At 59.4% G+C, this 115,343-nt stretch carries 97 protein-coding genes, 3 tRNA genes and 2 pseudogenes (1 of these 102 cut by a window edge); 38 read left to right on the top strand and 64 right to left on the bottom strand.

All coding sequences use genetic code 11. From position 1 onward, the window contains the following. Both KW837_RS07495 and KW837_RS07490 read right to left on the bottom strand, forming a co-directional pair. On the bottom strand, positions 1-1,512 hold the start of the coding sequence (locus KW837_RS07495; protein ID WP_256348548.1) for a DUF5801 repeats-in-toxin domain-containing protein. Its footprint begins 4,437 nt before the window's first position; only the first 1,512 of its 5,949 coding nucleotides appear in the window; its start codon is at positions 1,510-1,512; its stop codon lies beyond the left edge, outside the window. 245 nt (positions 1,513-1,757) lie between these two features. Further along, positions 1,758-4,442 carry a DUF5801 repeats-in-toxin domain-containing protein gene (locus KW837_RS07490; RefSeq protein ID WP_218395076.1) on the bottom strand — a complete coding sequence of 895 codons (2,685 nt, stop codon included), beginning with the start codon at positions 4,440-4,442 and terminating at the stop codon, positions 1,758-1,760. Between the two features lie 588 nt (positions 4,443-5,030). On the opposite strand from KW837_RS07490, the gene KW837_RS07485 reads away from it, so the two are divergent. Beyond that, positions 5,031-5,393: a DUF6124 family protein gene (locus KW837_RS07485; RefSeq protein WP_218395075.1), complete on the top strand. Its 363-nt coding sequence runs from the start codon at positions 5,031-5,033 to the stop codon at positions 5,391-5,393. Positions 5,394-5,445: 52 nt separating this feature from the next. Here the strand turns inward: KW837_RS07485 and KW837_RS07480 are convergent, their stop codons facing one another. The 6 genes from KW837_RS07480 to KW837_RS07455 form a co-directional block, all read right to left on the bottom strand. Continuing rightward, the gene (locus KW837_RS07480) at positions 5,446-6,438 is read right to left on the bottom strand and encodes a LacI family DNA-binding transcriptional regulator (protein ID WP_218395074.1); all 993 of its coding nucleotides are present in this window, start codon (positions 6,436-6,438) and stop codon (positions 5,446-5,448) included. Between the two features lie 75 nt (positions 6,439-6,513). Further along, positions 6,514-8,016, bottom strand: a complete 1,503-nt coding sequence (locus tag KW837_RS07475; protein WP_218395073.1) for a glycoside hydrolase family 32 protein — start codon at positions 8,014-8,016, stop codon at positions 6,514-6,516. Next, a complete protein-coding gene (locus KW837_RS07470; protein ID WP_218395072.1) occupies positions 8,013-9,158 on the bottom strand; it encodes a sn-glycerol-3-phosphate ABC transporter ATP-binding protein UgpC in 1,146 nt (381 codons plus the stop codon). Before KW837_RS07470 ends, KW837_RS07475 begins: the two co-directional genes overlap by 4 nt. A 27-nt stretch (positions 9,159-9,185) precedes the next feature. Continuing rightward, the gene (locus tag KW837_RS07465; RefSeq protein WP_218395071.1) at positions 9,186-10,028 is read right to left on the bottom strand and encodes a carbohydrate ABC transporter permease; all 843 of its coding nucleotides are present in this window, start codon (positions 10,026-10,028) and stop codon (positions 9,186-9,188) included. Beyond that, positions 10,025-10,987, bottom strand: a complete 963-nt coding sequence (locus tag KW837_RS07460; protein WP_218395070.1) for a carbohydrate ABC transporter permease — start codon at positions 10,985-10,987, stop codon at positions 10,025-10,027. Before KW837_RS07460 ends, KW837_RS07465 begins: the two co-directional genes overlap by 4 nt. Before the next feature lie 21 nt (positions 10,988-11,008). After that, positions 11,009-12,283: an ABC transporter substrate-binding protein gene (locus tag KW837_RS07455; protein ID WP_218395069.1), complete on the bottom strand. Its 1,275-nt coding sequence runs from the start codon at positions 12,281-12,283 to the stop codon at positions 11,009-11,011. A 168-nt stretch (positions 12,284-12,451) separates the two neighbouring features. On the opposite strand from KW837_RS07455, the gene KW837_RS07450 reads away from it, so the two are divergent. Next, entirely contained in the window at positions 12,452-14,017 is a 1,566-nt protein-coding gene (locus KW837_RS07450; RefSeq protein ID WP_218395068.1) for a carbohydrate porin, read from the top strand. A gap of 136 nt (positions 14,018-14,153) precedes the next feature. Here KW837_RS07450 and KW837_RS07445 read toward each other — a convergent pair whose 3' ends face one another. From KW837_RS07445 to KW837_RS07435, 3 genes are all read right to left on the bottom strand, one after another. Beyond that, positions 14,154-16,118, bottom strand: coding sequence for a metallophosphoesterase (locus tag KW837_RS07445; protein ID WP_218395172.1), 1,965 nt, complete (start codon positions 16,116-16,118; stop codon positions 14,154-14,156). Between the two features lie 183 nt (positions 16,119-16,301). Next, the gene (locus KW837_RS07440; RefSeq protein ID WP_218395067.1) at positions 16,302-18,041 is read right to left on the bottom strand and encodes a dipeptidase; all 1,740 of its coding nucleotides are present in this window, start codon (positions 18,039-18,041) and stop codon (positions 16,302-16,304) included. A gap of 295 nt (positions 18,042-18,336) precedes the next feature. Next, positions 18,337-19,449, bottom strand: a complete 1,113-nt coding sequence (locus KW837_RS07435; protein WP_218395066.1) for a CapA family protein — start codon at positions 19,447-19,449, stop codon at positions 18,337-18,339. 152 nt (positions 19,450-19,601) lie between these two features. On the opposite strand from KW837_RS07435, the gene KW837_RS07430 reads away from it, so the two are divergent. Further along, positions 19,602-19,676 (top strand) — tRNA-Gln (locus KW837_RS07430). A gap of 199 nt (positions 19,677-19,875) precedes the next feature. Here KW837_RS07430 and KW837_RS07425 read toward each other — a convergent pair. Beyond that, positions 19,876-21,876 carry a U32 family peptidase gene (locus KW837_RS07425; protein ID WP_218395065.1) on the bottom strand — a complete coding sequence of 667 codons (2,001 nt, stop codon included), beginning with the start codon at positions 21,874-21,876 and terminating at the stop codon, positions 19,876-19,878. A 112-nt stretch (positions 21,877-21,988) separates the two neighbouring features. Next, positions 21,989-23,875 (bottom strand): sigma-54-dependent Fis family transcriptional regulator, encoded by a 1,887-nt coding sequence (locus tag KW837_RS07420; RefSeq protein ID WP_218395064.1) that lies wholly within the window; start codon positions 23,873-23,875, stop codon positions 21,989-21,991. A 373-nt stretch (positions 23,876-24,248) separates the two neighbouring features. On the opposite strand from KW837_RS07420, the gene KW837_RS07415 reads away from it, so the two are divergent. The 5 genes from KW837_RS07415 (at position 24,249) to KW837_RS07395 (ending at position 29,634) form a co-directional block, all read left to right on the top strand. Next, positions 24,249-25,307 (top strand): ATP-NAD kinase family protein, encoded by a 1,059-nt coding sequence (locus KW837_RS07415; RefSeq protein ID WP_218395063.1) that lies wholly within the window; start codon positions 24,249-24,251, stop codon positions 25,305-25,307. 32 nt (positions 25,308-25,339) lie between these two features. Then, positions 25,340-26,317, top strand: a complete 978-nt coding sequence (locus tag KW837_RS07410) for a thiamine pyrophosphate-dependent dehydrogenase E1 component subunit alpha (protein WP_218395062.1) — start codon at positions 25,340-25,342, stop codon at positions 26,315-26,317. Between the two features lie 33 nt (positions 26,318-26,350). Next, a complete protein-coding gene (locus KW837_RS07405) occupies positions 26,351-27,370 on the top strand; it encodes an alpha-ketoacid dehydrogenase subunit beta (RefSeq protein WP_192344526.1) in 1,020 nt (339 codons plus the stop codon). After that, entirely contained in the window at positions 27,367-28,479 is a 1,113-nt protein-coding gene (locus KW837_RS07400; RefSeq protein WP_218395061.1) for an acetoin dehydrogenase dihydrolipoyllysine-residue acetyltransferase subunit, read from the top strand. Before KW837_RS07405 ends, KW837_RS07400 begins: the two co-directional genes overlap by 4 nt. Positions 28,480-28,569: 90 nt before the next feature. Next, positions 28,570-29,634, top strand: coding sequence for a 2,3-butanediol dehydrogenase (locus tag KW837_RS07395; RefSeq protein WP_256348618.1), 1,065 nt, complete (start codon positions 28,570-28,572; stop codon positions 29,632-29,634). A 189-nt stretch (positions 29,635-29,823) separates the two neighbouring features. Here the strand turns inward: KW837_RS07395 and KW837_RS07390 are convergent, their stop codons facing one another. Genes KW837_RS07390 through KW837_RS07365 form a run of 6 tightly spaced genes read right to left on the bottom strand, consistent with a single transcriptional unit; the run spans position 29,824 to position 36,012 of the window. Next, positions 29,824-31,338, bottom strand: a complete 1,515-nt coding sequence (locus KW837_RS07390; RefSeq protein WP_218395059.1) for an ABC transporter substrate-binding protein — start codon at positions 31,336-31,338, stop codon at positions 29,824-29,826. Between the two features lie 33 nt (positions 31,339-31,371). After that, positions 31,372-32,343 (bottom strand): ABC transporter ATP-binding protein, encoded by a 972-nt coding sequence (locus KW837_RS07385; protein ID WP_218395058.1) that lies wholly within the window; start codon positions 32,341-32,343, stop codon positions 31,372-31,374. Next, on the bottom strand, positions 32,340-33,326 hold the full coding sequence (locus KW837_RS07380) for an ABC transporter ATP-binding protein (RefSeq protein WP_218395057.1): 987 nt from the start codon (positions 33,324-33,326) through the stop codon (positions 32,340-32,342). Before KW837_RS07380 ends, KW837_RS07385 begins: the two co-directional genes overlap by 4 nt. Then, positions 33,323-34,177, bottom strand: coding sequence for an ABC transporter permease (locus tag KW837_RS07375; RefSeq protein ID WP_218395056.1), 855 nt, complete (start codon positions 34,175-34,177; stop codon positions 33,323-33,325). Before KW837_RS07375 ends, KW837_RS07380 begins: the two co-directional genes overlap by 4 nt. Beyond that, positions 34,174-35,121: an ABC transporter permease gene (locus KW837_RS07370; RefSeq protein ID WP_218395055.1), complete on the bottom strand. Its 948-nt coding sequence runs from the start codon at positions 35,119-35,121 to the stop codon at positions 34,174-34,176. The genes KW837_RS07375 and KW837_RS07370 overlap by 4 nt, the downstream gene beginning before the upstream one ends. Before the next feature lie 3 nt (positions 35,122-35,124). Further along, a complete protein-coding gene (locus KW837_RS07365) occupies positions 35,125-36,012 on the bottom strand; it encodes a proline iminopeptidase-family hydrolase (protein ID WP_218395054.1) in 888 nt (295 codons plus the stop codon). A gap of 180 nt (positions 36,013-36,192) precedes the next feature. Here KW837_RS07365 and KW837_RS07360 point away from each other — a divergent pair, with 180 nt between their 5' ends. Beyond that, on the top strand, positions 36,193-36,951 hold the full coding sequence (locus tag KW837_RS07360; protein WP_123494874.1) for a LuxR family transcriptional regulator: 759 nt from the start codon (positions 36,193-36,195) through the stop codon (positions 36,949-36,951). 93 nt (positions 36,952-37,044) lie between these two features. Beyond that, positions 37,045-37,989 (top strand): proline iminopeptidase-family hydrolase, encoded by a 945-nt coding sequence (locus tag KW837_RS07355; RefSeq protein WP_218395053.1) that lies wholly within the window; start codon positions 37,045-37,047, stop codon positions 37,987-37,989. A 120-nt stretch (positions 37,990-38,109) separates the two neighbouring features. Here KW837_RS07355 and KW837_RS07350 read toward each other — a convergent pair whose 3' ends face one another. The 20 genes from KW837_RS07350 to KW837_RS07255 all read right to left on the bottom strand — a co-directional run bounded on the left by KW837_RS07350 (position 38,110) and on the right by KW837_RS07255 (position 60,293). Next, positions 38,110-38,901, bottom strand: a complete 792-nt coding sequence (locus tag KW837_RS07350) for an ABC transporter ATP-binding protein (protein WP_218395052.1) — start codon at positions 38,899-38,901, stop codon at positions 38,110-38,112. A gap of 65 nt (positions 38,902-38,966) precedes the next feature. After that, positions 38,967-39,818, bottom strand: coding sequence for a nitrate ABC transporter permease (gene ntrB / locus KW837_RS07345; protein WP_218395051.1), 852 nt, complete (start codon positions 39,816-39,818; stop codon positions 38,967-38,969). Between the two features lie 15 nt (positions 39,819-39,833). Then, the gene (locus tag KW837_RS07340) at positions 39,834-41,120 is read right to left on the bottom strand and encodes a CmpA/NrtA family ABC transporter substrate-binding protein (RefSeq protein WP_218395050.1); all 1,287 of its coding nucleotides are present in this window, start codon (positions 41,118-41,120) and stop codon (positions 39,834-39,836) included. 357 nt (positions 41,121-41,477) lie between these two features. Then, on the bottom strand, positions 41,478-42,125 hold the full coding sequence (locus KW837_RS07335) for a hypothetical protein (RefSeq protein ID WP_218395049.1): 648 nt from the start codon (positions 42,123-42,125) through the stop codon (positions 41,478-41,480). Beyond that, positions 42,122-42,688, bottom strand: a complete 567-nt coding sequence (locus KW837_RS29025) for a methyl-accepting chemotaxis protein (RefSeq protein ID WP_371317122.1) — start codon at positions 42,686-42,688, stop codon at positions 42,122-42,124. The genes KW837_RS07335 and KW837_RS29025 overlap by 4 nt, the downstream gene beginning before the upstream one ends. A 928-nt stretch (positions 42,689-43,616) precedes the next feature. Next, positions 43,617-43,928, bottom strand: coding sequence for a hypothetical protein (locus KW837_RS07325; protein ID WP_218395047.1), 312 nt, complete (start codon positions 43,926-43,928; stop codon positions 43,617-43,619). Positions 43,929-44,029: 101 nt separating this feature from the next. After that, a complete protein-coding gene (locus KW837_RS07320; RefSeq protein WP_218395046.1) occupies positions 44,030-45,502 on the bottom strand; it encodes a family 16 glycosylhydrolase in 1,473 nt (490 codons plus the stop codon). Continuing rightward, positions 45,499-46,563 carry a UDP-glucose 4-epimerase GalE gene (gene galE / locus KW837_RS07315; protein WP_218395045.1) on the bottom strand — a complete coding sequence of 355 codons (1,065 nt, stop codon included), beginning with the start codon at positions 46,561-46,563 and terminating at the stop codon, positions 45,499-45,501. Before galE ends, KW837_RS07320 begins: the two co-directional genes overlap by 4 nt. Positions 46,564-46,646: 83 nt before the next feature. Then, positions 46,647-48,065 (bottom strand): oligosaccharide flippase family protein, encoded by a 1,419-nt coding sequence (locus KW837_RS07310; RefSeq protein ID WP_218395044.1) that lies wholly within the window; start codon positions 48,063-48,065, stop codon positions 46,647-46,649. A gap of 13 nt (positions 48,066-48,078) precedes the next feature. Further along, entirely contained in the window at positions 48,079-49,032 is a 954-nt protein-coding gene (locus KW837_RS07305; protein WP_218395043.1) for a glycosyltransferase family 2 protein, read from the bottom strand. Positions 49,033-49,049: 17 nt separating this feature from the next. After that, a complete protein-coding gene (locus tag KW837_RS07300; protein ID WP_218395042.1) occupies positions 49,050-50,363 on the bottom strand; it encodes an O-antigen ligase in 1,314 nt (437 codons plus the stop codon). Further along, a complete protein-coding gene (locus KW837_RS07295; protein WP_218395041.1) occupies positions 50,363-51,472 on the bottom strand; it encodes a glycosyltransferase in 1,110 nt (369 codons plus the stop codon). Before KW837_RS07295 ends, KW837_RS07300 begins: the two co-directional genes overlap by 1 nt. Further along, positions 51,469-52,548 (bottom strand): glycosyltransferase, encoded by a 1,080-nt coding sequence (locus KW837_RS07290; RefSeq protein ID WP_218395040.1) that lies wholly within the window; start codon positions 52,546-52,548, stop codon positions 51,469-51,471. Before KW837_RS07290 ends, KW837_RS07295 begins: the two co-directional genes overlap by 4 nt. Before the next feature lie 23 nt (positions 52,549-52,571). Next, positions 52,572-53,279 (bottom strand): WecB/TagA/CpsF family glycosyltransferase, encoded by a 708-nt coding sequence (locus KW837_RS07285; RefSeq protein ID WP_218395039.1) that lies wholly within the window; start codon positions 53,277-53,279, stop codon positions 52,572-52,574. A gap of 29 nt (positions 53,280-53,308) precedes the next feature. Beyond that, entirely contained in the window at positions 53,309-54,700 is a 1,392-nt protein-coding gene (locus KW837_RS07280) for an undecaprenyl-phosphate glucose phosphotransferase (RefSeq protein ID WP_256348547.1), read from the bottom strand. Between the two features lie 142 nt (positions 54,701-54,842). After that, positions 54,843-57,089 carry a polysaccharide biosynthesis tyrosine autokinase gene (locus KW837_RS07275; protein WP_218395038.1) on the bottom strand — a complete coding sequence of 749 codons (2,247 nt, stop codon included), beginning with the start codon at positions 57,087-57,089 and terminating at the stop codon, positions 54,843-54,845. A 2-nt stretch (positions 57,090-57,091) separates the two neighbouring features. Beyond that, on the bottom strand, positions 57,092-57,625 hold the full coding sequence (locus tag KW837_RS07270) for a polysaccharide biosynthesis/export family protein (RefSeq protein WP_008074817.1): 534 nt from the start codon (positions 57,623-57,625) through the stop codon (positions 57,092-57,094). 17 nt (positions 57,626-57,642) lie between these two features. Continuing rightward, positions 57,643-58,797, bottom strand: a complete 1,155-nt coding sequence (locus KW837_RS07265) for an outer membrane beta-barrel protein (protein WP_218395037.1) — start codon at positions 58,795-58,797, stop codon at positions 57,643-57,645. A gap of 226 nt (positions 58,798-59,023) precedes the next feature. After that, positions 59,024-59,545: a transcription/translation regulatory transformer protein RfaH gene (rfaH, locus tag KW837_RS07260; protein ID WP_218395036.1), complete on the bottom strand. Its 522-nt coding sequence runs from the start codon at positions 59,543-59,545 to the stop codon at positions 59,024-59,026. Positions 59,546-60,059: 514 nt separating this feature from the next. After that, positions 60,060-60,293, bottom strand: coding sequence for a hypothetical protein (locus KW837_RS07255; RefSeq protein WP_192344766.1), 234 nt, complete (start codon positions 60,291-60,293; stop codon positions 60,060-60,062). Here KW837_RS07255 and KW837_RS07250 point away from each other — a divergent pair. From KW837_RS07250 to otnI, 8 genes are all read left to right on the top strand, one after another. Beyond that, on the top strand, positions 60,285-62,372 hold the full coding sequence (locus KW837_RS07250; RefSeq protein ID WP_371317121.1) for a TonB-dependent siderophore receptor: 2,088 nt from the start codon (positions 60,285-60,287) through the stop codon (positions 62,370-62,372). The two genes, KW837_RS07255 and KW837_RS07250, sit on opposite strands and share 9 nt — an antisense overlap. Positions 62,373-62,491: 119 nt before the next feature. Next, the gene (locus tag KW837_RS07245) at positions 62,492-64,615 is read left to right on the top strand and encodes a TonB-dependent siderophore receptor (protein WP_218395034.1); all 2,124 of its coding nucleotides are present in this window, start codon (positions 62,492-62,494) and stop codon (positions 64,613-64,615) included. Positions 64,616-65,126: 511 nt separating this feature from the next. Then, the gene (locus KW837_RS07240) at positions 65,127-65,831 is read left to right on the top strand and encodes a FadR/GntR family transcriptional regulator (RefSeq protein WP_063343794.1); all 705 of its coding nucleotides are present in this window, start codon (positions 65,127-65,129) and stop codon (positions 65,829-65,831) included. A gap of 41 nt (positions 65,832-65,872) precedes the next feature. Further along, positions 65,873-66,778 (top strand): L-threonate dehydrogenase, encoded by a 906-nt coding sequence (gene ltnD / locus KW837_RS07235; RefSeq protein ID WP_218395033.1) that lies wholly within the window; start codon positions 65,873-65,875, stop codon positions 66,776-66,778. Positions 66,779-66,788: 10 nt separating this feature from the next. Further along, on the top strand, positions 66,789-68,081 hold the full coding sequence (gene otnK, locus KW837_RS07230) for a 3-oxo-tetronate kinase (protein WP_218395032.1): 1,293 nt from the start codon (positions 66,789-66,791) through the stop codon (positions 68,079-68,081). A 20-nt stretch (positions 68,082-68,101) separates the two neighbouring features. Next, on the top strand, positions 68,102-68,740 hold the full coding sequence (locus KW837_RS07225; RefSeq protein WP_185022088.1) for an aldolase: 639 nt from the start codon (positions 68,102-68,104) through the stop codon (positions 68,738-68,740). Between the two features lie 184 nt (positions 68,741-68,924). Beyond that, positions 68,925-70,385, top strand: coding sequence for an SLC13 family permease (locus KW837_RS07220; RefSeq protein ID WP_192344561.1), 1,461 nt, complete (start codon positions 68,925-68,927; stop codon positions 70,383-70,385). Positions 70,386-70,487: 102 nt separating this feature from the next. After that, positions 70,488-71,270, top strand: a complete 783-nt coding sequence (gene otnI / locus KW837_RS07215; protein WP_218395031.1) for a 2-oxo-tetronate isomerase — start codon at positions 70,488-70,490, stop codon at positions 71,268-71,270. 4 nt (positions 71,271-71,274) lie between these two features. On the opposite strand, the gene KW837_RS07210 is transcribed toward otnI, so the two are convergent. Beyond that, entirely contained in the window at positions 71,275-72,093 is an 819-nt protein-coding gene (locus tag KW837_RS07210; protein WP_218395030.1) for a DeoR/GlpR family DNA-binding transcription regulator, read from the bottom strand. 302 nt (positions 72,094-72,395) lie between these two features. On the opposite strand from KW837_RS07210, the gene KW837_RS07205 reads away from it, so the two are divergent. The 5 genes and pseudogenes from KW837_RS07205 to KW837_RS29015 all read left to right on the top strand — a co-directional run bounded on the left by KW837_RS07205 (position 72,396) and on the right by KW837_RS29015 (position 76,704). After that, complete coding sequence (locus KW837_RS07205) at positions 72,396-73,253, top strand: sugar phosphate isomerase/epimerase (protein ID WP_218395029.1); 858 nt, start codon at positions 72,396-72,398, stop codon at positions 73,251-73,253. Beyond that, a complete protein-coding gene (locus tag KW837_RS07200; RefSeq protein ID WP_218395028.1) occupies positions 73,246-74,295 on the top strand; it encodes an isopenicillin N synthase family oxygenase in 1,050 nt (349 codons plus the stop codon). Before KW837_RS07205 ends, KW837_RS07200 begins: the two co-directional genes overlap by 8 nt. Positions 74,296-74,321: 26 nt before the next feature. Then, a complete protein-coding gene (locus KW837_RS07195; protein ID WP_218395170.1) occupies positions 74,322-75,119 on the top strand; it encodes a transporter substrate-binding domain-containing protein in 798 nt (265 codons plus the stop codon). Positions 75,120-75,168: 49 nt separating this feature from the next. Beyond that, positions 75,169-75,771 (top strand): annotated as a pseudogene (locus tag KW837_RS29020) (amino acid ABC transporter permease); the annotation flags it as partial. A 66-nt stretch (positions 75,772-75,837) separates the two neighbouring features. Then, entirely contained in the window at positions 75,838-76,704 is an 867-nt protein-coding gene (locus KW837_RS29015; protein ID WP_371317120.1) for an amino acid ABC transporter ATP-binding protein, read from the top strand. A 52-nt stretch (positions 76,705-76,756) separates the two neighbouring features. Here the strand turns inward: KW837_RS29015 and KW837_RS07185 are convergent, their stop codons facing one another. From KW837_RS07185 to KW837_RS07155, 7 genes are all read right to left on the bottom strand, one after another. Next, the gene (locus KW837_RS07185; protein WP_218395026.1) at positions 76,757-77,521 is read right to left on the bottom strand and encodes an ABC transporter substrate-binding protein; all 765 of its coding nucleotides are present in this window, start codon (positions 77,519-77,521) and stop codon (positions 76,757-76,759) included. Between the two features lie 130 nt (positions 77,522-77,651). Continuing rightward, positions 77,652-78,329, bottom strand: coding sequence for an alpha/beta hydrolase (locus KW837_RS07180; protein WP_371317119.1), 678 nt, complete (start codon positions 78,327-78,329; stop codon positions 77,652-77,654). Between the two features lie 122 nt (positions 78,330-78,451). After that, positions 78,452-79,675 carry a DUF3422 domain-containing protein gene (locus tag KW837_RS07175; RefSeq protein WP_218395025.1) on the bottom strand — a complete coding sequence of 408 codons (1,224 nt, stop codon included), beginning with the start codon at positions 79,673-79,675 and terminating at the stop codon, positions 78,452-78,454. A gap of 203 nt (positions 79,676-79,878) precedes the next feature. Beyond that, positions 79,879-81,093 carry a pyridoxal phosphate-dependent aminotransferase gene (locus tag KW837_RS07170; RefSeq protein WP_218395024.1) on the bottom strand — a complete coding sequence of 405 codons (1,215 nt, stop codon included), beginning with the start codon at positions 81,091-81,093 and terminating at the stop codon, positions 79,879-79,881. Beyond that, positions 81,090-81,728: an RraA family protein gene (locus KW837_RS07165; protein ID WP_218395023.1), complete on the bottom strand. Its 639-nt coding sequence runs from the start codon at positions 81,726-81,728 to the stop codon at positions 81,090-81,092. Before KW837_RS07165 ends, KW837_RS07170 begins: the two co-directional genes overlap by 4 nt. After that, positions 81,728-82,390 carry an RraA family protein gene (locus tag KW837_RS07160; RefSeq protein WP_192344570.1) on the bottom strand — a complete coding sequence of 221 codons (663 nt, stop codon included), beginning with the start codon at positions 82,388-82,390 and terminating at the stop codon, positions 81,728-81,730. Before KW837_RS07160 ends, KW837_RS07165 begins: the two co-directional genes overlap by 1 nt. Next, a complete protein-coding gene (locus tag KW837_RS07155; RefSeq protein WP_218395022.1) occupies positions 82,387-83,055 on the bottom strand; it encodes an RraA family protein in 669 nt (222 codons plus the stop codon). The genes KW837_RS07160 and KW837_RS07155 overlap by 4 nt, the downstream gene beginning before the upstream one ends. Positions 83,056-83,160: 105 nt before the next feature. Between KW837_RS07155 and KW837_RS07150 the strand changes: the two genes are divergently transcribed. The 4 genes from KW837_RS07150 (at position 83,161) to KW837_RS07135 (ending at position 86,922) form a co-directional block, all read left to right on the top strand. Next, positions 83,161-84,054, top strand: a complete 894-nt coding sequence (locus tag KW837_RS07150; RefSeq protein ID WP_192344572.1) for a LysR family transcriptional regulator — start codon at positions 83,161-83,163, stop codon at positions 84,052-84,054. Between the two features lie 199 nt (positions 84,055-84,253). Then, positions 84,254-85,072 carry an alpha/beta fold hydrolase gene (locus KW837_RS07145; RefSeq protein WP_192344573.1) on the top strand — a complete coding sequence of 273 codons (819 nt, stop codon included), beginning with the start codon at positions 84,254-84,256 and terminating at the stop codon, positions 85,070-85,072. 176 nt (positions 85,073-85,248) lie between these two features. After that, the gene (locus KW837_RS07140; protein ID WP_192344574.1) at positions 85,249-86,136 is read left to right on the top strand and encodes a universal stress protein; all 888 of its coding nucleotides are present in this window, start codon (positions 85,249-85,251) and stop codon (positions 86,134-86,136) included. 81 nt (positions 86,137-86,217) lie between these two features. After that, positions 86,218-86,922 (top strand): phosphoribosyltransferase, encoded by a 705-nt coding sequence (locus tag KW837_RS07135; RefSeq protein WP_192344575.1) that lies wholly within the window; start codon positions 86,218-86,220, stop codon positions 86,920-86,922. Between the two features lie 36 nt (positions 86,923-86,958). Here KW837_RS07135 and KW837_RS07130 read toward each other — a convergent pair whose 3' ends face one another. Then, positions 86,959-88,383 carry a homospermidine synthase gene (locus tag KW837_RS07130; protein ID WP_218395021.1) on the bottom strand — a complete coding sequence of 475 codons (1,425 nt, stop codon included), beginning with the start codon at positions 88,381-88,383 and terminating at the stop codon, positions 86,959-86,961. 241 nt (positions 88,384-88,624) lie between these two features. Between KW837_RS07130 and KW837_RS07125 the strand changes: the two genes are divergently transcribed. Continuing rightward, entirely contained in the window at positions 88,625-88,951 is a 327-nt protein-coding gene (locus KW837_RS07125; RefSeq protein ID WP_123494792.1) for a hypothetical protein, read from the top strand. Here KW837_RS07125 and KW837_RS07120 read toward each other — a convergent pair. Next, positions 88,948-91,143, bottom strand: a complete 2,196-nt coding sequence (locus KW837_RS07120) for a TonB-dependent siderophore receptor (RefSeq protein WP_218395020.1) — start codon at positions 91,141-91,143, stop codon at positions 88,948-88,950. The two genes, KW837_RS07125 and KW837_RS07120, sit on opposite strands and share 4 nt — an antisense overlap. Before the next feature lie 140 nt (positions 91,144-91,283). Continuing rightward, the gene (locus tag KW837_RS07115; RefSeq protein WP_063343779.1) at positions 91,284-92,186 is read right to left on the bottom strand and encodes a LysR substrate-binding domain-containing protein; all 903 of its coding nucleotides are present in this window, start codon (positions 92,184-92,186) and stop codon (positions 91,284-91,286) included. Positions 92,187-92,292: 106 nt separating this feature from the next. On the opposite strand from KW837_RS07115, the gene KW837_RS07110 reads away from it, so the two are divergent. Both KW837_RS07110 and KW837_RS07105 read left to right on the top strand, forming a co-directional pair. Continuing rightward, entirely contained in the window at positions 92,293-93,690 is a 1,398-nt protein-coding gene (locus KW837_RS07110) for an MFS transporter (RefSeq protein WP_218395019.1), read from the top strand. Next, positions 93,687-94,961 carry a glucarate dehydratase family protein gene (locus KW837_RS07105; RefSeq protein ID WP_218395018.1) on the top strand — a complete coding sequence of 425 codons (1,275 nt, stop codon included), beginning with the start codon at positions 93,687-93,689 and terminating at the stop codon, positions 94,959-94,961. The genes KW837_RS07110 and KW837_RS07105 overlap by 4 nt, the downstream gene beginning before the upstream one ends. Before the next feature lie 81 nt (positions 94,962-95,042). Here KW837_RS07105 and KW837_RS07100 read toward each other — a convergent pair whose 3' ends face one another. Beyond that, complete coding sequence (locus KW837_RS07100; RefSeq protein WP_218395017.1) at positions 95,043-95,723, bottom strand: glutathione S-transferase family protein; 681 nt, start codon at positions 95,721-95,723, stop codon at positions 95,043-95,045. Positions 95,724-96,030: 307 nt separating this feature from the next. On the opposite strand from KW837_RS07100, the gene KW837_RS07095 reads away from it, so the two are divergent. After that, positions 96,031-96,948 carry an alpha/beta fold hydrolase gene (locus tag KW837_RS07095; RefSeq protein WP_192344582.1) on the top strand — a complete coding sequence of 306 codons (918 nt, stop codon included), beginning with the start codon at positions 96,031-96,033 and terminating at the stop codon, positions 96,946-96,948. Here KW837_RS07095 and KW837_RS07090 read toward each other — a convergent pair. Genes KW837_RS07090 through KW837_RS07075 form a run of 4 tightly spaced genes read right to left on the bottom strand, consistent with a single transcriptional unit; the run spans position 96,925 to position 101,544 of the window. Further along, positions 96,925-97,389: a response regulator gene (locus KW837_RS07090; protein WP_007901111.1), complete on the bottom strand. Its 465-nt coding sequence runs from the start codon at positions 97,387-97,389 to the stop codon at positions 96,925-96,927. The genes KW837_RS07095 and KW837_RS07090 overlap by 24 nt on opposite strands. Further along, positions 97,386-99,713: an ATP-binding protein gene (locus KW837_RS07085; protein ID WP_218395016.1), complete on the bottom strand. Its 2,328-nt coding sequence runs from the start codon at positions 99,711-99,713 to the stop codon at positions 97,386-97,388. The genes KW837_RS07090 and KW837_RS07085 overlap by 4 nt, the downstream gene beginning before the upstream one ends. After that, the gene (locus KW837_RS07080) at positions 99,710-100,363 is read right to left on the bottom strand and encodes a response regulator transcription factor (protein WP_192344584.1); all 654 of its coding nucleotides are present in this window, start codon (positions 100,361-100,363) and stop codon (positions 99,710-99,712) included. The genes KW837_RS07085 and KW837_RS07080 overlap by 4 nt, the downstream gene beginning before the upstream one ends. After that, positions 100,360-101,544: a sensor histidine kinase gene (locus KW837_RS07075; RefSeq protein ID WP_218395015.1), complete on the bottom strand. Its 1,185-nt coding sequence runs from the start codon at positions 101,542-101,544 to the stop codon at positions 100,360-100,362. Before KW837_RS07075 ends, KW837_RS07080 begins: the two co-directional genes overlap by 4 nt. A gap of 168 nt (positions 101,545-101,712) precedes the next feature. Here KW837_RS07075 and KW837_RS07070 point away from each other — a divergent pair, with 168 nt between their 5' ends. Then, positions 101,713-102,231 carry an SgcJ/EcaC family oxidoreductase gene (locus tag KW837_RS07070; RefSeq protein WP_192344586.1) on the top strand — a complete coding sequence of 173 codons (519 nt, stop codon included), beginning with the start codon at positions 101,713-101,715 and terminating at the stop codon, positions 102,229-102,231. Positions 102,232-102,422: 191 nt separating this feature from the next. Here the strand turns inward: KW837_RS07070 and KW837_RS07065 are convergent, their stop codons facing one another. The 4 genes from KW837_RS07065 to KW837_RS07050 all read right to left on the bottom strand — a co-directional run bounded on the left by KW837_RS07065 (position 102,423) and on the right by KW837_RS07050 (position 105,232). Further along, the gene (locus KW837_RS07065) at positions 102,423-103,391 is read right to left on the bottom strand and encodes a bifunctional 5,10-methylenetetrahydrofolate dehydrogenase/5,10-methenyltetrahydrofolate cyclohydrolase (protein WP_256348544.1); all 969 of its coding nucleotides are present in this window, start codon (positions 103,389-103,391) and stop codon (positions 102,423-102,425) included. A gap of 123 nt (positions 103,392-103,514) precedes the next feature. Continuing rightward, entirely contained in the window at positions 103,515-103,988 is a 474-nt protein-coding gene (locus KW837_RS07060) for a copper chaperone PCu(A)C (RefSeq protein WP_218395014.1), read from the bottom strand. Continuing rightward, positions 103,988-104,593, bottom strand: coding sequence for an SCO family protein (locus KW837_RS07055; RefSeq protein ID WP_008072038.1), 606 nt, complete (start codon positions 104,591-104,593; stop codon positions 103,988-103,990). Before KW837_RS07055 ends, KW837_RS07060 begins: the two co-directional genes overlap by 1 nt. A 279-nt stretch (positions 104,594-104,872) precedes the next feature. After that, positions 104,873-105,232, bottom strand: coding sequence for a DUF6124 family protein (locus KW837_RS07050; RefSeq protein WP_218395013.1), 360 nt, complete (start codon positions 105,230-105,232; stop codon positions 104,873-104,875). A gap of 957 nt (positions 105,233-106,189) precedes the next feature. Between KW837_RS07050 and nirB the strand changes: the two genes are divergently transcribed. Genes nirB through KW837_RS07035 form a run of 3 tightly spaced genes read left to right on the top strand, consistent with a single transcriptional unit; the run spans position 106,190 to position 109,609 of the window. Further along, entirely contained in the window at positions 106,190-108,751 is a 2,562-nt protein-coding gene (gene nirB, locus KW837_RS07045; RefSeq protein ID WP_218395012.1) for a nitrite reductase large subunit NirB, read from the top strand. Then, positions 108,751-109,137 (top strand): nitrite reductase small subunit NirD, encoded by a 387-nt coding sequence (gene nirD / locus KW837_RS07040; protein WP_183681932.1) that lies wholly within the window; start codon positions 108,751-108,753, stop codon positions 109,135-109,137. The genes nirB and nirD overlap by 1 nt, the downstream gene beginning before the upstream one ends. A gap of 31 nt (positions 109,138-109,168) precedes the next feature. After that, positions 109,169-109,609, top strand: coding sequence for a CBS domain-containing protein (locus KW837_RS07035; protein ID WP_008071340.1), 441 nt, complete (start codon positions 109,169-109,171; stop codon positions 109,607-109,609). An 86-nt stretch (positions 109,610-109,695) separates the two neighbouring features. On the opposite strand, the gene KW837_RS07030 is transcribed toward KW837_RS07035, so the two are convergent. Beyond that, positions 109,696-110,469 (bottom strand): L-iditol 2-dehydrogenase, encoded by a 774-nt coding sequence (locus KW837_RS07030; RefSeq protein ID WP_218395011.1) that lies wholly within the window; start codon positions 110,467-110,469, stop codon positions 109,696-109,698. A 215-nt stretch (positions 110,470-110,684) separates the two neighbouring features. Next, positions 110,685-111,995, bottom strand: a complete 1,311-nt coding sequence (locus KW837_RS07025) for a sugar ABC transporter substrate-binding protein (protein ID WP_218395010.1) — start codon at positions 111,993-111,995, stop codon at positions 110,685-110,687. 323 nt (positions 111,996-112,318) lie between these two features. Between KW837_RS07025 and KW837_RS07020 the strand changes: the two are divergent. From KW837_RS07020 to KW837_RS07010, 3 genes and pseudogenes are all read left to right on the top strand, one after another. Further along, positions 112,319-113,225, top strand: a pseudogene (locus tag KW837_RS07020) (helix-turn-helix domain-containing protein). A 286-nt stretch (positions 113,226-113,511) separates the two neighbouring features. Continuing rightward, positions 113,512-113,585 (top strand) — tRNA-Cys (locus KW837_RS07015). A 195-nt stretch (positions 113,586-113,780) separates the two neighbouring features. Continuing rightward, a tRNA-Leu gene (locus KW837_RS07010) sits at positions 113,781-113,867 on the top strand. Between the two features lie 163 nt (positions 113,868-114,030). Here KW837_RS07010 and KW837_RS07005 read toward each other — a convergent pair. The 3 genes from KW837_RS07005 to KW837_RS06995 form a co-directional block, all read right to left on the bottom strand. After that, entirely contained in the window at positions 114,031-114,456 is a 426-nt protein-coding gene (locus tag KW837_RS07005; RefSeq protein ID WP_218395009.1) for a hypothetical protein, read from the bottom strand. A 46-nt stretch (positions 114,457-114,502) separates the two neighbouring features. Continuing rightward, positions 114,503-114,787 carry a hypothetical protein gene (locus KW837_RS07000; RefSeq protein ID WP_008012834.1) on the bottom strand — a complete coding sequence of 95 codons (285 nt, stop codon included), beginning with the start codon at positions 114,785-114,787 and terminating at the stop codon, positions 114,503-114,505. A 310-nt stretch (positions 114,788-115,097) separates the two neighbouring features. Beyond that, positions 115,098-115,328, bottom strand: coding sequence for a hypothetical protein (locus tag KW837_RS06995; protein ID WP_008012835.1), 231 nt, complete (start codon positions 115,326-115,328; stop codon positions 115,098-115,100). Between the last annotated feature and the right edge of the window lie 15 nt (positions 115,329-115,343).

The raw sequence follows: 115,343 nt of genomic DNA, 5'->3' as shown, positions 1-115,343 counted from the left end.
CGTCATGCCCAACGCATAGGTCAGCGTGCCCGCGCCATCAGCACCAAACGCCGAGCTGAAGTTGGCGGTAAAGCTCTGGGTGGCGTCGGTCGCCAGCACCGTTTCGTCGACCGTCAGTATTGGTTCCGTGCCGGTGGCGCTGACGCTTGGTCCGTCGTCTTCGAAGTTCATCTTGGAGCCGATTTCGGCGATCGTAGTAGAGGTATCGCGCAGCGTGAAGCCACCGATATCAAAATCGGCGTGGTCATTGCCCCTGGCGTCGACGGCCGCCCCGTTCTCGATGAGTACGCGGTTGTGATCCGCCGTTGTGGTGTACTCAATCTGGTAGCCGGCCAGAACGCCGGTGATGGTTGCAACCCCACCAGAAAAGCTGATGTTAATGGCCGGATCATTCACCGAACCGTCTGAATTCTCGATCACCTGCCCGGTGCTGATGTTGGTGACGAGCACATTGGTGATGGCAACCGCCGTATCACCTGTATAGCCGTTGACGAAGTTCACGCCAGGTTCAGCAGCGGTGTTGAATGCGCTGATTTTGACCACCGCACTCTTGCCGCCTTGCAACTGCACGACGTCGAAACTGGCCGACGTCGAATTGAAGACGCCGGTAAAGTCGATGTTGGATTCAACATCTGCTTCGGTCTGACTCAGGTTGGGAACGGTCACATCCTGCCTGGCGCCCGTGACGAACGTAAAGCGGATGCCTTCCTGTTCCACAATCATTTGGTTGTTGGTGCCGATGGTGGTCGGGCCACCACCCTGGCTGGTATTGATCGTGTCGCCAGTGTTTATATTGGCGCCGCTCGATTGGTCTGCGGGGTTCTTGCCGGTGGCGATGATGGTGGTATCGGTGATCCGCACGACACCATCGATCGTTTCAGTTGTCGGGTTCGCTTTCGTGAACATCAAAAAGAGGTTCTGACCGGAGGGCGCACCGGCGAGACTGAATCCCTGGTCCTGAGTAGCTCCGATGAACACCTTATCCAGCAGATTGAGCGAATCATCGGGGTTTGTAGCATCTGGATGCTTGAGCGGTTGGTATTCCACGGTCCAGATCTTGCCGCCGGTGACCGGCGATCCGGTTTCTTCGATGTAGGCCGCGAACACGATGGCGCCATTTGCACCCCCGGCTCGGCCCAGAAGAATGTTGTTGTTCGTATCGGTATAGAGAAGGATGCTGGTGCCATCGAGGGTATCCAGTCCGCTGTCCACGCCATTAAGCGGTGCACCAGCGCTGTCGACGAAGCTGATGTCGCTAATGCTTCCTCCACCCGTGATGGTGAACGCATTGCTGCCCGTGTCGCCCACGGCACCGGTATAGCCACTCAAGGCCGCACCCGTTGCAGTACCGGCACCCAGTGCGGTCAAACGGGTAGAGAAGGAAGCGGGCAGGGATGCCACCAGAATGTCGTTGTCGTCAGCGTCTCCTGCAGGGGTTGGCGTGGCGGTGGCGTTCTGTAACCCGGCCGTCTCGTCCAGCACAACGTCCTCGCCTGTGATTGCAATAGCCATGATTTTTCTCCCGAGCAATTGCGGTCATTGAGGTCTGACCATTGACCTCTACAACTATGACTAAGCGCCGGAAATTGCGCATCGGCCGAAACTCCCAGGCGGGATGGGAGTTTCGGCCTAGTCGTCCTCGTTGGTGGTCTGTCGCAGGGTGCCCAGGTTGATGCGAGCGTGCGGATCGCCTATTGGAAGTGCAAAAAAATGCGAGGGTGGTTTGTGCCACCCTCGCATCCTTTCACGCGCGTTTCTCAGACGCTGCCGTAAACAATGTCGCTACTCAGAAGATCGACCCCGACCAAGGTGATGGTCGTGACTTGTCCGCCCGTTTCGGTGACCGACACAATGCTGTCTGCGCCGGTGTTGTCGATCTGGACAACCGCGTTCTGGTCGCCGTTGAGCACCAGCGTATCTCGCAGGTTTGCGCCCGCATCGAAGCCGGTGACCTGGTACAGGTTCTCGGTGAATGACAAATCGACGTTGAAGGCATCCTGCTCACCGCCCGTGCCCACCAGCGTGTAGTCGAAGGAGCCGGTCAAGTCGTTGGCGAACAGGTTGGCGTCAAACGTACTTGATGCCGAGTCCCCATCTCTGTCCGTCACCGTCGCATTGAACGACAGCTGGATATCGCTGGCCAGACTCGCGGTTTCCTGAATGAACTGGATCACCGGGATCTTGATAGTGCCTCGGCCCATCGTGAGCTGAACAGCGTCGATCAGCGTCGTGCCCTCTTGCTCAATGAGGAAGGACACCTGTCCACCGGGCTCTGGAGTCAGGGTATTCACCTCGATGAGGTTCGAAGTCGTGCCATCCTCATAGTAGATCTTGTAGTACAGGTCCTCGGTCGCGGTGTTGTAACCCGCTACAGAGTTGTCGATGAAGACCTTCATGGCCGTCACCAGGCTCTCCGGATTGACGACGAAACTTTCATCGGCGGCGCTGATTGCCGCCAGGTTGTCTCCCTGGAAAACGTTATTGGCGACGCCGATGCCGGACGTGCTGACGTTCATGGCCCTCGGGTCGATGTACGAGGGCAGGGGGTTGGTCTGTATCTGGGCTTCGGTGGGGTCGGGTGCTCCAAGCCCGATACCGGTCAGGATGTCCGAAGTCGACGCAAGCGCCTTCGCGGAAAAGAACACAACCTCCTCGGATGCCGAAGGAATGGTCGGGTCACTCGTCTGCGGAATTAACAAGGTGCGCACTGGATCCGGGCCGCCGGCACTGAGCGAGCCATCGGCAGTGCTGAGCACGACCGTCGAACTGAAGCCTTGCACCAGATCCAGTACATAGCTGCCATCGGCCAAGGCACTCAGCGTGTAGTCGATGGTGGTATCGTCCGTTCCGGCGTTGTTGTCGAAATCGCCGGTCAACGTCCCGGCGAACTGGTACGCGCCATTGCCGTCCGGTGAGGGCGATAGCTCGTCAAGTGTGGCGGTCCCGGTCGTGGTGGTGTTGTCTGGCCTGACGAGGGTGAACGAGCTATCCACCGAAATATCCAGACCGTTCGCATCCAGCCCGTCGGCGCCGGCCGAATGACTCCAGTACCCGGTTTGTGGCAGGACGCTGCCGGTGCCGATCAGGTTGCCAAAGGCGAGTGCAGGGCCGTCATCTTCGAAAAGCATCTTGGAGCCGATTTCGGCAGTCGAAACTGCGGTTTGGAGAAGCGTGAAACCACCGATATCAAAGTCGGCGTGGGTATTGCCCCTGGCGTCGAGGGCCGCGCCGTTCTCGACGAGCACTCGGTTGTGATCCGACGCTGTGGTGTATTCAATCTGGTAGCCGGCTTTAACGCCGGTGATGGTTGCAACCCCGTCAGTAATGCTGATGACAAGGGCCGGATCAGTCACCAATACGCCTGAATTGAAGACGCGCACATTGGTGATGGCAACCGGCGTATCACCGTCATAGCCGTTGATGAAATCCTCGCCAGGTTCAGCAGCGGTGGTGAATGCGCTGATTGTTACCACGGCACTCTTGCCGCTTTGCAACTGCACGACCTCGAAGCTGGCCATCTTCGCGTTGAAGACGTCGGTAAAGTCGATGTTGGATTCAACATCTGCTTCGGTCGGACTCAGGTTGGGAATGGTCACATCCTGCCTGGCACCGGTGACGAACGAAAAGCGGATGCCATCCTGTTCCGTAATCATCTGACTGTTGGTGCCGAAGGTGGTCGGGTTAGCCGCCTGGCTGGTAATGATCGTGTCGCCAGTGTTGATATTGGCGCCGCTTGACTCGTCTGCGGGGTCTTTACCGGTGGCGATGATGGTGGGATCCGTGATCCGCAAGACACCACCGTCATCGACAACGGTCGGGTTCGCCTTCGTGAACATCAGGAACAGGTTCGCACCGGAAGGCACACCGGCCAGGCTGAATTCCAGGTCCTGACTGGTTCCGACGAATACCTTATCCAGCAGATTGAGTGAATCATCGGGGTTCGTATCATCTGGATGCTTGAGCGGTTGGTACTCCACGGTCCAGATCTTGCCGCCCGAGACCGGCGATCCGGTTTCTTCGATATAGGCGGCGAACACGATCGCGCCATCTGCGGCCCCAGCGCGGCCCAGAAGGATGTTGTTGTTCGTATCCGTATAGAGAAGGATGCTGGTGCCATCGAGGGTAAACAGTCCGCTGTCCGCGCCATCAAGCGGTGCGCCATTGCTGTCGACGAAGCTGATATCGGTAATGCTTGCTCCACCGGTGACGGTGAACGCATCGCTGCCCGTGTCGCCCACGTCACCGGTATAGCCACTCAAGGCCGCACCCGTTGCGGTACCGGCATTCAGTTCGGTCAAACGGGTTGAGAAGTCCGAGGGCAGGGATGCCACCAGAATGTCGTTGTCGTCAGCGTCTCCCGCAGGGCTTGGCGTGGCGGTGGCGTTCTGTAACCCGGCCGTTTCGTCCAGCGTAACGTCCACGCCGGTGATTCCAATAGCCATGGTTTTTCTCCCGAGCAATTGCGGTCATCGAGGCCTGACCGTTGACCTATCGCTACAACTATGACTAAGCACCGGGGATTGCGCATCGGCCGATACTCCCAAGCGGGGTGGGAGTTTCGGACTACTTGAGAGGGGGAGACGGGATGAGTGCGCGAGGGAGCGGGGGCGCATATTCCGTGTGTAAATTGTTCAGGTCGGGGATAAATCCCAACGAATAAGCGAGATAAATCCACGTGTTTAACGATGCGTGTTTAAAGACACTCCGTGTTACTTCCCGAAGGGCTACAAGACCTTGCGCCGTTACCTACGGTTAAGCCAGAATCCGCCGGCTTGTGCGCCGATGGCCCGGGCTCTATCGTTTCCCTGTCGCTGAACAACAGCGATCGGGTTTGGTAGACCCTCAGCATCGACGCATAGCGTCACCTTCGGCGGTCCTTTCTTAGGGCTGCGTTTTATGGTGGCCATGCGCAGGGCTCCTTCGGGAGCGCCGGTTCCGATGCCCGGTCTACCAACCTTCGTATGGCCGCCACCCTCCGTTTGGTAGCGAGATGGTGTTGGCTCCTTTTAAGAAGCATCGGAGTTTCTGCTATGTTCAAAGTTACGCCCAACCCACCGGACACCGATCCGGCATCCCCTTACGAATCCCTCGACTCGAAAAAACTCAACGAAGCCGCCGAGCGCGCCCTCGATTTCTACCTCAACCCGGCAGCGATCATGAACAACACCCCACGCAAACCCAGCACCCTGTATATGGTTGCGCCGGATGCCGACCAAGAAGCCTTGCTGGTTCAAACGTGCGAGAACCTGGCGTCGGCCAGTGTCATGGCCAGCGACATTGCTGCATTGGTGGAGGGCCCCCATCGCAATACCCTGCTGGCGCTTCAGCAGGTCATCATGCTGGGGGAACTGGCGGTGAATCGAATGCTGGATAACTTCGTTCCACCCAAGTAACCACTCAGCCCTTTACCGAGAGGCTTGCCCCTCGGTAAAGGGTTTTGACAGCTCACAACGACGTTCTGACTACCAACGGACAATCAACGGGCTGGGCACCCTCTACCTCAAGGGCCTCTATCAGGTGCCGGGCCGCATTGCGACCAATCTCGTAGTACGGCAATTGCACCGTGGTCAGCGGCGGGATGAACAGTTCGGCGATGCCGATCATGTTGTCATAGCCAAGCACGGCGACATCGGCGGGAATTTTCAGGCCTCGGCCCAACAACAGCTGATAGGCGCAAAAGGCAATCCGGTCGTTGCCACAGATCAGGATGTCGAATTGCGGGCGACCCTCGATGATGTGCCGGTCGAGGATGGCTGCGGTTTCACCATAGGCGTCATGATCGGAAAGGTCGTATTGCAGGAGTGCCTCAGGCGCAAGGCCAAATGCCTGACAGGCACGCTGCAGGCCTTTTTGTCGCAAGCCCCAGGCCAGGCTCTGTTTGGGCAGATTGATGCACAGAGGGCGCCGATAGCCTTGGCTCAACGCGTGATGTACGGCCCGATACTGCCCCGTTTCGTCATCTGGCACATAACTGACCAGGCGACTGTCATCTGCCAGGCAATTGGCGAGCACCAAGGGTTTGCTCTTCAAGCGTTCGGGAATGCATACCTGACGAAACCCCATGGCGCTGAAGATCAACCCGTCAGGACGGTGCGACAGCATCAGGTCAATGTTCTGGTCGGTTGGCGGGTTGCTCAACAGGTTGAGGATGAACACATTCCAGCCCGCCTGCTGCGCGGTCTGTTCGATGGACAGCAGCAACTCGACCGCGAACGGTGTGGTCGCGGTGTCCAGTGCGAACACCCCGATGGTGCGCGACTGGAGGTTGTCGCCGCGCATCTTGCGCGCCGACAGGCTCGGTACGAATTGCAGTTCGTCAATGGCGCGACGCACCCGCTGAAGGGTTTCGGGGCTCAGTTTTTCCGGATTATTGAGCGCTCGAGAAACCGTCATCAGGGACACGCCGGCCAGCTGTGCAACGTCTTTCACTGAAGTCATGCGAGGCGAGGCCGGTCAGGTTGACGCAGGATCATGACACAGCGCCCGGGTTTCTCGCGACTCGAATGACGCCGCTCACAGCCATCCCGAGGCCAGAGGCCACGCCTTGGGAATCGAGACACGGCCGCCACTCCCATTGGCAAACAGCTTCACGCCCAGGCTGTCGGGCCGTGGATAGAACCGACTGCTGAGGCTGAATCGCCCGTTTTCGTCGAACACCTCGATGGACGAGCGATCGAGAAATACGCGCAGTTCCAGTCGCTCTTGTGTCGGGTCAATCGCCACACTGCGCTGACCGGTGACTTGCGCACCCGAGCGGCTGCGGTCAAGCACCAGACGCTGTAGCGACGCATCGTAGTAAAGCAGGGTTTCTTCGTGGTCATCGTCGCTGCAACGCAAGGCGATTCCGAGGTGGCCGTTGGTGCAGCCACGCAAATCCAGATGCACATGGATTTCGAGCATCTCGCCATTCACTTCCGGCACGCACCGGGTTCCCGAACCCTCCCACCAAGGCACGCCCGGCAATGGCGCCTGGCGCAGAGCGGTGAGCTCCCGTGCCGGATACACGCAAAGGCGATCGGCGTGCAGTTCAAGTTCGCGCGGCACACCGAGCATGCCGCACCAGTGATGAGCCTGGCTCGGCATCGGGCTTTCCCACATGTCGAGCCACGCCCATACAAGGCGCCGGCCATCGGCGGCCAGAAGCGTTTGCGCGGCATAGAAATCGTGGCCGTTATCCAGCTCGATAAAAGGCCCGCCGCTGAAGTGCCATTCACTGTCGAGTCGGCCCACTCGATAACCGGTCTGGTACTTGTTGAGCCGTTCGTAACCCTCGGGTTGCATACCCTGAGGGGAGTAGAGCAGCACATCGCGCCCGTTCAGTCGGAACAGGTCCGGGCACTCCCACATATAGCCATCACCCTCGCTGCCGCTGGCCACATAGTCGAGGAACTCCCAGGTGTGCAGATCGGTGGAACGGTACAGCGGCAGCAGCGGTTTATCGCCCAGACGTGCGCCGGCAATCAGGTACCAGAAGTCATCCTCCTGCCATACCTTGGGGTCGCGAAAGTGCATGATCGTGTCTTGCGGCGCGGTTTCAATGACGGCGCCATGCTTGACGAACCGAATGCCGTCGGTGCTGGTGGCCAGGCACTGGACTTGACGGATCGAGCGCTCGTCACCCACGTCCCCCAGCCAGGTGTGCCCCGTGTAGATCAGTGCCAGGGTATCGCCACACACCACCGCGCTGCCGGAAAAACAACCGTCTCGGTCGAAGTCATCGCCGGGCGCCAGTGCAATGGGCAGATGCTGCCAATGGACCAGATCGGCGCTCTTGGCATGCCCCCAATACATCGGGCCCCATTTCGCGTCGAAGGGATGGTGTTGATAGAACACGTGGTATTCGCCACGAAAGTACACCACCCCGTTAGGGTCGTTCATCCAGCCCGCTGGGGGGGCAAGATGATAACCGGGACGGTAATCATCGATGACGCGAGACAGGCCATCACTCAGCGCATATTGCGCAAGCTCAATTGCAGCGGACATTGGAACACTCATGGAATTCAAAGACACAGTCATAGGGCGCTTGCTCGTGCCGAGCGCAGAGGGACGCCAGCCGGCAGCGTTTCAATGGCGTGTGGATGACGGCTCAAGGCCGCGCCGTCGGCGTCGAACAGGTGCAGGTTGTCGATGTCCAGTTGCAGCTCAACCCGATCGCCCGCTTGCCATCCGGCGCTGACCTCGCAACGACAGATCAGTGGCTCGTCCTGACCTGTCTCGAGGTGCACATAGGTTTCGCTGCCCAGGTATTCGACCGCGGTCACCACGACGCCGGCAGTTCCATCAGCCGCCTTGAGCGACACGTGTTCCGGACGAATCCCCAGAGTCAGCTGCGTGCCTGCCGCCAGGTTCGAGCTGTCGAAGGGCAGGGAGGTGATACCCCACACAAGGGTATCGACCAGGCTGGTTTCGCCTGGCGTCTGAAGGCGCGCCGACAGAAAATTCATTCTGGGCGAACCGAGAAAACCGGCGACAAAGCGGCTGGCCGGGCGCTCATAGAGTTCGCGCGGTGAGCCGACCTGTTCTACGCGACCGCCATTGAGCACGACAATTTTGTCGGCCAGGGTCATCGCTTCAACCTGATCGTGGGTGACGTAGATCATGGTCGAGCCGAGCCGATCATGCAGTCGGGCGATTTCGTTGCGCATCTGCACCCGCAAGGACGCATCCAGGTTGGAAAGCGGTTCGTCGAACAACAAAATGTCCGGTTCCCGCGCCATGGCTCTGCCCATGGCCACACGCTGACGCTGCCCTCCGGACAGTTCCTTTGGCTTGCGTTGCAGCAGTTTGTCCAACTGCAGGATTTGCGCAGTTTTCAGCACGCGCTCGCGCAGGCTGGTCTTCTCCGTCTTGGCCAGTTTGAGACCAAAACTGATGTTGTCGTAGACGCTCATGTGCGGGTACAGCGCATAAGACTGAAACACCATGCCGACACCACGCTCGCGCGGTTCCAGGTCGTTGACCCGACGCCCGTCGATCAGCAGGTCGCCGCCGCAGATCGAATCCAGGCCGGCGATCAGTCGTAGCAGGGTCGATTTTCCGCAGCCCGAAGGGCCAACAAACACCACGAATTCACCCGCCGCGATTTCCAGGCTGACGTCGCGAAGAATCCGCATGCCGCCCAATTGCTTGTTTACGTTGTCCAGTTTCAATTTGATCACGATGCTGTTCCTTGTCTTTGTTGGGCATCAACCCTTTAACGCGCCGGCAGTGAGACCGGAAACGATTCCGCGCTGGAAGATCAGCACCAGAATCACCAGTGGGACGGTGACCACCACCGAGGCGGCCATCAACAACCCCCAAGGCAACTCATGGGGGCTGCCGCCGGAAATCAAGGCGATGGCGACCGGCACCGTGCGTTGGGTGTCGGTGAGGGTGAAGGTCAGGGCAAACAGGAACTCGTTCCACGCGGCGATGAAAGCCAATAAGCCAGTGGTGACCAGTGCAGGCCAGAGCAGCGGCAACAGCACGCGGGTCAGCGTGACCCAGGGTGAGGCGCCATCCATGATTGCCGCTTCTTCCAGTTCATGGGGCAGTTGCCCCATGAACGTGGTCAGCACCCAGACGGTGAAGGGCAGGGTGAAAATCGTATAGCTCAGGATCAACGCCCAGGAGGTGTTGTACAGGCCCAGGGCGCGGATCACTTCGAACAGCCCCGACAGCACCGCGACCTGAGGAAACATCGACACGCCAAGGACCATCATCAAGACCGTGCCACGCCCCCGAAACTTCACCCGGCCCAAGGCATAGGCGGCGGTCAGGCTGAGGAACAGCGCCAGGGTCACCACGCACAGCGCAACCACCAGCGAGTTGCCGATCGCCCTCAGGAATGAGGCTTGATTGAGCACCGCCGCGTAATTGGAGAAGTCGGGGTTGTCGATCCAGTAGCTCACCTCGAACAAGGCGCTGGACGGCTTCAGCGACGTCACGATGGCGTAGTAGAAAGGGAAGACCGCATACAGCAGCAACACCCCGATCAGACACCAGAATCCGAGACGCAACAGCGATTTTTTCAGTAGGCGCAGGTTCATGACCGGACCTCCAGTTGACGGCGTCCGAGGTAGAGATAAAGCAGGGCGATGACCGCAACCACCAGAAACAGCAGCGTCGAGGCCGCGCTGCCGTAACCGACGTCCTGGAATTCCACGAGATGCTGGCGGGCATACACCGACATGCTCATGGTGCTTGACGAGTTCGAGGTCAGCACATAGATCACGTCGAACACCCGCAGCGAGTCGAGGATGCGGAAGATCGCCGCCACCAGCAGTGCGGGCATCAGCAGGGGCAGCGTGACACGCCAGAACACCTTCAGCGGATGAATGCCATCGACCCTGGCAGCTTCGTAGCAATCGCTCGGTAACATCTGCAACGCGGCCAGCATCAGCAGCGTGACAAAAGGCACGGTCTTCCAGACGTCGACGATGATCACCGCCCACATCGACAGATCCGCATCGGCCGTCCAGGCCAGAGGAGCGTCAATCAGGCCGAGGCTGAGCATCAGGTGATTGATGATGCCGAACTGGTCGTTAAGCATCCATGACCAGATCTTCGCCGAGACAATGGTCGGAATCGCCCAGGGAATCAGAATCAACGCACGCACCAGAGCACGTCCGGTGAACTTGATGTTCAGCAGCAACGCCACCAGCAGCCCCAGTACGACTTCCAGTCCCACCGACACCACGGTGAAATACAAGGTGTTGCGCACCGCGTTCCACCATTGCGGGTCGACCAGAATGCCCGACCAGCTGGAACCGTTGTGGAACAGATAATTGCCAAAGCCTATGAAGGTTCCGCCACCGGTGTCCGCCAGGTTGGCGTCGGTCAGGCTGAACCAGAATGTGCGCAGTAGCGGCCAGGCGGCCACCAGGGCCAGACACAGCAGCATCGGCGTCAGAAACAGCCAGGCGGCGCGCACTCGGCGACGTTGTACGGGCGTTTCCCTGGTGAGCAGCAGCTCATCACAGGGGACATGGGTAGAAGAGACAGACATGGTGATTTCCTTCCTTGTGGCTTACCAGTTCCGGCGTTTGATGCGCGTGAGTTCGCTTTCCAGTTCCGCCAACGCCTGATCGACAGGCAACTCGCCCGCCAGCACGCCATGCACTCGATCGAAGAACGCATTGGAGACCCGTGGATAGCGATCGGCGGTGATGGAGGCGGGGCGCATGACCCCATCGTTGAGAATGCTGTGCAGCTGAGCGTAATAAGGCATGGCCGCGAGCAGTTCGGGGTCTTGATACAGCGACTCGATAACCGGGTTATAGGCGCCTATCAGGGCACGACGTTTTTGCTCTTGGGCACTGGTCAGGTAGCTCACCAGTTCGGCGGCCAGTTTTGGGTGGGCGCTGTAACGCGATACCGCCAGGCCCCAGCCACCGAGGGTGGATGCATGGCTGCCGGCCTCGCCACCGCGGGGCAGGGGAGCGACCCCGACCTTGTCTTTTACGGCACTGTCCTGACCCTGGACCAGGGCCCAGACATACGGCCAGTTACGCATGAACAGCGCATTGCCCGACTGGAATACGCCCCGGCCTTCTTCCTCGGTGTAATTGAGCACGCCACGCGGGGAGATGTCGCCTACCCAGCTTTTCGCCAGGGTCAACGCCGTTCTTGAAGCCTGACTGTTGACCACGATATCGCCTCGTGAATTGACCAGTCCGCCTTCCGGTTGGCTGCTGATCCACTCCAGCGCATTACACGTCAGGCCCTCGTAGGCGCGCCCCTGAAAAATGTAACCCCAGGCATTGGGGTTCCCGGCGGTGCGTTCAGCCTGTTGAATAGTTCTGGCGGTAGCGGTCATTTCCTCCCAGGTCCGGGGAACCTGCTGGTTGTACTTCTCCAGCAAGTCCTTGCGGTAATACAGCAGGCCCGAGTCGGTGAACCACGGCATCGTCACCAGCCGTCCGTTCACCGTGGCGTTATCCACCTGTGCCTGGAAATAGCCTTGGGTCGCGTTGGCAGGAAGCACCTCGCGCAGATCCAGCAAATGTTTGGCCAACATCCCCGGCCACACCATATCGATTTGAATGATGTCGATGTCGCTGGACTGCGCACTGAGGATCTGTTGGTAGAACGACAATCGCTCGGTGGCCGAGTTAGGCGTGGAAACCACCTCGACGTTGTTGCCGGTCTGTTTCGACCACGCCTGGACAGCCTCTTTGCAGAGTTGTAACTCCGCACCTACCGCCCCACACGAGATCGTCAAATCGGCTGCGCTCGAGAGGGATGGAAGCCCGGCGCAGAGGGTAAGCAGTGCTGCTGGAAGAAGAGATTTGAGGTGTTTCATAAAGCCCTCTTTATTTTTGTTTTTAGAAAAGTTAACGTTAACATCGCCAAATGTAGCAGTGTATTTGCGATGAGGCATCCTTTTTTTGGTGGATTTTGACAATTAACAATTCACGAAAAAAAGGCCGGTCGCAGGACAGAAAAATAAAAACAAAACAGGAAATCCCCCATGCAGAAAGCATCAAGCTGGCTACTCGCAGGCGTACTCGGCACCTCGGCGGCGACCACTCAGGCCGCGACTCTGGAACAACGAATGGCCGCGTTTGAAGCGCGTGCCGCCGCTGCGGAAAAACGCGCCGCCGCAGCCGAGCAGCAAACCCAGGCACTCGCCAGGGAATTGCAGCAGATCAAACTGGCGACTCCCGCCTTGCAGCCGGCGGCGTCCACTGCAGCCGCCACTGCGGCGCCTACTTTGGACACTCGACTGGCAAAACTCGAAGCCCGTCAGCAAAGCATGGAAAAGCAAGACAGTAGCGGACACCTGACTGACGGTTTCAGCTTCAAGGGCTACGCCCGCTCCGGATTGCTGATCAACGATGGGCTGGGTGGTGGTCGTGGCGGCCCTTATACAACGCCTGCCGGTTCAGTCGGTGGTGCCGTCGGGCGACTCGGTAACGAAGACGACACCTACATGCGCATAGATCTCTCGAAAGAAATCTATGCGCAAAACGGTACCCGTTCCAAATTCACGGTGTCCATCGCCGACGGTGTGGAAAGCTCCAACGACTGGACCGCCGACGAGAGCAATCTGAACGTGCGTCAGGTGTTTACCGAGCTCGATCATCTCGCCGCCTTCAAGGGCAATTCAGTGTTCGAGAACTCCACCCTGTGGGCTGGCAAACGATTCGACAGAGACAACTTCGATATCCACTGGCTGGACTCGGACGTGGTCTTTCTGGCCGGCACCGGGGGTGGTATCTACGATGTGCAGATGAACAAGGACTGGCGCTCGAATTATTCCTTGATGGGGCGTAACTATGGGGATTTCAGTGAGGGCGGTGTCAATGCCGATGTGGAAAGCTACATCCTGACCTCCAACCAGTTCTTCGATAATGGTCAGTGGCAGTGGATGTTCAATGGCATTGGCTCAAAGAAAAACGACTTTGCCACTCGCACCAATGAAGCGGGCCTGACGCCTGCGGATTCCGGCTTGCACAGCATGCTGGCCAATCATCAGAAAAACTTTTTCGGCCGCGAAGGCTTCTTTAAAACAGCGCTGCTCTACGGGCAAGGTCTGGGGGCAGAGGTCAAGAACATCGGTTCGGATGGCGAACTGATCGACGACGCCCGGGCTCTGCGTCTGGCGCTTTACGGCGAGACACCCATTGCGCCGGGCTGGCGCATCGGCCCCAGTTTGCTGGCCGAACAAAGCAAGGACAGATACGTCAAGGGTGACGACTACCGCTGGATGACGTTGAACGTGCGGTTGGCCAATGAAATCAACAGCAATTTCGAGATGGCCTACGAGATGAGCTGGCAAACCATGGACCTCGACCCCAAGGGCTACCTGCAACGTAATGCGGTCGACGGTAACTTCTGGAAATTCACGATTGCCCCGACATTCAAACCTGACGTTGGAGACCTGCTCACACGCCCCGAATTGCGAGTATTCGCAAGCCTGATGAACTGGTCTTCGGATCTGGACGGATACAGTTCCACAGACAACTTCGGCAAGTCGGACTTCAACGCCGGCGGTGTATGGCAGTACGGCATACAGATGGAAACCTGGTTCTGATATCTGCTTCCTCTGCGACAGGCCGAACCTGTAGGAGCCAGCGGTGCGGCGATCCGACTTGCCGGCGAAAGCGTCCTTGAGTGCGCCTTCGCCGGCAAGTCGGATCGCCGCACCGCTGGCTCCTACGAAAAGCGGTTTACTTACGTTGAATCACGATGGGCGGCTCGATCAGTTCCAGTTCGAGCGCACCCGAGGCTGGCACGAATCGCGGGCCAGTGCTTTCAGGCGTTGCCCGCAACCTCCAGGTGCGCTGCACCTTCGCCAGTTTGGCGACTCCCGATCCCAGGGACCAGCGCCGGCAGACCTTCTCCAACTTGAGTGGGTAAATGGTCAGTTGGTCGCCTTTGAAGTGCATGCGCAGGAAACATTTATGGTCGGCGATGCACTGCGAGGAAAAAACCGCCTCGCTATGTAGCCCCCAGAAGGTGTTGCCCATCACCATCCAGGCACCGAACAACAGGCCTCCCAAACTGCCGCCGAGCACCAGCGTTTCCGCCAGGAACAACACAACCTGGTGCAGGTTTTCAACCTCCAACTGCAGGTAGTGGATGTTGACACGGCCCATCAGCCACAGCAGTCCGATCGCCAGTCCCAGATGAAGGACCCCGTGAACAGCGCCAATGGCATAGGCGAGCTTTCGGGTGCGCTTGACCCCGGCGGCTGAGAACACGGCGCAACCCAGCACAATGATCACGGCGAACATCACCGACGAAGGACTGTGTGACAAGACCAGGAGCAGATGTCGCCAGACTTCACTGATGTTGGGAATAGACGCTTGGAGGTCAGACAACACGTCCATCAGGCTGCGATTGCCTCGTGCCAGGTGGGGCACCGTGCTGGCGCTTTGTACCATCCAGTCGAACAGCAGGTACAAGATGGCCAGCATGGCGCAGAACGAGAAATTGCGGGTAGGTAGCCGCCATGCCCGATTACGCAGTTGCTCGGAGGTCTTTTTGGCCGGGTAGACCGCCGCCAGTTCGTAGTGCTGACGGGTTCCACCAACGTTGATCGGCTTGGGCGGATCGGGAAGGTGATGGGTGGCATTCAAGAAGGCGCCACCGCCTCCGCAGGTGATGCGCTGCGGCGCCTGGGTGCCCGCTTGTGGCTGGTAGCGCGCGTAGTGGTGTGAGTCTCCGGCCAACACTACCGCGAGGTGGTCACCCAAGAGTTCCTCGATCTCGCGCAGGCTGCGAAAGCGCGGCGTCTGGGTTTCGATCGAGGGCAAGGCCTTGCTGTCCTCCCGTGCCAGCCGTTCGGCCTCATCCACCCAACTCGGCTCGGGTGTGCAGAGGATCACGCGATCGCCTGGCTGCAATTTGGCGTGCATCTGCTGGAAGTATTGCTTCTGCTGGCGGTCGATCATGGATTCAAACTGCAGATCCAGACCCCAGATCCACCAGCCGTTGGGCAACTGCAGCACGTAGTAACCGGTGCGCTGGCGGGTTTCCCAGGCGCCGATGGGCTTCTGCTCGCAAAACAGTTGGGAGAAACCGCGCAGACCGTCATACCAATCGTGGTTGCCGGGCGTCGCCAATATCCACGGCGCACCCGGCTGCCGTACGGGCTGAGCCTGGTCACCAGGGCGCTCCTTGGGTACCGGCGCGGGAAATGCAGCGCGGAAGGGATCAAGGAAACGGGTGCGATACCCGTTGCCGGCCGGTGTGGGATAGACCTGATCGCCGCCGAGCAGCAGCACGTCGCCGCGCGGCAGTGAGAGCTGGTGTTCCGGCAACTCGGCAGAATGGCTGACACACAGCGCCATCGAGTAGGTAGAGTCCCAGCCATCGCCGGTATCGGCCAGATAATCGACCCACACGTCACCGTCGGCAACCACCTGGATAGGCGGGTTAGAGTCCCGGGGGTTGAGCATCGCCAGCACTTCGCGCGGGTCTGCGAAGGCTCCCATCGTGGTGGCGACAGCCGTTTGCAAGCCCGTGCGCATCAGCTGCAACGGGCCTAACCAGTTGACCATCGCCTCCTGGGTGTAAAGCTCGATGCGGCTATTGAGCGTGGGAGATTGGGTGGAACGGGTCATGGCGAGGGGCGAAGTGTGCGGCGTGTGCGCCTCTCCAGCGCGAAACTCAATCGAATGCTCCTTCATCATCCAGCCTCCATTGCTGTAACGAGTTCAGGTACCTCAAAAGGGTGATCTTTTGTCGGTCGATTCAGAATAGGTCAGTTAGGCGATGGTTGCCGATGGATCCTGTCGACCAGGCATGGAAGGCCATCCAGCCTCAGTCGCATAAAAATGGACCCGCCAGAGTAGCGGGTCCGAAAGGAGGGATCAGAGTTTTGGCATCTGCCCGATGCGCCCGAACATTTCGGTCACGATCTGCAGGTCCAGCAGGAACTGGTCGACAGTCTTGAACTCGTTGTCGTTGTGGCCGGTGTACTTGACCTCGGGCCTGGCCAGGCCGAACTGCACGCCATTAGGCAACTCATGGACCGAAGTGGCGCCGGCAGAGGTGCCGAATTTGTGTTCCATGCCGAGGTTTTCGCTGGCCACGGCCAGCAGGGCCTTGACCCATTCACCCTCCGGGTTGCGGTGCATCGGCTCCGCGATCGAGTAGTCAAAGGCCGCCGCAATGTGGGTCTTCTTGCTCCAGACGGCAAGCTTGTCGGCGATTTCGGTCTTGAGCACTTCCGGGGATTTGCCCTTGGGCACCCGCAGGTTGACCGCGAGCTTGAAGGCTTTTTCATCCATCCCGACGTAGGTCAGGGATGCGGTCAGCGGCCCCATGAAGTCATCGGAAAATCCGACCCCCAATTTGCCACCCAGGTAGTCCAGTCCCCAGTTGTCGGCGGCGTAGCGGGCGGCGTCGGTGATGTGGTTGTGCTTGAGCGCGACCTTCCCGTCGAGGCTGTTGATGAAGTCCAGCATTCTTGCCACCGGGTTGACGCCTGACTCGGGCTCGGAGGAATGGGCGGAAACGCCAGTGACCGTCAGTTTGACGTCCATGCCGACGACCTTGGCGCTCACCTCGAAGTTGCCGCCATTGCGCTTGGCATAATCGCTACCTGCCTTCTGCAGGCTGGCGGCCAATTCGGCGGGCTTGGCGGTCACCAGGGTGGCGACCGACGTCGATGGAATCTGGTTGGTTGCCAGGCCGCCCGTCATTGCAGTGATTTCGGCGCCTTTGCCTTCTGCCTTACGCCGGGCAAAGCTGGCCATGACGGTGCCGTAGCCTTTCTCGGCAATCACCACCGGATAGCCGCCATCCAGCGCCAGGTTGTAGTTGGGCGTCGGGTTGTGTTCGAAGTAATAGGGGATGGCGTCGCCGGTGGTTTCTTCGGTGGTGTCTACCAGCAGCTTGAAATTCCTCGCCAGCGGCAGCTTCTCTTCCTTGATGATCTTCATGGCGTAGAGCGCCACCACGATACCGTTCTTGTCATCCTCGGTGCCGCGGCCATACAGGCGGTCGCCGACCAGAGTGACCTTGAACGGATCGAGTCGGGTGCCGTCTTTCAGGACCCAGTTCTCCGGCGTTACGGGCACCACATCGGCATGTGCGTGAATGCCTACGACTTCGTCGCCATCGCCTGCGAGGGAGATTTCATAGACGCGGTTGTCGATGTTGCGAAAATTCAGGTTGAACGCTTGGGCGAGGCCCTTGAGCTTGTCGGCGATCTTGATGAATTCGGGATTGTCGTGCTGAGCAACGCCGTCCACCCGGAAGGTTGGGATTGCCACCAGCTCGCGCAGGGTCTCGGTGGCCGCGTTGCCGTATTTCACCCGTGCATAGAGGCCAAGCAGGCGATGAATCTCGTTCTGTTGTTCCGCGGTAAGCGGTTTGTTGCCCTGAAAGGCACTGATTGCCGGGCCGAGATCGCTGGTATGGGCAAGGTCGCTCTTGGCCAGGCGTCCCAGGAATTGCCTGAAATCGGTTACCGATGTGTCACTGAAGGTCTTGAGGATGGTCGCGCTCTGTTGCGGGGTGATGTTGGCGTGCGCTGACGTGGTGAACGACGAAAGGCTGGCCAGCATCAGGGTTGTCGCGGCCAGGTGCTTGAGTGAGAAATCCATTGTTGGGGGCATTCCTTTGCAGGCAGGTTGTAAGAAATATCTGGTCGATGAGTCAGAAACTTTTCCAAACTAACACCACAAGGGAGTGGTACGGGAGTCCACGGAGGGGGATCTGTCGCACAAAAATGCAAAAGCGACGCAGAAACGAAAAAAAACCGGGAAGTGAGCAAAGCGCTTTTTGTAGGAGCCAGGCTTGCCGGCGAAGGCATCCTTAAGAGTGCTTTCGCCGGCAAGCCTGGCTCCTACGAAAAGCATTGCGGGAAGGTTGCCTAGGTTTTCATGTGTTCAGACGGTTCTACCAACGCAACTCGAAGGCATTTGTCGCGCCCGGCTGGATGCTGCTGCCCAAGCGTGCGCACTCGCGAGAAAGGGTGTCGTGCAGCCATTGACGGTCATCCCCTTCGGCGCGACAGATGCGAAAGCCACGCAGGTGAGTGGGGACCAGATCCAGCGACTGCAGGTGACCGTTCGGGTCCAGCGAGGCAAAGTACAGAAGCCCCAGGTCGCCGCGAAAGTCTGTGTGGCCCTCGATGCCTTCGTAGTCGTTCAGCAGGTCACCGCAGCCATAGAGAATCAGGCGTTCGCGGTATACCTCGATGCCCTTGATGTGGTGTGAGGAATGCCCGTGCACCAGGTCAACTCCGGCTTCGTCGATCAAGGCATGGGCGAACCGGACCTGCTCGCGCGGGATATCGAACCCCCAGTTGCCGCCCCAGTGAATGGAGGCGACCACCAGGTCCCGCGGTTTTTTGCCCTGGAGAATCCGTTCGGCCACAGGGCGCAGGCTGTGCATCGAAAGATCTTCCAGGCGCGCGACACCTGCGCGCCTGTCCGTGGCGGCCCAGTCCGAGGGTATGCCACTGTCTGGTGCGCCGAGGCCAAACACCAGCAAGCGCCGCCCGCCAGGCTGCGGCAGCACGGCGGGCGCTTCGGCAAATTGCCGGTCGTGCCCGGCGCCGGCACTGCACACGCCGTTGCTCGACAAGGTATCCAGCGTATCGGCCAGGCCGGCAGCTCCCCAGTCCAGCACATGGTTGTTGGCCAGCACGCAGCAGTCGATGCCGGCTGCGCTGATGGCCGGGAAATTCTCCGGGCTCATGCGGTAATTGATGCCTTTTGGCGCCGGTCGTCCGCGGCGCGACACCGCTGTTTCCAGATTGATGATGCGTGCGTGTGGCTGGCGACGTTCAAACTCATCCAATGCAGCGCCCCAGACATAGGTGAAATCGACGGGGAGGGGAATCGGGCCATTGAGTCTTTCTGCCAGCCGGACGTAAACGCCGGCATTCTTGACGTAGTCTTCGTAAAGCTGCGGATCGCCAGGATGTGGCAGTACTGCGTCGATGCCACGGGCGGTCATGACATCGCCGGCGAGAGACAGCTTCAGAGTATCGGTAACAGCCGCCATGGCACCCTCCAGCATCAAGAGTAAGCATCTGTTTTAAAACAAATATATTTTTGTGTTGGCCTTCCCAGACGAGGAGAAAGTTGATAAATTGCCGCCCGTTCTTGCAGCGGCCCTTACAGGGCTTGTCGCGCAAGGGCACTCGCTACAGATACAGGGGCGTCGCCAAGCGGTAAGGCAGCAGGTTTTGATCCTGCCATGCGTTGGTTCGAATCCAGCCGCCCCTGCCATTTTCCTGATACTCATCCAAGTATGGCCCAGCCGACAGGCAGTGCGGGAGTCCTGGAGAGTCGTCATACAGAAAACGCCAACGCCGATCCGGCCTGGCGTTTTTTTATGCCTGTAAATCCCTCTAGGTGACGTCTTTGACGTTCAGCCGTCTTGCGAGTGCAGCGAGCGCGGCGCCGTAGCGGCGCGCTCGCCAGTCACTCAGTGGGGCGCGCGAGGGATTGTCTTGAGCAGCTCTTCAGGGCTGATGTGGCCGACGACCTGCTGGACCACGCTGCCCGGTTGCGGCAGGTCAAGGATGTGCCCCTTCATCTTGCCGATCACGTGCATCTCGCAAGGCTTGCAGTCGAACTTCAGCGTCAGCACCTCATCGCCATGCACCAGTTGCATCGGCGCGACCTTGGTGCGCACGCCGGTGACGCCCTTGGCCTGCTTGGGGCAGAGGTTGAAGGAGAAACGCAGGCAGTGCTTGGTGATCATCACCGGCACCTCGCCGGTCTCCTCGTGAGCCTCATAGGCCGCGTCGATCAGCTTGACGCCGTGACGGTGATAGAAGTCGCGGGCTTTCTGGTTGTAGACGTTGGCCAGGAACGACAGGTGCGACTCCGGGTACACCGGTGGCGGCTCGGTCTCGGCCTTGCGACCACCACGAGGGTGGGCTTTGATGCGGGCCGCGGTCAGCGCTTCGATGACTTCGCGGCGCAAGGCCTTGAGCTGCGAGTTGGGAATGAAATACGCCTGCGGTGCATCCAGCTCGATCGCCGTGGCGTGGTACTGAGTAGTGCCCAGTTGGCCGAGCAGGTCGTGCAGTTGCTCCAGCGCCTGCTCCGGCTTGTTGGCCAGACCGAATGGACCGTCCAGGGCGACACTGACGCTGACACCTTCCTCGCTGGTGGCCGTCAGTTCCAGGCGATCCTCACGCAGGCGAGCGATCCAGGCAACACCGATCCGGCGCTCGGCGGAGGTCTTGAGCAGGGCCTGGTGCCAGTTGTGGTCGAGGTTGCGGCTCAGCGGGTGATTCGGTCTCAACTGGTGCAACCCTTTTGGCATCTCATTGGGTTCCACACGATAGCGGTAGCGCTTTTCCCCGTCCTCTTCGAACTCGCCCTTCGGCTCGGCGATGTTGGTACGCCAGCCCACGACTTCACGCTTGACCAGCACATTGAGGCCGTCGCCGTTGGACAGCGGTTCGTGGGTGACCACCAGCAGATCGCGCTTGCCGACTTTCTCCACCACGCCCACTGGCAGGCCGGTGAAGGTCGGTGTGTCGAAGGCGCCAATGTCGATCTTGCGGTCGCTGACGAAGTAGTCGGTGCTGCCACGGTGGAAGGTCTTTTCCGGATCGGGCAGGAAAAAGTGCGCGGTGCGGCCGCTGGACGCGCGGGCCAGGTCCGGGCGGTCTTCGAGGACATCGTCCAGGCGCTGGCGATACCAGGCGGTGATGTTCTTCACATAGCCCATGTCTTTGTAGCGACCCTCGATCTTGAACGAGCGCACGCCGGCTTCCACCAGTGCGCGGATGTTGGCGCTCTGGTTGTTGTCCTTCATCGACAGCAGGTGTTTTTCGTAAGCGATGACACCGCCTTTTTCGTCCTTGAGGGTGTAGGGCAGGCGGCAAGCCTGGGAGCAGTCGCCTCGGTTGGCGCTGCGGCCGGTCTGCGCATGGGAAATATTGCACTGGCCGGAGAACGCCACGCACAGCGCGCCGTGGATGAAGAATTCGATCGCCGCATCGGTTTCGTCGGCGATGGCGCGGATCTCCTGGAGGTTCAGCTCGCGGGCCAGTACCAGTTGGGAGAAGCCGGCCTGGTCGAGGAACTTCGCCCGCGCCAGGGTGCGGATGTCGGTCTGGGTGCTGGCATGCAACTCGATCGGCGGGATGTCCAGTTCCATCACGCCCAGGTCCTGGACGATTAGCGCGTCGACGCCGGCGTCATACAACTGGTGGATCAGCTTGCGGGCCGGCTCCAGCTCGTTGTCGTGCAGGATCGTGTTGATGGTGGTGAACACCCGGGCGTGGTAGCGACGGGCGAATTCCACCAATTGGGCGATATCGCTCACCTCGTTACAGGCGTTGTGGCGGGCACCGAAGCTCGGGCCCCCGATGTACACGGCGTCGGCGCCATGCAGGATGGCCTCGCGGGCGATGGCCACATCGCGGGCGGGGCTGAGCAGTTCCAGGTGATGTTTGGGCAGGGACATATTTTTTTAGTCGGGCTTGTCACGGTCGAGGTGCGCATTGTAGCGGCGAAATGTTTGATCGGCACCCATAGGCCCCTCCGGCGACGAGCGGGGCGGCTGGATGAAGCTGTGGTTAGCCTCTGCCCGGCATGTCGATGTGATGTTGATGCACCCGTCGATACAGCGTTGCCCGTGAGATGCCCAAGGCCTTGGCCGCGGCGATGGGTTTCCAGCGATGACGCACCAGGGCATCGATGAGTGCCTGGCGTTCCGGACTGGCGCAGCGTTCCACGGTGTCAGCTGAAGCCGGATCATCGAGTCGATGGCCGAGCAGTTGCTCAGGCAAGTCACTCAACAGAATCAAGTGGGTCTCGCACACCGCACAGGCGTAACGCAGCACGTGCCGCAGTTCGCGCACATTTCCCGGCCAGCGATAGCCGAGCAGGCATTCCAGCGCGGCGCTTCCCAGTTGCACCGCTATCCCACAGGCCGACGATTCTTCTTCGAGTATCCGGTTGATCAAGGCCAGCCGATCGCTGCGCTCGCGCAACGGCGGTAACTGGAATCGCGCACCTCTGAGGCGAAAGTACAGGTCCTCGCGAAACTCCCCAGAGGTCACCAGCGCTTCCAGATCGCGGTGGCTCGCGCAGACGACCTGAATGTCTATCGCTTTGCTGCGCGACGCTCCGAGGGGCGCCACTTCGCCCTCGGCTAAGACCCGTAACAGGCGGGTTTGCAGGGGCAGGGGCATGTCACCGATTTCATCGAGAAACAGCGTGCCGCCGTGGGCCTGTTCCAGCAGACCTTGCATGCCTTTACTCGATGCACCGGTGAAGGCACCGGCCACATAACCAAACAGCTCACTTTCGATCAGGTTTTCGGGAATCGCTGCGCAGTTCAGCGCGATAAAAGGTCGCTCACGGCGCAGGCTGGCCTGGTGCAGCTGTCGGGCGAAGACTTCCTTGCCAGAACCGGTTTCCCCCTGGATCAGCACTGGTAGATTGCGGTCTTTGACCCGCACCGCAAGGCGCAGGCTTTCTTCCAGTCGCGGGTCGAGTTCGGCGGGTGACAGCTCCCGGCGCGCCGGGGTGCGTTTGACCCGCCGTGGCGCGTTGAGTCGTCCATGCAAGGCGTGGCGGCCCCCCTGGCAGTGAAACAGGCAAAGCGATTCGTCCCTGGCCCGATGCAACAACTGTTGATCGAACACTTGGTCGATGTGTTCCGGCAGTTGACCAAAGCTTTGCAACAGCCACTGCCGCGCCGCAGGGTTCAGCGCCTGCAGTCGCCCGTCATCGTCCCAGGCGAGCAGGTAATCGGGTTGGCTGTCGACGTAGCCCGGGCTGTTGTGAGCCCGCAGCACCCAGTAGCCCTGGGCACTGCTCATGAAAAACGCCTGTTCTATTTCCCGCGCGCTCTGCACCACCATCTGCCGGATCAGGTGTTGCGAACGGCGGTCGTCCGCAGATCGTACCGCCGACACATCAAGCACTCCGAGCAGTTCGCCCCGAGGGTCGAAGACGGGAGCAGCAGAGCAGGTGAGCCCGATAAAAGCGGCGCGGAAGTGATCTCGCTTATGCACCGTGACCGGTGTTCGTGCGGTCAGCACCGCGGCCACGCCACAGGTGCCTTCCTCACCTTCTGACCAGCAGGTGCCCAGGTACAGGCCGGCTTTGCGGCAGTCATTTCGGATAGTGCTTTCCACGCGGTAGTCGATGGTCTGGCCCTGGGCATCGGTAAGCAATACGCAGTAATCGGCATCGCGCACGCGACCATGGAGGCGGGCGACTTCTTCGCTGGCGATGCGCAGGAACAGTTCGGAGCGTTCTTGACACTCCTGCAGCACGTTCTGCGAAAGGATCCGTGGCCCTTGTAATGAGCCGGGGTCCAGATGGTGTTGCTCCATGGAGCGGCGCCAGGAATCCAATATCAAGTCCGGCACAGGCAGTTGCGGCAGATGCGCCGCGTTCTTCAAAACACGGCTGACGCAATCCACGTGCGCCTTCGAGTGGGCGGAAAGCATTTAAGGTCTCCGGTTCGATGTTCTTTTAGTTGTGCGGCCATTAAGCGCCGTTCAGGAACGCTCGACAAGCATCGGTTCACTCATGGCGACGGTGAGACGCAACGTCTCAAGGTCTCACCACAAACCCGTGCTGGCTGACATGGGACGTCTCAATCGAGCCTGATCCCAACCCTCATGGGTTCAAATAGGAGCCGCTCTGGAACAGGCATCCTGGCGCTTTTTTGCAAATCTGGCACCGGCCTTGCTCTAGTCCCTGAAACGTAGCCCCTGCAACCTAGTCCCAGCAACCAGTGCGCTGGCAACCCAATAATAAAAAGAGGTGCCCTATGTCCTCCTGCCGAGGCCTTTTCCCTGTTCTACCTGTGGTGCTGGCATGAGTCGCTTGCCATTGACCGTCGGCATCATTGCCAACCCGGCGTCCGGCCGGGATGTACGGCGCCTGACGGCGAATGCCGGGTTGTTTTCCAGCACCGACAAGGTCTCGGTGATCCAGCGGCTGCTGGCAGCTTTTGGTGCCACCGGTGTCGAGCGGGTGCTGATGCCCACCGACATGACCGGTATCGCCGCTGCAGTGTTGAAGAACAGTCATGGCCGCCAGGCGCGTGACAGCCACTGGCCCACCCTGGAGTTCCTCGACCTTACCTTGCGCCAGAGCGTGGCAGACACTCGCCAGGCTGCGCGCTGGATGGCTGAACGCGGCGTGTCGCTGATCGCCGTACTCGGCGGTGACGGTACCCACAAAGCGGTGGCTGCAGAAGTCGGCGACATTCCACTGCTGACGCTGTCGACAGGGACTAACAATGCCTTCCCGGAACTGCGTGAGGCCACCAGTGCCGGGCTGGCCGGCGGGTTATTCGCCAGCGGGCGGATTCCACCCGAAATCGCTTTGCGCCGCAATAAACGTCTGCTGGTGCGGATTGCGAACCGCGACCTGTGCGAAGTGGCCTTGGTGGACGTGGCGGTGTCCTCGCTGCCGTTTATCGGCGCCCGCGCCATCAGCCGTGGGATCGATCTGGCGGAGGTGTTTGTAACCTTCGCCGAACCTCAGTCCATTGGCATTTCGGCGCTCTGTGGCTTGTGGTTTCCGGTATCGCGCCAAGCCCCCAATGGCGCCTGGATGCGCCTTGATCCGCACTCTTGCGAAGCGTTGCTGGTGCCACTGGCGCCCGGCCTGTTGCAAGGCTGCGGCGTACTCGCCGCCGCCAGCCTTGAACCCGGCGTTGCCCATCGTCTGTGCCTGACCAGCGGCACCCTGGCCCTGGATGGCGAGCGGGAAATCGAATTCAACGCCCCTGACTTACCCACCGTTACCCTCGATGCCGGCGGTCCGCTGAGCATCGACGTCAATGCGGCCTTGGCCTATGCAGCGCGAGAGCGGCTGCTGGCCATCGGCCGTGAACATCCGCAACACCCTCTGAACCTTGCACTTTGAACCTGAGCCTCAAGACACCCTGGAGAATAAAAATGTCGACACAGCTGACCGCTGATCAATTGCTGCATGCCTATCGGGTGATGCGCACCATCCGCGTTTTTGAAGAGCGCTTGCACGTGGAGTTCGCCACCGGCGAGATTCCCGGTTTCGTCCATCTTTATGCCGGTGAAGAGGCCTCGGCCGCCGGTGTCATGGCTCACCTGGGGGATGATGATTGCATCGCCTCCAATCACCGTGGCCACGGTCATTGCATCGCCAAGGGCGTTGATGTGTACGGGATGATGGCCGAGATCTACGGCAAGAAAACCGGGGTTTGTCAGGGCAAGGGCGGCTCCATGCACATTGCCGATTTCGAGAAGGGCATGCTCGGCGCCAACGGCATCGTCGGCGCCGGCGCACCGCTGGTTGTGGGCGCGGCTCTGGCCGCCCGACTCAAAGGTACCGACAGCGTCGCGGTGGTGTTCTTCGGCGACGGCGGCTCCAATGAAGGTGCGGTGTTCGAAGCGATGAACATGGCTTCGGTGTGGAACCTGCCGTGCCTGTTCGTTGCCGAGAATAATGGTTATGCCGAGGCCACGGCCTCCAACTGGTCTGTGGCGTGCGATCACATCGCCGACCGCGCGGCCGGCTTCGGCATGCCCGGGGTCACCGTCGACGGCTTCGATTTTTTCGCTGTTCACGAAGCAGCCAGCGCCGCCGTGGAACGGGCACGAGCGGGTGAAGGACCGTCACTGATCGAGGTCAAGCTCACCCGCTATTACGGTCACTTCGAGGGCGACGCCCAGACCTACCGGGCACCGGACGAGGTCAAGTATTTCCGCGAGCACAACGACTGCCTGATGCAGTTTCGCGAACGCACCACCCGGACCGGTTTGATTAATGCCAGCCAGTTGGACCAGATCGATAGCGAAGTGGACCTGCTGATCGAAAATGCCGTGCGCAAGGCCAAGTCCGACCCCAAGCCGAGTGCGGCCGACCTGCTGACCGACGTCTACGTTTCCTATCCCTGAACGCCCCCTATAACAAGAATCGAGACCTTCATCATGGCGAGAAAAATCAGTTATCAGCAGGCAATCAATGAAGCTCTGGCCCAGGAAATGCGCCGCGATCCCACGGTGTTCATCATGGGGGAAGACGTCGCTGGCGGCGCCGGTGCTCCCGGTGAAAACGACGCCTGGGGCGGGGTGCTGGGCGTGACCAAGGGCCTCTATCACCAATTCCCCGGACGTGTGCTGGACACGCCGCTGTCGGAGTTGGGTTATGTCGGTGCTGCGGTAGGCGCAGCGACCTGCGGCGTACGCCCGGTGTGTGAATTGATGTTTGTCGACTTTGCCGGTTGCTGCCTGGACCAGATCCTCAATCAGGCGGCCAAGTTTCGCTACATGTTCGGTGGCAAGGCCTCCACCCCGTTGGTGATTCGCACCATGGTCGGCGCGGGCCTGCGGGCAGCGGCCCAACACTCGCAAATGCTCACATCGCTGTGGACCCACATCCCCGGGCTGAAAGTCGTCTGCCCGTCGTCCCCTTATGACGCCAAGGGCCTGTTGATCCAGGCTATCCGCGATAACGACCCGGTGATCTTCTGTGAGCACAAACTGCTCTACAGCATGCAGGGTGAGGTACCGGAAGAGCTCTATACCATCCCGTTCGGAGAAGCCAACTTCCTGCGCGATGGCAAGGACGTGACGCTGGTCTCCTATGGGCGCACGGTCAATACGGCGATGGACGCAGCCCGCAGCCTGGCCGCGCGAGGCATTGACTGCGAGGTCATCGACCTGCGCACCACCAGCCCGCTGGACGAAGACAGCATTCTCGAAAGCGTGGAAAAGACCGGGCGCCTGGTGGTGATCGACGAAGCCAACCCGCGCTGTTCCATGGCCACTGACATCTCGGCCCTGGTGGCGCAAAAAGCGTTCGCCTCGCTCAAGGCGCCCATCGAGATGGTGACTGCGCCGCACACACCGGTGCCATTCTCCGACGCCCTGGAAGACCTCTATATCCCTGATGCGGCGAAGATCGAAAACGCCGTGCTCAAGTTGATCGAGTGGAGCAAGCGTTCATGAGCCAGATTCATACCCTGACGATGCCCAAGTGGGGCTTGTCGATGACAGAAGGCCGGGTCGATGTCTGGCTCAAGGAGGAGGGCCAGGCGATCGCCAAGGGCGATGAAGTACTCGATGTGGAAACCGACAAGATTTCCAGCAGCGTCGAGGCGCCGTTTTCCGGTGTGTTGCGTCGGCAGATCGCGCGCCAGGATGAAACCCTTGCGGTCGGTGCGTTGCTCGGCATTGTGGTCGACGGCGAAGCCAGCGAGGCCGAAATCGATGCGGTGATCGAGCAGTTTCAGGCCGCGTTCGTACCGGGTGACGGAGCCGAGGAAGACAGTGGGCCGAAGCCGCAGAAGGTCGAACTGGACGGGCGGCTGATCCGTTACTTCGAGCGCGGCGAAGGCGGGGTGCCGTTGCTGCTGGTGCATGGATTTGGCGGAGATCTGAACAATTGGATGTTCAATCATGAAGCACTGGCTGCCGAGCGCCGGGTGATTGCTCTGGATCTGCCGGGCCATGGCGAATCAACCAAACAGCTGGAGCACGGAAACCTGGATGAACTGAGCGGCGTGGTGCTGGCATTGCTCGATCACCTGGACATTCCCGCAGCGCATCTGGTGGGTCATTCCATGGGCGGTGCGGTATCGCTGAACACCGCGCGTCTGGCTCCACAACGGGTACGTTCCCTGACCTTGATCGGCAGCGCCGGTCTGGGCGCGGAAATCAACGGCGATTACCTGCAAGGTTTTGTCGAGTCGGCCAGCCGCAATGCCCTCAAGCCACAGCTGATGCAACTGTTCTCCGACCCCGAACTGGTCAATCGGCAGATGCTCGAAGACATGCTCAAGTACAAGCGCCTGGAAGGGGTGGACGCGGCCCTGCGCCAGCTGGTTTCGGGATTGTTCAAAGAAGGACGACAACAGTTCGATCTGCGCAGCGTGGTGCAAGAAAGCCGGCAGCCGGTGCTGCTGATCTGGGGCGGTGACGACGCGATCATTCCTGCGGCCCACAGTGCCGGCCTGACAGCCCGGATCGAAATCCTGCCGGGCCAGGCGCACATGGTGCAGATGGAAGCGGCCGAGCAGGTCAACCGGCTGATTCTGGACTTTGTGCAACAACACTGATGCTCCCATGGCGACCTTTTTGCGGGGCGCCCTGGCCAACGACTTCAAGGAGATTCCAACATGAGCCTTTCAATTGATCCGACCCGCCGCATGCGTGCCGCTGTCTGGCATGGCCGTCACGATATCCGTGTCGAAGACGTTCCGCTGCCCGTGTCGCCACCTGCGGGTTGGGTCCAGATTCGCGTGCAATGGTGCGGTATTTGCGGCTCCGACCTGCACGAATACGTGGCCGGGCCAGTGTTCATCCCGGTGGATGCGCCACACCCGCTGACCGGTATCAAGGGGCAGTGCATTCTCGGTCATGAGTTCTGTGGCGAGATCGTCGAAATCGGAGCCGGTGTTGAGGGGTTCAGTGTGGGCGAGCCGGTGGCAGCCGATGCCTGTCAGCACTGTGGCACCTGTTATTACTGCACTCATGGGTTGTACAACATTTGCGAGAACCTGGCCTTCACCGGGCTGATGAACAATGGTGCATTCGCCGAGTTGGTCAACGTGCCGGCCAATCTGCTTTACAAGTTGCCGGCCAACTTTCCCGCTGAGGCCGGGGCGCTGATCGAACCGCTGGCAGTGGGCACGCACGCGGTGAAAAAGGCCGGGAGTGTGCTGGGGAAAAATGTGGTGGTGGTTGGCGCGGGAACCATCGGCCTGTGCACCATCATGTGTGCCAAGGCTGCTGGTGCGGCCCAGGTCATCGCCCTGGAAATGTCGGGAGCGCGCAAGGCCAAGGCTCTGGAGGTTGGGGCGAGCCACGTGCTGGACCCCAATGAATGTGACGCTCTGGCGGAGGTACGGCGGTTGACCGGCGGACTTGGGGCGGATGTCAGCTTCGAATGCATCGGCAACAAACACACGGCCAAGCTCGCTATCGACCTCATCCGCAAGGCCGGTATGTGTGTGTTGGTGGGCATCTTCGAGGAACCCAGCGAGTTCAATTTCTTCGAGTTGGTCTCCACCGAAAAACAGGTGCTGGGTGCGCTTGCCTACAACGGTGAGTTCGCTGATGTGATCGCCTTTATTGCCGACGGCCGGCTGGACATCACACCGCTGGTAACCGGGCGCATTCAACTGGAACAGATCGTCGGGCAGGGCTTCGAGGAATTGGTCAACAACAAGGAACACAACGTGAAAATCATCGTTTCACCCGCTCGAGTCTGAGGCACTGGCAAGCGTGCGATTGACGATGGCCCAGCCTGTATAAAAACACCTGCGCGAACCCTTGCGATGATTTTTTGGGGCTGGACAGCGGCGTGCTGGATGTGGGTTTTCAGTACCTGCTACAGGCATAAAAAAAGGACCTCTGAAAAGAGGTCCTTTTGTTTTTCCATGCTTCAGCGCAACGATTGCTCAGTTCTTCACCGTTTCCTCAAGAGAGAAGCGCCCCAGTGGATTCTGCTGGAAGTTTTCGATGTTCTTGCGCGAAATGTTGATGTAAGGGCTGTAGTAAAGGTCGATCCAGTTGACGTCATTTTTGGCGATCTTCTGCAGGTCGACGTACATCTGTTCACGCTTGGCCGGGGCCGCTTCAATACGGGCAGCCGATACCAGATCCTTGACCTTATCGTTCTTGTAGCGGGTCATGTAGTTCATGTTGGTGTCGTGGCCCAGAACGAACGTGGTCTTCTGGTCCGGGTCGAGGATGTCGTTGGTCCAGTACATCACGGACAGGTCGTAGTCACCGTCGACCAGCATCTGCCAGCTCTGGGTGGGGTCAACTTTTTGCAGGGTGGCGGTCACACCGACAGCCGCCAGTTGCTGTTGAACCAGCACGGCAATCTGCTCATCAGCTTCGTTACCGGCGTTGACCACGTAATTCAGCTTCATGCCCGCTGCGCCGGCATCGCTCAGCATTTTCTTGGCTTTGGTCGGGTCGAATGGACGCTTCAAATTGTCGGCGTAGTGGTAAAGCGAGCCTTTGGGAATGTAGGAGTAAGCCTCCTGGCCATGGCCGAAGGTGACGGTATCGACCAGCGATTTTTTGTTGATGGCCATGTCCAACGCCTGACGTACTTCAGGCTTGGCCAGCAGCCCGTGCTCGTGGTTGATCAGCAGGTGATCTTCCCGAGTGGAAGGGTCGGAGTGGATGGTCAGGTTGGGGTCCTTGCGCAGCGCATCGACTCGCGAAAACGGTACGAAGATCGCGGTGTCCAGCTCACCTGCCTGCACCTTGAGCATCCGGGTATTGTCGTCGGGAATGGAAATCCACTCCACGCCATCCAGGCTGACCTTGTCGGCCTGCCAGAAGTGCGGGTTCTTCTCCAGCTTCACGCGATCTCCGCGCAGCCACTCTTTGACAAAAAATGCCCCTGACACCACAGGCTCCTGAGCATAGGCATCTTCGCCCATGCGGGTCATGGCCTTCTGCGAGAGCACCGACACAGTCGGCGAGGCCAATTGCGAGAGGAACGGTACCGACGGGGTGGTCAGGGTGACGACCAGGGTCTGCGGATCGGCCGCTTTCGCCGTGTCGATCAGTTTGTAGGCATCGCTCCACAGCGACGCCTTGTTATCGCGAGTGCGCAACAGACTGAATGCCGCATCATCGGCCGTGATCGGCGAGCCGTCGGAGAATTTCGCCGCGCGCATCTTGAACGTGTAGGTCAGGCCATCGTCGGAGACTTTCCAGCTTTCAGCCAGGCCGGGTTCCATTTTGCTGCCGGCCTTGTCGACCCGGATCAGCGTGTCGTAGACATTGGAAAACACCCAGGTATCGCGGTTTTGCGCGCTTTTGATCGGGTCGAACGTGGTGCTTTCTTCACGGCAACCGATGGTGAGTACACCCGCCGCCTGGGCAATGCCGCTGGCAAGGGTGCAAGCGGTCAATGTGGCTGCGGCGAGCAATTTCAAATGCCTGGATCTCATGGTCAAACTCCTTCTTGATGAGTACGTGGTTTTTTAAAACAGAGGCTCCTCGAGCACGCAGTCGTAACGGCGAGCGTCGAGTTGACGGGTAGGGGGCGCCACCTGGCTACAAGTGGCACGAACGTAGCGACAGCGTGGGTGAAAGGCGCAACCGGATGGCAACTGCAAAGGGCTGGGCGGTTCACCGGGCAAAGGGTCGGTGGGTAGCGCCCGGGCCGGATCGATTTCTGGAATCGACTGGATCAGCGCGGCGGTATAGGGATGTCGCGGGGAGCGAAATACTTCTTCCACCGGTCCTTCTTCGACGATCTTGCCCAGGTACATCACCGCCACCCGATCACAGAGCCGGCGAACGATGGCCAGATCATGGGCAATGAACACAATCGCCAGGTTCATGCGCTGACGCAGCTCCAGCAGCAGGTTGATGATCTGCCCCTGGATGGACACGTCCAGCGCGGCCACGCATTCATCGGCGACGATCAGGCGCGGCTCCACGGCCAGCGCACGGGCGATCCCGACACGCTGGCATTGGCCGCCGCTCAAGGCGTGCGGTTTGCGGTCGGCCAATTCGGGGCGCAGACCGACCAGGGTCAGCAGTTCATCAACACGGGCGGCAATCAGCGATTCCGGCACCTTGCGTTGTACCCGGAGCACTTCTGCCAGGGTCTGGCCGATGCTCAGGCGTGGATTGAGCGCGGCATAAGGGTCTTGGAAAACCATCGCCGTCTCATGACGCAGCCGCTCGATGTCGACTTTCCCGGCATGGGCCATGTCGATGCCATCGAACAGCACCTGCCCGGCGTAAATCTCGTTAAGGTGCAGGATCGCCCGCCCCAGGCTGCTTTTACCGCTGCCCGACTCGCCGACCAGCCCGAGCGTTTCACCCGCCGAGAGGGTCAGCGAGACGCCGTTGACCGCTGTCAGCCATTGCCGGTTCATGCCCAGCAAACCAGTGCCTGGCGCGGCGAAGCGCACATGCAAATCCTTGACCTTGAGCAGGGTCATGAGCGGTCTCCGGCGGCCAAGGGGTAATGGCATGCGATGCGGTGTCCATGGCTGACCGGCTGCAAACCCGGCATCAGTGTTGTGCATCGGTTGCCGATTTGCTGGCAACGCGGATTGAAGCGGCAACCCTGGGGCAGGGCGTCGAGCAGGGGCGGTTGCCCGGGGATGGTTTTGAGCAATGCGTGACCGTGACTGGTGGCCGGCTGACAGTCGATCAACCCCGCGGTGTAAGGGTGGCGTGGATGGGCCAGCACCTCGTGCTTGTTACCGTGCTCGCACAAGCGTCCGGCGTACATCACCGCAATCGAGTCGCAGGTCTGCGCAACGACCCCCAGGTCATGGGTGATCATGATGATCGACAGGCCACGCTGGTCACGCAGATCGAGCAGCAGGCGCAGGATCTGCGCTTGCACCGTGACGTCGAGGGCGGTGGTCGGTTCGTCGGCGATCAGCACGTTCGGGTTGCAACCCAGTGCCACGGCAATCATCGCTCGCTGGCGCATGCCGCCGGAGAATTCGTGAGGGTAACTGTCGACTCGTCGCTGCGGATCGGGAATGCCCACTTGCCGGAGTACGTCGATGGCCTGGGCGCGGGCTTCGCGCTTGCTGGCGCCTTGGTGCAGACGAATACCTTCGCCAATCTGCTCGCCGATGCGCATTAACGGGTCGAGATGGCTGCTGGGGTTCTGGAAAATCATCCCCAATTGACGTCCACGCATGCGGCGCATGCCGGCCTCGTCCAGGTGCAATAGATTTTCCCCGGCCAACTGCACGGTTGTGCCTTCGACTCGCAGGTTTGGCGACGGCAGCAGCCTCATTAAACCGCGACAGGCCATGGTTTTGCCGGAGCCGCTTTCCCCCACCAGTCCAAGCACTTCACCCTCGGCCAGGTCAAAGGACAAGCGATCCACCAGCGTCACCTCGTGCTCACCCTTACGGGCGATAACGCTGAGCTCTTCGACCTTCAGCACAGGCGTACTCATGAGCGTTCACCCAAGTGTTCGGCAACAGCGTCGGCCAACAGGCTGAAGCCCATGGCCAGGGTGACGATCGCCAATCCCGGAAAGGTGCAGATCCACCAGGCGGAGGTAATGAAACTCTGACCTTCGGCGACCATCGTGCCCCACTCGGCGGTCGGTGGTTGAACCCCGAGGCCGAGGTAACTGACCGCCGCGCCGTTGAGCAATACCAGTACCGCATCGGACATGGAAAACACGATCGAACCGAACATCGCGTTCGGCAGCAGGTGCCTGAACAGAATGCGCCCATGACCGAAGCCGAGGCTTTTGGCGGCCAGGGCAAAATCGCTTTCCTTGAGTATCAGGATCTGTGAGCGGATCAATCGTGCGTAGGACACCCAGCCCACCAGTGCCATGGCGATATAGAAACTCATCAGGCCGGGACCGAGGATCGCCATGATCGCCAGCATCAACACCAGGAACGGGAAGGCCAGGATGATATCGATCAGGCGCATACAGAACGTGTCGAAACGTCCGCCGATGTAGCCGGACAAAGCCCCGACACACGTGCCGATCAGAAACGGGAAAATCACCCCGATGACCGCCAATTGCAAGTCGATGCGGGCCGACCAGATCACTCGGGACAAGACGTCGCGGCCAAAATTGTCGGTGCCGAACGGGTGGGCCAGATGGGGCGCCAGCAAGCGAATATCAGTGTTCTGGGCGATTGGATCGAAGGGCGCGATCCAGGGCGCGAAGATCGCCAGCACCAGCCAACCGAGCAGGATTGCCAGGCCCAATCCCATTGCCAATCGAGGGTTGCGCAAACCCAGGCGCAGGTTCAATCGAGGAACCGTCGTTGCCTGGCTGCTCATCGGATTTTCACCCGTGGATCGATGGCGACTGTCACCACATCGGCGAGAAAGTTTACCGCCACAGTGGCGCAGGCCAGCACCATCGCCACGCCCTGGACCACCATATAGTCACGGGTGAAGATGCCTCGGACCAATAACTGGCCGATCCCGGGGATGGCGAACAGACTTTCGATGACCACCGTGCCGCTGATCAGCCAGCCGATGTTCACCGCCAGCAGGTTGACGGCGGGTACGAGCGAGTTGGGTAGCACATGGCGACGAAACACCACGTTTTCAGACAGACCGCGAGCGCGGGCTGCCGTGACATGGTCGGCTTGCAACTCCATCAGCATGCTTGCCCTCAGGTTACGTATCAATACCGCCGATAACGCCAGGGCAATGGTCAGGCAGGGCAGGGCCATGTGGTGCAGTTTGTCCGGCCAGGAACGGCCATAGCCGGAAACCGGAAACCAGCCCAGTTGTACGCTGAATAGCAGGATCAACATGATCCCCAGCCAAAATGCCGGCATGCCGAGGCCGGCGGTGGTGAACAGGCGGATCAGATTGTCGCCCCAACCGCCCTTGTTACGGGCCGCAACGGTGGCCAGCGGCACCGCGATCAACATGGCCAGCAGCACGCTGCCCAGCACCAGAAATAACGTGGGCTCGATGCGCGTGCTGATCAGCTTCAAGGCGTCGACCTTGTACAGCAATGACTGGCCGAGATCGCCGTTGAACAGGTTTTTCAGGAAGTAGAAGTACTGCATCCACAGCGGCTGATCGAGGCCGAACTGAGCGCGCACCCTGAGCAGCCCCTCCGGCGTACTGCGCGAGCCGAGCAGGGCGCGCGCCGGGTCGCCGGGAATCGAGCGCACCAGCACAAACGTGATGAGACTGATGCCGAACAGCACCGGCAGCAGCTGCAGGGGGCGTGACAGGATGAAACGGTAACGCGACAGATTCATCGACTAACCTCGGTGCCGCTGGAGGAAGTCCAGTAACACCGGAAAGTAGGCGTGGGGTTCTTCGTAGAAGGGCATGTGGCTGCTGTTGGGGAACACATGCAGTGCCGCATCCTTGAGCGCCATTTTCATGCGCATGGCACAGGCCGGCGTCAGTTCGTCGTGCTGGCCGGTGGTAATTAATACCGGCATGGTGAAATCGGCCATTTCCTGGAGACGGTTCCAGTTTTTCAGGTTGCCGACGTAGAGAAACTCATTCGGCCCCTGCATGGTTGTGTAGGGCTCCATGTTCCAGTCGCCCAGAGAGCGCGTGACCGGCGCCGGCCACTCGTCCAGGCGGCAGACGTGGCGATAGTTGAGGAGGGTGATTGCCGCTTGGTATTGCGGGTGATCGAGGGTGCCCATGGCTTCATGGCGCTGCATCATGGCCACGGTTTCGCTGCCAAGAGCACCACGCAGACGCTCCAGTTCCTGAGACAGGTGCGGGATATCGCCTACGGTATTTTCCAGAATCAGGGTCTTGAGTGCATGAGGGTGGTAAATGGCATATTCGATCGCCAGCCAGCCGCCCCAGGAGTGCCCCAGCAAATGCACCCGGCCCAGGTCGAGGGCCTGCCGGACGGTTTCCACCTCAGCGACATAACGGGAAATATCCCACAGGGATGGGTCTTGAGGTCTGTCAGATGCGCCGGTGCCGAGTTGGTCGAAGGCGACCACGCGCAACCCCTTGTCCTTGAGCCAGCCATGGGCGTCACGCAGATAATCGCAGGGAAGCCCCGGGCCTCCATTGAGGCACAGCAGGACCTCATCGCCCTCGCCAAAGCTATAAACCACCAGATTGTGGCCATCGACCTCGACGTTATAGTGCTGGTCCGGCTCGATTTCACGCCACATCGCAATTCTCCCTTTATGATGCTGACCGGTTCGGAGGCTAACTAAATGGCCTACCTTACTGAGTAAGTCTTGCGCCCAAAAGCTAGTATTTCTAATAGGTTTTGTCTGGCAGTCCCTCGCCGAGGCGTGGCATTCTACGTGCTGAATTTCAGGATTGAAATTAATTAGGGAGGGCAATGGATGCAGACGAAGCTATCAGACCTCAATCCCCGTCTGTTGTCGGGCAAGAGCCTGGATGAGCAGATGGACAACGCCTTGCTGTTGGCCCAGGAGCTGGGCTTCGATGCGTTGGTGTACGACTACAGCCCGGTGCCGCTGGACCATGAAGGCAAGTTGATCACGCCTTCGGTGCTCAAACTGCGCAACACGCCAGCCGATTGGCATGCGCGTTGGTGTGCAGAGGGTTACTACCAGATCGACCCTGTCCAGCAGGTAGCACTCAATTGTGTTTCACCCTTTGTCTGGTCTTACAAACCCGGGACTGACACCCTGCTGGAGCCGGTCATCAGTCAGTGCCATGCGCCAGTGGTGAATTATCTGGAAGACGCGCAGATGACCTGTGGTGTGTCGGTCCCGATTCATCTGCCCAGAGGTGGCTTTGCCTCCTTGACCGGGCTGCGTACCAGCAGCAGCAGTGTCCTGTGCGATGCCCGGCGGACCCTCGCCGATTTCAGCCTGATTTCCCATGCCTTGCAGGAAGCGGCCTATCCGTTGCTTGGCAAGGAGGCTCACACGCCTCCCGTTCATCTGACCAAACGTGAACGCGAGTGCCTTAAATGGGCGGCTGAGGGGCTGACCGCCGCCGAGATTGCCAACCAACTGAATCGTTCATTGGCCACCATCAGCCTCCATCTGACCTCGGCCATGCATAAACTCGGGGCCAAGAATCGGGTCCAGGCCGTGGTTCGGGCCACCCACTATCGATTGCTCGATAGCTGAAACAGGGCAAAAACCTATCTATTTCTCTAGTTATTTTGAAGGTCTGATCCCGCTATCGTGTGCCGTACGGTTTTTCAGGGGCGGCACGAAGAAATGGAATCTATCGGAATACGCGAAGGCTTCGCACCTTTTGGTCCTTATCAGACCTGGTATCGCGTCACAGGTCACTTTGACGGCAAGAACACGCCGCTGGTGATTTTGCATGGCGGCCCGGGCTGCACGCATGATTACGTCGATGCCTATAAGGACATCGCCGCGAGTGGGCGGGCGGTGGTGCATTACGATCAATTGGGTAACGGTCGCTCGACCCACCTGCCGGAAAAAGACACCTCGTTCTGGAACGTAGCGCTGTTTCTCGAGGAGCTGGACAACCTGCTGGATCATCTCGGTATCAGCGACAATTACGCACTCCTGGGGCAATCCTGGGGCGGCATGCTCGCCAGCGAACACGCGGTACGGCAACCTGCGGGACTACGGGCCTTGATCCTCGCTAATTCCCCGTCGGACATGCGCGTCTGGGTTCAGGAAGCCAACCGTTTACGTCAACTGCTGCCTGCCGGGGTCCATGAAACTTTGCTTGAGTACGAACGGGCAGGGGATTTTCAAGCGGCCGCCTATCAGGACGCTTCGAGGGTTTTTTACGACAACCATGTGTGTCGCGTCATTCCCTGGCCCGAAGAAGTCGCGCGTACGTTTGCCCAGGTCGATGCCGATCCCACCGTTTACCATGCGATGAGCGGGCCGACGGAGTTTCATGTGATAGGTAGCCTGAAAGACTGGACCATCGTCGACCGTTTGCCGCAGGTCAACGTGCCGACGCTGGTGATCTCAGGGCGCTACGATGAAGCAACACCGACGGTGGTCAGACCCTTTCTGCAGCAGATCCCGAATGTTCGTTGGGCGTTGTTCGAGAACTCCAGCCATATGCCCCATGTCGAGGAGCGGGTCGGCTGCATGGGAACGGTGGTGAGGTTCCTGGATGAGTGCTTGAACGGGGCGATGGCTGGCGATCGCAAGCTTGAAGAGCTCTCACTCTGACCCGTGTCTTTCCTGTTCCGTGGCAAGAAGAATCCACCGTCGCTGACGAGCACACCTCGACCGTTGGATTCCGCTGCCAGGGTCATATCGGTCACGGCCACCCCCAAACTTGTTTCGTTTTCAAGCCGCCGGCATTTGCTGGCGGTGGTAGAGGAACTCGAGGACCGTTGTGCGATAGCGGTGGTACTCGGGGTCGTTGGCCAGCACCAGGCGATTGCGCGGTTTTGCCAGGCCAACGCTAAGGATCTCACCGACGGTGGCCGCCGGCCCGTTGGTCATCATCACGATGCGGTCGGAGAGCAATACGGCCTCATCGACATCATGGGTGACCATCACCACGGTGCTCTGAGTGGCGGCAACGATACGCAGCAGCTCGTCCTGAAGGTGGGCGCGAGTGAGGGCGTCGAGCGCGCCGAAGGGTTCGTCCATCAGCAGTATTTTCGGCTCCATGGCCAGCGCGCGAGCGATGCCGACACGCTGCTTCATGCCCCCGGAAATCTCGCTGGGATACTTGTGCATGGCATGCTCAAGACCGACCATTGCCAGCGCCGCCTCGGTACGCGCCTTCAGCGCGGCCTTGTTTTCGCGTTTGCCGAATACCTTCTCCACAGCCAGGTGCACATTACCGAAGCAAGTCAGCCAGGGCAGCAGGCTGTGGTTTTGAAACACCACTGCGCGCTCAGGGCCGGGACCGTCGATCTCGCGACCGTTGCATATCAAGCCGCCGCCATTGGCTTCAAGCAGACCGGCGATCAGGTTCAGCACCGTGGATTTGCCACAGCCTGAATGGCCGATCAACGAGACGAACTCGCCACGAGCGATGCTCAGGTTGACGTTGCTGAGGGCCTGGAAGCGGCCTTTTTTGGTGTCGAAGTGCTTGCTGACCTGGGTCAGCTCGACGAATTTAGTCATCTCGGTTCTCCTGCATCGGGTAAGCGTCAGGTGCGGGCAACCCAAACACCCGCGCGGGCGTCGGTTCAGTTGGTGTAGTCGAAGCGTTTGGCGATCCACAACAGGCCCTGCTCGAGCAGCAGGCCGACCAGACCGACGATGATGATGGCGATGAGAATGTGCTCGACATTGAGGTTGTTCCATTCGTCCCACACCCAGAAGCCCAGACCGACACCGCCGGTGAGCATTTCTGCGGCGACGATCACCAGCCACGCCACGCCGATGGACAGGCGAATACCGGTCATCAGATGCGGCAGCACCGAAGGAAACAGGATGTGGGTGAACACCTTCCATTCGCTGAGCTTGAGCACCCGCGCGACGTTCAAGTAGTCCTGCGGCACGCTGGCGACCCCTGCGGCGGTGTTGAGAATGATCGGCCAGATCGAGCTGATGAAAATCACCCAGATCGATGCCGGGCCGGCGGCCTTGAACACCAGCAGGCCGATCGGCAACCACGCCAGCGGCGAGACCGGACGTAGCAGGCTGATGATCGGCGCGAACATACCGCCTAGGAAGGCGAAGCGGCCGATGGCGAAGCCCAGCGGAATACCGAGCAGGGCGGCGAGGCCGAAGCCGATGCCGACCCGGCCAAGGGAGGCCAGTACGTTCCAGCCAATGCCCATGTCGTTCGGACCGTTGTCGTAGAAGGGGGCGCTGAACAGCTCCAGGGCTGAATACCAAGTAGCGAGCGGGCCGGGCAGGCCCTCACTGCGTGCGGCTATAAACGCCCAGACGGCGAGAAACAGGGCGATACCCAATGCTGGGGCAATGCCATCCCTGGCGCGTTGACGCAACCCGCTCAGGAAGGGAGAGCGACGCTCTGGCTGGGTACTCGCCGTAGTGGTGGGCGGCGCTGGCAACTTGAGGGGTGCGTTCATGGCGGGTTACTCCGGTCAGGCTTTGATGGTGAAGGAGTTGGCATAGGCGGCCGGATTGGAGCCGTCCCAGACCTTGCCGTCGATCAGGGTGCTACTGCGCAGCGGACTGCCCGGTACAGTCAGGCCAAGCTGGCTGGCGGCTTCGCCGTAGAGTTTTGTCTGGTTGATAGACTTGGCCACACCGGCGTAGTCCACATCCTCCTTGAGCAGGCCCCAGCGACGGAACTGAGTGAGGAACCACATACCGTCCGACAGGTAGGGGTAGTTGACGCTGCCATCCTTGCAGAAGGACATCGCATGCTCGTCCGTCCATTGGTTGCCTGACCCGTCGTCATAGTGGCCGAGGAAGCGTTGTTCGATCACTTCGACGGGCGCATTCACGTAGGCCTTGCCGGCAATCAGTTGGGCGGTGCTTTTTTTGTTCTCTACGCTGGCCTCGATGAACCGGCTGGCGTCGAGCACCGCCATGGTCAACGCCCGGGCGGTGTTGGGGTATTGCTCGACGAAGGCACGGGTGGTGCCAAGGATTTTCTCCGGGTGATCGGGCCAGAGTTTCTGGGTGGTAACGGCGGTGAAGCCGATGTTGTCGGCAATCGCCCGGGCTCCCCAGGGCTCGCCGACACAGAAGCCGTCCATGTTGCCCACGCGCATGTTGGCGACCATCTGTGGGGGTGGCACCACGATGGTCTTCACATCGGTCAGCGGGTTGATGCCGAGGCTGGCGAGCCAGTAATTGAGCCACATGGCATGGGTGCCGGTGGGGAACGTCTGGGCGAAGGTCAGTGGCGTGCCACCTTGCTTGACCTTGGCGGCCAGTTGCTCGCCATTGGTCACGCCCGCTTGCTGCAACTGTTTGGAGAGGGTGATCGCCTGGCCGTTCTGGTTCAATCCCATGAGCATGGCCATATCTCTCTGCGGCCCGCCGATGCCCAGTTGCACGCCATAGATCAGGCCGTAGAGCACATGGGCAGCATCCAGTTCGCCGTTGAGCAGTTTGTCGCGCACGCCGGCCCAGGACGCCTCTTTGCTCGGCGTGATAGTAAGACCGTATTTTTCGCCGAAACCCTGGGTTGCCGCCACCACGACTGACGCGCAGTCGGTGAGGGGAATGAAACCGACCTTCAGTGCAGCTTTCTCCGGCGCGTCGCTGCCGGCAGCCCAGACTGCGCTACGCAGAAAGCCTGGCACGACAACATCGAGGGCGGCGATCCCGGCGACAGTACCTGCCGTCACCAGGGATTGCTTCAGAAAGGTGCGCCGGCCGGGGTGTACCGGATGTTGCGAGTCACGCTCATCAGTCATAACCACATCCTTTTTTTAGGGGCAAAAAAAAACGGCGTGCGCCAGGCTCCCTCGATAGAGGGACCTGACGGACGCCGTTGTCCGGAAAGTGCAGCACGCCGCCATTGGCGTGCCGCATAAGTCTGTTAGTCAGTAGTAGCAAAGGGCTTGCCAAGTTTATGTCCGAGTTTTTTTATGCAAAAAAAATCAATTGGTACAAAGGCTTGAAGTAGTTTTGTGATGTTTTCTAAAAAGATATCGAAGGGGGCGTAGAGCCGGGGGAGAGCGAAGCACTGATCGCTTTTTGGGCAGCTTGGGTGCGAGGTGAACTAAAACAGCTCTCCTGCGCACCGTTGCGAAGTCGAATGGAGGTAAGCCTTAGCCCAGATCCCGGCGGATGGCGTCGAGGCGCTCGTCGAGCAAGGGGGTGAGCAGGGCGTAGCACTGCGCTGGGGAGATGGACACTGTCGTTGTACCGATCAGGCAGCGTTGCAGTCGTTCGAGAGCGTTGTGCAGCGAGCGGGGGGCATGCCTGAGCAAGCGCTCGTGCAGGTACTGCAATTGAACAAGCATTTGCAGTGGGCAATTCTGATGGGCGGCGGCGCGCACCGACAGGCCGCGCAGCCGCCCCAGGTCTTCCAGCTCCCAACAGCGCTCGGCGATGCTCGGGGGCTGCAGATTAAGCGCGCAGCGCCGCAGTTCGAGGTTCTGGATGGCGCCGAGCAAGTCTTGCAGCAACCGGCAATGGCCCTCGAAATCCGCAGGTTCGCGGCGTAATGCGTTCCAGGCCTGGCACTGTGCGCTATACGGCCATTCTTTCCAGCGTTGGTCGAGCGAATGACCCAGTGCCTGGCAACGTTGCTGTGCCTCGCGGGAGGTCTGTCCGCCGAGACCGCGATGCTGCTGCAGACCTTGCAACAGGTCGAGACCCAGCAAAAGCATCTGTCTGAGTCCCGCGTCGTTGTGTGGCAGACGGGTTCGTCGGGATTGCCCACCATCGAGTGCGGCGGCGAATTGTAGGTTCATGGGCGGTTTCCGACGGTGAGCTGGTTGAGATAATGGGTCAGGTCGTGCAGCGCATGGGTCCGCGTACTCTGCTCTTGCACCGTGGCATTGACCTGTTGCAACTGTTCGCTGAGGTCATGATTGGCTTGCTGGTGCTCGCTGAGCGCCTGCTGCATGGCGCCGAGGTGTTGCAGATTGATCTGGCTATGTTGAGCCAGGTCGTCGAGGTTGGCGGCGAGTTGCTCGCTCTGTTGGCTACCGGCTGCCAGCAGGCCGCGGTGTTCCTTGACCTCGCCATCCACTTGGCGCACGGCCATGGCGATCGCCGTCGCGGCTGTGGTGATTTCATGGGTAGCCCGGTCCGTGGCTTGGGCCAGGCTGCGGACCTCATCGGCGACCACGGCGAAACCGCGACCGTGCTCGCCGGCACGGGCCGCTTCGATGGAGGCATTGAGTGCCAACAACTGGGTCTGTTTGGCCAGTGCCTGAATGCTATTGACGGTGCTTTCTACTGCGCTGGTGCGCTGCAGCAATGCTTCCACGGCGTGTGCGGTATTGCCCAGGCTGTGCTGAATGGCGCGCATGCTATCACCCACTGAGCGCGCCTCCAGACAACCGGTTTCGCTCATGGTATGGGCGTTGGCGAAGGCTGCCAGCGCGCCCAGGGCCAAGGCATCAATGCTGTGTAAGGTCTGATCGATTTGCTCGCTGGCGGTGGCGATCATGGCGATTCGTTGGCTCTGTTCCTCACCTTGGTCGCGGGCCTGTTGAGACATTTGCTCCAGCGCATGACTGGCGAACTGTACTTCGCTGCGCAAGCGTTCGTTGTTGCGCAGTTGCATGCTGGCGGCCACCAGTAGCGTCGCTGGGTCGGCATCCCGGGAGCTGCGCAGCAGTTGTGCAAGTTCAGTGTCCCAGAATATCTGTAGATGGCGTTGATGACGCTCACGAAGATGCCACGCGCACCCCAGATAGAGGACGCCAGGTATCAGGGCCAGTGCGCTTGCTGGCTGTTCGGCCAGTGCGAGACCGCAGGCGCCGAGGGCCAGCCCGAGTGGTAACCAGAGGCCGATCCTGCTGCGTTCGAGCAGGGCCATGCCAGGGTCGAACAATGACCGCAGTGCAATGCCAGCAGGGCGTAACTTGCCAACACCGCTGTGTGCAGGCGCGATGGCGTGACCCTGGGGGAGCATTCCTTGAGCAGGCATGAGGATTTCCTTTTATGCCGGGGTGAAAGCAAAAACGGCGCACGCCCACCTGTCGCAATGCGCAGGGGAGCGGACGCCGTTGTCCGTGATTTTTGCGAAGCCATCGTCGTTGATGGCTCAAGCCTGATCAGACCTAAGCAAGTTGTTTGCCAGCCGTGCCATCGACAACTTGTCAGCCTGTCGCTCTTGCAGTGGGAGGGGTTCCATTCGATGGCAATAGGGCTGCGAAGGTAGAAAACGCGATCAACGCACCACTCGCGGGAATTGCCGAGCCGCAGTGCTCTGTTCTGGTTCGCGCAGGGCGTTAAGCATGTTTTCCAGAACGGTCGATCCGGCATCCCTGTGGCTCATGTATTGAGTTCTGCGCAGAGAAGAGATGGACAGGGTATTCAGCCATGATTAATCGCAAGTGCTCGATAGCTTCCAGGTATTTAAGATCGGCCTGCCGTCTTTTCCTCTGATACTGGGTGAACTTTTCCGCGTCCATGTGGGGCTGATCGAGAAGATCAAGGGCGGCGTGGCTCAAGTGATAGGCGTCGCTGAACAGTTGTTTGTTACGTTCAAGCGCCAGATTCAGGCAGGCTATCGCTTGATCGGAAGTCATCGTACCGTTCATTGCTGCGACCTCTTTTATGGGTGTGTCCCAGGATTTGGGGTGATGCCGGGCTCCGTTGAAAAGCGCTTGGGGCCTTTCAAGAAAACCCGGCCGAGTTGCGACTATCTACCGCGACGCCACACCTTGAGGTAGTCCACGCTGAAGGTGGAGGGCAGGTCGGCGTCGTCGACTACCCCGAACCACTGCCACATGGCCTCGCTGTCAAAGAGGATCTGCATGGGGAAGAACCAGTGGGTGTTCTTTACCTCGCGCACCAGTACGCCGTCGACGTACCAGCGCAATGTGTCGGGCTGCCAATCGAAACCGTAGATATGGAATGCGCTGGCCAGCCGCCAAGGGCTGATCCAGCTGCTGCCATCGCTCAAATGCTCGGTGCTTTGCGGCGTGGCCCAAACGTGGGCGTTCATGTTGTACCGACGGTCGAAGGAGGCGTTTTTGGTTTTGCCACCGATTTCGAAGATGTCGATTTCCGTGGCATTGTCGGCAAGCCCCGTCCATGCGAGCCAGAAGGCGCTGGAGCCGGCCGAGTCCATCGGTTTGGCGCGGGCTTCGTAGTAGCCGTAAAAACTGCGCTCAATCGTGCGCACCATAGCCGAGCTATAACCTTCAAAGCCGAGTCGTACGTACTTTTGCGGCAAGGTTTGCTTGCGGAAAACGATGTTCAGATGGCCATCGCTCAGGTAAGCGTTGTCCGGCATGAACAGCGCCGGTTTGCGCCCGAGCGATTCGGTGCCCGTGGCATTGTTGACGTGCCAGCGACTGGGGTTGAGGGTTGCGCCATCAAAGTCGTCGGAGAATCGTGTGTCCACCCTCCATTGGCCGGCATTGCCCTGATCGGACAGCGGCAGTCCGGTGTGGGTCCGTTCCGGTATCGTTCCCAGCGGGCCGACGCGGGTCCAGGAATTGGCAGCCTTGGGAAGGGCGACGGACCACTTGTTCGCCAGGTACTGAAAGACGCGCTGCCGTTCCTCCAGGGAGGCCAGGTGTCGGTCGTACATCAGTATCTCGGCGATGTCGCCGCGCAAATGTTCGACGCTGCCGACTACGTTGCGCCCCACCGCGTACGGGCCGATGGGCACGTCGTTGAGTTCCAGGACGAAGAGGGTCGGATCGTAGGCGGTGCGCTGTTGCACGCTGATCGCGAAGTTCGGTGGCACGTTGTCGTTATCGGCGATTATCGGGCGCGAGCTGAACAGTCGCTGCCAGGTCTCGCCGCCGCTTTGCTCGTTTAGTCTGCGTGACACGATCAATAGGGTAACAGGGCCTTTTGCCGTACGAATGGCCTTGCCAAGGAAGGCTGAAGTACCACTCAAGCGCACCACCGGATGGCCATTCATGGCGTTCTCCGCACGCTGGGGGAGTGCGGCGCCTGCGCCATTGTCTACGGTAACGTCATTGGCTTCGCCGGACTTGTCGTGCCACCGCAGGAGGTGGTTCTGGGCATCGAGGGTCATTGTCGACGCGTCGGCGGCGTCGAGCCACAGCACCAGGCCGTTGGCCAGCGGCGGTGGAGTGCCCCCCGACGCGTTACAAACGATCGATAGCAGGGTCGCCAAAAGAATGAACCTGCTCATATCCATTGCTTCAACGCAGTCGATGCCGCCAATCCGGGTTGGGAGTGGTACCCATGCGGATTACACAATTGCCATCGCCAGGTGTCGATGATCATTTGCATCAGGTCGCGCTGTGCGTACCAGCCTAGATCACGCCCGGCCTTGGAGGGGTCGGCCCAGCATTCGGCGATATCGCCGTCGCGACGCGGTGCGAACCGGAAGGGGATGGTAATACCGGTAATGTTCTCGAAGCTGTGGATGATCTGCAGCACGCTATGGCCAATGCCTGTTCCCAGGTTCCAGACGTGGATGCCGTTTGTGTTCTGCAACGCCCGCAACGCTTTGAGATGGCCATCGGCAACGTCGAGCACATGGACGTAATCGCGCACGCACGTTCCGTCGACAGTGGGGTAGTCGCTGCCGTACACCATGAGTTCGGGCACTTGCCTCATCGCGACCCGTGTCAGGCAAGGCAGCAGGTTGTTGGGTCTGCCATTGGGGTTTTCTCCGATCAGCCCGCTTGCGTGAGCACCAATCGGGTTGAAGTAGCGCAACACCGCAATGCTCCATTGCGGATCGGACAGGCACAGGTCGGTGAGCAACTCTTCGATCAGCAGCTTGGTGCGGCCGTAGGGATTGATCGGTTTGCCGGCGCCCATGTCTTCGATGAGCGGTATCTGTCGGGGGGCGCCATACACGGTGGCCGACGAGCTGAACACCAGTTTGAAGACCTCAGACCGGGCCATCGCATGGCAGAGGTTGAGCGTGCCAACCACGTTGTTGGCGTAATAATCCAGCGGCTTGCGAACGCTTTCCTCGACGGATTTGAGGCCGGCAAAATGCACCACGGCATCGATGTCGTAGCGGCTGAAAATATCGTCGAGCAGCTGACTATCGCGAATATCACCTTCAATGAAATCGACTCGCTTGCGAGTCAGATACTCCAGGCGCGTGAGCGATTCGCGGCAGCTGTTACACAGGTTATCGAGGACCAGCACCTGTCGACCGGCGTCAATCAGGGTCAGGGTGGTATGGGAGCCGATGTATCCGGCCCCGCCGGTAATCAACGTGGTTTTGTGCATGATGAGGCGTTCCTGTCACAAGGAAATTGCACGAGTCAGGAGAATGGGGTCCGGGAAGGGAAAAGGTTGTCGGGTGCGTCCTCTCAGCGGATGGTGAAAACCGATTTGAATTCTTGCGGCCAGCGCGGATGCATCACGCTATACGCCACGGCATAACTCAGCGCGCCAACCACGATGCTGCAGATCAGGTGCAGGTAGCCCTGAACACCCAGGCGGGAAGAAACCATCAGGACGATCGCTGCCATGACGAACGAAGCAATCACGCTGCGATAGTTGGTTTCGAAAAATCGCCGCCAGCCATAGCCGATTGCACTGTTCAAGCCGCGGATTTGCAGTGGCGTGATGATCGCCATCCGGGCCAGCAGGGCGAGGGCGGCGGCCATGCCGCCATAGAGGCTGCCGAAGCCATAGACCAGCGCCAGTGCCAATACGGTGGTTGCCACTTCGGCCTTGATGGTCAGGTGGCTGCAATTGACCGCGACCAGTGCGGTCGTGGCGTACATGGCGGTATTACCGATGGCTGCCGTGCACGCAAGCACTTGCAGCAGCACAATGGCCTCGGTCCATTTGGCGCCGAAGATCAACAGGATCAGGTCGTGCGCCGTGAGTGCGATGCCGATGAACAGGGGCGTCAGCAGGAAACAGCTGACGGCGGTCGAGTCGCTGATGATCGCGCGCAACCGCGATGGATCGGCGCTGCGTCGGGCAAACACCGGCAGCGCATAGCTGATCAGGCCGTGATAGATCGCCGTGCGCGGCAGATCGATGATGCGCATCGCCATGTTGAACATGCCAACCGCGTTGGTGCCGGCCGTCATGCCCAGGATGACGGTGACCCCGCGCTGTAGCGTTTGCGAACTCAGCGCATTGACGGCAACCGGTGCGCCGGCCCTCAACAGTTCGCGCAAGAGCGGGCCGTCAATGTAAAAGGCAATGCGGCGCGGGTCTGCGCGCATCAATACGATAATGGACACGAACTCCATGATCAGTGCCTGAGCAATGACCGCCCAGGCGCCCAATCCCCACAGCGCGACAGCGATGCCGCCCACGCCACCACATACCTTGCCCAGCAGAGTGCGCGAGGCCAGCATCCTGAAGTTGCCGCTACGGCGCATCTGCGCCACATAGACCCGCGCCATCATGGTGAACAGGATTTTTACCGAGGCCACCGCCGTCATCCATTGCAGCATCGGGTCAGGCGTGTACAGCATCGCCGCGCCCGAGATGACGACGATGGACGCCAGGCTGACGAGTACCGACGCCCAGAAGGCTGTGGCGATGTGTTTGTCTTCCAGCCGCTCGAGTCGTACCAGCGGGTCTTCCAGAACCGAGGAATACATCATGCCGATCAACTCGACGATGGCAATGATGACCGTGCCCACCCCCAACTCTGTGGGCGACAGCAGCCTGGCATACGCGACAAAGGTAATCATCGACAGGAAAATCAGGCCGAATTTCTCGGTGAAAATCCAGATCAATTTAACCAGACGATGATTGGCCATGGCGGATACCGGCTCAATGAGCGGTGGTTGACGCAACTGCCTTGCGCAATGACTGGACGCATGCATAGAGCAAGCGCAAGGTCGGTTTGCCGTTCCTGAAGATCAGCGTTTGCCAGGAGTACTCCAGCATTCGCCGGTACACATCGATCACCTGGGCATGCTCGCCTCTGCGGGAAAACAGTTCGAGAAAGTCGGAGTGGGCGCCCAGCGCGAAATCGATCCGTTGCTGCTTGCTCAACTGCGGGCCAAAGTGGGCGAGGAACGCTTCGATGAACCTGATCTTGTACGGGTAGTACCTTGTCGGTTGCGCGGTCATGTTGCCGCTGTTGACCATGCGCTGCATCAGCACCTCTGGCACGGTGTGAACCTCCCAGTGTTCGGCGATCCGGGTCCACATGAAACGGTCTTCGGAGTAACGCAGGCTGGCATTGAAGCCGCCGAGTTGCATGATCACATCACGTCTGGCCATCGCGGAGGACACGCCATTGAGGACGTTGGCGCGAATGAAATCATCGAAATGCCTACCGTTTTTTTGCCGGTTTTCCAGTATTCGCGTACCGTCGCTGTAGTCGTTGTGCACGTAGCAATCTATCAGCGCCACCGGCCGTCCCTGACGACTCAGTTCCTCAAACAGTGCCAGTTGTCGCTCCAGCTTTTGCGGATACCATCTGTCATCGGCATCGAGAAACGCCACATAAGTCTCTTCAGTGTGCTGCAGTCCGTGGTTGCGGGCGCTGGCCTGGCCTTCGTTGGCTTGATGCAACAGCGTCAGGCGAAACGGCGCCGCGAAGTCCTTGACGCGTTGTGGTCCATCATCGGTGGAACCATCGTCGATGACGATGACGTGATCGGGCAGTCGGGTTTGCCCGGCCACGGACGCCAGTGTTTGCTCGATGCTGTCGGCGCCGTTGTACATCGCGATCACGACGCATACTGTGGGGGGGGAAGAGGGGGCTTGGTCTGGCATGGTTACTTCTCCTTTTGTTACGCATTGGCTGAGTCGCGTGGTAATGCCTTGCCAGGCGGACGCTGACCCAGGGTTGGCCGTGACAACTCGGGGTATGTCGCGTGGTGATGCCGCAAGGACAGGGCGAGGACGCAGAACACCAGAAACTCTGCGGAGCGGTAGTTGGGAACGACATACGCCACATAGTTGGTGAGCATGAACGCTCCGATGATGACCATAGCGCTGGCGTGAAACCGCGCCGACTGATCCGCTACCACGGCCCGGTAGTGTTTGATCAACGCCTCGATCAGCATCAGGATCAGCGCTGTCAGCTGGATGACACCGCCGTTGAGCAAGGTCTCCATGTAGCCGCTGTGGGCATTGCCGATGTAACCCCAGCGGTTGATGAATGTCTCGGCGTCCGGGCTGGACCAGAAAGCGCCGAAGCCGTAACCCTTGAGGAATTCGGCGTCGATCAGCGGTGTGAGCAAGTCCCAGATCAGCGTGCGGTCGGTGAGTGATGCATCACGCCCCATCAGTTCCAGCAGCAGGGTGTAATTGCCGTATAGAAACAGGCAGATCAGCAAATAAATGAATGTGGTAACGAGGAATGCTGTCAGTGAGCGGTTGATGTGCAAGCGAATCAGCGTGAGGAAGTACCAATAGCTCACGGTGCCAGCGATAATCAGTGCGATTGCCGTAGCAGATTGGGCCAGCGCAATCGCGATCAGCGAGAATAATGAGTAGACGATGGCCCAGGGATTGCGCTGACGGATCATTGGTAGCAGTAGCAGAATGGCGATTGCGTTGATCCGGGCAGCGGCATTTTTTTCCGGAAAAATCCCCTTGAACGCACCGTCACGAATGCCGCCATCGATGAAGACGATGTCGGGCCTTACCAGCGCGAATATCAAACCGAACAACGCTACAGCGCCGATGGTGCAGCCGAGCATGAAAGCGATTTTCTCGAGGCTGTAGTTGTAGGCAATGAAACCTGCAAAGAACACCACGCTGATCAGCGCCACAAACCGTTTGAAACTCAACATCGGGTCGTAGGACCAACTGATCGATACGGCCAGGCTAAGCATGAATATCAGCAGGAAGGTGTTGTTCCTGTAAAAGCTTTTGCTGATGAAGACCTTGTTGCGGATGAAGAAGAACAGCGGAACCAGCAGGGTGATCAGGCCGCAGATCTGGTTGACCACGTTGCCTTCGAGGTCTCTTTCGGCGGCGTCCAGATTCGACGTATCAGCCAACCCGAAAAAAAATCCGATGACCTGGGTGTAGAACAGCACGCCGAACAATGTGAAAGCGTCGCGCAGGGTGGTGTACCTGACTTCCAGTTTGTTCATCACGATTGATTCCCTAGCAAGGCATCGAGATAAGTCTTCGCCGCGCACGCACTCACAAAACGGGCAGCGGCATCGATGCGCGCCTGGCGGTGTGCATCACGCGGCAACGTCAGTTCCACGGTGATCGCCTGGGCCAGTGCGTCAGGGGCATCGACCGCCACCAGCGGGGCGATCGCGCCATTGTCGAGAATCTCTTGCGGGCCATAGGGGCAGTGGGTCGATACCACCGGAGTGCCCGTGGACAGGGCCTCGACCAGCGCGTTGGGACTGCCCTCGAAACGCGACGACAGCACAAAGCAATCGGCCGCTGCCACCTCGGCCAATGGATCGCTGGTATAGCCCGGCAGATCGAAGCGGTCGGCCACGCCCAGGGCAATGGCCTGCTCGAGCAACTCGGCTCTGAGCGCGCCTTCGCCGAAAATGATCAATCGAACACTGGGATCAGCTAATCGGGCAAAGGCATCGAGCAATACGTCAAAGCCTTTTTGCTGTGCCAGGCGACCTACGGCGACAATCACCGGGGTGGTTTTTTTCGACAGCCAGCGGTGGTTTGGATGTCCCGGCGCCTTGTCGCGAAAATCGTTGTCGAGTACCGGGTTGTCAGCAATGGTGACATCCTGCGGTCGCGTGATGGTGGTGTCGACCAGGTCCTGAGCAACACCGCGCGAGACGCAGATCACCGGATTGGGGATGAGCCGATACAGCAGCGGTGCCAACAGATAGGCGATACGCACCATCAATGCCGGATTGACGTGTCTGTCACGGGAAAACGCGTTGCGTTCGCTGACATGCAGGCGCGCCAGCGTACCTGACAGCGCAGCCGCGGCGATGGCTACGACATTGACATGGGTAAGGGCGGCCAGTTGTGCGTCAAAGCGATTGTGGCGAAGAAAGCGTGCCAGCGCCGGCACTGCTCTGGAGCTGCGCGCACTGTGCAACTGCACCTGTTTGACCCGAGGGTCGAGGCACGCCGAGTTCACACCCGTGCCGGTGAGCATCAACAAGGTCACGTCATTGCCTGCATCAGTCAGCGCACTGGCGAGGCGCGCCATCATTTTTTCAGCGCCGCCCCCGCTCAAGTCCTGCAGAATAATCAGCAGCCTTTTCATTGATTCCAAACCTGGTAATACGCTTGCGCGGCATGTTGACTGGTGTACTGTCGGACGGCTTCAGCGGCCACTTCCCGGCTTGGCGTCGCCTGGCTTTGCGAGATCAGGCTGCGCAGCATCCCTTCGGCCAGCGCCGGTACATCATTGACCTTGACCAGATCGCCAAGGCGGCCGTTATCAAGCAGTTCCCGGGGCCCGGTTTCACAGTCGCAGGCCAACACAGGGGTGCCCAGCGCCAGGGCTTCGATCAGCACGGTCGGCAAGCCCTCATGAAACGAACTCAGGATCAGCAGTCTTGCCTGTCTGATAAAAGGGTAGGGATTGCTCAGGAAACCGGTGAAATGCACACGGTCCTGGATGCCCAGGCGGCTGGCCTGTGAGGTCAGCGCGGCGAGTTGCGGGCCATCGCCGATGATCACCAGATCCGGCAGCGCAGCACGGCGCAAGGCCAGGGCATAGGCATCGAGCAGCAGGTGGAAACCTTTCGGTTCTATCAGCCGTCCCACTGCCAGCCAGAACTGCGCCGGCAAACCGGTGAACATGGGCGTCTGTGCGGCACTGAGCAGTTGCTCGGTGACCACAGCATTGGGGCAATAACGAATGCGTTCGCGACCCCAGGGCACCAGGTCAGAGAGGGACTGGCGCAAGCCGTTGGAAACCGTCACTACCTGGCCGTTGCCACAGAGGTACAACGCATAGAGCAGGCGCAGGGTGGCGGGGCTGATTTTTTGTTCACCGCAATCCAGTGCTGCATGACGGCTATAGATGACCTTGCAGGGGCTACCCAAGGTGGCAAACCAGGTGCAGAGGTTGGCTTGTTCTTTGGCTGCGATGAGGTGAGTCACTTGTTCGCGACGAATGATCCGGCGCAGCAATACGATGGACTTGAACAGGCCGACAATTCCATTGCCGCCGCCATTGAGCGTGGCCGTTCCTTCATCGTCTGGCGTGTCGCCATTCATGACGAAATAACTGACACGCTGACCATCTTTCAGAAACTGTCTGGCCAGGCGTTGCTGGACACGCTCGAGGCCACCATCGGGCTTGAAGTCCTTGAGGGTGAACAGGATATGCATGGTCGTGGCTCGGTACTGGATGTTCAGGGATAAGTGATATTGATGGTCACTTTTCGCCGGATGATCATCACCAACAGATGAACAAAATTGGTCGGGTAATCGATCAGGTAGCGTTTGATGGTGTGCGGTTCGCGGTACATCCGATAGAACGCGCGCAGATGCAGGCGGTTGATCAGTACAGGGTAATAATCATGCGTCGCCGTGGCTTCTTGGCGAATGAAACCGCCACAGGTGAATGCCACACCGTTGAAGCCGGCACGCAGGGCATCCTGCTCGAACTGTTCCTGAAGCCCGGCGCCCAGGCCTACGATCAGGATGTTCGCTTCACTGCGGCAGATGTCTGCCAGGATGCACGCGGCCTGCGCTGCATCGAAATAGCCATTGTGATGCCCGGCAATAATCAGCGTGGGATAGCGAGCCCTGATCTTATCGAGGAACAGGTCTAGTTCGGCTTGCCGGGCACCGACAAAATAGAGGCGCTTGCCCTGTTTCTCGGCATAACTGAACACAGAGTCGGCGATGGACGTGAAGTCGAAGCTGACCCGGCCAATCGTGCGCCCGGTGATGCGCGACATGAAGGTCGACATCAGCATGCCGTCGCAAAAATAGGCGATGGAAGTCGGGGGGCGGTCGAGCAGACCGCCGACGGACGCAAAATTGATGAAGGAAAATGCCTTGTTGGCGTCCAGCAGAGTGGGTGCGTAATGCCCGATTAATTCCAGGTCGATCATTGGCTGGGCCTCAGGGTCAACCGACCCTATTAATAGATGTCTTTTGAGAACAACGTAAAAGGCGTCTTGACCAGAATCTTGATGTCCAGCCACAGCGACCATTGGTTGATGTAGTTGAGGTCCTGGGCGACGCGCTGCTGCATTTTTTCCAGCGTCTGGGTTTCACCTCGATGCCCGGTGATCTGGGCCAGACCGGTGATGCCCGGCTTGAGGCGATGACGGGCCATGTAGGCGCGAACTTTGCCGGTGTAATAAATGTTGTGCGTGACGGCGTGCGGTCGCGGGCCGACCAGGGCCATTTCGCCGAAGAGCACGTTGAACAGTTGTGGCAATTCATCGATGGAACTACGGCGCAAAAAACGCCCAAGCGGGGTGATGCGCTCATCCTCGCGGGTGGCCTGACGCACTTCGTTGTCGTCGTGCACACGCATCGTCCGAAACTTCCAGACCTTGATCACCTCAGCGTTGCAGCCGTAGCGATTTTGTTTGAACAGCACCGGGCCGGGCGAAGACAGCTTCACGGCGGCCGCCACGATCAGCAGCAAGGGGCTGAGCACGATAATGCCCACGGCGGCCAGGCTACGTTCGAACAGTTCTTTGCAGAGCAGGCTGCCGGGGTGCGAACTGATCAGGCTTTCATTGAGGTAGATGGCGGGCATTCGCTCTATTTCCGAGATCGAATGATTGAGCAGCACCATGCTGCCGAAATCCGGGATCCAGACCACGTCGACATTCACGTCCAGAAGATCGATGTACAGCGCCTCGATGATGGCGGCTTGTGCCATCGGCAAAACGATATAGACGCGGCGTACGTGTAGGCGGGTGATGATTTCGCGAACCTCGTCGATACGCCCCAGCAGCGGCAGAATGCTCGGGGCCGGGCCGGTATGGTCGGCGGTTGCGATAAAACCCAGCAGCGGTACGCGATTGCGCCTGGACAGTTTTCTGGCCAGCGTATGTGCGGTCGGACAGGTCCCGATGATCACCGCGCGGCGCTCGTTGCAGAGCTTGTGTGAATGCAGGCGGGCCAGGTAGTGCAGGGGCAAAAAGCTCGCCGCCTGGATCAGGTAGCCCAATACGGCCCAGACGATGATCACCTGACGGGAGAAAATCACGCTGGTCTGAGTGACGAAGGCAATGCTGATCAGCACGGCCAGCAAGATCATCCAGGCCGCCAGCAACCGTGCGAGCCCTGACAACCATTCATGACGCTTGTGATAAACCTGCATGACGCTGTAGATCGGCACCGAACCGAGCACGGTGAGAATTATCAGCACACGGTATTCACTGGTCAGGCTGCCAACGCGCCAATACACCAGCAACATCAGCAGCAGGTTGACCAGACTGAGCGCGCACAGCCATTGGCCCCAGAAGGTCAGACCTCGGCGGCGCGTCATTTGAGCGGCGTAGAGCGATGTCATCGGCGTAACCTCCGGGCATGGGTTGGACATCGGCGCCAAACATTGCACGCCCTCGTTCCCGCACGCTGGTATAGCTCGACTGGGATGAAGCAGTTTTTAGTAGATGTTTGAAGGGGGCTACGGGTGAGACAGACGCAAGGTGCTACCTGGACAGGTAGTCATAGTTCTGGAACGTATCGGAATGGCTGTAGCCTTGTTTTCGGGCCTTGCTCAGGTCAACCTGGTTAAGCACCACACCGAACACCGGTGCATGGCTCTGCTGCAGGTTCGCAAGGCACTTTTGTACTTCGCTGACAGGCGTGCTTTCGGCCTTGATTACGTAGATCACCGCGTCCGAATGCTTGGCCAGCAACAGTGCATCGCTGACCATTTGTGCTGGGGGGGAATCGATGATGATGCGTTGATACCGCGACTTCAGCGCCTCAAGCATGGGGGCCAGGCGCGTCGAACCCAACAGATCCAGCGGTGGCGGCGACAGTTTTCCGGCCGGCAGCATGTCGAGGTTGCCGACAGAACGGATACAGTCCTCCAGGCGCGCAGTGCCAGCCAGCACGTTGGCCAATCCCGGGCTGTCTGCCGGGAAATCGAAGTTGAGCGAAAGGCTGGGTCTGCGCATATCGGCGTCGATTAACAGGACACGCTCCAGCTTGGCCAGTGAGTAGGCCAGGTTGTTGGCGATGGTGCTTTTGCCTTCTTCGGCCATGGTCGAGGCCACAAGTACCACCTGTGACGGCATGTCGCCGCCGTGCAACATCAACCAGGTACGCAGGTTGCGAATGGTCTCGCAAAAGCGCGGATGGTCGTTGTCGTCGAACAGTCGCGCGAGTTGCCGGCGGCTTTTCCTCATGACGAGCGGCACGACGCTGAGCAGGGGAACGTCAAGCGTACTTTCAATGGCTTCGTCGCTCTTGAAGGTTTTGTTCAGGGTTTCGGACAGCAATGCCAGCGCTACCCCGATCAGCGCAGCCACGACAGCGACAATCGCCAGAATCAGTTTTTTACGCGGCTTGCTGGGTTCCAGAGGAACAATTGCAGGGTCGACGATGCGTGCCTTGGTGGAGTCCATGTCTGAGGTGGCCGCGGTTTCTTTCAAACGGGTGATAAAGGTCTCATACAGCGCGCGACTGCTGTCGACTTCACGCTGGAACTCACGCAGTTGAAACTCCTTGCGCGAAATATCCTGTAGCTGCGCCTTGTTGCTGTTGAAGGATTTGCGCAGTGAGTTTTCATTGGCTTGTGATAGCTGATATTCACGCTCGATACCGGCAACCACCTGCTGAACCTGCAAGCGCAAACTGTCGGTAGCCGTCCGCAACTCGGCACGGGCGCCAGCAAGGGTCGGATGTTTTGGACCATAGCGCCCGGACAGCTCCTCGACCTTGGCTTGGGCCTTGGCCTGTTGCGCCTGGAATTTCTGCACCAAAGGGTTACTCAAGACAGCCGGAACACTGGAAAGCTTGCTCAGGTCACCATTGCTCAGGGCCTGTACCTGGCGGAACTGGCTCTCGGCCTCTGCCAGATTACGACGGGCATCGATCATGCGGTTGCCGGTCATTTCCAGTTCATTGGCGCTAATGGTGGCGACACCACCGACGTCGACCAGGCCTTGTGCTTCCCGGTAACCCTGAAGTTTGTCTTCGGCCCTGCGCAGGTTATTGCGCAACTCGATCAGGCGTGAGTTCATCCAGCTGGTGTTGGTCAGCGAGGACTTCAGGCTGTTATCGAGCTGGCTATCGATGAAGCCTTGAGCAATTGCATTGGCAGTAGCGGCTGCCAAACCAGGGTCGGGCTGCTCCACCTCTATTTTGATCAACTGGCTCTTGCCGACGAACTTGACGGTGGTGTGCCGCATGAGGTTCTGCGTGACTTCATTGAAGATCTCGGCTTCGGAGGGCATCACCTGCACGGGGGTCAAACGGCCCAGTACTGGCAGCCATTGACCAAGCTCAAGCGTTGCCAACCATTTGCGCGGCGCAAACCATGACTGCGCTTGCTGGCGTGGATCAGTCACCGGGTGCGTGGTCAGGTTGAGCTTTCTGACTGCGCGTTCAGCGAGATCGCGCGATTGCAGGAGCGCCAATTGTGTCTGCAAATAATCGACGGTACCGGCACTCGAATCCGTGACTTGCTGGAAGGCCAACAGCGGTGGCGTTTTCTCTTTGATCAGCAACGTGGTGCTGCCGATGTACTGCGAGGGAATGAACGACAGCGTAACCATCGCCAACACACAGCCAAACAGGACCCACCAGCAGATTTTCCAATGGGCGCGCCAGATCACCCTCCAGTATTTGAGCAGGTCAATGGTGTCCTTTTCCTCGCTGTACTGCTGATGTTGCGGCACATGCGGCTGGAGTGGACGTTCGACATAGAGGCTAGGGCTGTTGTCCATGATTAGAAAAAGCCTTGTGCTATGGATATGGTGTCACCGGGGCCGATGGCAGTGCTGCGCGTGATCTTGTCGGTCAGTGGTGGGGAGCCATCACCGCGCACGATGGTCACTCGCTTGATCGAGGCTCGTTCGGTCAGGCCGCCGCCCAGGGCGATGGCTTTCTCCAGCGTCAGTCCGGGTTCGAACGGATAGCTGCCGGGTTTCTGGACCTCTCCATTGATGTAGAACGAGCGGTAGGCGATCAGGTTGAGGCTGACCTTGGGGTCGACCAGATAACCTTGCTTGAGCCCGTCGACGATGAGTTTTTCTACCTGCTGGGGCGTGAGTCCCTTGGCGGCAATGTCACCCAGGAATGGATAGGAAAACATTCCGGCATCGTTGAGGCGGATTTTTTCGAAGCTCAGGTCCCGCTCACCGAACACAGTGATACGCAATACATCGCCGGCTGCCAGTTTGTACTGGGCGCCGGTGTCTGCTGCAAACGTCACGGGCAACAGCCACGGCACGAACAACAAGCCAAGCATTCGCGAGTTCATGGGGAAAACCTCTTCTCTTAGAGACTTACGTTGAAGCTGAGCAAGAAGATGTTGCGTTCAAAACTCTGATTGTCGACATCGGAGTCATCATTGCGGTAGCGATAGCCCAGCTGGATATCCAGCCAGCGGCGCATTGCGTATTCCACGGCGAGGTTGTAGTCACGAAGGTCGTCAGTTCGGTCCTGCCCCTCGTACTCATAACGGCCAAGTCCGACTTCGGCCACTGTGGTGATGCGTTCCGTCCAGCCATGACGCCAGCCGACCAGCGCCGTGGTGGTCTTGACGGCATCAGCACCGTCGTCGCCCTCGGCCATGGCCTGGCGGGCAACAAAGGAGAAGGTCGAATAGGTGCGTGGTTTCCAGCGCAGATCCACTTGCCAGGTCGGGTTGCTGAGGTCATCGACATCGCTGTCGTCGAAGTTCTTGCGCTCATAACCAACACGGACTTTGCCGGTGGTGCGTGCGGTGAAATCCCATTCGGCACCGGCGAGGACCGCATCGGATGTGCTATTGAGGCGGCTGTTGGACTCGTAATCAAAGACGGTATGGTCGTATTCCAGTAATCCACGTGTATTGCTGCCGATGCGGTGGTACCACGTGGTGGTCAGGCCAGTGGTATCGCGCTCTTTGTCGTCGTTGATGCCGCCTGAATTGTCGTAGCGAAGTTGGGCGTAACTGGCGCCCAGATCAATCTGATTGGCAGCGCTCCTGGCGCCGTAGGTATAGAGACCGTTGACGCGGTTACTGCGAATCTTGTCATTGATGCCATCGACAGCGGTCGACGTTGTACGCTCATATTTACGTGCTTCCGCATCAAGTTTCAGTCGATGGCGGTCGGTGAATTCCATGATGCTATTGAGGCGCAAGCGTTGCGCCGTATTCGAGGCATCCGAGTCGTCATGATAAATGTACCGGGTAGGCTGCCATATGAGTCGGGTGGCACTGTTGCGGTCTTCAGCCTTGAGTTCGAAGGTGGGCGCCACTTTTGTCACCATGGAAGACTGCGCCCGCTCCAGTTCGCGGAAGTTATCATCATAACTTTCTGAAAACAGCAGGGTAGGGGTGAAGTCGAACCCATAAATATCAATGGACTGGGGATCAAGACTCCAGGCCGTTCCGGGACACAAATAGATCATGAACAGTGCGAAAGGGCCGCGGGTCTTGAGAGTCATATCATTGCTCCAAGGGGTGAGTTCAATGACTATAGACCGGAAAAACAGTGGGTAAATACGGCTGTGTAATGCCGGCAGCAATCAATAATTCATTGGTCGGGCAGGAGTTTTCAGGTTTAATCGGGGCGGGGTTAAATAGTTAATACTGGCGCTGGCAATAACAGACTCTAATTTGAGTTGCGCAGCTTGTTATAAGATGCAAAAGTTAAAAAAGGCAATGATATATTTATAGATAAGACCGAGATCGCGCAATGTCAGTTAATGGCACGCGGACCTGATGCTCTCTATTCAAAAAGTGAAGAAGGATCATGACTCGTTCATCACCTAACATGCTCAGGAAAATACCTTCCAGTGTCGACAGTGGTCCTCGGGTTATTTGCAGCGTTTCCCCAGGTTTGAACGGTTGAGAGGCCTGCATTACGGGTGGCTTAAAACACCGGGTACGCAGATGCTCGATGACATCGTCCGGGACGATTGCCGGGCCGTGGTTGAAGTCGACGAGGCGGCTGACACCGCGGGTAGAACGCAGGGGCGCCCATTTGTCGTCATGGCTCAGCTGAATGAAAAGATACCCCGGGAAGAGAGGTTCGAGCGATTGATGGGGTTTGCCATGAATCAGGCGCTCGCTAATAATTTGCGGACAAAATATAACGTAGTTTTGTCGCAATAGATTGATTTGTGCCCGTTCATCCTGGCGCGGCTTGCATTGCAAAAGATACCAGTTGGAACCTTGGGTACTCGTCAGCATTCTGGCAAGCTCCGGAATATGGGTTAAGCATGCCTGTTCACGCCTCAGCAATGCCACTGCCCCTCCAATGAACGCTTTAGAGTAGGTGGAATTGCGAAAGTGTTAAGTCACTGGAACAGGTGTGTCAATAATGAAACATGTAATGGGCAAGTAACGATAGAACACCCAAGTCAATAATTTGGCGTGAGCGCCGTGCAGCTAGTTTGCTTTGTTGGACGGCGCTCAAATAGAACTTTTGATCGAAAAGTGTAAAGGTTACTTAACGCTATCAGTGATATCGATGTGTCATCAGATCGTTGCGATGGGCAAAGCTACCGCAGGGTCCGAACTCTCGGTCCTATGAAAAATAAACACTGTCTATCGTGAACTTAATCGCTGGGGGCTGACGTATATCTATTAAAGGAATTACATCTTTTTATACGTCGACCCTGTTAGGTATCGACCACTCCAGACGGCCTGTCAAATGTCACTAGTCAAAAATATAGCCTTCTGTCCAATAATCTATTAAAAGCCCTCAAGCCATTGTTTTAACGGGCCATTTTTTTTGACGCACACAGAGTACTTGCTGAAACCGACCGGCAGACAACACACAAAACCCTCCTAAATCAAAAGCGGGCAGATGGCGGTCAAGGGTATTTACTGAAAATAGATCGCACAATACAATGAGAATCGTTACTACTAACTCATCGAGTGCGACGTCTTGAGCCAGCCCCACCCCTTCGCCCGCCGCAAGATCTTCATGAAACACGCGTTGCCGACGCTCTCCTGCGTTATGTTTGCCAGTCCTCTGTGGGCACAGGCACCCCTCGAACTGCCGACCACGGATATTCAGGCAAGCCGCGTGAGCCAGGACACGAGCTACACCACCTCTCAAGCCAGCACCGCGAGCAAAAGCAATGTGCCGATCAAGGAAGAGGCGCAATCGGTCAATGTGGTCACCCAACAGACCCTGGCTGACTATCAGGTGCGCTCGCTGGACGACGCCATGAAGTTTGTCAGTGGTGTCAGCCAGGGCAATACCTTGGGCAACTCGCGGGACTCCCTGGTCAAGCGCGGTTTTGGCACCAACGACGACGGCTCGATCCTGCGCGATGGCGTGCGTTCCAATATGGGCCACAACTTCAGCGCCACCACGGATCGTGTGGAAGTGCTCAAAGGGCCTGCTTCAATGCTGTACGGCGCGCTGGAGCCCGGCGGATTGATCAACGTGATCAGCAAGAAGCCTGAATACACCCAGAGCACGACGCTCAGCGGCTCGGCCTATAGCGAAGGCGGCGGCACCCTGGCCGTGGACACCACCGGGCCTTTGGGAGACACGGGCCTGGCCTATCGCCTGATTGCCGAACGCGGCCATGAGGATTATTGGCGCAACTATGGTGTGAACGAGAGCACCCTGGTCGCGCCATCGCTGAGCTGGACCGGTGATCGCGCCAGCCTGACCCTGAGCTACGAATACAACGATTATTCCAGCCCCTTCGACCGCGGCACCGTGTTCACCAACGGTCATCCGGCGGACATCGACTACGACAAGCGCCTCGACGAACGCTGGGCGAAAAGCGTCGGTATCCGTGAAGTGGCCACCGCGCGTTTCGAGTATCAGTTGAGTGACGATTGGAAAACCCGCGTCACCTACGGCTGGAACAACGACCGCTACAGCCTCTCGATTGCCCAGCCGAATGCGTTGACCGGCAACAATCTGCGACGTGCTGCCAACGGTGCTCACTACGACGATGAAACCCGTTACGCCAGTTGGGATTTCATCGGCCAGCAGGAGCTGTTCGGCCAACGCCATGACCTGCTGATCGGCGCGGATACTGAAGCGTCCGACCAATTCCGTGGCAAAACCTACCGTAATACCCCGCGGTCAGGCTTCGACATCACCGCGCCAATTTATGGGCGTTTGGCTGAGCCCAGTCTGGTCAGTGCCACGCAAAGTGATCTGAGCAACCAGCTGACCTCAAGCTCCGTGTACTTCAAGGATAACTGGCACCTCGATGACCGCTGGATCCTGGTCCTCGGCGGTCGTCAGCAGCATTACGATCAGTACAGCGATCAGGGCCGAGGCAGCAGCTATACCGTCAACCGCGACGATAATGGCGATGCCTTCGTGCCATTTCTGGGCCTGGTCTACAAAGCCACCGATACCTTGTCGCTGTATGGTAACTACAGCCGTTCGTTCAAGCCCAATACCGAAGTCGACGACGCCGGCCACACCTTCGATCCGGAGGAGGGCCGCAGCTACGAGGTCGGTGCGAAGTACGATCCGCTACCGGGGCTGAACATCAACCTTGCGCTGTTCGACATCGTCAAGAAAAACGTCGTGACGAGCCAGTCGATCGGTGGCGTCAGCCTTTCGGAGGCGGCGGGCAAGGTCGGTTCACAGGGCCTGGAACTGGACATCACCGGGCGTGTGGCCGAGCGCTGGGACCTGATCGGCACCTACGCTTACACCCACACGGAAATCCTCGACGATCCGGATGACGAAGGTCATCGCCTTGCCGATGCGCCCAAGCACACCGCGAGCCTGTACCTCACCCATCACCTGAACATTCCTGCGGAATTCGGGGCCTGGCATACCGGCGCTGGCGCACGTTACATCGGCGAGCGCGCGGCCAACAACGCCAACGATTTCTGGCTGAGCAGCTACACCGTGGCCGATGCCTTCGTGCGTTGGGAAGCGCCGATGTTCGGCTACAAGACTTCGCTGCAATTCAACGTCGACAACCTGTTCGACAAACAGTACTACCCGTCCTCTACCGGCACCCAACTGGCAGTCAATGTCGGCGAGCCGCGTACGGCACGCCTGAGCGCCAGTGTGACGTTCTGATCCTTTTGCATTGAGACGCCCCCGTTTCACTGGTTTTGTACCGGTCGGAACGGGGGGCGCCTCACTCTTTATTCGCCGGGCTCCTGATGTGCCCGGCATCTTCTTAAGGTTGTATGTCGATGCGTCGAACTCTCGTTTCTCTGTGTGTGATCCAAGCCATTTCCCAGACCACCTGGGCTGACCAGGCACCGACTGATCCTGCGTCAATAGAGTTACAAGCGATCGACATCAACGGCACATTCGAAGAGCAGGCCCAGGGCCCGGTTCAAGGGTATCGGGCGACTCGTTCGGCCAGTGCGACGCGCACCGACACTCCGATTCATGAAACCCCCCAATCGATCAGCGTGGTCACCCGGGATGTCGTGGAAGACCTCGGCGCCACCCGCCTGCAAGACGCTCTCGATTACGCCGGTGGCGTGGGTCGTGCGAACAATTTCGGCGGCCAGGGCCTGACCACTTTCACCGTGCGAGGCTTTACCACCGGTGAGTTCTACCGCAACGGTTTCCCGATCAACCGCGGTTATCCGAACATGCCCGACGCCAATACCATCGAGCGTCTGGAGGTCCTGCGCGGGCCAGCCACCACGCTCTACGGCCGTGGCGACCCAGGCGGTACCTTCAACGTGGTGTCCAAACAACCCCTGGCCGAGCGCACCGTCACCCTGGGCAGTCAGCTCAATGATCAGGGCATGCGTCGCGCAACGATGGATGCCACAGGGCCGCTGGACGATGAAGGGCGACTGGCCTATCGGCTGAACGTGATAGGCGAGGGTGGCGACACCTTCCGTGATCACGTCGAAAACGAGCGTTATGGTGTGGCGCCGGTCCTCGGTTGGCAGGTCAACGACACTACCCGTATCACCTTCGAAGGCGATTTCATGCGCAATAACGCGCCGCTCGATCGGGGTGTGACCCGCTATCGCAATCAGATCGGCGTTGCGTCGCGGGATACTTTTTTCGGTGAAAAGGATATCGGCAAGCTGCACAACGACAACAACATGGCGCAACTGCGTTTCGAACATTTCCTGAACGACAACTGGACCTTGGGCGGCGGCACGCAATTTCTCGACGGCAGTCTGCAAGGCAATGCCATCGAAGCCAACGGTGTCGCTGCCGATGGCCGAACGCTGGGACGCAACTTCAATTACCGCAAACTGGAATGGCGTGACCGGGATGTGCAGTTGAACCTGACCGGGCATTTATCCACGGCCGGATTCGATCACACGTTGCTCACGGGCATCGAGTATGAGGATTACGATTACAAGTCGATCATCCGTCGCTCCAGTGGGGCGGTGAGTGCCTACCCCATCGATATTTTCAATCCGGTCTACGGCCAGCCGCGTCCGGCGTTGACTCGCACCACCACCCACGATCAGGAAAGCCTCAAGACCTATGCCGCTTTCGTGCAAGATCAGGTAACGCTGACCGAGCGCTTGAAAGTCTTGGCAGGCGTACGTTTCGAACGCTTCGAACAGGATTACGACAGCTACCTCGTCAACGGCACAAGCTGGACCAACAGCGACAACGCCGTCACCCCGCGCCTGGGGCTGATCTATGATCTGACCCCGACCGTGGCGATCTATGCCGACACGGCGCGGTCCTTCAAGCCCAACAGCGGTGCCAGTCGAACGGGCGGCGGCTTCAAACCTGAAGAAGGCAAATCCTACGAGGTGGGCGTCAAATGGCAGGCCCTTGATCGTCAGCTAAGCGTGGATGCCGCGGTGTATCAGATCGAAAAGCGCAATGTCCTGACGACAGACCCGGTGGACTCGACCTTCAGTGTTGCGGCGGGTGAAGTTCGTAGCCGTGGCTTTGATCTGAACGTGGCCGGCAACCTCACGCCAGAGTGGCGCATGATCGGTGGCTACGCCTACGTGGATGCCGAAGTCACCCAGGATAACGTGCTGAAGTCAGGCACCCGGCTGGTGAACATTCCGCGCAACAGTTTCAGCCTGCTGAACGTCTACGAGTTTCAGGACGGTGGCCTCAAAGGACTGGGCCTGGGACTGGGCGCCAAGTATGTCGACGAGCGCGCCGGCCAGACCGCGGCCAATGCCTTCTCCATGGATAGCTACAAGGTGTTCGACCTGCTCAGCTTTTACAAAGTCAACGAGCACCTGCGGCTTAACCTCGACCTGAAGAATGTGTTCGACAGTCACTACGATGAAGGCGCCTTTGGCAACGTTTACGCTTATCCGGGCGCGCCGAGAACCGTGCAGATGGGAATTTCATACACCTTGTAGAGAGCGCTTCAGGGCGCACTTTTATAAAGCGCCACACGAACAACCTGCGTCAGTCGGAGGCGGCGTCATGAACGTTTGCCTTCAACTTCGAGAAAGGGTGGCCTGATCATCCGCTTTTCCAGCGACGTTGGCTCACCACTGTCTGCATTCGCAGCCCTCGGTCAATGACGATCGATCGGGAATGAACTGTGGCGAGGGGGCTTGCCCCCGTTTGAGCGCGTAGCGCTCACAAAAATCTTTGCTACACCAGAGATTTTCAGGACTGCTTCGCAGCCCAACGGGGGGCAAGCCCCCTCGCCACAGGGCATTACTCAAAACGCCCACCGACTCATTCCTCGATAACAAACGCTCCTGGCAGTTGGATCCCACTGAGCAGTGGTTGCCCATTCCTTCAGCCCGCATGTTAAAAAATGTTATTTTAAAAAAAGACTTCACATAATCTGCTCATTGGAGGATTATCTGCTCAACCTGTATGACAACCTGATAACAAGACAAAAACAGGATGGCTACGATGTTCGACAAGGTCCCGACTCACGTGCTGAGTGACAGCGTCGCTCAGCAGCTGCTGGACAAGATTGACAGCGGTGTGTTCGCCACCGGCAGCAAACTGCCCAGTGAAGCCATGCTCTCGGAAGCCTTCGGTGTCAGTCGCACCGTGGTCCGCGAAGCCATCTCCCGTCTCAAGAACGAAGGCGTGCTGCAGCCTCAACAAGGGCGCGGCATCTTCGTTACCGCCAACGCCAATATCCGCCCGCTGCGTATCGATTACGCCGAAGCCAATCTGCCCGGCAGTGTCTTTCACCTGTTGGCGCTGCGACGTGCCATCGAGGCGGAAATCGCCAGCGAGGCGGCGCTCAATCGCAGCGAGGCCGATCTGGTGCAGATTGACGAGGCGCTGGCACGCATCGACGAAGAGGTGGATGAAGGGCAGGACGGTGTGCGTGCCGACGTGGCTTTTCACCGCGCCATCGCTCAAGCCACGGGCAATCCCTACTTTCTCAAGACACTGGAATTCGTCAGTCAGTACCTGGAGGCCGCCACCCGCATCACCCGTACCAATGAAGCTGGCAGGGCGGATTTCTCCCGTCAGGTGCATGAAGAACACCAGGCGATCGTGGCGGCCATTCGGCTGCGCGATCCGCTCGCCGCCGGGCATGCCGCCCGTGCCCATATCTACAACGCGGCCCGCCGCCTGCGCCTTGCTGGCGTGGAATAGGCCGCTGTTTTCCTCGTAAGCCGGTAACTAAGGAGTACCCCATGAATAACAAGAATGTCGGTGTTGTCGGTCTGGGCGCGATGGGCCTGGGCATTGCCCGCTCACTGTTGCGCAGCGGCTTTAATGTGCATGCCTGCGATGTGCGTGCCGCGGTGACGGAACAGTTTGCCAGCGAGGGTGGCGTGGCGTGTGCTTCACCCGCGCACATGGCAGCTGAGTGCGACGTGATCATTACCGTGGTGGTGAATGCCGAGCAGACCGAAACCGTGTTGTTTGGCGAGGGTGGTGCCGTCGCTGCGTTGCGCCCTGGCAGCCTGGTGATCGGTTGCGCCACCGTCGCGCCGACCTACGCCGTGGACCTGGGCCAGCGCCTGACCGAGCAAGGCTTGCTGTATCTGGATGCCCCGATTTCCGGTGGCGCGGCCAAGGCGGCGGCCGGTGAAATGACCATGATGACGTCTGGCCCGGCCGATGCTTATGCCAAGGCCGACGCGGTCCTCGCAGGCATGGCCGGCAAGGTCTATCGCCTGGGCGACAACCATGGCCTGGGCTCGAAGGTCAAGATCATCAACCAGTTGCTCGCCGGGGTGCACATCGCTGCGTCTGCCGAAGCCATGGCGCTGGGCCTGCGTGAAGGTGTTGATGCCGATGCGCTGTACGAAGTGATCACCCACAGCGCCGGCAATTCCTGGATGTTCGAAAACCGCGTGCCGCACATTCTCAAGGCCGATTACACACCGTTGTCCGCGGTGGATATTTTCGTCAAGGACCTGGGCCTGGTGCTGGATACCGCACGGGCCAGCAAATTCCCGCTGCCGTTGTCGGCCACCGCCCACCAGATGTTCATGCAGGCTTCCAGCGCCGGTTTCGGTCGTGAAGACGACTCGGCGGTGATCAAGATTTTCCCCGGCATCGAGTTGCCGACTGCCAAGACTGAGCCGGTTTGAGGATCGCCCAATGAACACAACCACTGCACGCCCATTGCTGGGTTGCATCGCCGACGATTTCACCGGTGCCACAGACCTTGCCAACATGCTGGTGCGCGGCGGTATGCGCACCGTGCAAAGCATCGGCATTCCGAGCAGTGAAGTGGCTGCCGAGTTCGACGCCGACGCGATTGTCATCGCGCTGAAGTCGCGCACCATTCCCGTCGCCGAAGCGGTCGAACAGTCCCTCGCGGCGCTGGCCTGGCTGCGTGAGCAAGGCTGCGAGCAGATCTTTTTCAAATATTGCTCGACGTTTGATTCCACCGCAGCCGGCAACATCGGCCAGGTCAGCGAAGCGCTGCTGGCGGCGTTGGGTAGCGATTTCACCTTGGCGTGCCCGGCGTTTCCGGAAAATGGCCGGACGATCTTTCGCGGCCACCTGTTTGTGCAGGATCAACTGCTCAACGAGTCGGGCATGCAGCATCACCCGCTGACGCCGATGACCGACGCCAATCTGGTTCGGGTCTTGCAGTCGCAGACCGGTCTGAACGTCGGCTTGTTGCGTTACGACACCATTGCCCAAGGGGCCGAGCAGGTGCGTGAGCGCATCAACGAGCTGCGGGCTCAAGGTGTCGGCATGGCGATTGCCGATGCCTTGTCGGACCGCGATCTGTACACCCTCGGGGCCGCTTGCGCTGATTTGCCGTTGTTGACTGGCGGTTCGGGGCTTGCATTGGGCTTGCCGGAAAATTTCCGTCACGCCGGCAAACTGCGTGACCTCGACGCCTCGAAACTCCCGGCAGTATCAGGCGGTGAAGTGGTGTTGGCCGGCAGCGCTTCGATCGCTACCAATGGGCAAGTGGCCGCCTGGCTCGAAGCCGGTCGGCCAGCACTGCGGATTGATCCGTTGGCCCTGGCTGCCGGGGAACCGGTGGTCGCCCAGGCTTTGGCCTTTGCCCGTGATAACGAACAAACCGTATTGATCTACGCCACCAGCACCCCGGACGAAGTGAAGGCGGTGCAACAGCAACTCGGCGTCGAACGGGCCGGTACCTTGGTGGAGAATGCGTTGGGGGAGATCGCTCAGGGCCTTCGCCAGAGCGGCGTACGACGCTTCGTGATCGCTGGCGGTGAAACCTCGGGCGCCGTGGTTCAGGCGCTGGGTGTGCAACTGCTGCAGATCGGCGCACAAATTGATCCGGGCGTGCCGGCCACCGTCAGTAGCACCGATGAGCCTCTGGCCCTGGCACTCAAATCGGGCAACTTCGGTGGCCGGGATTTCTTCAGCAAAGCCTTGAAGCAATTGGCCGGGGATGTGCAATGAAGGGTGCAATGAACGGTGCAGTGAGTAATGAAAATGCCCTGCGCGAAGAAATCTGCCAGGTTGGTCGCAGCCTTTATGAGCGTGGTTACACGGTCGGCAGCGCCGGCAATATCAGCGCGCGTCTGGATGACGGCTGGTTGATCACACCGACCGATGTCTGCCTCGGCCGCCTCGACCCGGCGACCATCGCCAAGGTCAATCTGGCCGGCGAATGGGTGTCCGGTGACAAGCCGTCAAAGACACTGGCGCTGCATCGCCAGGTCTACGATCGCAACCCGAGCGTCGGTGGCGTGGTGCATACCCATTCCACCCATCTGGTGGCGTTGACGCTGGCCGGTGTCTGGCAGCCGGACAACATCCTGCCGCCGCTGACGCCGTATCAGGTGATGAAAGTCGGGCCTGTCCCGTTGATTGGTTACCAGCGGCCCGGCTCGCCGAAGGTGGCCGAACAGGTCGCGCAATGGGCCAACCGCGTTCGCGGCGTGATGCTCGAGCGGCTGGGGCCGGTAGTTTGGGAAAGTTCAGTGTCCAGGGCCAGCTACGCCCTGGAAGAACTCGAGGAAACCGCGCGGCTGTGGCTGATGAGCAATCCCAAGCCCGAGCCGCTCGATCAGGCAGCACTGGACGAGCTGCGAGTGACCTTTGGCGCGCACTGGTAGAGCCCTGATTTTTTAACACGACAGATCGATAAGGCAGGCCCTGATCGGGAGACGCACAGCGACTCCCCACGCTCCCGGCTTGCCTGAAAAATACAATAACAAGAGGACATCCAGGCATGACTCACCTTCACTGCGACATTTTCAGAACAACCCTTTCGTTCACCCGATGTGGAGGGCTTCTGAAATGAGCCCGTTAATCTTGATGGTTACCGCGGGGCTAGGGATCGCTCTGTTGTTGTTTCTGGTGCTCAAGTACAAGTTTCAGCCCTTCGTGGCCTTGATGCTGGTGAGCATTCTGGTGGCGCTGGTGGCCGGGGTGAAACCGGCCGATCTGGTTGCCACCATCGAAGGCGGCATGGGCAAGACCCTGGGCCATATCGCGATCATCATTGCCCTGGGCGCGATGATCGGGCGGATCATCGAACTTTCCGGCGGTGCCGAGGCGCTGGCCAAAACGTTGATTACCCGATTCGGCAACCGCCGCACGCCACTGGCACTGACGATTGCCGGGTTCATGGTCGGGGTGCCGGTGTTTTTCGAGGTCGGCGTGATCATCCTGATGCCGCTGGCCTATGGCGTCGCTCGCAGTGCGCGTAAGCCGCTGTTGGTGTTCGCGCTGCCGATGTGCGCTGCATTGTTGACCGTCCACGCCTTTCTGCCGCCACATCCGGGTGCGGTGGCCGCTGCCAGCCAATTGGGTGCCGACCTCGGTCGCGTGTTGATGTTCGGTCTGCCGATCACGGCGTTCCTCTGCTATGTCGGCTACCGCGTGGCCGGGCGCATGACCCGTCGGGTGTACCCGATGACCGACGATATTCGTGCCGAGGTCTATGGCCCACATGTCACCAACGAGGATCTGGCTGCCTGGTCCAATGGTAACGACAAGAGCCCTGAACGAGCGGCCGTGGCCGCGTCTCACATGGGTCTGGAAGAAGCCACCAGCAGCATCGTCTCCAAACTGCCATCGGCACCGCCACCGGGTTTTGGCCTGATCGTCAGCCTGATTGTGTTGCCGATCATTCTGATCCTGCTGGGAACGCTGTCCACCTCGTTGCTGCCTGCCGACTCGGTCCTGCGCGGCATCATGACCGTGCTCGGCGCGCCGCTGGTGGCGCTGCTGATCGATACTTTGCTGTGTGCCTGGTTGCTGGGTTCGCGTCGGGGCTGGAGTCGTACTCAGGTGTCTGACGTGATCGGCTCGGCCTTGCCTGGCGTGGCCATGGTGATTCTGATTGCCGGTGCCGGCGGTGTGTTCGGCAAGGTGTTGGTGGATACCGGAATCGGCGCCGTGGTCTCCGATATGCTGCGCACCACCGGTCTGCCGGTACTCGCGCTGGGCTTTCTGCTGACCATGCTGTTGCGTGCGGTTCAGGGGTCGACCACGGTGGCACTGGTGACCACCGCCGGCATTATCAGCCCGCTGATCGCTACCCTCGATCTCACGGCAAACCACATGGCACTGTTGTGCCTGGCCATGGGCGGTGGCGGGTTGGCCATGTCCCACATCAATGACGCCGGTTACTGGATCTTCACCAAATTGTCCGGGCTGAACGTGGCCGACGGCTTGCGCACCTGGACGGTGTTGACCACCTTGCTCGGCACGTTGGGTTTCGGTATTACCTTGTTGATCTGGCCGTTTGTCTAACCAATTGCCGACCTGTAGGAGCACGGCTTGCCGGCGAAAGCGTCCTTGAGATCGCCTTCGCCGGCAAGCCTGGCTCCTACAAAAACATAGATAGGAGCTACCATGCCTCGTTTTGCTGCCAACCTCAGCATGCTCTACCCGGAACATGAGTTTCTGGACCGCTTCGCCGCCGCTGCCGCCGATGGTTTCGAAGCCGTGGAATACCTGTTTCCCTACGACTACAGCGCTCAGGAACTCAAACAGCGCTTGAGCGACAACGGCCTGGTTCAGGCCCTGTTCAACGCACCGCCCGGCGATTGGGCGGCGGGCGAGCGGGGCACGGTGTCGTTGCCCGGGCGGGAGAGTGAATTTCGTAGCGGTTTCGATCGCGCGCTGGAGTACGCCGCGGTGCTGGGCAACTCACGCATCCATGTGATGGCTGGCTTGCTGCCGTCGGAAACAGATCGCCCACGGCATCACGGCGTGTACCTGGAGAACCTGGCTTACGCCACCGCGCAGGCTGCCAAGGCTGGCATCACGGTGCTGCTGGAACCGATCAATACGCGGGACATGCCGGGCTTTTTTCTCAACCGCCAGGATCAGGCCCAGGCCATCTGCAAGGAAGTGGGCGCCACTAACCTGAAGGTTCAGTTCGACTGCTACCACTGCCAGATCGTCGAAGGGGACCTGGCCACTAAACTGCGTCGGGATTTCGACGGCATCGGCCATATCCAGATCGCCGGTGTGCCGGATCGACATGAACCGGACCTGGGCGAAGTCAACTATCCCTACCTGTTCGAGCTGATTGACCAGTTGGGTTATGACGGCTGGGTAGGGTGCGAATACCGGCCGCGTGGTAACACATCAGCCGGCTTGCAATGGCTGCGTGACTGGAAGGCGCGCTAACGCCTTACACGTTGTTATCGCCGGGCAATAGCAGTTCGACACCCTGCTTGCGGATGCTGTCGGCCGCGGCAGGGGTCAGCGCGTCGTCGCTGAGGATGATGTCGAACTGCTCGAGCCCGGCGATCCTGTACATGCTGAACGTGCCGTACTTCGAACTGCTCGCCACCAGTACCACTTGCGAGGCCGATTGCATCGCGACCTGCTTGACCTCCACCTTCAGCGCCGAAGGCGTGGTAAGGCCGCGACGCAAATCCCAGGAACTGGTGGAGATGAACGCGATATCGGTGACGATCTGCCGCAAGGTGGCCACCGCCAGACCGCCCACGCACGATTGATTGGAGTGATCCAGTTGCCCGCCGGTATGAATCACCGTGACATGGGGTGCATCGATCAGCGCCTGGACAATCCCGAAGTCGTTGGTCACCACGGTCATGCCCGACAGCGCCTTGATGTACGGGACGATCTCCAGCGTACTCGTCCCCGCATCCAGATAGATCGTCATGTCTGCATGCAGCATCCGCGCGGCGAGCTTGGCCATCGCCTGCTTCTGCGGCAACTCGACCACCGCCTTGAACTGATGACTGGGCTCGCTATGGAGCTGACTGGCGATTCGCACGCCACCGGTGACCGAGTAAGCACGGCCTTCCTGTTCCAGCAACGCGATATCGCGGCGAATGGTCATGTGCGAACAGTCGAACATTTCCATCAACTGATGAACGCTCAGCACCTGATGCTTGCGCAACTGGCGCAGCATCAATTCACGGCGCTGTTCAGGGATCATCGGTGCGCCGCTTTCGGCGGCGATGTCCTTTTGACTAGGCATTCGGGCTCCAGAATGAAGAAAACCGCAGACAAGGAAAGCGGGGGCAAACATAGTAGCGAATCTACGGTGAAGGGACGAGGTGTTGCGGATCACTGTTCCCACGAGGAAACCCGCCAGCGTTAGTTCATGAATTTCTGAACTAACTATTTGCTGCAGCCTATTCAATCATTTGCCGACATGATCTTAGGATCCTCCCCACGGGACTGACGCCATCAGAGCAGCAGCCCGCAGCAACCCTTTCGACTGCCCAGTAACGCCACCAGCCCAATCCGCTAGTGGCCCGACGCAGCCGGGAGGAATGCATGAAGCTAGAGATTTTCCGCACGTTGTGGGGCTATACCGCCAGCAAGGCACAGGCCCTGGATGAATTGCTCGCCGCCGGCTTCGATGGCATCGAAGCACGCCTGCCGCTGCAGGCCAATGAGCGTGGCGAGTTCGGCGCTTTCCTGCGCAGCAATCGGGTTCCCTATATCTGCACGCTGTTCAGTGCTTACGATGTATTGCCCGACCAGAACGCCACGCCCGCCCAACACTTGGCCGACATTGATCGCAAGCTGGGCTGGGCCTCGGAGCTGACCCCACGTTTCGTCAATCTGCTGGCCGGCAACGACCGCTGGCCGCAAGCATTGCAGGTCGAGTTCTTCGGCCAGGCCATGGAACTGGCCGCCAGGCATGGGGTGTTCTGCAGTTTCGAGACTCACCGCGCCCGTTCCCTATACAGCCCTTGGGTAACCCTGGAACTGATCCGCCAACTGCCGGGACTGCGCTTCACCAGTGACATCAGTCATTGGGTGGTGTGCTGTGAGCGATTGCTGGACGACCCGGCCGACGATCTTTCGACCTTCGTCGAGCGTGTCCATCACCTTCAGGCCCGGGTCGGCTATGACCAGGGCCCGCAAGTCCCCCATCCCGCCGCCCCGGAATATGCCGGTGAACTGGCGTTTCATCAGCGCCACTGGGAGGCCGTCTGGGCCTCTCAGCTTCAGCGCGGCTATTCGCTCAGCACCCTGACGCCGGAGTTCGGTGCCGACGGTTATCTGCATCACTTGCCCTTCACCAATATGCCGGTGGCTGACCTTTGGACCTTGAACCAGTGGATGGCCCGGACCGAGCGCGAACACTTCGACCGTTTCATCCGTGAAGGAACCCGCCATGAGTAACACCTCATCAACCCAGGCCAACTTCAACAGCATCCCGGTGGTGAACATCGCGGGACTCTTCAGTATTGAACTGGAGCACCGCCTTGCAGTGGCCGAGCAACTGGGGCGCGCCGCCAGCGATGTGGGCTTTCTGTACATCACCGGGCATGGCATCGATCCGGCGCTGATCGAGAGGCTGCGCCAGGCGGCCAGCAATTATTTTGCACAGTCGCTGGAAGCCAAGATGCGCCACTACATCGGCACCTCGCAAAGCCATAAGGGGTTCGTGCCCGAAGGTGAGGAGGTGTATTCCAAGGGCAAACCGGACCATAAAGAGGCCTTCGATATCGGCTTCGAAGTGTCAGTGGATGACCCACTGTTCCTCAACTGTACGCCGCTGCTGGGGCCGAACCACTGGCCCGACGTGCCGGGCTTCCAGGGCGCGGTACAAAACTACTATCAGGCGGTGTTTGCCCTTGGCCGCCGGCTGTTTGATGGCTTCGCGTTGGCCCTGGGGCTGAAGGAGGGCTATTTCGATGCGCTGGTGACTCGCCCACCCTCCAAGCTGCGACTGATCCATTACCCCTTCGACGCCGAAGCCGTGGATGCCCCGGGTATCGGCGCGCATACCGACTACGAGTGCTTCACCATCCTGCACGCCGATCAGCCGGGGTTGGAGGTGCTTAACGATCAGGATCAATGGATCGATGCACCGCCAATGCCCGGGGCGTTCGTGGTGAACATCGGCGACATGCTGGAAGTCATGACCGCAGGTGCCTTTGTCGCCACCGCCCACCGGGTGCGCAAGGTCGCTCAGGAGCGCTACAGCTTCCCGCTGTTCTACGCCTGCGACTATCACACGCTGATCAAACCGCTGCCGGCTTTCGCCAAGGATGCCGGGGATTACGAGGCATTGGCGATTGGCGAGCACATGTGGAGCCAAGCGCTGCAGACCTACCAGTACCTGCGCAAACGCGTGGAAAACGGCGAGCTTGAGCTGCCGTCCCGGGCTCGAAAGCCATCGAGCTTCGGCCGCCTGAAAAACACCACCACTCATTCCTAAAAAAACAACCAACGGAGCTTCCCATGATGAAAACCCCCTACACCCTGACCCGACTGAGTCTGCTCGCCGCTGGCCTGTTCTGCGCCAACGCCGCCTTCGCCAGCACCGCGACCCCCGGTGTGTTGAAGGTCGGTATGGAAATCACCTACCCGCCATTCGAGTCCTACGACGCTGACAAGAATGTGGTTGGCTCCGACCCTGAGTTGGCTCATTCCCTGGCCAAGGCGATGGACGTCAAGGCTAACTTCGTAGACACCAAGTTTCCCAATCTGATCAACGGCCTCAACGCCGGGCATTACGACGCGATCATTTCCGGCATGTACATCACTCCCGAACGCCAGCTCCAGGCCCGCACCATTGCCTATGCCAACACCGGCGCCGCGATCATGGTGCCCAAGGGCAGTGAGTTGACCCCGCAGGTTCCCGAGGATTTGTGCGGCCTGAAGATCGGCCTGGAGCAGGGCACCACTTGGGTGGCCAAGTTCAACCAGTTGTCCAGCGACTACTGCGTGCCGAACAACAAAGGCGCCATCACCGTCAACGAGTACCCCTCGGCTCCCGAAGTGACGCAGGCGCTGCTCTCGAAGAACATTCAGGCGCAGGTGGAAATCGCCGGTGCCGCGCATATGATCGCCCAGCGCACCAACGGGCGGGTCGTGGTCAGTTCGCAGAAGCTGGTTTATCCGCAAACCTTGGGCATCTACGTGAAGAAAGACGCCGACGCTACCTATCAGGCGCTGGTCAAAGCCCTGGCCGACAGTAAAGCCAGCGGTGAGTACACCGCCATTCTCAAAAAATATGATCTGGAACCGGTCTCCGAGTAATGGCTGAAACCGCGCCCTCGGTCGAGGGCGCGGCTCGTACGAGGTGTCTATGCAATTCGACTGGTCTTACTTTGTTTCGCTGTTCTCCAAGACTGACTTCTGGGCGGCGAGCCTGACCGTCATCGAACTGAGTGCCCTGGCCTGGTTCCTGGGGATGGTGCTGGGCTTCGTTCTGGCATCAGCCAAATTGTCCAGCTTGCCCTGGTTGCGCATGCCGGCGTCACTCTATATCTGGTTCTTTCGCAGCATTCCGCTGCTGGTGCTGGTGGTCTTCATCTACAACCTGCCGCAGTTGCTACCCGGTGCCGGGCCGATCCTGTCAGTACCGTTCTATTCCGGCTTGTTGGCGCTGGTGGTCACTGAGGCCGCCTACATGGCCGAAATTCATCGTGGCGGACTGATCTCGGTCGCCAAGGGGCAGAAGGAAGCCGGCCGTGCTCTGGGTATCGGCCTGTTCGGCCTGCAACGGTTGATTGTGATTCCCCAGGCGTTTCGCATCTCACTGCCGACCTTGATCAATGAATACATTACGGTGGTCAAACTGACCTCGTTGATCTCGGTGATTTCACTGACCGAGCTGCTGACTGTGGGTCAGCGCCTGTATGCCCAGAACTTCCTGGTGATGGAAACCCTGGCGGCGGTGGGTGTGTATTACGTGCTGATCGTCACTGTGTTCGGCTTCGCCCTGCAACGCCTGGAACGCTACCTGGACCTCAACATGCGGACACCGCAAACCCTCGATAGCGCCTCTACAAAAGTACTGCGTGACAGTCTGGCGCCTGTCGCAACGAGCACGTTCAACCCCCCGGCCAAAGGCGCCGCCCCGGCCCTGCAACTGCAGGGCGTGCACAAACGCTACGGCGATCATCATGTGCTCAAGGGCATCGACCTGAAGGTACAAAGTGGCCAGGTGATTTCTATCATCGGCCCGTCGGGCTCCGGCAAGACCTCACTGATTCGTACGATCAATGGCCTGGAGCACATCGATCAAGGCGAAATCCTGTTGTTCGGGGAAAGCTTCATCAATGCCGGGGACAAACCGGATGGCCGTCGGGTTCGTCAGGGTGTACGGCGCATCGGCATGGTGTTCCAGAACTTCAACCTGTTCCCTCACCGGACACTGCTGGACAACATCAGCCTCGCTCCCCGTTATCATGGCATCGGCCGCGCACTGAGCGAACAACTCGCCTGCCAGTTGCTCGACAAGGTCGGCTTGTTGGCGCACGTCCACAAATATCCGCATCAACTGTCCGGGGGCCAGCAACAGCGCGTGGCTATTGCCCGGGCCATGGCCATGGACCCGGACATCTTGTTGTTCGACGAACCCACCTCGGCGCTGGATCCGGAACTGGTCGGCGAGGTGCTCACGGTCATCAGCAATCTGGCCCAGGAAGGCATGACCCTGCTAATCGTCACCCATGAGATGGACTTTGCCCTGTCGATTTCCGACCGGGTGATCTTCATGGACAACGGCCACATACAGCTGGATGCCTCACCACAGGCGATCCGCGAGGAGCCTGAGGCTCATCGAGTGCGGCGGTTCATGGGGCTGCAGGAGCCAGCGCAGGAGGTATGTCTGTCTTGAATGGGTTTAGCCGCCCCGGCAATACGCAGACTGCGCGGCGCTGGCGGTTCCGTTATTGCGACAAATAGCTCTGTTGTATACGCGCCAGGGTGCCGTCATCGCGAAGCTTTTCAACCGCCTTGCGCAGGTCTTGCACCAGTTGAGCAGAGCAAAGCCTGGAGCAAGCCAGGTAGAGCTCCGCGCTGCTCATGACCGGGCTCATGAACAGTTTGCGTTCAGACATCTTCGGCCAGATGTATCGACTCTCGGGAACACCGTTGAACCAGGCATCAATGCGACCTTTCAAGAGCATCTGCGCGGGGTTGTCGCCAATGGTCAGGGGGTAAATCTGCTCGTCGCTGAAGCCTTGTGCACGCAGGATTTCCTCCTGCGCACTACCGAGGCCGACGCCGATCACCCGGTAGGTTTTTTTCGCTTGCGCGAAGCTGCTCACCGGCCGGTCGAGGCTGAAAAAAGCGCGCTCCATGGGCATGATCGACGCGATCCAGGTGAAGTGATCTTCGCGTTCAGACGTGCGAGACAAGGGGGCTATCAGAAGATCCTGCTTCTCGCTGACGTGTTTTTGTGATCGGGCCCAGGGAAGCACATGGACATGAGCGACATAGCCGGCGTTGGCAAAGGCTGTCAGGACGGCTTCTCCGACCATTCCGTGACCCTTGGTGTCATCGACAAACGTCAGTGGCGGAGCGTCAGGGATATACAGTTCGAGCGGCAAGGGGGCGCCACACGCGTTATAGGCAATCAGCAGCGATCCCGACAGAAAAAATCTGCAAAGTGCTTTTGCGTAGGCATTTAATACCCATGAGCTTGCGCTCATGGTTGATAGTTCAGGCATTGAGCGTAGAAGGGCGCCACAAGTCACCAGTGGATCACAAGGGGGGATGAGTCTACCGGCCGTTGTTTATTATTGGATACGGTATCACCCCGCATTCTACGCAAACTTGAGGTCAGGTCACATCTTCCCCCAGGTGCCGAAGGAGGAAGGCGCTGATCTGGTCCAGTGCCCGGCGGGCTTCTTCGAGTTGATCGCTCATAGTCTGGAAGACATGAATCATTCCCGGCCAGACGTCCAGGTGTACCGCCACTTCGGCGCTGGCCAGGCGGCTGGCGAGCCGGGTTGAATCATCCAGCAGGCATTCCCGGCTGCCCACCTGGATCAGCACTGGCGGTAGACCCTGAAGGTCGCCGTATAGGGGGGAGGCCAGCGGATTCAGTGGCTCGGCGCCCTGTAAATAGGTGTCGGGCATAATGGTCTTGCCAGCAAGCGGGCCGAGCAATGGATCTCGAGCCTTCTGCAAATTCCACGACTCTCCGGTCTGAGCCATGTCCACCCAAGGCGACATCACTACCGCAGCCGCGGGCAGCGGCAAACCAGCGGCCTTGGCGGCCAGCATCAGAGCCATGCACAGACCGCCGCCGGCACTGTCGCCGGCCAGCACCAGATGCTCGGCGTTCACACCGTTTTCGAGGAGTGCACGGTAAACATCCAGAGCGTCCTCTACGGCGGCCGGGAAAGGGTGCTCCGGGGCCAGGCGGTAATCGATGCACAGGGTACGAATCCGGCTGCGGGCTGCCAATTGGCTGGTGAGCGGGCGATAGGCCTGGGCACTGCCGAATGAACTGATTCTGTTTGTTAACGATTTTATGGATCCATTGGCGTGGTTTTAGCCCTCTGACAAGCCAGCCGGATCCGTAGCGGATCATCCCGGATGTCAGCTTCGGAATCGGTCGATTCTGGTGCCGCGTATCAATGCTCTTTGGCTTTCCTGATCCTGATCAAAATAAACAGCAGGACGCAGAGCGCGAGCGGAGTCATGGCCAGCAGGGCGTCTCTCGCGGAAATGTCCGCGCCCATGACGTGCAGCCCCGAGTAGAACAGCTTGAACAGGCTCAACAAATAATAGGTGATGGCGATAATCGACAAGCCTTCGACGGCGCGCTGGATTTTGATTTGAGTATCGGCGCGAGCGTTCAGGCTCCTCAGGATTTCCGAGTTCTGCTCTTCCATTTCGACCTGGACACGGGCCTGCAACAAGTCCCCGAGGTTGGCTACGCTTTCGGCCAGTTGCTCCAGGCGCTGTTCGGTGACGGCGCAGTATCTGACCGTGGGTTTGAAGCGCCTTTCGATGAAGATACCCAGTCGCTGGCAATCACCCACATGACTTTCGCGCAGTTCACCCAGGCGTTCGAAAACCAGCTGTGCATAGGCTTGGGTGGCGCTGAAGCGGTGTCGGGTTTTTGCGCTGCTGCTGACCACTTGCGCCGACAGGTTGGCAATGTCGGTCAGCAACGCTTTCGCATTTCCGGTATCGGGGCCGGCGTTACGTTCCGAAAGGTTGACCAGGGTCTTGTCGAAGACGTTGAGCTGAGTGCTCAAGGCTTTCGCGGTGATGAGTGAAAGCGAAGCCATCATTCGGTAGGTTTCTATTTCCAGCAGGCGGCGGATCATCCGTCCCAGGCGATAGGCATTCAGGCGTTTGTTAATGAAAAGAAAACGGTTGGTGCCATCCTCGCTCAGGCGAAAATCGCTCCAGACCGTCGCATCGCCACCGCCGATGCAAGAGCCGCTGGGATCCTTGAATCCATAAACGGACAGATCGCCGGAAAAAGACGTATCTGTGCGCACCACAATCTGCACAGCGTTGATCACGTGCTGCATGAAAGGCTCGACCCGGTCCATCAAGGCCCTGGGTGGCGGGCTCCAGCATGGCTCGTGACTGGAGGAGGGCACCACCAGCGTCAGCGTCAGGAACTCTGCGTGCCGTTCCCACTTCAAGGCATGGCCCTCCAACTCGGTGATGCCCTGGGCTGCATCCGGGTCGACGGGGCCGGGGCAGCAGTGACTCAGCAAGGTGTCGCACTGCCCGTCATTCGCCAGAAACGCCAGATGAAACACGTGGGCGGGCTCGTCGAAATACAGAGAAGGGCGCGCGTGCAACTCGTTGTGCAGGATCAGTCTTTGCGGGTGCATGCTGTTTGGGCCATGTTGGAGTTGTTTGTTCTTGGGACTGGATGATGAATACCCGAGTCACAAACAAAGCCTGGCGATTGCCCAATGCCCGTCAGCCAAGCGCAGTACATGTGGGAGCGGGCTTGCTCGCGAAGGCGGTGGCACAGTCAGCATTGATGTTGCCTGACACGCCGCTTTCGCGAGCAAGCCCGCTCCCACAGGTTTTAACGCAACGTTGTACAGAACGCCCGAATCGCCTCGCAGGCCTGGTGCAACGAAGCGTCATCCAGCGCATAGGCAATGCGAATGTAGGGGCCAAGACCAAATGCACTGCCATGCACCACTGCCACGTCCGCTTCGTCGAGCAGCGCATGGGCGACATCTTCGTCGGTGTGCAGCACTCGACCGGCGGGCGAGGTTCGGCCGATCAGCCCCGCACAAGAGACGAACGCATAGAACGCACCCGCCGGGCTCACGCATTCCAGTCCCGGCGTGTCGTTCAGTAGCGTCACCATCAAATCGCGACGAGCCTGGAAAGCGGCACGGCTTTCGCGGATGAAGTCTTTCGGCCCCTCCAGCGCGGCGAGTGCGGCTTGCTGCGAAACCGAGCTCGCGCCCGAGGTCTGCTGGCCCTGCAGCTTCTCCATGGCCTCCAGCAACCAGCGCGGCCCGGTGGCAAAACCGATGCGCCAACCGGTCATGGCGTAGGCCTTGGAGACACCGTTCATGGTCAGGGTTCGCGGCGCCAGTCGTGGCTCCACCTGGGCCAGGGTGTAGAACGCTTGATCGTCGAAGATCAGATGTTCATAGATATCATCGGCCAGAATCAGCACGTGGGGGTGGTCCAGCAACACAGCCGCCAGGGCACGAAGTTCCGTCTCGCTGTACACCGCGCCGGTCGGGTTGGACGGCGAATTTAGAATTAACCAACGGGTCTGCGGGGTGATCGCGGCAGCCAGTGCCCTGGGCGTCAGTTTGAAACCCGTACCGGCATCGCACATGACGATCCGCGCTTCACCGCCGCACAGTTGCACCATTTCCGGGTAACTGACCCAGTACGGCGCCGGCACGATGACCTGGTCGCCCTCGTTGAGGGTGGCGGCCAGGGCGTTGTAGATCACCTGTTTGCCACCGTTGCAAACCAGCGTGTCTTGCCAGCTCACGTCCAGACCATTTTCGCGGCGGAACTTGGCCGCCACCGCTTCTCGCAACGAGCGCACACCGGCCACCTGGGTGTAGCGGGTGTGGCCATGCTCGATGGCGTGAATGGCCGCTTCACGCACATGTTTGGGGGTATCGAAATCGGGCTCGCCGGCACACAGCGAAATGATCTTCGCCCCTTGTGCCCGGCGTTCCGCCACTCGATCCATGATCCGATAAGTCGCCGAGGGCTGTGCGCTGGCCAGGCGTTGGTTGAGGCGCTGAATGTCGATGCTCATGCCCGGGTTCTCCAGTCTGTCAGGTTCATCAGTTCCAGGGTCGAGCGGCCTTCGGTCAGTGCCTGCATCATCTGTGTTTCCTTGTTCGCGCGCGCTTCGCCTTCGGCGAGGGTACGTGCCGCATCGGCCTTGGGGATGATGATCACGCCGTCGTCGTCAGCCACCACCAGGTCGCCCTGTGCCACGAAAGCACCATTGAAATTGAACGGTTGTCCCACTGAGGAGGCGCTGGCCTTGACCGTGCCTTTGACCGAGATGCCACGGGCAAATACCGGGAACTGGCGTTTCTTCAACGCAGCGATATCGCGTACGCCGCCATCGATTACCAAACCGACCACGCCCGCCGCTTCGGCCGCGACGGTGAGCACCTCGCCCCAATAACCGGCGATGAAACCGCCCGTGCCCACGACCAGTACGCTGCCACGGGGTACCCGCTCCATCGCCAGATGCAGGGCCAGGTTATCGCCCGGCGAACATTCCAGCGGGTAGGCGGGGGCGGCGATAAAGGCGCCGTCCCAGATCGGGCGGATCGCACTGTCAACCGCGCAGGGCAGATGGGACGCTTCATACAGCGTCGAGGTGCCCAGTACTTTTGCCCGCGCGCGAAAATCCGGGGGGAAGGGGAGCGTGGTCATCAGATTTTCCTCTGCAGATTGTGGTAACCCAATGCAGCACGGGCTTCTTTGAGGGTTTTGCCTTGAGCGATCAGGGCGCGAATGTCGGCTTCGACCGATTCGATCTGGCGGGCACATGCCGCCACTTCAGCGGCACGGGCGCGAGGCACGATTACCACGCCGTTGGCATCGGCGACCACGATGTCACGGGAGCAGACCCGTGCCGTGCCGATGGACACCGGCTGGTTGACCGACTGCACTTGCACGCGGTCTTTGCCAGTACGCATGAAGCGACCTTTGCTGAAAATCGGGTAGCCATCACCCAGCGCCTTGTTCACATCACGGCACACCCCGTCGATGACCGTGGCGGCGATCTGTCGAGTGCCGGCGTACTGGGTCATGATGTCGCCCCAAACGGTGCAGTCGGTACGGCCGCCGTTGTCGATCACCACCACGTCGCCGGGTGCGACGTCTTCGATGAAATCACCCACCGTGCCCGGCGGAACACTGGCCGAGACGTACTGCACGGTGAACGCCGGTCCGACGATGACCTTGCGGTAATTGTCCAGCGGCGCCACGCCGAGGCATTGTCCGGGCAGGCCGAGCTTGTCCAGCGCATCGGAGACGCCAGGAGTGTCGAGGCCTTCAAACAAGGCGACCAGGGTTTGATCTTCAAGATTCATCGGGCGTGCTCCACGCGAATCGCTTCGAACCGGGTGTCGTGCATCACCTCGGCCACCGAGCGGCCGCTGCGCACGGCCTCGACCATGCCGTCTTGGCGGCGGGCGATGCGCTCGCCAAGGTCGATGACCTTTTCGATATGGGTTTGGGGGACGAATACGGTTCCGCAGGTATCGGCAATGACATAGTCATCCTCGCTGACGTCGACGCCGGCCACCTTGATCGTCACCGCGGCATCGATCTGCACCACCCGGTTGCGGGCACTGATCATGGTCACGCCGCGGCCATAAACCGGGTAACCAATCGCTTCGCTGCCGTCGATGTCGCGGCTGAAACCGTCGATCACCGTGCCGCGCACCTGCTTGCCGGCCGCCGCGTTGGCGAGGATGTCGCCCCAGCAGGAGATACCTTCGATGCCGCCGGCGATCACCAGCACACGTTCGTCGCTGTCGATCTGTTCAACCACCGGGGTAATCAGGTGCACGGTCGGTAGGGTGTCGGACTTGGGTGCCAGCAATACGGTACTGGCGCGGCCAACGATCTTCGGGCAGTTCCACAGCGGGCGTAGCCCCACGGTGGCGCCCGGCAGGCCGAGGAAGTCGAGCGCATCGGAGACCGTGTTGGTATCCAGCGCCGCCAAGCGATCCAGCAAACTTTTATTGATCATGGGAAAGCCCCAGTGGTGACGGAGGCGCCCAGTGTCGGCGAGACTATTTGATAGGTATATTACTAATCACAGAAGCGTTACATACGTTAAACCTATGGATTAACCATGATCAATTTCCGCTTGATTCGTCACCTCTGGTTGTTCCTGGCCGTTGCCGAAGAACAGAATTTCGGCCGCGCCGCCAAACGCTTGGGAATGTCCCAGCCACCGTTAAGCGAGCAGATTCAGGTGCTGGAGCAGGCGCTCAAGGTCAAGCTGTTCGACCGCTCGCGGCGGGGAGCGAAACTGACCCCGGTAGGCGCCGCGATCCTGCCGGCGGTGCGCAAGTTCGCCGAGCAACTGGAGCGCCTGGAACTGGCCGTGGAAGAGGCGGTGGCGGGGCAGTCGGGGATGTTGACTGTCGGCGCGATTTCCACGGCGATGTTCGATGTGTTGCCCGGGTTGATCGAGCAGCTGAAGGTCGATTACCCGCACCTCACCGTGTCCGTGCGGGAGATCGACAGCGTCGAAGCCGTGCCTGCGCTGGAAGCCGGGGACATCGACCTGGCCTTCGCCCGTCTGGACGGCGACCTGGGCGCCTCGATCAAGTCACTGCCACTGACCGAGGATCGCCTGGTCGTGGCTTTGCCCAGCGATCACCCATTGGCTTCGCGCAAGCGCATCAGCCTGTCGAGCCTGGCCACCGAGCCCTTGGTGATGTTTTCCCGAAAGGTCAGCCCGGTGTACTTCGACAATCTGATCGCAACCTGCCGCGCCAGTGGATTTTCCCCGCGCGTGCTGCATGAAGTGCGCTCCGTCGCGTCGCAAATCGCTTTCGTCAGTTGTGGACAGGGCATCGCCCTGGTGCCGGCGTCGCTGAAAAAACTGGCCCCCGATAATGTGGTGTTGCGACCACTGAGCCAGCCGCTCAATGTGGTGACGACAGCGGTGGCCTGGAACGCCGATCGGCTCAATCCGCTGGTGGAGGAGGTGGTTGCTCGGCTCACCAAGCGTGTTTGATAGGTTTGACCTATGACGGTATTCCCGAATGAGGAATTTACAGAAGGACCGATCCCCGCGAAATTGACGGCCTGCTGTGGCGAGGGAGCTTGCTCCCGCTTGAGTGCGCACCACTCACAAAAAACAGGCAATGTTTGTCAGATTTCCGGGACCGCTATGCAGCCCGGCGGTCACCCTTTTCGCTCAAGGAATCCATCACGTGTCCAAACCTGAAACCTTCACTCAAGCGCACATCCCTCTGACGGTGGAGGGCGTCCGGCTGAACATCGCCACCCTTCACCGCGACGGTGTCCTGGCGCCGATTGTGTTCCTGCATGGGTTTGGCTCGACCAAGGAAGACTACGCCGACGTCGTGCAGCAGGCCGCCTTCGCCGGTCATCCTTTCGTCGCTTATGACGCACCGGGTTGCGGCGAAAGCCAGTGCGGCGACCTTTCGCGGATTTCCATCCCTTTTCTGCTGAAGACCGCCTTGCAGATGCTGGAGCATTTCGGTATCGAACGCTTTCATCTGGTCGGCCATTCCATGGGCGGACTGACCGCACTGATGCTGGCTCATCAATGCCCGGACCGGGTACTCAGCTTCGTCGACATCGAGGGCAACATCGCCCCGGAGGACTGCTTCCTCAGCCGGCAGATCGTCGATTACCCGACGGACGATCCCGAGGTGTTTTTCGCCGCCTTCATCGAACGCGCCCGACACGCCCCGGCTCATGCCAGTGCGCTTTATTCCGCAAGCTTGCGGCACAAGGTTCGTGCCGGAGCGGTACGCGGGATCTTCGAGTCGATGGTCGATCTTTCCGACAACGCCGACTTGATGAACAAGTTCCTCGGCCTGCCATGCCCGCGCATGTTCATGTACGGCGAGCAGAACGCTTCATTGTCCTATCTGCCGCATATCCAGGCCCAAGGCGTGCGGTTGGCGCCGATCGCGCAGTGCGGGCATTTCCCCATGTATTCCAACCCGATCGCGATGTGGCAGCAGATTGCCGATTTTCAGGCGAACGGCCATCGCGTATGAGTCTGCTATGGGATGCACAGCAGCGTTGTGAACTATTCTTCTCAAGTGGCCCTTTCAAATGCCTCATTCAAGGGAGTTGATATAAATCAACGCTTAAGAGGCTTTAAGGGACGAATCTGGGCCTGATGCTGGATTCTCGAGCCGGCGTCGAGAATCAACCTGTCTGGAGTCTGCCCATGAGCCAATATCAACGGTTATTACTGATCATCAACCCGCTGCTGCGCCATTCTCCTGCGATAAACCATGGCGCTGCCCTGGCCAAGGCCAGCGGGGCGAGCTTGCACATCGCCGGCCTGATTCCCTCGTTGGACATTCTGTCGCTGCTCGAAGAAGGCGACCGCAAAATGGCTCGGGCGACCTACCTGCAGGAGCACCGCGACTGGCTCGATGAACAAGCGGAAAAGATGCGAGGCCGGGGGATTGAGGTGACAACCGACGTTGCATGGGCCGACAACATGCGTCAGGACATTCTTGAGCATGTCACGCAAATGCAACCCGATCTGTTGATCAAGCAAGTGCAGCATGAACCCGTGCTCAAGCGCGCGTTCTTCACGCCGCTGGATTGGCGTTTGTTGCGCCATTGTCCGGTCCCGGTTTATCTGGTGGGGGGTGAATGCCATGCCTTGCCGCAGAAGGTGGTGGCCGCGGTTGACGTGTCAGACACCGAGCCTTCGAACAGTGAACTCAATGACCGGATCATCTTGCAGGCGTCGGGCCTTGCGCTGCAGTGCAATGCCGAGTTGCATCTGCTGTACGCGTGTGACATTTCGGCGGCTTTTCTGGCGGATCTGGGCGGCGGTCTGACGCTCTCGGAGCTGACCAGGGAGTTGCGCAACGACCTGGAAGCGTCATTTCTCAAGCTGGCCGCCCGATTCGGTGTCCCCCCTGAGTGTCGGCATTTCATTATGGGGCAACCGGTCTCAGTGCTGAGTGAGTTCGCCCACGTGCATCAAGTGGATGTGGTAGTGATGGGCAGAGCTCAATACCGTGGTCTGGAGCGGCTGCTTGGCAGCACCACCGAACATATTCTGTATCAGGTGCCTTGCAGCATTCTGGCGGTCTAGGGGCGGGCGCCCTGATCGGAATGATGGCCGCCGTCAAACGAACGCCCGTTTTTGGGGCTCCCGCCCCAAGGAGGTTTTCAAATGACTAGTCCTTCATTGCAAACCATCTTGCATGACCGGGTGGATGCCGGCCGAGGCCTGGTGGAGCCGTTGCTCAAATACGCTAAAAGAGCCGATGTCATCGTTCTCGCCTTACCCCGTGGCGGCGTTCCGGTGGCCTATGAAGTCGCCACGGCCCTGGAGGTTCGCCTGGACCTGATGCTGGTGCGCAAGTTGGGAGTACCGACCCACCAGGAGTTCGCCATGGGCGCAATTGCCAGTGGCGGCATACAAATCGTCAACGAAGATGCGCTGCGGGCTAACGGTATTGATCAACGCACGCTCGATGCCGTGGTTGCAAAGGAAACGCAGGAGTTGTTGCGTCGCGAGCAGCTATACCGGGCATCACGTGCACCTGTTGCGCTCAAGGATCAAGTGGTGATTCTGATTGATGACGGCCTGGCGACAGGCGCCACGATGATGGCCGCGATACAGGCCGCGCGCCTGCAAGCGCCATCGCGCATCGTCGTTGCCGTGCCGGTGGCACCGGTTGAGACGGCAGAGGCGCTGCGCGATGAAGTGGACGAGCTGATTTGCCCGCTCATCCCCGACTGGATGATCTCGATCGGGCATTGGTACACGGATTTTTCGCAGACATCGGACGAAGAGGTCATCGATCTTCTGCACCGGGCCTGGCAACGAGAGTCCGGTTCGGGCGACTCATTTCAGAACGGTTCCGGTATTTGAGCCGTTGCCTGGCGTGGAGCAAACCACGTCAGGCTTTCAAGTGATCCTGACGTTCACGAATTGCCACGGATCGGATTCATCGGTCTGCTCGGGCATCAGTGAGTGACGTCCGGTAAGCGGCGTCCAGTCGGAATAAATGCCTTCTACCTTGCCAAGGTAAGGCATGCATATCTGCAAAATCTCCCTGAAGGGCAATTCATCCGGTTCGACAATACCGCGTTGCGGATTGCGAATAGCCCAGATCACGCCGGCCAGCACTCCCGCCGTCACTTGCAGGCTGGTGGCGCTGTTATGGGGGCAGAGTGTCCGGGCTTGCTGGATCGATAAGCGCGAGCCATACCAATAACTGTTTCTGGCATGCCCCATCAGCAGCACGCCGAGTTCGTCACTGCCGTCGAGGATTTCGTCATCGAGCAGGCGCTGGCCGCTCTGGGGTTTCCAGTTGCGCTCGGCGAGTTCATGCACCGAGAGCAAGGCATCGTCACAGGGCCGATACGCGTAATGGACGGTCGGCCGGTAAGTCGGCTGCCTTCCCTGGCCAAGGGTCAGGTAGTCGGCAATCGACAGGGCTTCGTTGTGGGTCACGAGCAGCCCATGGGTTGGCCCCGTCGAGGGGGTCCAGGTTCGAACCCGCGTCGAGGCACCGGGACGTTGCAGATAGATCCCGGCCTGGCACCCGAAGGCGTGGTAATAGCCATCCTCGGGCAGCGCTTTCTCATGGCTGCCCCAACCCAATTCCGCCGGCTGGCTGCCTTCACTGATGAAGCCGTCCACGGACCAGGTATTGACGAACTCATCGGCGATTTTGTGTTGCGATGAAAACTGCGAATCGCGTTCGGCAATGTGGATGCAGCGGATATTCAGTCGGCTGGCCAGCTGCGCCCATTCTTCGCGAGTAGTGGGCTGGGGCGTTGTGTCACCCAAATCCTCAGCGAGGTTGACCAGTGCCTGCTTGATCAGGTGGGACACCAGCCCTGGATTGGCCCCGTGGGTCAAGACAGCGGTGGACAGACCTTGCGCACTTTCCCTGCGAAGCTGAAGAGCCGCCTCTCTCAATGCATAGTTGGATCTTTCGGACAGGGACTTGTCGGGGTCGGTGTAACCGCCTTCCCACGGCTCGATACAGGTGTCCAGATACAGCACGCCTTTACGCTGGGCGAACTGAATCAGCGACAGGCTCGAAACCCCCACCGAGAGGTTGAGCAGGAAATCGCCAGCGCTCAAAAGAGGGTCGAGCACCGCCTCGTAATTGTTCTGATCCAGTTGCTCGGCTTGGTGCGCGACGCCAAATTCCTGCGCGAGCAAGCGTCCATCGTCATCGGGGCTGAGGATCAACAGTCGCTGCGGTTCAAGTTCAAGATGGCGCAACAGCAGCGCAAGTACGCCTTTTCCGATACAGCCAGAGCCGATCATCACCAACCTGGCATCAAAGGGCTGAATGACATGCTCAAGATCTGACATCGATAGCCTCCACCGGCTGATCGCGCGCTCGCCGCAAATGACCTGTCGATAACCACGACGCTCTCAAACTAGAGACTGCAAGGCTCAGTTAAAGCTCAAAAAAGTTTCGGACACCGTCAAGGAGATTCTGCTATGCCGATCGATACCAAAAAACAGATGAGAATGAGGCGAACTGCTGGCCCACCGATTTCCGTTTCGTTGTCAAACTTGCTTTCTTTTCAGAAGGTTAGGCATTGGCGATATGCGGACTTTGGTATGGATGGCTGTGACGTTTGCCCTGATGCTCTCGCTTGAGGCTCAGGCAAAGGACCTGAGCAAGAACAGTCGTTTCGTCTGCAGCTGGGGCTCGGACATAGCCGCAGACGCGCAAGCGGCGAAGCTTTCCGGTTTCACGCTTTACGGGGCACGCAAGAAACTGCAATCGCGAAAATTCCCCCGGCCGTGGATGCGCATGACGGCCATGGGGATTACCGAACAAACCTATAACAGTGCCTCACGTCTCAAGCCTGCTGCTATCAAGCAAACGTATTACGAGCAATGCATCCGGCATGAGTTGGCCCGACGCTAAAAGTTGATCGAGGCGCTCAGCCGGGCGGTCAGTGGGGCGCCCTGGAACAGGTAGCCATCGCCCATGTATTCACCGGCGTCGCGCCAGTAGCGTTTGTCGAACAGGTTGTCCACGGTCAGGCGAAAAACGGTGTCGTATCCGTCGATGCGAGTGCTGTAGCGGCTGCCGATGTTGAAGATGGCATAGGCACCAGTCTGCACTTCACCCTGGCGGTTGGCGTACTTGCTGGCGCTGTACTGCACTGCGCCGAGCAGCGCCAGGCCATCGAACCAGGGCAGGGCATAGTCGCCGTAGAGGTTGGCGCGCAGGGTCGGAACGTTGATTGCCTGGTGACCTTCATAAGCTGGCGTGCCGCTATCGGTGACCCGCGCGCGGATCGCCGCGACACTGGCGGCGATCTGCAGGCGCTGGCTGGCCCAGCCATTGGCCGAGAGCTCCAGCCCGGTGTTCTTCTGTTCGCCCTGTTGGGTGAACGTGAACGTACCGTCGTCATTCGGTCGCGAGTACTGGTAGGCCTGGCGAATCTGGAACAGCGCCGCGGCCAGACTGATGCGCTGCCAGTCGTATTTGATCCCTGCCTCGATTTGTCGCGATACGGTGGGCGCGAGGATTTCATAGGCATTGGTGGTAAACCACGCTGCTTCGCCACCCAGGGACAGGCCCTTGCTGTAGCGGGTGTACAGCGACAGGTTTTGCACCGGCTTGTAGATCAGCGCGGCCTGGGGCAGGAACTTATAGCGTTGGGTGTGCCGGGTAGTCTCGCCCTGGCTGTCGAAGGTCTCTTCATCCAGGCGCACTTCGCGCCCGCCCAGCACCGCCTGCCATTGCTCATTGAAGCTGATCCGGTCATTGAAGAACAGGCCGTACTGGCGGCTGTCCAGGCGCCGGTAGGAATCGTTGAGCGGGCCATCGTAAGGGGCAAAATCCGCCGGTTCGCTGTTGATGTTGGCGCTGCCGATCATTTGATTGATGGCATCGCGTTTGTCCACCACGCGGCGGAACGCGCTAGTCCCGACGCTGAGTTCGTGGCCCAGGCCACCGGTTTCGAAGTGGCCGCTGAGGGCCGCCTGCACTTCATCGTTGCGGCGGGTATCGTCGGGGCTGCGGAAATCGTAAATGTCGTAGTCGCCCTCGGGGCTGAAGTAGTTCGGCACCGCCGCGCCGGCGCAACTGGCGGAGCCGTAGCAACCCCAGGCGAACGAGCTGTAGTCATCGATCACGACCCGGCTGCGCGAGGCGCTGAGGTTGCCTTTCCACTGGTCGCTGAAGCGGTATTCGAAATTACCGTTGAGGTTCAGTGCATCGGTGGTGACCGGCTTCGAACCGCTCTGGTGTGCCAGCAGCTTCTTCGGCGAGGCGTGGTGCGGCAGGCTGGAACCGCCGAGCAGTTGATAGCCTGGTGCAGAGCGCTGTTCCTTGGTCTGGTACTCGGCGTCCAGTTGCAGCAGCGCATTGGGGCTGATGTTCCAGTCGAAGGCCAGCGAGGCGAAATCGCGCTGGCCATTGGTGTGTTCGACGTAGGAATGCAGGTCTTCGTGGGCCAGGTTGGCGCGCAGGCCGAACTGTTGCTCGCTGCCGAACCATCCACCGACGTCGGTCGCCAGGTAACCACTGCCGCGATCGTCGGTAGAGACGGTGACCGAACGCACGTCGCCAGGCCGTTTGGTCACGTAGTTGACCAATCCGCCGGGCTCGCTGACACCGCTTTGCAAACCGGAAAGGCCCTTGAGCAACTCCACCTGCTGTTTGTTCTCCAGCCCGACATTCTGCTCGCCAGTGATGGTGCGGCCGTTGATCTTGTAGCTGCTGGCGGAGTTGAGGGAGAAGCCCCGCACGACGAAGTTTTCGTAGTAGCCGACCGGCGCGTAGCTTTCACCCACCGAGGCGTCGTTGCGCAGTACTTCGCTGAGCAGGCGGGCCTGCTGATCCTTGATCATCGCCTCGTTGACCACCGAAATCGAGGCTGGCGTGTCGAGCAATGGCGCCGCCTCGAAACCACCGACCGAAGCGCTGTCGGCCTGATAACCGGAAGTATCTTCGCCGGTGACGGTCACCGCCGGCAGTTCGGTCGCGGTGGCCCAGGCCGAAGGCACGGCGCTGGACAGCAGCAGGCCCAAGCCCAGGTTCAGGGGATTGAGCGCGAACCGCGGGGCGGCCACTCCCTGGCGGGAGGTCCGGTAAAGCCTATTCATGAAAAATCCTCGACGACTGCGGGCCCGGGTTTGGCGAGTCTTAGCCTGCGGCTCACGCTTGAAAGCGGGGCATCATACAAGAGGAGCGATCATGAAATGAAAGTGTCATTGCGACGATCGCCGGGTAACTGCGGGGTTCCTCACAACCCCCAGCCATCCCTCACAGCCTTACGAATGCCCTCCAGCAACATCGCAAACGCCGGGTTGTCGTTGTTCTCACGCCAGATCAAATGCAGTTCACTCTGTACGCCTTCGCCCAGATCGATATCGCGAAACACCACGTTCTTGAACACAACACTGGTGGCGCAGCGAGGTACCAGGGCCAGGCCCATTCCGGCGTTGACCAGGGCCAGGATAGTCAGGGACGAGCCGAGCCACTGCACATATTCCGGGGCGACGCGGGCCGAGCGGAGCATGCCGGTCAGCAGTTCGTTGAACGGCGGGTACGCCGCATGGGAGTACATCAGGAAGGGTTGAGCGTCCAGATCTTTGACGGACACGGTGTTGGCGCTGGCCAGCCGATGGTTGTGGGGGACGGCCAATACGAAAGGTTCACGCACCAGGCATTCGGTGGCATAGCCTGGCTCAAGCAACGGTGCGCGAACGATGCCCAGATCGATACGGCGGGCGCGAAGGGCTTCGTGTTGCTGGTAGGTGTTCATCTCCGACAGATCGATTTTGACTTGAGGCTGTTTGAGCCGCGCTTCTGCGATGACCTTGGGCAGGAACTCGTAAACCGCGCTACCGACGAAGCTGATATTGACCGTACCGATGTCCCCTTCGGCGAAGCGCCGAGCGGTTACGGCGGCTTGCTGAGCGCGCTCCAGCAGGTTCTGTGCCTCAATAAAAAAAGCGCGGCCGGCGGCGGTCAAGGCGACGCTGCGCGTGCTGCGGGTGAACAACTCGACGCCCAGGTGATGTTCCAACAGTTGAATCTGGCGACTCAGAGGTGGTTGGGTCATGTTCAACCGTTCGGCAGCCCGGCGGAAGTTCAGTTCGGTGGCCACGGTGGTGAAACAGCGCAGTTGCGTCAGTTCGAACATTGATCTAATCCAGGTATCAATCGAGTGCCAAGTTAGATTAGACGGGATCAATAGGCGCGTCCATGATCGGTTCTCCCCTAAAAAAACAATGAACGGGAGTCGCCCTTTGAATACCCATAAGAGTCCGCCGGACCCGACCGTCCTCGCCCGAGCAGCGGCCAAGGTCAAGCGTCACGTACTACCGCTGTTCGTGGTGATGTTCATCGTCAACTACATCGACCGGGTCAATATCGGCTTCGTGCGCAGCCACCTGGAAACCGACCTGGGCATTGGCGCCGCGGCCTATGGCTTGGGTGCCGGGCTGTTTTTCATCGGTTACGCGATCTTCGAAGTGCCTTCCAACATGCTGCTGCAACGCTACGGTGCCCGCGCCTGGCTGACGCGCATCATGTTCACCTGGGGCGCGGCGGCGATGGCCATGGCCTTCGTGCGCGGCGAAACCAGCTTTTATGTGCTGCGCTTCATTCTCGGCGCCGCCGAAGCGGGTTTTTTTCCCGGCATCATTTATTACTTCACCCAATGGCTACCGTCGACCGAGCGCGGCAAGGCCATGGCGATCTTCCTCAGCGGTTCAGCCATTGCCTCGGTGATTTCCGGGCCGGTATCCGGCGCGCTGCTGCACGTCAGCGGTCTCAGCCTGCATGGCTGGCAGTGGATGTTCCTGATTGAAGGCTTTGCTTCTATCGTGCTCTGTGGGTTTGTCTGGTTCTGGCTGCAATCCCATCCACGTCAGGCGAATTGGCTGAGCGCTGAAGAAAAGGATGCACTGGTAAGCGCCATTGCCCTGGAACAGCAGGCTCGAGAAGCCGCGCAGGCAGTTAAACCGTCGATGTTCAAATTGCTCGCCGATCGGCAGATCGCCTTGTTCTGCTTTATCTATTTTTCCATCGCCCTGACGATTTATGGCGCCACGTTCTGGCTGCCCAGCATGATCAAGAAGATGGGCAACCTCGGCGACTTCCAGGTCGGCCTGTTCAACTCGATCCCGTGGATCATCTCCATTCTGGCGATGTATGGCTTCGCTGCCATGGCCAGTAAATGGAAATACCAACAGGCCTGGGTGGCCGTGACATTGGTGATTGCCGCGTTCGGCATGTTCATGTCAACCACCGGCGGGCCGATCTTTGCCTTCGTCGCCATCTGTTTTGCGGCCATTGGATTCAAGGCGGCTTCGGCTTTGTTCTGGCCAATTCCCCAGGGCTATCTGGATGCGCGTATCTCTGCGGCAGTGCTGGCTTTGATCAACTCCATCGGCAATCTCGGCGGTTTCGTGGCGCCGACCGCGTTCGGTTTCCTGGAGCAGACCACCGGCTCCATCGAAGGCGGTTTGTACGGCCTGGCGGCGACTTCGCTGGTCGCGGCCGTGGTGATCTTTTTTGCCCGTACTGCACCGCGTGGCGACACGCACAGCTCGCTCACCGGTAAACCGGTCGACGCCGCAGCCGCAAAAAATTCTGTCAGTCATCAAGCCTTGAATACCGAGCCAAAGGGAGCTGCCTCTTGAAAATCAAACGCGTTACCGTCACCCCCATCGCCTTTCGTGATCCGCCGCTGCTCAATGCCAGCGGTATTCACGAACCCTTCGCGCTGCGCTCGATCATCGAGATCGAGAGCGACAATGGCTACATCGGTTTGGGCGAAAGCTACGGCGACGCCCCGGCACTGGCGATTCAACAGCAATTGCAAAGTCAGCTGATCGGTCTCGACCCATTCAACCTCAATCAGTTGCGCGCCATCGTGCAGGCCACCGTGGCGGCGAACAAAACCCAGAGCATCGCCGGTGCGGAACTGGCGCCTGGCTCTCACGCCAGCAAAGCGGTGAGCAACGCGTATTCGGCGTTTGAAGTGGCGTTTCTCGATCTACAGGCGCATTCCCTGAACGTGCCGCTGGTGGACCTGCTGGGCGGGGCGATTCGTGATGAAGTGCCGTTTAGCGCCTATCTGTTCTTCAAGTACGCGCAACACATCGATTCACCGTACAAACCGGATAGCTGGGGCGAGGCGCTGAACGAAGAGCAGATCGTCGCCCAGGCCCGGCGCATGATCGAGGCCTACGGCTTCAAGAGCATCAAACTCAAGGCTGGGGCACTGCCGCCGGAGCACGAAGTGTCGTGCATCAAGGCGTTGAAAAAGGCCTTTCCAGGTTACCCGTTGCGCATCGATCCGAACGGCAACTGGTCGCTGGAAACTTCGATTCGCATGGCAGAGCTGCTGGGTGATGACCTGCAATATTACGAAGACCCGACACCGGGCCTCGACGGCATGGCCGAATTGCACAAACGTACCGGTCTGCCGCTGGCGACCAATATGGTGGTCACGGATTTTGATGAGTTTCGCCGCAGTGTGGCCCTGAACAGCGTGCAGATCGTGCTCGCCGACCATCATTACTGGGGTGGCCTGCGGGACACCCAGGCGTTGGCGAAAATGTGCGACACCTTCGGCCTTGGCGTGTCTATGCACTCCAATTCGCACCTGGGCATCAGCCTGATGGCCATGGCACATGTCGCCGCTTCAGTGCCCAATCTCGATTACGCCTGCGACACTCATTACCCCTGGCAGGAACCGGACGAAGAGGTGATCAAGGGCGGCAAGCTATCCATCGTCGATGGCTGCGTGAAAATCACCCGTGCGCCTGGGTTGGGTCTTGAGCTGGATCACGATCAACTGGGCAAGCTGCATGATCAATACCTGAGCTGCGGCATTCGTCAGCGCGATGACGTGAAACAGATGCAGCGTTACAAGCCGGAGTGGAAGACGATCAAACCGCGTTTTTGATCGCGCATTCCCGAACAAATCGGTGACTGTCCTTCGCGCTTCGTACCGACTGGTATCAGGCGCGAAGGCTATGGACGCGGATCATGCGTTGTCCGGCGCCTGGCAAAACCGCTGTTCGATCGCCTCTGCAAACGGGTAGAACGAAAACCAGGGCCGGGCTTCATCGATCACGCGCTGAAATGATGGTCTCTGTACCAACCTCTCGAAATAGGCGCTCAGGTGGCTGTAGTCATCGGGGAACGGCACAAGCGTCCGGGCATAGAAAAGTGCCGGGGCAGCGGCGCAATCGGCCATGCTGAACCCCGGGCTGGCCACCCAGATTCTGGATGCCATCCGGCGTTCAAGCATGCCGTAGGCCGTTTTCAGCATGGATCGCTCTTTGGTCAAATCACCGTTGGTCGCCTGTAGCCGATCACTGACAATCTGTTGCATCGGCACTTGTACATAATGGTCGAAAAAGCGATCCCATAATCGGACTTCCAGCGCGGTCTCCCAATCGTCTGGAACCAGATTGTGCGTGCCTGGAAATCGTCTATCCAGGTACTCGATGATGATGCTGGACTCCGGCAGATTCAGCTGATGAACAGAGTCAAAAATTATTGGAAACTTTCCGATTGGCCACAATGCCTGAAGTTCTGCGCTGTCGGCAGGGTCACCGAGATCGATGATTCTTCTCTCGAATTCGGTGCCGTTTTCGTAGAGCGCGATGAGTACTTTGTGACAGAACGACGCCAGTGGATGGTAGTAAAGCGTCAGCGACATCTTTCAACTCCTCATTTGACGTGAGGGGGCGAGAGCCCTGGAACTGATGAAGGTGGGGGCAATGAATAATCATAGGCGGATGTTGGCGATGCGTCAGGGCCGCCACTTTCAAGCGTGCGTACTTGCACACGGGAAAATCCCTGCTTTACTGTGAGCCACTGGTCGGTTTGTGACTTATTGGTCATGGCGTTCATCTCAGCGCCCTTGTACCGTTGTCGCTGGTTTGTGCTGTCAGGCTTGCCCGGAGGAAGCCGGACGGTCAATCAAGCTGTGTGTCTGATCCAATTTGTTCAAGGAATAGAATGAAATGACGTTGAAAACTGCGATCGTCCAGATTGGTAAGAAGTACAGGGTTTATACCGAGCATTACCTCAACGCCACCGCCGACAAGACCATTATTCTGGTCAACGGCTCGCTGGCAACGACCGCATCTTTTGCCCAAACGGTGCGCTACCTGCGGCCACGCTTCAATGTAGTCCTCTACGATCAGCCCTACGCCGGTCAATCGAAACAACACAACCAGCATGACCAGCCGATCCGCAAGGAAGACGAAGCCGAAATATTGCTGGAGTTGATCGAGCACTTTCGGGCGCAGCATGTGCTGTCCTTTTCCTGGGGCGGCGCGGCGACTTTGCTGGCGCTGGCCCAGCACCCACAACGAATCGAAAAAGCGGTGATCAGTTCATTCGCGGCGCGAATCAATACGCCGATGCGCGATTATCTGGAGAGTGGCCGGCACTTCCTCCAGGCTTGTGATCGGCGCAATGTCGGGCGCTTGATCAACAGCACGATCGGCAAGCATCTGCCGTCGCTGTTCAAGCGTTTCAACGAACGCCATGTCAGCAGCCTTGACGAACACGAATACCGGCAGATGCATTTTCACGTCAATGAAGTGCTGACTCAGGACACTCATTGCTACGTTTCCTGTGCCGATGCCATCGAAGTTCCGCTGCTGTTTATCAACGGCGAACGGGATGAGTACACCTCGGTGGAAGACGCCCGTCTTTTCGCAACTCATTCCCGTCAGGCTCAGTTTCAGACCATCAAGAACGCCGGGCACTTCCTCGATATGGAACACCCGACGGCCTGGAATGACACCCAGCAGGCCTTGTTGGGCTTTCTGCAGCCGGTCGCCAAAATACCGAGCCAGCCCCGTGACCTGACGTTCAGTAGCAAAGCGTCAGTGATTCCGCCCCTTCAGTCAGCTAACTGGGTGCGGCTTTAACTGGCGCAGCAACTCGATCTGATCCGCCGGGACCAAAGTACGCAAAGCTTTATACAGCGCGCGGGTTTCGAGCAGGTTCCAGACGCGCAGCATGGTTTCCAGGGCGTCCAGTGGCTTGCTGATAAAGTCTTTGGCGCCCAGGGCCAGCGCGCGCAGGCGGGTATCGCGGGTGGCGTCGGCGGTGAGCACGAGGATCGGCAGGTACTCGCCGGTCGGGATGCGCCGGTTGAGTTGTTCCAGTACGGCAAAGCCGTCGAACTCCGGCATGTGCAGGTCGAGAATCACCAGGTCAGGCTCGAAGCTGTTGAACAGGTCCAGGGTTCGCAGCGGCTGGGTACTGCTCAGTACATTGGTCAGCCCTTCGCGGACAAGCAACTGCTCCATCAAGTCGAGGTTGGGCCGCTGGTCGTCGATGATCAGAATGCGCAGGTCGGTGTTCACACGGGCTCCGGTAGATGCTGGTCAAGATGGGCGAGGAATGAAGGGATGTTAATCGGCTTGGTCAGCACCGCCGTCGCTCCCGCTTCCAGCAAGGCCAGATGCGTGAGGTCACTGGCATCGGCGGTGATCATCAGCACGGGAATGGCACGGGTGATGGAAGACTGACGCAAGCGTTGCAGCACATTGAAACCATCCAGATCCGGCAGCGCCACGTCGAGCAATATCAGCTGCGGTGCATGTTGACGGGCCAGGTCCAGACCCATTTGCCCCTGCATGCTTGAGAGCAACTGGATGTGCGGCCGTCGTTGCAGCAGGGTTTCGATCAGGGCCAGGCTTGAGAGATTGTCTTCGATGCACAGGACTTTGCCCTGGTAATCGGGAGCGGTGAGGGCGGCCGTGACCGTTGGGTGACTGATTCGTGCAACCGGTGGCTCGGTAATTGGCTGCAGGCGCACGAAAGGCAATTCCAGGGTGAAACTTGCGCCTTCGCCGGGCTGGCTTTTGACGGTCAGGCTGCCGTTCATCATTTCCAGCAGACTCTTGCTCAAGGCCAGGCCCAAGCCGGTGCCTTCCACGTTCGGATCAGTCTCCAGACGCTCGAACGGCTTGAACAGTTGTTCCAGTCGATCGGCCGCAATGCCCTTGCCGGTATCGCAGACCGACACCGCAATTCGCTGTTGAATAACCCTGACTTCGATGTGCACCTGGCCCTGGGGCCGGTTGTATTTGATCGCGTTGGACAGCAGGTTGAGCAGCACCTGAACCAGACGTTGCCGATCGGCGACGATCCCGCTGTCGGCGGCCAGCATCGGCAAATCGACCAATTGGATGCCGGCGTCGCAAGCCATGGGGGAAACCAGTGTCAGGGCTTCTTGCAGCACTACCGCCAAGGGCACGGCTTCAACGTTCAGTGGCAGACGCCCGGCTTCGATCTTGGCGATGTCCAACACCTCGTTGATCAGGGTCAGCAGGTGTTGTCCGGCCCGCAGGATATGACCAATTTGCGCGCGCTGGCCCTTGGGCGAGTCCATGTCCAGCAGTTGTGCGAAGCCGAGAATGGAGTTGAGCGGGGTACGCAGTTCGTGGCTCATGCGCGACAGGAACTCGCTTTTGGCTCGGCTGGCGCGTTCGGCTTCTTCCCGTGCGGTGCTCAGTGCTATCTCGGCCACGCGGCGATCGGTAATGTCGCGGGTGATCTTGGAGAATCCGCGCAAGGCGCCACTGCTGTCGTATTGCGCGGTAATCACCACGCTGGCCCAGAAGCGGCTGCCATCCTTGCGGCAACGCCAGGCCTCTTCCATGTAATGACCGTCGCGAGTGGCCTCGCGCAGCGCCATGTCGGGATGCTGCGGGCATTCTTGCGACAGATAAAACACCGAAAAATGCTGGCCGACGATTTCTTGTTCGGTGTAGCCCTTGATCCGCTCGGCGCCCGCATTCCAGCTGGTGACGAAGCCCTGTGTGTCGAGGGCGAAAATACCGTAGTCCTTCACCCCGTCGATGATCAGCCGCAGGCGCTCTTCGTTGTCGCGCAACGCCCGCTCACGTTCAGCCAGCAACAACCCGGCTTCGACCAGGCGCGTGCCCAATTGACCAATCTCGTCGTTCTCCGGCGGTTGCGGCAGTAACGGCTGACCGAGTGCCAGTCGTTGTGCGTTGCCCTGGACCTGTTTGACCCGGGCGACGATGCCCTTGGACAGGAACAGCACCGCCACAATGGCGCCAAACAACCCGCAGGCCGCGGCCAGCAGGGTGGAGAACAACAAACGCTGGCGAGTCGAGGCGGCCGCCGCGGTGCGCTCGGCCAGCAACGTATCCTCGAGGGTGCGCATGGCGCTGATGCGTTCGCGCAACTCGTCGAGGATGTGCTTGTTGTTGATCAGGATGGTGGTGATCGACTCGGGTGTGGCGCTGCGATCGTCGAGCAGTTCAACCAGACCCTCGACCTTGGTCTCGATCAACGGGGTGATCGCCTCCAGATGTTTGCGCACCCGCTCATCGCGAACGTTGCCGTCGAGCCGTCGCAGGGCTGATTCGATCAAGGGCTTGGCTTGCCGATAACCCGGCAGGAAATCCTCGCGGCGGGTCAGCAGATAGCCGCGCACGCTAGCGGCGGCCTCGGCGAGCAGGGTGTGTACGGCCTGAATGTCGCCTTGTACCAGCAGCACCCGGCGCACGTCCTCTTCCGCGCGTGCGGTCTGACGCTCGGTGATGTAGATCAGCACCAGCGAGAGCAACAGGATTACCAACGGCAGGGAAATCACCACGAGGGCTTTGCCGCGTAATGGCAGATCGGCCCAGCGTCGAGCATTTGAAACCTTCATGACTGGGTCACCAGCCCCAGGGCCATGCCACGAACGGCCGCCTGGGTTCGGTCGGCGGCGCCGAGTTTACCGATGACCCGTTCCACGTGGGCTTTGGCCGTGCCCGTGGTGATACCGAGTTCTTCGCCGATTTCACGATTGCTGAAGCCGCTGGCTACCAACCCGAGGACCTGGCGTTCGCGGGCGGTCAAGGTTTCGGCAGGCGCGGCGCCACTGGCGTTGCGTTCGGTCATGCGCCGCAGCAGACGGGCGCTGACGGCGCTGTTGAGGGCTTCCTCGCCCGCGGCGACGCGTTGCAGGGCGTCAATCACTTCATTGCGGCTGGCGTCTTTGAGCAGGTAACCCACGGCACCGGCATTCATCGCCGCTTCCAGGTGATCCGGGCTGTCGTCCATGGTGAAGATCACCACTTTCAGGGCCGGCAGGCGCTGCTGAAGAATCCGCGCCGCGCCCAACCCATTGAGCACGGGCATGCGAATGTCGAGGATGACGATGTCGGGTAGCAAGCGCTCACAAACGTCCACCGCTTCCTGGCCATCGCGGGCCTGGCCGACCACTTCGAATTGCGGATGGCCGGCCAGCAGCGCGACGAAACCGGTTCGGGTGACCTCATGATCGTCCGCCAGAACCAGACGTAAAACTTCAGTCATTGAGCTGTTCCATTGAGGTCGGAGGGTACGGTTGCACGCAGTTGCGTCCCGCCATGCAGATGGCTGACGCAAGTGAAATCGCCGCCCAGCAGGCTTGCGCGTTCCTTCATCGCCGCGAGCCCCAAGTGCCGGGCGCCGCAGGTGTCGAGTCGTTGTTCCATGGCAAAACCTTTGCCGTTGTCGTCCAGCCGTAGCGAGGCCAGTCCTTCGAGCAGTTCCAGCGCGAGGACGACATGGCTGGCCTGCGCATGCTTGAGAATGTTGTTAATGCCTTCCTGGGCAATCCGGAACAGGGCGATCTCCACCTGGCTGGGCAAACGTGCTTCGCAACGCATGCTCCAGTTCACTTTGATCCCGGCGTCACGCAGGCGATCCGCTTCTTTGTCGACCGCCTTCAGCAAGCCAAAGTCGTCGAGTACCGTCGGGCGCAGGCCGCTGATCAATTGCCGGCCTTCACCGACACAGTGCTGGGCCAGTGCAAGAATCGTCTGTAAGTCTGCGCCGAGTTCGTCGGGCAGTGGCGGGCAGCGGCCGGCAAAACCTTGCAGGCGCTGATGCAGCCCGGCGAGGGTTTGCGCCAGGCCGTCGTGCAGGTCGTACGCCATGCGTTTGCGTTCGTCTTCCTGTGCCCTGAACAGCCTGTGGACCAGATCGGACATGGTGCGCTCGCGGGCCACCAGTGCATCCAGCAACCGCTGGTTTTCCAGGTGCGCGGCCAGCAGGGTGGCGAGCAATTGCAGGGATTCGAGGTCCTCGGTGTCCGGTGCACTGATGCTGACACTGTTGGCCAGCACCAACGCACCGAAGGCCGCGCCATCGCCGCCGCGCAAAGGTACCCGCAGCACATTGGGCAGAACCGCGCTCGGCTGTTCCTGCCATTGCGGGGAGCACATCGCCGTATCGGCGAGACGCTCGAGGCTGTGTAAACGATCACGGCTACCGTGACTGGCGGTGGTCCTGACCTGCGCATCCACGTCCCATTCCAGCAGTAATGCGTGGTCCATCGCCAGGAAGGCACAGGCCCGTTGCAGCACCCGTTGACGCATGGCTTCGGGGGCCAGTTGCGTCAGCTCCTGGCCGGTATCCACCAGCAGCCGCAGCCGCGCGGCGCGACTTTGCGATTGCCGATACTGGGTGCGAATGGCCAGGGCGCTACCGGGGTCATGATCAGTGTTTTGCATGGGCGGATTCCGGCGGGCACGCCCGTTCGGGCTGGGGCGTCATTAAACCTTGTTGACGGGGCAGGGCGCTATCTGCCGAATGGCATAGGCAAATGACTCCGGTTGGCCGATGGCGGGCGACGTTCCGAGCGGCACAGTGTGGCCATCGACCACCATTGGAATCGCGCAATGAAATTCAAGACCTCAACCATCGCCCTGTTGTTCGCCCTGACCACCCCGTTGGCCCAGGCGTTGGAGGCAGTGCCTTACGTCTACAGCAGCGTGGCCGAACAGCCCGGTAACGTGAAGGATCGTGAAATCGCCGCGCTGTTTGATCAATGGAATAGCGCATTGAAGAGCGGCAATGTTCAGAGCGTGGTCGACCTGTATGCGCCGAACGCCGTGTTGCAGCCGACGGTTTCCAACAAGGTGCGCACCACGCCGGCACAGATCAAGGACTACTTCGATCACTTCATGGCGCTCAAACCGGTGGGCCAGATCAACTTCCGTGAGATCCGTCCATTAGGCGCCAATGTGGCGATGGACAGTGGCGTCTACACCTTTACCTTGACCGAGGCCGATGGCAAGACTCGTCAGGTGCAGGCGCGCTACACCTTCGTCTATGAACAGGTTGGCGGGCAGTGGAAGATTCTCAACCATCACTCTTCGGCGATGCCGCAAGCACAGGTGCTGCACGCCGGGAAGTAACCGCGTTTTCGACGCTTGATGTGGTTAAGACACAATCCCTGTGGGAGCGGGCTTGCTCGCGAAGGCGTCAGCACATCCAACACTGATGTCGCCTGACACACCGCTTTCGCGAGCAAGCCCGCTCCCACAGGTTCCGCGCCTGACTGGCATTACCGACACGGCCCACTTTGAAGTGGGCCGTGTGCGTTGTGTCAGTTCAACGCCAAGTCATCTGCAGGCTGCTGCCCGCGGGCCTGTGCGGCGAGTTGCAACTGGCAGGCGATCAGGGTGTTTTTCAGCAGATAGGCAATGGTCATCGGCCCGACGCCACCCGGCACCGGGGTAATCGCCCGCGCGACGGTGCGGGCGCTGGCATAGTCGACATCGCCCACCAGACGATCGCCGGATTCGCTGGCGATGCGGTTGATGCCGACATCGATGACCACCGCACCGGGCTTGAGCCAACTGGCGTCGATCAACTCAGGCCGACCCACCGCTGCGACCACGATATCCGCCAGCCGGCACAACGCCGGGGCGTCGACGCTACGCGAATGCACCACGCTGACCGAGCAGTTGGCCTGCAACAACAAGGTCGCCATCGGTTTGCCGACAATGTTCGAACGGCCGATGACCACCGCGTGCAAGCCGCTCAAGTCATCACCGCAGGTCTCGTGCAGCAAGCGCATGCAGCCACTGGGCGTGCACGGGGTCAGGACCTCCATGCCTTGCACCAGCCCACCGACGTTTTCCCGATGAAAACCGTCCACGTCCTTGATCGGGTCGATGGCCTGAATCACCGCCTGTTCGTCGATAGCGGCGGGCAAGGGCAGTTGCACCAGGATGCCGGTCACCGAGGCATCGGCGTTGAGTTGCGCAATCAGTTCCAGAACCTGGGTCTGGCTGGCGGTTTCCGGCAGGCGGTATTCAAGGGAGCGGATACCGACTTCCTTGGCGCGCAGCAATTTGTTGCGCACATAAACGTGGCTGGCCGGGTCGTCACCGACCAACAGGACCGCAAGGGCGGGATAGATTTGCTGGCCGGCCAGGGCCAGAACCTCCTCCCGGACCTCGTCGAGAACCTGGGCAGAAATGGCTTTGCCGTCGATATCGCGGGCCAGTGGTGGGGTACTGCTGATCAAATGCGTCACCGTCGTCTTGATTGAAAGGGGTGAAGTGATCATCAAGGCGTCTTCGTGCGCCGATGATCCATCAGAGACATGCAGGCAGGGACGCACAGGCTACCAGTTGAGGGCAGGCCAATACCACCGCAACAGCGGCGATCAGACGGGCCGGGATTGAGCCTCTCAATGCATCTTGCTGTGATCCTGCATGCCGAGCGCCCGAGCCTCGGCGTCAACCTTGATCGTCTCTTTTTCGCCCTTGGCGTTTTCCACGGTCAGGGTCAGGGGAACGTTGTCGCCTTCCTTCACCTGAGTCGTCAGGTCCATCAGCATGATGTGGTAGCCATGGGGATCAAAGCTCACCGGTTTGCCGGCCGGCAGCGCGACGGACTCGACCTGGCTCATGCTCATCACATCGTCTTTCATGCTGGATTGGTGAATTTGCACGGTGTTCGCGACCGGCGACTGCACGCTGAGCAGTTTGCTGTCGCTGTCGGCCTGCAGGGTCATGAAGGCGCCGGTCGAATGCTGGCCGGCCACCGTCGCGCGGACCCAGGCGTCGTTCACCTGGGTTTGGGCGCACACCTGCCAGGCCATGCCGATCAGGAAAAGGCCCAGGGTCAGCTGTTTAATACGTGGTGCGTAGATCGAAGTCATCAGCAGACCTCCATGACGGTGAGCAGGTCTTCTGCACACTCTTGAGCGGTAAGGGACGCGGACAGTCCCAGGCGCAAAGTGCCTCGGGAGTCGAAAACGAAGCTGGTCGCGGTGTGGGAGAGGGTATAGGTCGAGCCGCTGGGGATCTTTTCAAAGAACACACCGAACTCCTTGGCGGTGGCGGCGGTTTCTTCCAGCGAGCCGTACAGCGCCTCGAAACTTGGATCGAAGGCTTTGACGTAGGCGTCGAGCATTTGCGGCGTATCGCGTTCGGGGTCCAGGGTGATGAAGATCACTTGCAGGCGTTCGCCATCGCGGCCCATCAGTTTTTTCGCTTGTGCCGCACGGGCCAGCGTCGTCGGGCAGACCGCCGGACATTGGGTGAAACCGAAAAAAACCATCGGCATCAGGCCACGGTAGCTGCCCAGCATCCGGTACTCGCCCTGCGCGTCCTTGAGTTTGAAGGTACGCCCCATGATCTTGTCGCTGAGGTCCTTGCCGTACTTGAACGACAGCTTGCTGCTGTCATCGCAGCCGGCGAGCAGGCCAAGGCTCAACAGGCTCATGCCTTGCAGGACCGTGCGACGGGTATACAACGTACTCATGGAAAAAAGCATCCTGTGTAGCGACCGGGAATCTACAGTGGCTGATCAATCAGACGAAAAAAAGCGCACGGATGTTAACAAACTGTTGCGCTATGGCGCTCAATCGATGGCCCGCCGGTCATGCGCCAAAAGGTCGCGGCCTCGGGATACCCTACTGGGATCAAACACCGAGAAACCTGTGGCGAGGGAGATTGCTCCCGCTGGGTCGCGCAGCGGCCCCAAAAACAGGATCACTGCACAACCCTGCGTCAGTAACTCACTCACCACAACAGTTCATACCTACTCAGGCGTATTAATGTGATCCAGCACCCGGTTCGCGGTGATCTCCGCCACCATGATGCTGTTTGAAATGCCCAGCAGGGCGTGACGCGACTCACCCTCCAGATGATCCACCAACTGATGGACCATCACATCGACCGAGGCCAGTGTCTCGACCAAAAAAACCGCCAGGGTTTCGGTAGTCGCCTCTGGGGCCACGGCAAACAGCTTGCTGGGTTTACGCGCGGTGGCTTTGATGTCGGCATTCGACGGGAAGTGGAAGTTCAGAGCCCGCTCGGCGGCCTCATTGAGCTTCTTTGAATCGGGTTCGTACGGAGATATCGGATCGATGTCCGGTGGGTTGGGCGTAACTTTGAACATAAGCTGGCTTCTCTGATTGGGTGCCACCCTCTTGCGACTAAACGAGAGGGAGGCAGCTGTACGCAGGTTAGTCGACCGGGGAAGCTAGCAAAGCCGGCGCGCCCGAAGGCGCCCTGCGCACAACCACCATCAAGTGCAGGCATGGGAATGCCTGACTGACAAGAGCTTGTACACCTTACTTATAACCCCGGGCGACTAAACCCGATCACTGATGGGCAGTGACGCGAATCAAGTTACCGAGCAACCCCAAGGCGCACAAGCCGGCGGATTCTGGCGTAAGCGTAGGCAACGGCGCAAGATCTTGTAGCTTTCAGGAAGTAACCTTCAGGGCTTTTAAACACGCGCATTCCGGCAATGTTGCGAATCCCTGTGGGAGCGGGCTTGCTCGCGAAAGCGGCGTGTCAGGCGACATCAATATTGACTGTGCCGCCGTCTTCGCGAGCAAGCCCGCTCCCACAGGGATTCGCGCTTAACTCACTGGCATTGCTCAAGCCCAAATAGAACGTAGCCGTATGCACTTTTAAAGAGCCATGCCTGACAACATGCACCAGTGCGAAGCGGTTTCCTGAGCTATTCCTTCCTACCGCTCCAACGTCCGTCCACCCGCTCGCGGGCTCCTGCAAAGTTGACTAACGCCCGATGAGACCCGCCTGGGCCGGTGTCTTTATCACATTTCCCCATCGTTCAGAGGTCGGTTTTCCAGCACTGAGGAAGTCATACGCCGCAGACTGGCACAAAGGCTGCATTGATACCCTCAGGTCCATCGAAAACAGATGGGCAGCCCACTCGGTCAACGATGATCGAGCGGCCGAGCAGGTCGTGGGCAACATCGGTGGATCCGGCGAAGGCGCCAGGTCGAACACCGCGAAGAACAGGCAAAGACGCCTGAAACCGAGAGGTTTCAGGCGTTTTTTTTTGCTTTTTTTAACCGTGATTGGCTTTGGCTGGGTGCTTACTATGAATTCCAATGTTGCCGCGTTGAACAAACTGCAAACACTGATCGTGATCGGCAATGGCATGGTCGGACATCATTGTGTCGAGCAGCTCATCGAGCGCGGTGCCCTCGACCATTACCGGCTGCATGTCTTCAGCGAAGAGCCAATGCGCGCCTACGACCGGGTGCATCTGTCCGAGTATTTCGGCGGTCGCGATGCCGAGTCGTTGGCCCTGGGCGAAGCCTCTCTGTACCAGACGCCGGGCGTCACTCTGCATTTGGGCGTGCCGGTGCTGGAAATCGATCGAGCGCGACGCCAGGTGATTACCGCACAAGGTTGCGTCGCGTACGACAAATTGGTTCTGGCCACCGGCTCTTATCCTTTCGTACCGCCTATTGAAGGTGCAGAAGGTGACTCGCGCCTGGTCTATCGCACCCTCGAAGACCTCGACGCGATTCGTGCCGCGGCGGCCAATGCCCGGCGCGGCGTAGTAGTCGGCGGTGGCCTGCTTGGCCTGGAAGCCGCCAACGCCCTGAAAAGCCTGGGCCTGGAAGCGCATGTGGTGGAATTTGCCCCACGCCTGATGCCGGTGCAGCTGGACGAGCAGGGTGGCCTGGCGCTGAAGGCGCAAATCGAGCGGCTCGGTGTTGGCGTGCATCTGTCGCGTGGCACGCAGTCGATCAGTGCCGGCGAGGAGTACCGCTACCGGATGAATTTCGCCAATGACGAATTCCTCGAAGCCGACCTGATCGTGTTCTCCGCCGGCATCCGCGCGCAAGACGCGCTGGCCCGCCAATGTGCGCTGGACATCGGTCCCCGTGGCGGCGTGGTGATTGACGATCAGTGCCTGACCAGCGATCCGAATATCTATGCGATTGGCGAGTGTGCCGCCTGGAATGGCAGCCTCTTCGGTCTGGTCGCTCCGGGTTATCAAATGGCCCGTGGCGTCGCGACGCTGCTGTGCAATCAAGTGGCGGAGCCGTTCCAGGGCGCCGACATGTCGACCAAGCTCAAACTGCTCGGCGTGGATGTCGGCTCCATCGGCGATGCTCATGCCCAGACGCCGGGTGCGCGCAGCTATCAGTTCATCGATGAAGCCACGGCCAGCTACCGCCGCCTGGTGGTGGATGCTGACAGCAAACGCGTGCTCGGCGCGGTGCTGGTCGGCGACAACAGCTACTACGACACCTTGCTGCAATACATGCAGAACGGCATTGCCTTGCCGTCGGAACCTGCCAGCCTGATTCTGCCATCGTCCACCGGTGCGCCAACCCTGGGCCCGGGCGCGTTGCCTGAGGCGGCGACGGTGTGCTCGTGCCATAACGTCACCAAGGGCTCGATCTGCTCGGCCATCGACGGTGGCTGCACCGACCTCGGCCTGCTCAAGTCGCAGACCAAGGCTTGCACCGGTTGCGGTGGTTGCGCAGGGCTGCTCAAGCAAGTGTTCGAGCATGAATTGATTGCCCGTGGCGTCAGTGTCGACAAGAGCCTGTGCGAACACTTCGCCTACACCCGTCAGGAGCTTTATGCGCTGGTGCGGGTAGAAGGGGTGATCACCTTCGAAGAACTGCTGGCCAAGCACGGCCGTGGTCACACCGGTTGCGACGTGTGCAAACCGGCGGTGGGCTCGATCCTCGCCTCGTGCTGGAACCAGCCGATCATGGATGCCTCGCTGGTGCCGTTGCAGGACACCAACGACACTTTCATGGCCAACATGCAGAAAAACGGCACCTATTCGGTGGTGCCGCGCATCGCCGGGGGCGAGATCACAGCCGACAAGCTGATTGCGATTGGCGTGGTGGCGAAGAAATACGACCTCTACACGAAAATCACCGGCGGCCAGCGGATCGACCTGTTCGGCGCGCAGTTGCATCAGTTGCCGGACATCTGGTCCGAGTTGATTGAGGCCGGTTTCGAAACCGGGCATGCCTACGGCAAATCGACCCGCACGGTGAAATCTTGCGTGGGCAGCACCTGGTGCCGTTATGGCGTGCAGGACAGCGTGAAAATGGCCCTGACCCTCGAGGATCGCTACAAAGGCCTGCGCTCGCCGCACAAGCTCAAGTTCGCCGTCTCTGGCTGCACCCGTGAATGTGCCGAGGCGCAAAGCAAGGACGTGGGCGTGATCGCCACCGAGAACGGCTGGAACCTCTATGTCGCCGGTAACGGTGGTATGCGTCCGCGTCATGCCGAGCTGTTCGCCACTGACCTCGACGATGAAACCCTGATCCGTTACATCGACCGGTTCCTGATGTTCTACATCCGCACCGCCGATAAATTGCAGCGCACCTCGGTCTGGCGCGAAAGCCTGGAGGGCGGCCTGGATTACCTCAAGGACGTGGTCATCAACGACAGCCTGGGGCTCGGCGCAGAACTCGAATCGCAGATGCAACTGGTGGTCAACCGCTACGAATGCGAATGGGCCAACGCCCTCAAAGACCCGGAAAAACTCAAGCGCTTCCGCACCTTCGTCAACGATAAACGCCCGGACCCGGACATCCATTTTGTTCAGGAACGCGGTCAACGCCGGCCGATCATGGCCGCCGAACTCAACCTTATCCCTGTCACCGAGGAGAATGCCTGATGAGTCAGTCCAATACCCAGCGTGTCGAAGTCCCTGCAACCGCGGCCAATGCTCAGGCGTGGCAGGCGGTGTGCAGCCAGCAGGATCTGGTCAGCAACTCCGGCGTTGTCGTCTGGCTCGACGGCGCGCAGGTGGCGCTGTTCTACCTGCCGCAGGCCGAAGGTCGCACCCTCTACGCCATCGACAACCATGATCCGCAATCCGGCGCGAACGTCATCGGCCGCGGACTGATCGGCAGCCTCAAGGGTGATCTGGTGGTGGCGTCGCCGATCTACAAGCAGCATTTCCGTCTTGAAGACGGCAGTTGCCTGGAATACCCGGAGCAGCGCCTGCGGGTGTGGCCGGTGCGCCTGAACGCCGGCATCGTGGAAGTCGCGGCGGCTTGATCGCTGCCCTGAACCGTATCGGAGAACGTTGATGAAGACAGCCGCACAGTTGCTCAAACTGAAAGTCGTGCAAAACCAGCAGGTGCACAGCATCGCGCCGGATCAGATGGTCCTCGACGCCCTGAAAATGATGGCCGAGAAGAACGTCGGCGCGTTGCCCGTCATTGAAGACGGGCAGGTGGTCGGCGTCATCAGCGAGCGCGACTATGCGCGCAAGGTGGTGCTACAGGGGCGATCTTCAGTCGGCACGCCGGTGCGCGAGATCATGAGCGCGCCGGTGGTGACCGCCGACAGTCAGCAGAGCATCGAGCGCTGCATGGCGGTCATGACCGACAGTCATTTGCGCCATCTGCCGGTGCTGGAGAGTGGCGAACTGATCGGGCTGTTGTCGATTGGCGATCTGGTCAAGGAAGCCATCGTCGAGCAGGCGGATTTGATTCGGCAACTGGAGCACTACATTCGCGGGCATTGAGGGCCGGACGGGAACGAGCAGGCCATGTCTACGGTGCAGTAGACATGGCCTGTTCGGTAGGGGCTTTAATTGGGGTTCGATACTCGTCAGTTCATCCAGTTGCCGCCATCGACGTTATAGGTTTGCGCCACGACATACTCACTCTCGTTTGATGCCAGGAAGATCGCCATGCCGACAAGATCGTCTGCCGTGCCCATACGTCCATAGGGTACTTCCTGACCCGCCAGCCTTTTCTTTTCCCCAAGCGGCCGGTTCTCATATTTGGCGAACAGCGCATCGACGCCATCCCAATGCTCACCGTCCACCACGCCCGGTGCGATGGCATTCACGTTGATGTTATGGGGAATGAGATTGAGACCCGCCGATTGCGTGAGGCTGATCACCGCTGCTTTGGTCGCGCAATACACCGCGACAAGCGCTTCACCGCGTCGACCGGCCTGACTGGCCATATTGATGATTCTGCCGCCATGGCCCTGGCGGATCATCTGTTTGGCCGCGGCCTGCAGGGTGAACAGGGTGCCGGACACGTTGATCGAGAACAGCCGTTCGTAGCTCTCGCGAGAAATTTCCGTAATCGGTGCGAGATCAAACAGGGCCGCGTTGTTGATCAGGATATCGAGCTTGCCTGTGGTGGCGATGACCGCTGCGATAGCGCCGTCGATTGACTGCTGATCGGTCACGTCCATCTCGACCGCATAGGCATTCGGCCCCAGCTCGGCCGCAGTGGCTTGCGCGCGTTCCAGGTTGATGTCTGCGATCGCGACCGTAGCGCCTTCGCGGATATAGGCTTGCGCGAACGTTCTTCCGATGCCTCTGGCAGAACCGGTGATAAGGGCGCTTTTTCCTTCCAGACGTTTCATTTTTCCCATCCATTCATTAGAGCTATAGAGAGATGCCCCCGTTGAGGGCATTAAATGCGGTCGTCAGTCTGCGAAGCCCCCCCTGTAGGAGCGAGGCTTGCCCGCGAAGAACGATGACGCGTAATACCTGAAAAACCGCGGCGCATTCTTCGCGGGCAAGCCTCGCTCCTACAGGTTCCCCCACTGGTTCTGCGTCTTGATCTATCGGTATGTTGCTATTTTGGATAACCAGCGCGCTTCATCTCGCGTTCGGTGGTTTGCTGGGCCGAGGCCAGAGCCTGCTCAACCGGCATCTGCCCGGTGAGCGCCGCAGACAGCAGCTTGCCGACCGACGTGCCGATGGCCTGGAATTCAGGAATGGTCACGTACTGGATACCGACATAAGGCACGGGTTGGACTGACGGGTGTGCAGGGTCGGCGTTCTGCATCATTTTCAGCGTGACACCGGCGAAGGGTGCAGCCTGCAAATAAGCGTCGCTGTAGGTGGACATACGAGTGCCCGGCGGTACGTTGGTGATGCCATCCTTATCGACGACCAGTTGGATGTAGTCCTTGGAGGTCGCCCAGGTCACAAAGGCTTTGGCGGCTTCCTTGTGTTTGGACGTCGCAGGGATGGCCAGCGACCAGGCATAGAGCCAGGACGAGCCCTTGTCGGTGACCTGCGTGGGCGCCGCGACGAAGCCGACCTTATCGGCGACCTTGCTTTGAGTTGTGTCGGTGATGAAGGAGCCGGCGACGCTGGCATCGACCCAGATCGCGCATTTGCCGCTGTTGAACAGGGCCAGTGTCTCGTTGAAGCCGTTGCTCGAAACACCCGGCGGGCCGTACTGCTTGAGGGTGTTGACGTAGAAGTTCGCGGCGGCGGTCCATTCCGGCCCAGTGAGTTGCGGCTGCCACTGCTCGTTGAACCAGCGCGCGCCAAAAGCGTTGGACATGGTGGTCAGCAGCGCCATGTTTTCACCCCAACCAGCCTTGCCGCGCAGGCACATTCCATACTGCTCTTTGTCCGGCTGGTGCAGCTTGCCGGCGAACTCACCGAGCTGCGTCCAGGTCGGGTGCTCGGGCATGCTCAAGCCGGCGTTCTTGAACAAGTCGGTTCGGTAATAGGTGATGGTACTTTCGCCATAAAACGGCAGGGCATAGAGCGTGGCGTTGACTGACAGTCCCTGACGAACCGAGGGGAAAATATCCTCGAGGTCATAGCTGGCGGGCAGATCCTTTATCGGTTCCAGCCAATGCTTGGCGCCCCACAGCGGTGTTTCGTAAGTGCCGATGGTGAGCACGTCGAATTGACCGCCCTGAGTGGCAATGTCAGTGGTCAGGCGCTGACGCAACACGTTCTCTTCAAGCACCACCCAGTTGAGCTTCACGTCCGGATGCTGCTGTTCGAATGTTTTGGACAGCCGCTGCATGCGGATCATGTCGCTGTTGTTCACGGTGGCGATGGTCACCGTTTCGCCAGCCTGGCAGAGCAGGGCAGAGGACAGGCCGGCGGATAGAAAAAACGCGCTTGGGATGATCTTCATCGTGTTCTCCGCTCTGCGCCTTGGGCGGCAGAGGCACTTATTGTTGTTGTAATCCACGATGCGAGTCATAGCCGCAACGGGATGACCACAGGATTACAGCAACCCAAGCAGTGAACAAATGAACGGCATACACCGCACTGATACTTTTTTAACCGGGCAGGACAGTGGAAAAAAAGTATCAGTCACCGCCACACAGGGCGCTAGGCTTGCTGTCTGCTTAGTGTGAATCTGATAACAGCGCCGTGGCGTTTCGAATCTCCTTCGATTCGTCCCGGCTTCGCGGTAGCCTCGATAAAACCAACAAAAATGGAATCGCCAGGGTGATGAACCATCACGTAACCGCAGACAAGCCGCCCGCGCTTGAAGTCATTCTGAACGAGCCCCAGCACAGCTTTCGTTGGTACGAGCATGACTATCCCTTCGACCTTGCGCGTTGGAATCATCATCCAGAATTCGAGATCCACCTGATCCGTGACTGCAGTGGTCGGCTATTGGCGGGTGACTACATCGGCCTGTTCGAGGCCGGCCACGTCGCCCTGATCGGCCCAGGCCTGCCTCACGACTGGATTAGCGACCTGGGCAAAGGGGAGGTGATTGCCGGCCGCGACGTCGTGTTGCAATTCGATGGTCAGATGTTGATGCAACTGCGCGACAAGATCCCTGAACTCAGCGAATTGCAAAGCCCTGTTTCGTCAGGCGGCCCAAGGCATCCAGTTTCATGGCGTGACCCGTAAAAAAGCGGCCCGACTGATGGAGGAAATCGGTCAGTGCCAAGGATTGCAGAGGCTGTGCCTGTTCCTGTCGTTGCTGCAGTTGTTGGCATCGGCCCCCGACACCGAGCGACAGACGCTCGCCAGCCTGCAATATGCGCCGATGCTCGACGCATTGACGGCCCAGCGCATGAGTATTGTCTTCGACTACATCCTCAACGATCTCGCGGATGAGCTGCGGATGTCCGTTATCGCCCAGCGCCTGGACATGAACGAACCGGCCTTCTCCAAATTCTTCAAGCGCGCCACTGGCCATACCTTCGTCGACCTGACTCGTAAACTGCGGGTCCAGCGTGCCTGCCGTTTGCTGGCGCAAAGCAGTTTCAGCGTTGCAGATATCTGCTTTGAAGTAGGTTATGCCAACCTGTCGAATTTCAATCGACACTTCCGCCATGAAATGCAGGAAACTCCCAGTCAGTATCGGCAGCGGTTGCAACGGGTGGTGGCGGTCAGTCATTAAAGGGCACAAGATCAAAAGATCGCAGCCTTCGGCAGCTCCTACGGATGTACGCGACCCATGTAGGAGCCGCCGAAGGCTGCGATCTTTTAAGGCTGACGGGACGGACCTGGAATTATTTTTCTCCAGTTCTTGACATGCCTTTCGAACCAGTCCAGAATTGCGTCCATTCCTGCTTAGGGAACACGAAAACCCCTTAGATTTCAAAGGGTTGGATACTAGATTAGAATCTTGTTTCCAGATACGAGTTTACACGTTTGATGTTGTGCTACTGACATCAGATGTTTGAGGCCGAATAGCAAAATGGTTATGCAGTGGATTGCAAATCCACCTACGCCGGTTCGATTCCGACTTCGGCCTCCACTTTAAACGAGCTCCGTAGATCCATGATCTACGGAGCTTTTTTATTTTCGCAGTCCTGCAAGATTTAGTCTTGAAAAGGATCTTTGCTAACTTGCTTCACCGGGGCGGGATGTATATATTTCCCCCTCTGTTGCACAAGCGTCAGAACTGCCAGATCGTTATTGGTCAGTCTTCAGACCGCTTTACCGCGCTACCGCCCGAATGGCGAAACTGGTAGACGCATGGGACTTAAAATCCCCCGCTCGTAAGGGCGTGCCGGTTCGATTCCGGCTTCGGGCACCATATTTATCAAAGGCCTGCATGAGGTTTCTCATGCAGGCCTTTGTCGTTTCTGCCTCTCAATTTTTGACAGGCCTATCGTTAACACCCATCACTTAAGAAATTCAGCCGCGATGCTCGCTATCTCGCCTGTATCGACCCTGAGTACCTCCAGCTCATAAAGCAGCTATTTCTGCGTCCATTTCCCACCACCGGTTTCGCAATCGATCTTGGCCTGCGGCAGGTTCTCGATGCTGTAGTAATACGTGATGACCTGGGCATTGTCGGGAATGTTCAGTGGTTTGCTGTTCTTGTCTTTGCTGATGGATTGAGGGTTGGCCAGCGCCTCTGCAGTCAAAGTGCCCAGGCAGGTGGCCCGATAGCGATCGCCGCACTGTGCGACTTTTTTCTTGGTGTTGGTCAGCATTTCCTTGCTCTCATTGCTGCAGGACCAGTCAATAGAGTCCACAGGCATGCCTTCGTATTCATAGCAGGAGTGTGTTTCGATCACGGGGACCGAAGGGCTTTGGGATCGGGTTTTGACGTCGCACCCTTGTGCCATCGCCAGCCCGGGGCACAGGCAGACGATCAGAAGCAGAAGAAGTCTGTTCATCGGTATTTTCTCTCATCTAGCGCCCCATGGAGGATCAGGGAGTCAGCTACACAAATGGCTGGCCGGTAAAACCACGCGGTAATCTTTGCAAACCGGGCATTTCGATCAGCCGCTGGGTCCAGGCTGCGCGCCAGTCATTGGCGGTGTGGGTTGCTTTGGCCTTGCGTGCAGCGCGACGGGCAGCGTTGCGTTCGGCTTTGCGTGCTTCTTTGAACGCATCGGTGTTTCGGCAGCTTCGGCATTTCACCCGGGTCAGTATGCTGCTTGACGTCAGGTTGCTGCCTTTGTGTCCGCAGGCCAGGTGCCCGCCGACTTTGAAGTGAGTGACCATGGGGTATCTCCTTCGTGATGTGTAATCGTTCGACAGGCGGGCGAGGGCGTTCGTTCGTTATATAACAGGCAAAAAAAGGCCCGCATGCGGGCGGGCCAGGGGGATTTCTTGAAAGGAGTGGATGCACTGTAGGGGATGAGTTGTGAAGGCCATGTGAAATGGGAAAAGACACAAACAAAAAAATCCCGGCAAATTTGGCCGGGTGGGTGTGTAGCGCATGATGGGCAGGCAGGTATAAGCCTGGTGACGATTGTCACCGTTCAGGTGCCCTGAAGGGGGCTTTGTGCTTGGCTCAAGTACTGGGGTCGACTCATCTGAACCGAGGCAGCGGCGGCTCTACAGGTTTGAGTGAAGACAGCGCGCTGCGAATCTGCGGCGTGTCTTTCTCGATGTCGTTCAGACGATCGCGAATCCTGAGGGCTGTCGGATGCCCCCCTTGATTATCAACCCAGTCGGCGATTTCCTTGCAGGCAGCGGCAAGGCGCGCCTGACGGGAGTCAAGCAGGGTGAGCAGGGTGGTGATGGACTCTTTCTCGGACATGACATACACCTCCGT

Source organism: Pseudomonas sp. PDM24 (assembly GCF_019218905.1).
Taxonomy (GTDB): Bacteria; Pseudomonadota; Gammaproteobacteria; order Pseudomonadales; family Pseudomonadaceae; genus Aquipseudomonas.
The sequence above is the reverse complement of the archived record's forward strand: the minus strand, read 5'-3'. Positions and strand labels throughout refer to the sequence as shown.

Bases quoted from the DNA above. Each gene is read 5' to 3' on its own strand.
- KW837_RS07240 (WP_063343794.1), top strand. From the start codon at position 65,127: ATGTTCGACAAGGTCCCGACTCACGTGCTGAGTGACAGCGTCGCTCAG.
- otnI (WP_218395031.1), top strand. From the start codon at position 70,488: ATGCCTCGTTTTGCTGCCAACCTCAGCATGCTCTACCCGGAACATGAG.
- KW837_RS07355 (WP_218395053.1), top strand. From the start codon at position 37,045: ATGGAATCTATCGGAATACGCGAAGGCTTCGCACCTTTTGGTCCTTAT.
- KW837_RS07025 (WP_218395010.1), bottom strand. From the start codon at position 111,995: ATGAAGATCATCCCAAGCGCGTTTTTTCTATCCGCCGGCCTGTCCTCT.
- KW837_RS07135 (WP_192344575.1), top strand. From the start codon at position 86,218: ATGACTAGTCCTTCATTGCAAACCATCTTGCATGACCGGGTGGATGCC.
- KW837_RS07125 (WP_123494792.1), top strand. From the start codon at position 88,625: ATGCGGACTTTGGTATGGATGGCTGTGACGTTTGCCCTGATGCTCTCG.
- KW837_RS07120 (WP_218395020.1), bottom strand. From the start codon at position 91,143: ATGAATAGGCTTTACCGGACCTCCCGCCAGGGAGTGGCCGCCCCGCGG.
- KW837_RS07100 (WP_218395017.1), bottom strand. From the start codon at position 95,723: ATGTCGCTGACGCTTTACTACCATCCACTGGCGTCGTTCTGTCACAAA.
- KW837_RS07475 (WP_218395073.1), bottom strand. From the start codon at position 8,016: ATGACTGTGTCTTTGAATTCCATGAGTGTTCCAATGTCCGCTGCAATT.
- KW837_RS07360 (WP_123494874.1), top strand. From the start codon at position 36,193: ATGCAGACGAAGCTATCAGACCTCAATCCCCGTCTGTTGTCGGGCAAG.
- KW837_RS07310 (WP_218395044.1), bottom strand. From the start codon at position 48,065: ATGGCCAATCATCGTCTGGTTAAATTGATCTGGATTTTCACCGAGAAA.
- KW837_RS07415 (WP_218395063.1), top strand. From the start codon at position 24,249: ATGAGTCGCTTGCCATTGACCGTCGGCATCATTGCCAACCCGGCGTCC.
- KW837_RS07065 (WP_256348544.1), bottom strand. From the start codon at position 103,391: ATGATCACTTCACCCCTTTCAATCAAGACGACGGTGACGCATTTGATC.
- nirB (WP_218395012.1), top strand. From the start codon at position 106,190: ATGAATTCCAATGTTGCCGCGTTGAACAAACTGCAAACACTGATCGTG.
- KW837_RS07375 (WP_218395056.1), bottom strand. From the start codon at position 34,177: ATGAGCAGCCAGGCAACGACGGTTCCTCGATTGAACCTGCGCCTGGGT.
- KW837_RS07465 (WP_218395071.1), bottom strand. From the start codon at position 10,028: ATGAACCTGCGCCTACTGAAAAAATCGCTGTTGCGTCTCGGATTCTGG.
- KW837_RS07150 (WP_192344572.1), top strand. From the start codon at position 83,161: ATGATCAATTTCCGCTTGATTCGTCACCTCTGGTTGTTCCTGGCCGTT.
- ntrB (WP_218395051.1), bottom strand. From the start codon at position 39,818: ATGAACGCACCCCTCAAGTTGCCAGCGCCGCCCACCACTACGGCGAGT.
- KW837_RS07155 (WP_218395022.1), bottom strand. From the start codon at position 83,055: ATGATCAATAAAAGTTTGCTGGATCGCTTGGCGGCGCTGGATACCAAC.
- KW837_RS07350 (WP_218395052.1), bottom strand. From the start codon at position 38,901: ATGACTAAATTCGTCGAGCTGACCCAGGTCAGCAAGCACTTCGACACC.
- KW837_RS07265 (WP_218395037.1), bottom strand. From the start codon at position 58,797: ATGACTCTCAAGACCCGCGGCCCTTTCGCACTGTTCATGATCTATTTG.
- KW837_RS07070 (WP_192344586.1), top strand. From the start codon at position 101,713: ATGAAATTCAAGACCTCAACCATCGCCCTGTTGTTCGCCCTGACCACC.
- KW837_RS07400 (WP_218395061.1), top strand. From the start codon at position 27,367: ATGAGCCAGATTCATACCCTGACGATGCCCAAGTGGGGCTTGTCGATG.
- KW837_RS07405 (WP_192344526.1), top strand. From the start codon at position 26,351: ATGGCGAGAAAAATCAGTTATCAGCAGGCAATCAATGAAGCTCTGGCC.
- otnK (WP_218395032.1), top strand. From the start codon at position 66,789: ATGAACACAACCACTGCACGCCCATTGCTGGGTTGCATCGCCGACGAT.
- ltnD (WP_218395033.1), top strand. From the start codon at position 65,873: ATGAATAACAAGAATGTCGGTGTTGTCGGTCTGGGCGCGATGGGCCTG.
- KW837_RS07445 (WP_218395172.1), bottom strand. From the start codon at position 16,118: ATGAAGGAGCATTCGATTGAGTTTCGCGCTGGAGAGGCGCACACGCCG.
- KW837_RS29025 (WP_371317122.1), bottom strand. From the start codon at position 42,688: ATGCGCGCCATTCAGCACAGCCTGGGCAATACCGCACACGCCGTGGAA.
- KW837_RS07050 (WP_218395013.1), bottom strand. From the start codon at position 105,232: ATGTTCAAAGTTACGCCCAACCCACCGGACATCGATCCGATATCTCCG.
- KW837_RS07295 (WP_218395041.1), bottom strand. From the start codon at position 51,472: ATGAAAAGGCTGCTGATTATTCTGCAGGACTTGAGCGGGGGCGGCGCT.
- KW837_RS07390 (WP_218395059.1), bottom strand. From the start codon at position 31,338: ATGAGATCCAGGCATTTGAAATTGCTCGCCGCAGCCACATTGACCGCT.
- KW837_RS07380 (WP_218395057.1), bottom strand. From the start codon at position 33,326: ATGAGTACGCCTGTGCTGAAGGTCGAAGAGCTCAGCGTTATCGCCCGT.
- KW837_RS07085 (WP_218395016.1), bottom strand. From the start codon at position 99,713: ATGAAGGTTTCAAATGCTCGACGCTGGGCCGATCTGCCATTACGCGGC.
- KW837_RS07075 (WP_218395015.1), bottom strand. From the start codon at position 101,544: ATGCAAAACACTGATCATGACCCCGGTAGCGCCCTGGCCATTCGCACC.
- KW837_RS07220 (WP_192344561.1), top strand. From the start codon at position 68,925: ATGAGCCCGTTAATCTTGATGGTTACCGCGGGGCTAGGGATCGCTCTG.
- KW837_RS07485 (WP_218395075.1), top strand. From the start codon at position 5,031: ATGTTCAAAGTTACGCCCAACCCACCGGACACCGATCCGGCATCCCCT.
- KW837_RS07460 (WP_218395070.1), bottom strand. From the start codon at position 10,987: ATGTCTGTCTCTTCTACCCATGTCCCCTGTGATGAGCTGCTGCTCACC.
- KW837_RS06995 (WP_008012835.1), bottom strand. From the start codon at position 115,328: ATGTCCGAGAAAGAGTCCATCACCACCCTGCTCACCCTGCTTGACTCC.
- KW837_RS07165 (WP_218395023.1), bottom strand. From the start codon at position 81,728: ATGACCACGCTCCCCTTCCCCCCGGATTTTCGCGCGCGGGCAAAAGTA.
- KW837_RS07395 (WP_256348618.1), top strand. From the start codon at position 28,570: ATGCGTGCCGCTGTCTGGCATGGCCGTCACGATATCCGTGTCGAAGAC.
- KW837_RS07000 (WP_008012834.1), bottom strand. From the start codon at position 114,787: ATGGTCACTCACTTCAAAGTCGGCGGGCACCTGGCCTGCGGACACAAA.
- KW837_RS07275 (WP_218395038.1), bottom strand. From the start codon at position 57,089: ATGGACAACAGCCCTAGCCTCTATGTCGAACGTCCACTCCAGCCGCAT.
- KW837_RS07130 (WP_218395021.1), bottom strand. From the start codon at position 88,383: ATGTCAGATCTTGAGCATGTCATTCAGCCCTTTGATGCCAGGTTGGTG.
- KW837_RS07410 (WP_218395062.1), top strand. From the start codon at position 25,340: ATGTCGACACAGCTGACCGCTGATCAATTGCTGCATGCCTATCGGGTG.
- KW837_RS07175 (WP_218395025.1), bottom strand. From the start codon at position 79,675: ATGCACCCGCAAAGACTGATCCTGCACAACGAGTTGCACGCGCGCCCT.
- KW837_RS07480 (WP_218395074.1), bottom strand. From the start codon at position 6,438: ATGACTTCAGTGAAAGACGTTGCACAGCTGGCCGGCGTGTCCCTGATG.
- KW837_RS07340 (WP_218395050.1), bottom strand. From the start codon at position 41,120: ATGACTGATGAGCGTGACTCGCAACATCCGGTACACCCCGGCCGGCGC.
- KW837_RS07200 (WP_218395028.1), top strand. From the start codon at position 73,246: ATGAGTAACACCTCATCAACCCAGGCCAACTTCAACAGCATCCCGGTG.
- KW837_RS07335 (WP_218395049.1), bottom strand. From the start codon at position 42,125: ATGAACCTACAATTCGCCGCCGCACTCGATGGTGGGCAATCCCGACGA.
- KW837_RS07450 (WP_218395068.1), top strand. From the start codon at position 12,452: ATGCAGAAAGCATCAAGCTGGCTACTCGCAGGCGTACTCGGCACCTCG.
- KW837_RS07490 (WP_218395076.1), bottom strand. From the start codon at position 4,442: ATGGCTATTGGAATCACCGGCGTGGACGTTACGCTGGACGAAACGGCC.
- KW837_RS07185 (WP_218395026.1), bottom strand. From the start codon at position 77,521: ATGAGCGCAAGCTCATGGGTATTAAATGCCTACGCAAAAGCACTTTGC.
- KW837_RS07140 (WP_192344574.1), top strand. From the start codon at position 85,249: ATGAGCCAATATCAACGGTTATTACTGATCATCAACCCGCTGCTGCGC.
- KW837_RS07060 (WP_218395014.1), bottom strand. From the start codon at position 103,988: ATGACTTCGATCTACGCACCACGTATTAAACAGCTGACCCTGGGCCTT.
- KW837_RS07080 (WP_192344584.1), bottom strand. From the start codon at position 100,363: ATGACTGAAGTTTTACGTCTGGTTCTGGCGGACGATCATGAGGTCACC.
- KW837_RS07300 (WP_218395042.1), bottom strand. From the start codon at position 50,363: ATGAACAAACTGGAAGTCAGGTACACCACCCTGCGCGACGCTTTCACA.
- KW837_RS07030 (WP_218395011.1), bottom strand. From the start codon at position 110,469: ATGAAACGTCTGGAAGGAAAAAGCGCCCTTATCACCGGTTCTGCCAGA.
- KW837_RS07385 (WP_218395058.1), bottom strand. From the start codon at position 32,343: ATGACCCTGCTCAAGGTCAAGGATTTGCATGTGCGCTTCGCCGCGCCA.
- KW837_RS07035 (WP_008071340.1), top strand. From the start codon at position 109,169: ATGAAGACAGCCGCACAGTTGCTCAAACTGAAAGTCGTGCAAAACCAG.
- KW837_RS07195 (WP_218395170.1), top strand. From the start codon at position 74,322: ATGAAAACCCCCTACACCCTGACCCGACTGAGTCTGCTCGCCGCTGGC.
- KW837_RS07325 (WP_218395047.1), bottom strand. From the start codon at position 43,928: ATGAACGGTACGATGACTTCCGATCAAGCGATAGCCTGCCTGAATCTG.
- KW837_RS29015 (WP_371317120.1), top strand. From the start codon at position 75,838: ATGCGGACACCGCAAACCCTCGATAGCGCCTCTACAAAAGTACTGCGT.
- KW837_RS07305 (WP_218395043.1), bottom strand. From the start codon at position 49,032: ATGCCAGACCAAGCCCCCTCTTCCCCCCCCACAGTATGCGTCGTGATC.
- galE (WP_218395045.1), bottom strand. From the start codon at position 46,563: ATGCACAAAACCACGTTGATTACCGGCGGGGCCGGATACATCGGCTCC.
- KW837_RS07005 (WP_218395009.1), bottom strand. From the start codon at position 114,456: ATGAACAGACTTCTTCTGCTTCTGATCGTCTGCCTGTGCCCCGGGCTG.
- KW837_RS07160 (WP_192344570.1), bottom strand. From the start codon at position 82,390: ATGAATCTTGAAGATCAAACCCTGGTCGCCTTGTTTGAAGGCCTCGAC.
- KW837_RS07210 (WP_218395030.1), bottom strand. From the start codon at position 72,093: ATGCCTAGTCAAAAGGACATCGCCGCCGAAAGCGGCGCACCGATGATC.
- rfaH (WP_218395036.1), bottom strand. From the start codon at position 59,545: ATGCTGACGAGTACCCAAGGTTCCAACTGGTATCTTTTGCAATGCAAG.
- KW837_RS07440 (WP_218395067.1), bottom strand. From the start codon at position 18,041: ATGGATTTCTCACTCAAGCACCTGGCCGCGACAACCCTGATGCTGGCC.
- KW837_RS07455 (WP_218395069.1), bottom strand. From the start codon at position 12,283: ATGAAACACCTCAAATCTCTTCTTCCAGCAGCACTGCTTACCCTCTGC.
- KW837_RS07170 (WP_218395024.1), bottom strand. From the start codon at position 81,093: ATGAGCATCGACATTCAGCGCCTCAACCAACGCCTGGCCAGCGCACAG.
- KW837_RS07425 (WP_218395065.1), bottom strand. From the start codon at position 21,876: ATGTCCCTGCCCAAACATCACCTGGAACTGCTCAGCCCCGCCCGCGAT.
- KW837_RS07205 (WP_218395029.1), top strand. From the start codon at position 72,396: ATGAAGCTAGAGATTTTCCGCACGTTGTGGGGCTATACCGCCAGCAAG.
- KW837_RS07095 (WP_192344582.1), top strand. From the start codon at position 96,031: ATGACGTTGAAAACTGCGATCGTCCAGATTGGTAAGAAGTACAGGGTT.
- KW837_RS07250 (WP_371317121.1), top strand. From the start codon at position 60,285: ATGAAACACGCGTTGCCGACGCTCTCCTGCGTTATGTTTGCCAGTCCT.
- KW837_RS07280 (WP_256348547.1), bottom strand. From the start codon at position 54,700: ATGACATCGCTCTACGCCGCTCAAATGACGCGCCGCCGAGGTCTGACC.
- KW837_RS07115 (WP_063343779.1), bottom strand. From the start codon at position 92,186: ATGTTCGAACTGACGCAACTGCGCTGTTTCACCACCGTGGCCACCGAA.
- KW837_RS07270 (WP_008074817.1), bottom strand. From the start codon at position 57,625: ATGAACTCGCGAATGCTTGGCTTGTTGTTCGTGCCGTGGCTGTTGCCC.
- KW837_RS07420 (WP_218395064.1), bottom strand. From the start codon at position 23,875: ATGCTTTCCGCCCACTCGAAGGCGCACGTGGATTGCGTCAGCCGTGTT.
- KW837_RS07320 (WP_218395046.1), bottom strand. From the start codon at position 45,502: ATGAGCAGGTTCATTCTTTTGGCGACCCTGCTATCGATCGTTTGTAAC.
- KW837_RS07055 (WP_008072038.1), bottom strand. From the start codon at position 104,593: ATGAGTACGTTGTATACCCGTCGCACGGTCCTGCAAGGCATGAGCCTG.
- KW837_RS07365 (WP_218395054.1), bottom strand. From the start codon at position 36,012: ATGTGGCGTGAAATCGAGCCGGACCAGCACTATAACGTCGAGGTCGAT.
- nirD (WP_183681932.1), top strand. From the start codon at position 108,751: ATGAGTCAGTCCAATACCCAGCGTGTCGAAGTCCCTGCAACCGCGGCC.
- KW837_RS07245 (WP_218395034.1), top strand. From the start codon at position 62,492: ATGCGTCGAACTCTCGTTTCTCTGTGTGTGATCCAAGCCATTTCCCAG.
- KW837_RS07370 (WP_218395055.1), bottom strand. From the start codon at position 35,121: ATGAATCTGTCGCGTTACCGTTTCATCCTGTCACGCCCCCTGCAGCTG.
- KW837_RS07285 (WP_218395039.1), bottom strand. From the start codon at position 53,279: ATGATCGACCTGGAATTAATCGGGCATTACGCACCCACTCTGCTGGAC.
- KW837_RS07290 (WP_218395040.1), bottom strand. From the start codon at position 52,548: ATGCATATCCTGTTCACCCTCAAGGACTTCAAGCCCGATGGTGGCCTC.
- KW837_RS07435 (WP_218395066.1), bottom strand. From the start codon at position 19,449: ATGGCGGCTGTTACCGATACTCTGAAGCTGTCTCTCGCCGGCGATGTC.